Source organism: Paraburkholderia gardini, from assembly GCF_907164575.1.
In the GTDB taxonomy this organism is placed as follows: Bacteria; Pseudomonadota; Gammaproteobacteria; order Burkholderiales; family Burkholderiaceae; genus Paraburkholderia; species Paraburkholderia gardini.
Window position 1 is genome coordinate 57672 of sequence record NZ_CAJQYY010000002.1, and the last position, 114677, is coordinate 172348.

Consider the following 114677-nt stretch of genomic DNA (forward strand, 5'->3'; position numbering starts at 1 on the left):
CATCGCGTTCGCCGCGCCACGCCGTTTTCTTCTATGATGGCTGCGGAGACGGCCCCGGTACCCACAAACAATAAGCAGCAGGGCCGCCATCTTGTCGTTGATGCCGAAGAGCATTGAACGGAGGCAAGAATGGTTGGGAGACACAAGAACCGCTGGCTCAGGCGCTGGCTCGTCGTCATCGTCTTCTGGGCGGTGCCGGTGGCGATCGTCGCGGTCAACGAGATTCGCGAGGAGATGGCCTACAACGCCGTCGACCTCAACACGGCACTCACCACCTGGCAGTTCACCGATGCGCAACGTGCCGCCGGTGCCCCGGCGCGCTGTCACGGCGTGCCTGACGATGCGCGTGCGGCCGGCTGTCCCGCCGACGTGCTCAGCGCCAACGCTCCTCGCCAGCAACAGGCCGTCGACGAATACGCGGTGCGCAAGAGCACGCTTGCGAGTTACCTGTGGCATGCGTTCGTCGGTTACTGGGTGGTGCCGGCCGCCACGCTCTTTGCGATCGGCGTGGTCATCGGCGGTGTCCGCCGCGCGCTTCGCCGGCCGCCACCGCCCGTCAAGCGCACCGTCAATCACTGACCGCCAGCGCCGGTTGCAGCTTTCCAGCAACACTTTCGACTGCCGTGGCGCACTCGCGACGACGCGGAAAAGTGGAAAAAATGACTGATAAGAGAGCAACTTCATGCTGCTGGAACAGGATGCCGGATGGAACCGGTCGCGGTATCCCGATCGCATCGCATGTTGTTTGCATGAGGAATTTTCCGCGCCGCAGCATCGGTCATAATTACAACGCCGCCTTCACGACGACGCCCGAAGGCCCGCACCACAAGGGTTTTCGCGATCCGGCGAGCGCGATCTTTCGGCTTCCGTGTGATATAACTGAAGGCGTAATCCGACTCACCAATGAGGTTGTACCCAGGAACCACAATGGAGAAAAACGATGCAAAGACGAAACTTCATTTTGAAGACTACCGCTGCGCTCGCTTTCGGAAGCCTTGCAATCACCGGCTGTACAACTACGGGAAACAAACCGGACTCGGCTGCGACCGATGCGTCGAAGCGCCAGTCGATTGACGCCAGTGTCGACGGCACCATCTCACGCCTCTATTCCACTGTGCCTGGTTCGCGCGAACTGGTCTCGAAGGCTCGTGGCGTTCTGGTGTTCCCGTCCGTTATTCAGGCCGGCTTTATCGTGGGCGGCCAGTATGGCGAGGGCTCGCTGCGTGTGGGCGGCGGCACGGTCGGGTACTACAGCACGGTATCGGGTTCGTTTGGCCTGCAGGCCGGCGCGCAGTCGAAGGCCATCATCTTCCTGTTCATGACGCAGGATTCGCTCGACAAATTCCGCAATTCGGACGGCTGGTCCGCGGGTGGAGACGCATCGGTCGCGCTCGTGAAACTGGGCGCCAATGGCGCCATCGATACCACCACGGCTACGGCGCCGGTCGAAGTGTTCATCCTGACCAATGCCGGGTTGATGGGCGACGTCTCGATCGCCGGTACGAAGGTATCGCGTCTGAAGATCTAGGTTTTATCCGTTATGCCATGCCCCGACATTTACGTCGGGGCATGCGCTTCCTCACTCACGCGATCCCACTGGCTCCCGCAACTTCAGCTCGACGACGTGTCGATCACCTTGAAGCGCGAACGCTTCTGCGCGCGAATCACCGACTGATACGCCTCGACATACTGCTGCGCCATCCGGTGCGACGTGAAGCGTTCTTCAAAGCGCTTGCGCACGCCCGCACGCGGCAGCTTGTGCAGCCGGTTCACGGCGGCCACGGCGCCGATTTCGTCCTCGACGATAAAGCCGGACACGCCGTCGTCCAGCACTTCCGGCACGGAGCCGCGATTGAACGCGATCACCGGCGTGCCGCAGGCCATCGCTTCGATCATCACGAGGCCAAACGGCTCCGGCCAGTCGATCGGGAACAGCAACGCGTGCGCGCCCGACAGAAAACCCGCCTTCTCGCCATCGGCGATTTCGCCGATGAATTCGACATGTGGCTGCGCGAGCAACGGCTTGATGTCGCGCTCGAAATACTCGCGGTCGGCGGCATCGACCTTCGCTGCGATGCGGATTTTCATGCCGCAGTGGCCCGCGATCCGGATCGCGGTATCGACGCGTTTCTCCGGCGAAATCCGCCCCAGAAACGCGAGGTATTGCTGCTCGACCGGCTGCGGCGTGTAGAGATTTTCGGGCAGCCCGTGATAGACGGTGGTCAGCCATTTCGCCTGCGGCAGCGGCGCGCGCTGCGCGTCCGAGATCGAGATCACGGGCGCGGTGTTGAACGTGTCGAACACCGGCTGCTGCTCGGGCAGATCGAGACGGCCATGCATCGTGGTCACGAACGGCGTTTCCTGGCGCTTGAACACCGAGAACGAGTAGTAGTCCATGTGGAAGTGCAGCACATCGAACTCGTCGGCCTGACGGCGGACCAGTTCCATCAGCAGCATGTGCGGCGCGATGCGGTCGCGGATGCCCGGGTCGAGCCGCAACGCGCGCGGCCAGACGGCTTCGAGCTTCGCGCTCGTGACCGAGTCGCCGCTCGCGAACAGCGTGACGTCGTGACCAAGTTCGACGAGCGCCTCGGTGATGTACGACACGACGCGCTCCGTGCCGCCATAGAGCTTGGGCGGCACCGATTCGGTGAGAGGGGCGATCTGGGCAATTCTCATTCTGTGTGTCTCCTGTCGACCAGAGTTGGCGCTTTAGCGCTTACTCTGGTCCCATGCAAGGCACTTGCGGTCGACCAGAGTTGGCGCTTTAGCGCTTACTCTGGTCCCATGCAAGATGCTTGCTAAAACGGGCCGGACGACGGACCGGGTATCTTCTGCGGCCGCGGATGTCAGCGGCGCCCGAGTATGCCAGCGCGCATCCCTGCGATCAATGCACCCGTCGGCGCGAATATCCTGATTATTGGGCATTTCGGGCGTGAAAACCGCCGCTATTTCAATTGCTCGGCGCTGTTACAGTCGCGAAACATTCACCGGCGTGGGCTTGCCGCCACGCTTTCACCTTTGCCCGTAGCCGGCGGCCAGCAACGGCAACCGGCGATCGCGGGCATCGTCAGCATGGCCACCCGCTCGCCGGATCAAACGGCAAGCATCACCGCTTCGACCTGCGCGCGGCCTCGCCAGCCGGCACGCTGCGCAGGTCGTGCAGAAACGAATCGCGCCATACACCGAGATCGTTCTTGCGCAACGCGGCCATGTTTATCTCGTGACGGCGCTTGCGCTCATCGAGCGGCATGCCCAGCGCGCGCTGCAACGCCTCGCACATGCCGACCGAATCGTGCGGATTGACGATCACCGAGCCGGTCAGCTCCACCGCCGCGCCCGCGAACATCGATAGTACGAGCACACCTGGATCGTCCGGGTTCTGCGCGGCGACGTATTCCTTGGCGACGAGGTTCATGCCGTCGTGCAGCGGCGTGACAAAGCCGACCTGCGACTCGCGGAACAGCGACATCAGCTTCCAGCGGTCGTACTGCTGGTTCAGATAGCGGATCGGCGTGTAGTCGAGTCCGGAATAGCGGCCGTTGATGCGCCCTGCTTCGTATTCGAGATCCTGCCGGATCTGCTGATACGTCGCGACATCCGAGCGCGTAGGCGGCGCGATCTGCACAAGCGTGACGTTGCCGCGCCATTCGGGCGAGCGCTCCAGCAACTGCTCGAACGACCTGAAACGCTCGACAAGTCCCTTCGAATAATCGAGCCGATCGACGCTCATGATGAGCTTGCGCCCCTCGAGGCTCTGCTTCAGGTCAAGCACATGCTGGCGGCTCTCGTAGCGTTCGGCCTGCTCCGCGATCTCATCGGGGAACACGCCGATGCGATACACGCCGGTGCGCAGCCTGCGGCCAAACGCTTCGACGTGGTTGCCTTCCGTCACGGTGCCGCGCGCATGGCGCGTGATGTAGTCGTGAAACGCAAGCTCGTCGGTGTCGGTCTGAAAGCCCAGCAGGTCATAGCAGCACAGCGACTTCACAAGCTCTTCGTGTGGCGGAATGTTCAGCAGGATCTGCGGCGAGGGAAACGGAATATGCAGAAAGAAGCCGATACGGTTCGTCACGCCTTCGGAGCGCAGCGCTTCGGCGAACGGAATCAGATGATAGTCGTGAACCCAGATGATGTCGTCGGGTTGCAGCAGTTTGATGAGCTTGTGCGCGAGCCATGAATTGACGCGCCGGTAGCCCGCGTATTCCTCGCGCTCGTAGCGCGCGAGATCGTTGCGATAGTGGAAGACCGGCCACAGCGTCGCGTTCGAAAACCCGCGGTAGTACTGGTCGTAATCCTTGCGCGTGAGGCCGGCGGTCGCGAACGTCACCGCACCCTCGGTTTCGAGCGTCGGGCCCGCGTTCGCGACGGTTTCGCTCACGACGTCGCCGCTCCAGCCGAACCACACGCCGCCGGCGTCCTTGAGCGCGCCGAATACTCCGACGGCCAGTCCGCCTGCCGACCCCTTCGTTTCGGTCGGCGTTGCCACGCGATTCGATACGACGATCAAACGGCCCATATGGGCGGTCCTCCCTGTTCATGCGGCGCCCGCAAACGCACCGGATTACCGTGCGAGGCGTGGCGGGCGGATCACGCGTGAAGCGTGAAGCTTGCGGCGCGAGAGACGCGCGGCCCGTTACGTCAGGCGACGGCCAACGAAGACCCGGGCGGGCCCTCGGGAAAACTCAGTTGCCTGTCTTGCACGGAAACGCCTTGCCAAGCCCAAGCGAAACCGCGGTGCTGGCGTTGTAGCCCGCGACCATCGGATTGTCCGCGATGTATTTGCGCACGGCGTCGGTCAGCTGCGCCGAACGCGCGTCCTGCGGCAAACAGAAGTACTGCCCGACGCGCGGCCCGGTCGTGCCGCCGATCGCATCGATGGTGTTGAAGACGCCGTCCGCGGCGCCTTCGATATAGGCCGCGCACGCACTGCGCGACGCAACGTCGGTCTTCGTGCACAGCTTGTTGAGGTCTCCCCCCGTGAACGCGGCTGCCGACAACGGTACGGCCAGCGCGCTTGCGCAAATCAAAGCCCGCAGCATGGTATCCCTTTTATGTGAGCGGTTTGAGGAGCTGCGTCGAGCGGTCGAGTCTTTGCCCGCCGCGCCGAACCGCCCCGGATCGGCGCGGCACCGGCCGCCGCGCCAAGGCTGCTATTTTGCACTGTTTTACTGCGCCGCTGGGGCGCTGCCGGCCTGCTGCTTCTGCATCTGTTCCATGCGCGCCGTCAGTCCCTTGACCGCGTCCGGTTCCTTGTACTGCTTCGCGAAATCGAGCGCATTCAGGCCGATCTGGTTCTTCACGTTAATGTCGGCGCCGGCGTCGAGCAGCAGTTTCGCGGTCGAAACATGACCGCCGCGCGCGGCCATCATCAACGGCGTCGTGCCGTTCGGCGAACCGGCGTCGACGTAGGCCGAATACTTGAGCAGCAGCGTGACGATCGCATCGTTGCCGTTCGCGGCGGCGTAATGCAGCGGTGCCCAGCCCTTCTTGTTGACCTCGGCGCCCTTTGCGATCAGCAGCTTCACGAAGTCCATGTCGCCGTTCAGCGCGGCCAGCATCATCGCGTTTTCACCGGCCTTGTCGACGATCTCGACGTTGGTCTTCGGATTGTCGACGAGCGCCTGGCCGACCTGGTCCGATTTCTCGCGGGCGGCGAGCACCAGCAGCGGCATGCCCTGGTCGTCGGTCATGTTCGGATCCATGCCCTGCGAAAGCTGTTTCTTCACTTCCTTCACGTCATCGAACTTGACGGCCTTGATCATCGTATCGGCGGGCGCGGCCTGAACCGGCAGCGCGCCGAACACCATGCATGCGAGACCGCCCGCGAGTGCGAGACGCGCGATGCCGCGCCGCACGGCCGCGGGCGCGCGGTAGCCCGCCGGTGCGCGGACAGCGCCAGCGTCGATCGATGATTGTGTCGGAATATTTTTCATGGATTGCTTCAGGAAACGTCTATATCTATTTGATAGGGATGAATTTTTTCGTCAGGCGGATGCCGCTTGGGGAATCCTGAACAGACGAAAGAAATTCTGGGTCGTCGCGGCGGCGAGATCGGCTTCGGCCATTTCGCGTTGCTGCGCGATGAAGCGTCCGACATAACTTACGTACGCAGGTTCATTGGGTTTGCCGCGATACGGCACGGGCGCGAGGTACGGCGAATCGGTTTCGATCAGCAAACGGTCGAGCGGCATGCGGCGCGCGACGTCCTGAACCTCGGTCGCGCTCCTGAACGTGACGATACCGGAGAGCGACACGTAAAAATTCTGCGCGAGCGCCTTTTCGGCGACATGCCACGGTTCCGTGAAGCAGTGCATCACGCCGCCCGGGACGCGCGCGTTTTCCTCTTCCATGATGCGCAGCGTGTCTTCCCACGACGAGCGCGTGTGGATGATCAGCGGCTTCATCGTGGCATGCGCGGCGCGGATATGCGTGCGAAAACGCTCGCGCTGCCACTCCATGTCATCGATCGAGCGGCCTTCGAGGCGATAGTAGTCGAGCCCGGTCTCGCCGATCGCGACGACCTTCGGATGCGCCGCCAGTTCGACCAGTTCGGCGAGCGTCGGCTCACGCATGTCCTCGTGATCCGGGTGCACGCCGACCGACGCGTAGACGTTGTCGTACGAATCCGCGATGTCCAGCACTGAAGGCAGCGTCTCGAGGTCGACGGAAACGCACAGCGCGTGCGTCACCGAGTGCGAACGCATGTTTTCGAGAACCTGCGGCAGACGGTCGCCGAGTCCTTCGAAGTTGATGTGGCAGTGCGAGTCGACAAACATGGTGATGTCCTGCGGGTTGACGGTGAGTGCGGCGCTCAGGATCGGGGCGTTTAAACGAAGCGGTCAGGCCGCGTGCTCAAGCCGGCGACCGAGGATCACGAGATCGCGCTCGACGCCGTCCAGCACCGCGACGCGCGGCAGCGTGCCCCAGTCGGTAAAGCCGAAGCTGTGGAACAGCCGCATGCTCGGCTCATTGTGGCCGAACACAAAGCCGAGCACGGTGTCGATCTTCAGCGCCGGCGCGGCTTCCAGCGAGGCCGCCAGCAGTTTCTTGCCGAGGCCCTTGCCGCGCGCGGCTTCGTCCAGATAGATGCTGACTTCGGCGGTACGCGAGTACGCCGGCCGGCCGTAGAAGTCCGAAAAACTGAGCCACGCGATCACACGGCCAGCTTCCTCGACCACCCATAGCGGGCGCGTATTCGGCCCGTGCGCGTGAAACCAGGCGTGCCGGCTCTCGATGCTCACCGGTTCCAGATCGGCCGTGACCTGGCGCGACGGCACCGTCGAGTTGTAGATGGCGACGATGGCGGGCAGGTCGTCGAACGTGGCGTCGCGGTACGGGAGGCTCATGATTCTGGCAGCTTGAAAGAAGGGAATGCAGTCGGATTGACCGGGTAATAACGACTACGCGAACAGGTCGCGATAGCCCAGAAAGAGTTCTTCGAACACGAGGCGCGCGTTGAGCGGATGGTTCTCGACGGTGCGCTGGCGCGTGACCGCTTTCTGGAACCGCGCGAACGCGTTGGCATCGACCGCGCCGGCGCACCGCGCGAGCGCCGCCGACGCGGCCGGGAAATAGCGTGGCGCGCTCGCCGTACGCTGCGCCAGCAGATCGTACAGCCAGCGCTGCAGCCAGCCGAGCACGAGCGGCACCGGCAGCTTCTGCAGCGTTTCACCGCACGCGAAAGCGTCGCAGTTCGGGCCGGCGGCCAGTTGCCTGAGCGTCCAGTCGCGCAGCGCGCGGCTGTCGTCGCTGGCGAGCGCGAGCGCGGTGAGCGGCGCACCACCGGCTTCGGCGAGCAGCGCGGGCGCGTCGTCGACGCCCTGCTGTGCAAGCCACGCCGCCGCGATATCGGGCGCGGGCGTGGTCATCGGCCACTGGCGGCAGCGGCTGACGATGGTCGGCAGCAGACGGTCGACACGTGCCGAAACCATCAGGAACACGACGCCGGCCGGCGGTTCTTCGAGCGTTTTCAGCAGCGCGTTGGCGGCAGCGACGTTCAGTGCTTCGGCCGGATACAGCACGACCACGCGCGCACCGCCGCGATGCGAACCGACACCGACGAAATCCAGCAGCGCGCGCACCTGTTCGATCCTGATTTCCTTGCTGGGCGCGCGGGTCTTCTTGCCCTCGTCGGCGTCAGCCTTGTCGGGTTTGGCCTCGTCGGACGCGGCGGACGCGAAACCGGCTTCGGCGGCGAGCGCCTCGGGCAGCACGATCCGGTAGTCCGGATGATTGCCCTGCGTGAGCCAGTTGCACGCCACGCACGTGCCGCATGGCTCGCCGTTCGCCTGCGGCGCCTCGCACAGCAACCCTTGTGCGAGATGCTGCGCGAACCGCAGCTTGCCGATGCCGCCTTGCCCGTGAAGCAGCAGCGCATGCGGCCAGTGCGCGCGCAGCTGTTGCAGGCGGTTCCAGTCATCGGTTTGCCACGGATAGATCATGGTTTCTCTTTTTTACTCAATCGGTTGGCGTCGCCTGCTCATGTGGACTACGAGCATTTGAGCAGCAATATAATGGATAATTATATTTTTTTAAATTCAAATACTTGCAATCAAATCTTCAAGCTGGATCTGAATTCTGGGGATGCTCTGCGTTGAGTCGATCACCGCGAAACGATATGGCGCTTCTTCCACCCGGCGCAGGTATTCGGCGCGTGTGCGGTTGAAAAACGCCTCGGATTCGCTCTCGAAGCGGTCCGGTTCACGCGCGGCGCTGCGGCGTTCGCTGGCAGTATCGGCCGGAATATCGAAGAGTACCGTCAGATCCGGCTGGAAACCGCCCTGCACCCAGCGCTCCAGCGCTTCGAGCTTGTCGCGCGGCAGACCGCGGCCGCCGCCCTGGTAGGCGAACGTGGCGTCGCTGAAGCGGTCGGAGAGCACCCAGTCGCCGCGCGCGAGCGCGGGCTCGATCACTTCGGCCAGATGTTCCCGGCGCGCGGCGAACATCAGCAGCGCCTCGGTTTCGAGGTCCATCGGCTGATGCAGCAGAATGTCCCGCAACGCTTCGCCAAGCTTCGTGCCGCCCGGCTCACGCGTCATGACGACCGCCCGCCCGCTCGCGGCCACCTTCTCCGACAGCCGGTCGCGAAACCAGGCGAGATGTGTCGTCTTGCCGGCGCCATCGATGCCCTCGAACGTAATGAATTTGCCCCGCACCATCATTGACCCCGGATGTATTTGTCGACGGCCTTGTTGTGGGCGTCGAGTGTGTCGGAAAAGATGCTGCTGCCGTCGCCGCGCGACACGAAGTACAGTGCCGTGGTTTGCGCCGGATTCATCGCGGCCTGCAAGGACGCCACCCCGGGCAGCGCGATCGGCGTAGGCGGCAGGCCGCGACGCGTATAGGTATTGTAGGGAGTGTCGGTTTGCAGATCGCGCTTCTTCAGGCGCCCCGCGTAATTGTCGCCGAGGCCGTAGATCACCGTCGGATCGGTCTGCAACGGCATGCCGACCTTCAGCCGGTTCGCGAACACCGCCGCGACCATCGGCCGGTCGGACGTCTTGCCGGTTTCCTTTTCGATGATCGACGCCATCGTCAGCGCCTCGTACGGCGTCTTGAACGGCAGGCCCGCGGCGCGCGTGCTCCAGGCTTCGTCGAGCCGCAGCTTCATCAGACGGTACGCGCGGCGGTACACCTCGATGTCGCTCGTATTCTTGTCGAACAGGTACGTATCGGGGAAAAAGAGACCTTCGCCATTGCCGATCGACGCTTCCGGCGCGCCGATCGCTTTCATCAGGTCGGCGTCGGTCATACCCGCCGTGTCGTGCTTCAACGCGGGATTCGCATCGATTTCGGCGCGCATGTGGCGAAACGTCCAGCCTTCGATGATCGTCGCGACGTATTCGTTGACGTCGCCGCGGGCGATTTTTTGCAGCACCTCGTAAGGCGTGATGCCGGTCTTGAACTCATAGTTGCCGGACTTCAGCTGGCTTTGCAGACCCAGCACGCGGGTCATCAGCACGAAGAGCTCGGGCTCGACCGGCACACCGCCGCGATTGAGCTGGCCCGTGACGCTGCGCAGGCTGCTGTGCGGCTTGATCGTGACGTCGAGTTGCGGGGTGCCGAGCTCGACCGGTGTAGTGGCCCAGTGATATCCGCCTGCGATAGCGGCTGCCACCAGCGCAATGAGGATAACGCCGGCGATGAAACATTTCTTCAAAAGGGACATGCGTAACATGGCTGGGGTGGACCCCATATAATACTTGCTTGCCTAAGCTAAAGTCAGAATTGACTTCGACCGCGAATCCATGACTGCACCGCTCGCCTCCGCGCCAGGCACGCCGGCAACGGCTCCGGCCGTTCCCGCTTCCCCCGCGCCCGTTTCGTTTCCGCGTCCCGCCGCAGCCGACTTCGACGCCGTACTCATGCGCGGCGCGTTCATGCCGCTCACGCAGTTTGGCGTGATCGACGCCACCGGCGACGACGCCGCCACGTTCCTGCACGGCCAGCTCACCAACGACACCCAGCATCTCGATGCCGCGAACGCGCGCCTGTCGGGCTATTGCTCGCCGAAGGGCCGGCTGCTGGCGTCGTTCCTGACGTGGCGTTGCGGCGAAACCGTGCGCCTGCTGGTTTCGCGCGATATTCAGGCCGCCGTGCAGAAACGGCTCTCGATGTTCGTACTGCGCGCCAAGGCGAAGCTCACCGACACCACCGCCGAACTGGCTGTGATCGGTTTCGCGGGCGATGTCCGTCCGGCGCTTTCGCTCGTGTTCGACGCGATTCCCGATGGCGTGCACGTGAAGGTCGACGGCCCGCTGGGTTCGCTCATCCACGTGCCGGACGCGGCCGGACGCCTGCGCTATCTGTGGGTCGGTCCGAAGGCCGAGGTCGAGGCACGCCTGCCCGCGCTCGACGGGAAGCTCGCGCGCGTGTCGCCGGCCGTGTGGGACTGGCTCGATATCCGCGCGGGTGAGCCGCGCATCACGCAGCCGGTGGTCGAGCAGTTCGTGCCGCAGATGGTCAATTTCGACGTGCTCGGCGGCGTCAATTTCCGCAAGGGCTGCTATCCGGGGCAGGAAGTCGTTGCGCGCAGCCAGTATCGCGGCACGATCAAGCGTCGCACGTCGCTCGCCAATGTCGCGGGTGAACTGGCCGCCGTCGCGCCGGGCGCGGAACTGTTCCATTCCGGTGATCCGGGTCAGCCGTGCGGCATGGTGGTCAACGCGGCGTCGGCACCTGAAGGCGGCGTCGACGTGCTGGTCGAGCTCAAGCTCGCCGCGCTCGAAGGCGGTTCAGTGCATCTCGGCGCCGCCGACGGCCCCGCATTGACGATCCTGCCGCTGCCGTATTCGCTGCCGGCCGAGGTCTGACGCATTGGCCGCCACGACCCGGACGGCTTCGACCCAGGCCTCAAGGGACGGGCTCAAGGCGCCACGCCCATGTGTCTGATCGTCTTCGACTGGCGCCCACAGGCGTCGAGCGGCGCGCTTTTCACGCTCGCCGCGAATCGTGACGAGTTCCTGCGCCGCACCGCTGACCCGATGCAATGGTGGGCGGATGTGCCCGGTCTGCTGGCGGGACGCGATCTCGTCGGCGGCGGCACGTGGCTGGGCGTCACCCGCGATGGCCGGTTCGCCGCGCTCACCAACTATCGCGCGCCGCACGAAATGCGCCCCGATGCGCCGACGCGCGGCACGCTCGTCAGCACCTGGCTGTCCAGCACGCCCGGCAAGCACGGTGCGCCGCTGGATTATCTGCGGCAGGTCGCGCGCACCGGCGATATCTACAACGGCTTTAACCTGCTCATCGGTGATTTTGCGCGGCGCGAACTTGGCTGGTACTGCAATCGTTCGGACGCCCCGCCCGTGCTGCTCGAAGCCGGCACACACGGCATTTCGAACGCGGTGCTCGATACCCGCTGGCCAAAACTCGTGAAGAAGCGTGCTGAACTCGCGGCGTTCGTAGAGGACGGTCAGGTGCCGCCGCTCGCGCAGTTGATCGGGATGATGCGCGACCCGCGCCTCGCCCGCGATGACGAGCTGCCTTCGACGGGCATTCCGCTGGAGCGCGAACGCGCGCTGTCGGCGGCGTTTATCGACACGCCCGAGTACGGCACGCGCGGGACGACCGCGCTGCGGGTGAGCGTCGTCGGAGGCAATACGCTGTCGGTCGAAGCCACCGAACGCAGCGACGACAACGGCTCGCACCGCATCACGCGGCCCGGCGATTTCGAGCGGGCTTACACGTTCGACGTTACCGGTTAAAGCACCTGGCTTCCGCCGCCGCGTCAGTCATCCACACCGAATGCATGCCGAAGCGCCGAAGCCGCATCGGCATGCGCCCTGGCCACATCCGGCACGAAGCCGCCCATCTTGAAGAACTCGTGGATCATGCCCGCGTAGATTTTCAGCGTAACGGTGTTGCCCGCGGCGCGCAGTTTGTCGGCATAGGCCACGCCTTCGTCGCTGAGCGGATCGTATTGCGCGGCCGCGATCCATGCGGGCGCGACGCCATGAAAATCCGCTCCGGCGCGCGAATCGTCGTAGCCCTCGCATCCGTCGAGTGGCGCGAAACGCCAGTCGTCACGATCGGCGGCATCGCGCACGTACTGTTCGAAAAACCACTGGATCGTTTCGCCCGACAGCAGAAAACCGCTCGCCAGCCGCGCATGCGAAGCGGTCTGCTGATGACCGGTCGTGCCTGGATAGATCAGAAGTTGAAGCGCGAGCCGGATCCCGGCATCGCGCGCCAGCACGGCGCTAACGGTCGCGAGCGTGCCGCCCGCGCTGTCGCCGCCGACGGCCATCCGTTCGGGATCGACGCCATACAGCGCCGCGTTGGCATGCAGCCACGCGAGCGCATCGAATGCATCGTTCACCGCAGTCGGGAAGCGGTATTCCGGTGCGAGCCGGTAATCGACCGACATCACGATGCAGCGCCCGTCGCGCGCGAACATGCGGCACAGCGCATCGTGCGTAGCGACGCTGCCGACGGTAAAACCGCCACCGTGAAAATAGACGAGCGCAGGCGCGGGTTCGGCCCAGACCGGTTCCACCGGCCAGTAGAGGCGCGCGCGAATCGACGCGCCGTCGCGCACCGGCACCGCGAGCTCTTCGACGCTGAACATCGGTGCACTCGCGATCTCGAGAATCGGCGCGCTGCGTTCGTAGGCAGCGCGCGCCTGCTGTGGCGTGAGCGTGTGGTATTCGGGGCGTTTCGCCTTCGCGATCATCTCAAGCACTTGCTTGATCTTCGGATTCAGCGGCATCGGACGTCAACGCGGCGCGCGTGCGCCGCTCGCGGGAAAAGAGCGCCGTATGATGCCATGAAGCTGCTGCCCTGGGCTTCCGCGTTCAGCCGATAGGCTTCACTTCGGGCTTGAGCGACAACGGATCGGTCGGGTTGCGCTGCTGCTCGATATCCTCGTGACGCAGGCGCACGGTGTCGAGAATGCCCGGGTGCGTGAGGAGGTAGAAGCGGCCCGCCGCGATGCCTTCGAACGTGAGGTCGGCGACGTCGGCCGCGGTCCGCTTGCCAGACTGCACCGCGCGATGCAGCTGCTTGTCCGCCGCAAGTTGCGAGCGTGTCGGCGCGGCGTCGTTGCGCAGCGTGTCGGGACGCGTGCGTTCCGCATCGGCGATGCCGGTCGGCACGAACGCCGGGCACAGCAACGAGCATCCGACCTGACCGCCCGTGAGCTGGAGGTCGTGATAGAGCGTCTCGGTCAACGACACCACCGCGTGCTTCGACGCGTTGTACACGCCCATCGCGGGCGGCGACAGCAGCCCCGCGACCGAAGCCGTGTTGACGATATGCGCCGGCTCGTCCTGGCGCAGCATGACCGGCGTGAAGACGCGCACGCCGTGCGCGACACCCATCACGTTCACGTTGAAAACCCACGCCCAGTCGTTCGCGCTGTTTTCCCACAGAAAACCGCCCGCGCCGACGCCTGCGTTGTTGAACAGCAGATGCACCTTGCCGAACGCATCGAGCGCGGCCATCGCGAGCGCTTCGACCTGCGACGGATCGGACACATCGGTGGGCACGCCGATCGCATCGGCGCCATCGGCACGCAGTGCGTCGACTGTCCGCGCCAGCGCATTCGCATCGACGTCGGCAAGCACGAGCTTCATGCCGAGCGCCGCGCCCTTCTGCGCGAACGCGCGGCCAAAGCCGCTCGCCGCGCCGGTGATCACAGCGACTCTTCCATCGAACTGGAACATCGTGTTTCCTCGTGTTGTTATCGTGTGAGCCTGCGTTGCAGCAGATCGCCTCGCGTTCCGCTCGATCCGTCACGCGAGTGAACCGGCCCGCTGCAACGTCAGATCAGCTTGACGAGCTGCTTGCCGAAGTTCTTGCCCTTCAGCACGCCGAGAAACGCTTCCGGTGCGTTTTCCAGCCCCTGAGCGACACTCTCGCGATACTGCAGCTGCTTCGTCGCGACGAGCGTGCCGAGCTGCTTCAGCGCTTGCGGCCACACGTCCATATGTTCGCTGACGATAAAGCCCTGCACGAGGAGCCGCTGCGTGAGCATCAGCGCCGGCTGCCTGAGCGGCATGGGCTGGCTGTCGTAGCCGGCGATCATGCCGCACAGGGCGATGCGTCCAGACGCATTCATCCGCGCGAGCGTCACGTCGAGCACTTCGCCGCCGACGTTTTCGAAGTAACCGTCGACGCCATCCGGCGTGACCGCTTTCAGATCCTTGTACAGGTTGCCGGCCTTGTAATCGACGCATGCATCGAAGCCCAGTGTCTCGACGACGTAGCGGCACTTCGCCTCGCCGCCGGCGATGCCCACCGCGCGACAGCCCGCGAGCTTCGCCAGTTGCCCGACGACGCTGCCCACCGCGCCGCTCGCCGCGCTGACGACAACCGTTTCGCCCGCTTTCGGCGCGATGATCCTGTTGAGTCCGTACCACGCCGTCACACCCGGCATGCCGACCGGTCCGAGATACGCGGAAAGCGGCACATGCGTGGTATCGACTTTCTGGATGCCCCGGCCGTCGGAGGTGCCGAACTCCTGCCAGCCGAACATCCCGACGACCTTGTCGCCCGCCGCGAAATCCGGATGCCTCGATTCCACCACCTCACCCACCGTGCCGCCGATCATCACCTCGTCGAGCGGTTGCGGCTGCGCGTACGACTTGCTGTCGTTCATGCGGCCGCGCATGTACGGATCGAGCGACAGGTAGTGATTGCGCACGCGCAACTCACCATCCGCGAGTGGCTTCAACGGCGTTTCGACGAGCCGGAAATTGTCCACGGACGCCGCGCCCTGCGGCCGCGACGCGAGCAGAATCTGACGATTGACTTCAGCCATGAGGGGTGTCTCCGTAATATGTATCTGGCGAGGTGGTTGAATCTGCGCAATGAAGCGCCAGGCTCAGCCGTCGCTCGGACCGGGCGTCGCCGTGGGATCGCTGCGCATGCGTTGCTGTTTCACGTCGCGGCCCACCGCGAGACGGCGCATGTACTTGAACGTGCCGAGTGCTTTCGCGACGAAGTGACCTTCGGTGTCGCGGATTTCGCCTTCGCAATACGCCATGGTGGTCGAGCGGTGCAGCACGCGGCCGGTGGCGCGCAGCTCGCCCCGGCCCGGCTGCATGAAGTTCACTTTCATCTCGACCGTGACGCCGCCGTGCGCGACGTCCCATGTATTCAGCAACTGCGGCTGCAGCGGCAACACCACTTCGCTCACGCCATCCACTGCCGAGACCAGCTTCGCGCCGAGATGATCGACAAACGGGCTTTCGATCACCGGCGTGGCGTGCGCCGGCGCTTCGCTGCCGGGTTTGCTCGCTTTAGTCATCGCCGCGCGTTACAGAACGAAATCGACGCACTGGCGCGCTTCGCGCACCGCGCCGACGAAGCCCTTCAGCGCTTCGTGCGTGGGGTGAACCTGATAGGCGTCGAGCGCGGCCTTGTCGGCGAAATCGGAAATGAGCACGACGTCATACGTCGATTCGAGGCCAGGCTTCGCGATACCGACTTCAAGGTGCAGGATGCCCGGCACGATATCGCGGCAGCCTTCGAGTTTTTCCTTGAGTTTCAGCGCGTTTTCCTCGCGGCTCGCACCTTCGGCGGAGTCCTTCAGCTTCCACATCACGATATGACGGATCACGGTTTCACCTTGCCTGAGTTGAAACCATCAAGCCTATCAAAATAACGGCCCGTCCTGGCCGGAATCTCGGTGATCCGCCCACGAAAAGCGCCTGAAAAGCCCGCGGAAGAAAGCCGGCATCACTCGATGCTGACGCGAAATACCGTGGCATGCACGTCCTTCAGAAGTGCGCGATGTCCGAGGCCGCCGTGATTCAACGGACGGTACGCACCCGACACCAGCAGCCGCGCGATCGTGCCCGCGCGCCGCATCATCGGGGTTGCCGCGCCGTACAGGTCGGCGCGGCGGCCAAGGCGCTCACCGAGCGCGCGGTAGTACCGCGCAGCGGCCGCGGCGCGCTCGCGAACCGGGAGCGGCGCATCGCGCGAGACGTTACGCATCTTGTCGGCACGCCCAAACGCGGCGTTCGCCATGCGCCGGTAATGCGTTGCGCCCGCCGCCTTCGCCATTTTGACTTTCGTGCCGATGTCACGATCCGGCGCGACGCCGCAACTATTCGCACCGTGCTGACGGTACAGCACGAGCGCGTCGTCGATCGCCGAGATCTTGCCGAGCGAGGTTGCGACGAACCACGCCCACGTGTCGTGCGACATCGGAAAACCTGGATCGACCGGATGCTCCGGACGCTCGCGCCAGTCGATGTAATCGTAGATCGAGCGCCGTACGACCGTCGACATGCCGAACAGCACGTACCACGGGTTTGTCGTCAGCGGGTCATGGACGCCGCGATACGACCAGTGGCTCGCCGTGTTGTCGTCGCGCTCGTTCAGTTCGCCGTTCACCACTTTCACGCCGTGAACAACCAGCATGACTTCCGGGTCCGCGAATTCACGCGCGACGCGTTCGAGCTTGTTGTCGGCCCAGACGTCGTCCTGATCGCAAAACGCGACGAAGTCACCATCGCACAGCGAGATTGCCTTGAAGAAATTCTCGTGAAAGCCGAGACGTTCGGTATTGCGCACGACGCGCACCGGAAACGGCACATGACGCGCGAATTCCAGCGCGATGTCGGCGGTGCCGCTGTCCGGGCTGTCGTCGGTGATGACCAGTTCGTAGGGAAGGTGGGTCTGGCGGGCGATACTGTCCAGTTGCTCACGCAAAAAGCGTTCACCCTTGTAGGCAGCCATCGCGATCGAGATTTTCATGGCGGGTCCATTGCGTAAGGGTCGAATGGAAAAGCGGGAACACAGTTTCCCCACTTTGATGCCTGCCAGCCTAGCAGGTCCGCCCGGAACGAAATTCCGCGGAAATTAAAAAAATAATTCGAAATGTGCGCCGCTGTTCAGCGGCTTCGGCCCCCCCGGGATCGATAACGAATGACGGCGCAAGCCCGCGCCATCATTCGTCTTCGTTGCATCAAACGACTTCGAACAGACCCGCCGCGCCCTGCCCGCCGCCGATACACATTGTCACGACGACGAGTTTCGCGCCGCGCCGCTTGCCTTCGATCAGCGCATGACCCGTCAAACGCGCGCCGGACACGCCGTACGGGTGACCGACCGCAATCGCGCCGCCGTTCACGTTCAGGCGATCCATCGGGATGCCGAGCTTGTCGGCGCAGTACAGCACTTGCACCGCGAACGCTTCATTCAGCTCCCACAGGTCGATGTCCCCGACCTTGAGGCCGGCCTGCTTCAGCAGTTTCGGCACCGCGAACACCGGGCCGATGCCCATTTCGTCCGGCTCGCAACCCGCCACCGCGAAGCCGCGGAAAATACCGAGCGGCTGCAGCCCTTCACGTTCCGCGACCTGAGCGTTCATCACCACGCACGCCGACGCGCCATCGGAAAACTGGCTCGCGTTGCCCGCCGTGATCACACCGCCCGGCATCGCCGTGCGGATCTTCGACACGCCTTCGAGCGTCGTGTCGGCGCGAATGCCTTCGTCGGCGGAAACCGTGACTTCCTTCGTGTACATGCGGCCCGTGGCCTTGTCGGCGACGCCCGCGAGCACCGTCATCGGCACGATCTCGTCCTTGAAGCGTCCGGCCTCGAGCGCGGCGGCGGCGCGTTGCTGCGACTGCACGCCGTATGCGTCCTGACGCTCCTTCGAAATCGAATAGCGCTTCGCGACGTTCTCGGCGGTCTGCAGCATCGACCAGTAGATTTCCGGCTTGTTCCTGCTGAGCCAGCCGTCGGCCAGCATGTGGCGGTTCATTTCGTTCTGCACGCACGAGATGGATTCCACACCACCCGCGACGAACACGTCGCCTTCGCCCGCGATCACGCGTTGCGCGGCCAGTGCGATCGTCTGCAGGCCCGACGAGCAGAAGCGGTTCACGGTCATGCCCGGCACGCTGACCGGCAGGCCCGCGCGCAGTGCGATCTGGCGCGCGATATTGCCGCCCGTCGCGCCTTCGGGGTTGGCGCAGCCCATGATCACGTCCTCGACGCGCGCCGGGTCGATTTTCGCGCGCTCGACCGCGGCCTGTGTTGCGTGGCCGCCCAGCGTCGCGCCGTGCGTCATGTTGAAGCCGCCGCGCCACGATTTGGCAAGACCCGTGCGGGCGGTCGATACGATTACGGCGTCAGTCATGCAAGTCTCCTGCTTCCAGTGTTTGTTTGCGGTTCGCGAGCCGGCCCGGTATCAGGCGAGTAGCGCGGCGGCCTGCATGCGGGTCACACCCTCGTTTAGCAGATCGCGCCAGGCGGCGTCGAGCGAACCATTCAGATCGATTGCGCGGGATGCGTCCTCGATGACCGCAACGTCGAATCCGGCGGCACGCGCATCGAGCGCGGACCACGCGACGCAATAATCCGTCGCGAGGCCGCAGCAATAAACACGCTTCACGCCCGTGTCGCGCAGATAGCCCGCGAGGCCGGTCGGTGTCGTGCGATCGGCTTCGAGAAAGGCCGAATAGCTGTCGACGTCGACGTGATGCCCCTTGCGGATCACGAGCCGCGCGTGCGGCACGTCGAGATCGCGATGCAGTGCCGCGCCCGGCGTGTTCTGCACGCAATGCACGGGCCACAGCACCTGTTCGCCATACGGCAGCGTCATCGTCTCGAACGGCGTGCGGCCCGCGTGATTCGCGGCGAACGAGACATGCGAGGCGGGATGCCAGTCCTGCGTCAGCACGACATGACTGAACGCGCGGGCGAGCCGGTTCACCACCGGCACGACCTCGTCTCCACGCGCGACGGCCAGTGCACCGCCAGGCATGAAATCGTTCTGCATATCGACAATGAGCAGCACTTCGTCCGCGCCCTTCATCCCATTCTCCGGTTGGCGTGTCGCGTTCAGCCGTTAAAACCGCGTCCTTTCGCGGCGAGCTCGACAATGGCCGGCGCGATCTGCCACGCGTCGCCGTTCGGGCGCGAAGCGTAGCGTCGAATCGCGCGCTCGACGTTGTACAGGCCGACAGTGTCCGCATACAGCATCGGGCCACCGCGCCACAGCGGAAAGCCGTAGCCGGTCAGATACACCATGTCGATATCCGACGCCTTCGACGCAATACCTTCTTCAAGAATCTTCGCGCCTTCGTTCACGAGCGCGAACACCAGGCGTTCGACGATTTCCTCGTCGCTGATCTTGCGGCGTTCGGCGCCCACATCCTTCGAGAACGCGACGATCATCTCCTCGACCAGCTTCGACGGATGCGCGGTGCGGTCGCCCGCCTTGTAGTCGTACCAGCCCCCGCCCGTTTTCTGCCCGAAGCGCCCCGTTTCGCACAGACGGTCCGCGATCTTCGAGTAGTGCATCTCAGGATGTTCCTGATAGCGGCGCTTGCGGATCGCCCAGCCGATGTCGTTGCCGGCCAGGTCGCTCATGCGGAACGGGCCCATCGCGAAACCGAACTTCTCGATCGCGCGGTCGACCTGCGCGGGCAACGCGCCTTCTTCGAGCATGAAGAGCGCCTGACGGATGTACTGCTCGATCATCCGGTTGCCGATGAAGCCGTCGCACACCCCAGAGACCACGGCGGTCTTCTTGATCTTCTTCGCGATCTTCATGACGGTGGCGAGCACGTCTTTCGATGTGTCCTTGCCGCGCACCACTTCGAGCAGCTTCATCACGTTAGCCGGGCTGAAGAAGTGCATGCCGACCACGTCCTGCGGACGCTTCGTGAACGCGGCGATCCTGTCCAGATCGAGCGTCGACGTATTCGATGCGAGGATCGCGCCTTTTTTTGCCACTTCGTCGAGACGCGTGAACACCTGCTCTTTCACGCCGAGTTCTTCGAATACCGCTTCGATGATCAGGTCTGCGTTGCCGAGATCTTCGTACGACAGCGTCGGCGTGATCAGCGCCATGCGCTGTTCGAGCGCCTCAGGCGTGAGCTTGCCCTTCTTGACGGTGCCTTCGTAGTTCTTGCGGATCGTCGCGACGCCGCGATCGAGCGCTTCCTGTTTCGTTTCCAGCAGCGTGACCGGCACACCGGCGTTGACGAAGTTCATCGCGATACCGCCGCCCATCGTACCGGCGCCGATCACGGCGACCTGCCGGATGTCGCGAACCGGCGTATCGGAAGGCACATCGGGAATCTTGCTCGCAGCACGTTCACCGAAGAACGCATGACGCAGCGCGCGGCTTTCCGGCGTCTGCACGAGCGAGACAAAGCAGTCGCGCTCGAACGCGAGGCCTTTGTCGAAGCCGTTTTTCACACCAGCTTCAACTGCATCGATGCACTTGTGGGGGGCGGGAAAATTCTTCGCGACGCCCGCGACGCCGTTACGCACGAACTGGATGAAGCCTTCGGCATTCGGATGCTCGATCTTGCGATCTCGCACACGCGGATGCGGGCCCGCCTGAGCGCCGACCTTGCGTGCGAACGCAAGCGCGGCTTCGAGCAGATCGCCTTCGACGATTTCATCGAAGAGCCCCGAGCCCGCGAGCTTTTCCGACATGACGGGCGCGCCCGACACGATCATGTTGAGCGCGGCTTCGAGACCGATCGCGCGCGGCAGACGTTGTGTGCCACCCGCGCCCGGCAGGATGCCGAGCTTGACTTCGGGCAGCGCGATCTGCGCGCCCGGCGCAGCGAGCCGGTAATGCGTGCCAAGCGCGAGTTCCAGACCGCCGCCCATCGCGACGCTGTGAATCGCGACGATGACCGGCTTCGCGCTGCCTTCGACGACGTTGATGGCGGTCGCGAGCGTCGGTTCCTGCGTGGCTTTCGGCGTGTTGAATTCGGTGATGTCCGCGCCGCCGGAAAACGCGTTGCCGGCGCCCGTCAGCACGATCGCGGTCACAGACGCGTCGTTCAGCGCGCGTTCGATGCCTTCCACGATACCGGCCCGTGTGGACAGACCGAGACCGTTGACCGGGGGATTGTTGAGCGTGATGACGGCGACGCCGTCACGGGTTGTGTAATCCACTGCCATGTGCCTGCCTCCATGCGCCTGGCTGCGCGAAAATTGCCTGCCGGCTCATTGTCCGACGGTTCGTCGAACTCATTGTCCGATATTCCAGGATCAGGAGCAGAATACACAAAAAAGCACGCTCGTTCAATTTATTGCGACACGGGGTTTGCCCGTAGTCCGTGGGCGGACCCGCATCGCGGGCCCGTTCCGAACGTGTCCGGGCTACAGCTATAAAGCGTCTGGGGTCAGGACGGTTCCGGAAACGGGCAATCCGGAATGTCGAGCGCTGAAGGCAGGATGTGCGTGCGGAACTGTTCACGCAGCTTGAGCTTCAGGAGCTTGCCGGTCGCGGTGTGCGGCAGTTCGTCGACGAACACGACGTCGTCGGGAATCCACCACTTCGCGACCTTGTCATCGTAGAACGCGAGCAGTTCCTCGCGTGTGACGTCCATGCCGGGACGCTTCACGATCACCAGCAGCGGCCGCTCGGTCCACTTCGGATGCGCGCAGGCAATGCACGCCGCTTCGCCGACCGCCGGATGCGCGATGGCGATGTTCTCCAGATCGATCGAACTGATCCACTCGCCGCCCGACTTGATCACGTCCTTGCTGCGGTCGGTGATGTGCAGGAAGCCGTCGGGGTCGATCGTCGCGACGTCGCCGGTTGGAAACCAGCCGTCGATCAACGGCGATTCGTCCTTCTGGAAGTAGCGCTGGATCACCCACGGTCCGCGCACGTGCAGATCGCCGAACGCAACGCCATCCCACGGCAGATCATGGCCGTCCGCGCCGACGATCTTCATGTCGACGCCGTACATCACGTGGCCCTGCTTCTCGCGCAGCTTGCGCTGCTCGTCCGGCGCTCGCCGCGACTGCTCCCACGTGAGCTTCGCGAGCGTGCCGAGCGGCGACATCTCGGTCATGCCCCACGCGTGGATCACTTCGACGCCATAGTCGTCCTCGAAGACCCGCAACATCGCCGGCGGACACGCCGAGCCACCGATCACAGTCCGTTCGAGGGTCGTGAAGCGCACGTGCGCTTCTTTCAGATAGTTGAGCAGCCCGAGCCACACGGTCGGCACACCAGCGGAATACGTGACGCCCTCGGCTTCCATCAATTCGAAGAGCGACTTGCCGTCGAGATCCTTGCCGGGGAAAACGATCTTCGCCCCCGTCAGCGGCGCGGCGTGCGGAATGCCCCATGCGTTCACATGGAACATCGGCACGACGGGCAGCACGGCATCGCGTGAGGAGAGGCCCATGGCATCGGGTAACGATGCGCCGAACGCATGCAGTACCGTCGAGCGGTGCGAGTACAGCGCGCCCTTCGGATTGCCGGTCGTGCCGGACGTGTAGCAGAGATACGAAGCCTGGCTTTCCTCGATACGCGGCCAGTCGAACGCGCCGTCGTGGGCCGCGATCAGGGTTTCGTAGCTGAGAAGCGGCACCGGCAGCGCGGCCTGCATCGCTGGCAGATGGGCTTCGTCGGCGAGCGCGATCCAGCCGCGCACATGCGGGCACCGCGGCGCGAGCGTATCGACGAGCGGCGCGAACGTCGTGTCGAAGAGCACGTAACGATCCTGCGCGTCGTTGATGATCCACGCGATCTGGTCCGGGAAGAGCCGCGGGTTGATCGTATGGCACACCGCGCCGAAACCGGCCACGCCGTAATACGCTTCGAGATGCCGGTAGCCATTCCAGGCAAGCGTGCCGATGCGCTCGCCCGGCTCCACACCGAGCGCGATCAGCGCCTGCGCCAGCTGCTTCGCGCGCTTCTCGCAGTCGCGATACGTGTAGCGGTGCATGTCGCCCTCGATACGCCGCGACACGATCTCCACGCCGCCGAAGTGGCGTGCCGCGTGCGCGATCAACGAGGACACAGTGAGCGGCACATCCATCATCTGTCCCAGCAGCGGCGTTGTCATCGGTATTGTCTCCTCGCCATGGTCCCGAAAAGGTGCAGCCCGGGTTGCGCCCGGATACGCCCCGCGCGGCCGCTGGCGGCCTTCCTGCAGGCCCGCGGGCGCGGACTTACAATATCGGTTAAACATGAGGCGCTCAATATGTCGTTTTCCCCAAGCAATGCGGGTCTGTCGGAGTCAATGTCGGCTTTGGCCGGCACAATCGGGAGCCAGCGCGCGGGTTCGTTTGCACAGCTCGGCGCCACGTTCCTGACCCGGCTGCCGGCAGCGCCCCTGCCCGCGCCCTATGTCGTCGGGTTTTCCGCTGAGACCGCCGCGCTGCTCGGTTTCGATCCCTCGATCGCACAGGATCCGACGTTCGCAGAATTCTTCTCGGGCAACACGACGCGCGACTGGCCCTCGCAGGCGCTGCCGTACGCGACGGTCTATTCGGGCCATCAGTTCGGCGTCTGGGCCGGCCAGCTCGGTGACGGCCGCGCGCTCGGTATCGGCGAGGTGGAACACGACGGCAGGCGTCTCGAGCTGCAACTGAAAGGCGGCGGCCGCACGCCGTATTCGCGCATGGGCGACGGCCGCGCGGTGCTGCGCTCGTCGATCCGCGAATACCTGTGTTCGGAAGCGATGCATCACCTCGGCATTCCGACGACGCGCGCGCTCTGCGTGACCGGCTCCGATCAGCCGGTGCGGCGCGAGCAGGTGGAAACGGCCGCGGTCGTCACGCGCGTGGCACCGAGCTTCGTGCGCTTTGGACACTTCGAGCATTTCTATTCGAACGATCGCGTCGATGCGCTGCGCTCGCTCGCCGATCACGTCATCGAGCGTTTCTATCCCGCGTTAAAGGATGCCGACGACCCGTATCTCGCGCTGCTCGGCGAAGCGGTACGCTCGACGGCCGACCTGATGGTGGAATGGCAGGCGGTCGGTTTCTGCCACGGCGTGATGAACACGGACAACATGTCGATCCTCGGTCTCACGATCGACTACGGCCCGTTCGGTTTCATGGATGCGTTCGACGCGAACTACATCTGCAATCACTCCGACAACCAGGGACGCTACGCGTACCGGATGCAGCCGCAGATTGCATACTGGAACCTCTTTTGCCTCGCGCAGGGACTGCTACCGCTCTTCGGCGAGCGTTACGAAGAAAGCGAGCGCGGCGAGCGCGCAGTCAAGGACGCGCAGCATGTGCTCGAAGGCTTCAAGGCGCGTTTCGCGCCGGCGCTCGAGCGCCGCATGCGCGACAAGCTCGGCCTCGAAACTGAACAGCCCGGCGACGACCAGCTCGCAAACAGCCTTTTTGAAATCATGCACGCGAACCGGGCGGACTTCACGCTGACGTTCCGCAATCTCGCGCGCATGTCGAAGCACGATGCGAGCGGCGACGCACCGGTGCGCGACCTGTTTCTCGACCGCGCGGCGTTCGATACGTGGGCCGCCGGCTACCGGACGCGGCTTGCGATGGAAACCCGCGATGACGCGTCGCGGGCCATTGCAATGAACCGGGTCAACCCCAAATTCGTACTTCGCAATCACCTCGCGGAAACCGCGATCCGCAAGGCGAAGGAAAAGGACTTCTCCGAAGTCGAGCGGCTGGCGGCCGTGCTGCGCCGTCCGTTCGACGAGCAACCTGAAAACGAAGCGTACGCGACGCTGCCGCCCGACTGGGCGAGTTCGCTCGAAGTCAGCTGCTCGTCGTGAACTTCATCGCTTCACTGATTGCTCCGTCATGCTGAACCGGCTGCACCGGTTCCCTCACGCGAGCGATCAGGCCCCTCCTATCGACAGGACCCGACCATGAATCCAGACGACCTCAAAACCGGCACGACCGACACACCCCCGGTGCAGAAAGACGACGCCACCTGGCGCCAGCAGCTTTCGGAAACCCAGTACCGGGTGACGCGCGAGGCCGCGACCGAGCGGCCGTTCACCGGCGAATACTGGGACCATTTCGACCGCGGCGTATATGACTGCGTCTGCTGCGGCACGCCGCTCTTCGAATCGGCGACGAAATTCGACGCCGGTTGCGGCTGGCCGAGCTACTTCAGGCCGATCAACGGCGAAGTCATCGCCGAGAAAACCGACCGCTCGCACGGCATGCTGCGCATCGAAGTGCAGTGCAAGAATTGCGGCGCGCATCTCGGTCACGTGTTCGAGGACGGTCCGGCGCCGACGGGCCTTCGGTACTGCATCAATTCGGCTGCGCTACAATTCGAGCCCAGGTAACGCAGGCCGGGCACGGCCGGGTTCTGGCGGCCTTCCGGCTGCCGGTCCGCCGGCGCCGCGCCCGGACTGCGCCGCCGGGCCTGTCGAGCCGGCCGCCGGCCCGTGGCGGGCGCGGATGAGGCGCGTGGCAGCGCCTTCGTCCGCTGCCCACCGCGCACCGGCCCCCATTGAGCGCATCACTCTGCGGATTCCCGACCCGATAATGAAATTCCTGTTCGACCTGTTCCCGATCATCCTGTTTTTCGTGGCGTTCAAGATCTGGGGCATTTTCACGGCGACGGCCGTCGCCATCGTCGCGACGCTCGTGCAGATCGCTTTCGTCGCCTTCCGGCACCGCAAGGTCGATCCGATGCTGTGGGTGAGCCTCGGCGTCGTGACCGTGTTCGGCGGCGCGACGCTCGTGCTCCATAACGACACGTTCATCAAATGGAAGCCGACCGTGCTGTACTGGGCGTTTTCAATCGCGCTCGTCGTCTCGCAGTTCGCGTTCAACAAGAACCTGATCGAGGCGATGATGGGCAAGCAGATCACGCTGCCACATCGCGTGTGGGCGCAGCTCAATTATGTGTGGGCGGTGTTCTTCGTGCTGCTCGGCATTCTCAACCTGTTCGTCGCGTACAACTTCTCCACCGATGCCTGGGTCAACTTCAAGCTGTTCGGTGCGACGGGCTGTCTCGTGGTGTTCATCGTCGGCCAGAGCCTGTGGCTCGCCAAATACATGAAAGAGGAATGAGCGATGAGCGCTGACGTCTTCCTCAACGCCACCACCGCCGAGCGCGCCACGCTGATCGAAACGCGTCTTTCGACGGCGCTCGCGCCGGTCGTCTCGATCGACGTGCGCGACGACAGCGCACAGCACGCCGGTCACGCCGGCGCCGCCACGGGCGGTCATTTCAGTGTCACGATCGTCGCCGCCGCATTCGCCGGCAAGGCCCGCGTGGCAAGGCATCGACTGGTGTATGATGCGCTGGCCGATGGCATGCAGCGCGGCATCCACGCACTCGCAATCACGGCTTATACGCCCGAAGAATTCGACTTGTTGCCCCGTTAGGAACCTTCTGATGACCTTGAAGAAAACCCGCTCCTGGGTATTGCTGGCTGCGTTCGCGGCCGCGCCTGCGTTCGCACAGAACATCGCCGTCGTGAACGGTGCGCCGATCCCGAAAGCACGCGCCGACGCGCTGATCGAACAGCTCGTCCATCAGGGCCAGCAGGACACACCGCAGCTTCAGATGGCGGTGCGCGAAGAACTCGTGAACCGCGAAATCCTGATGCAGGAAGCGGCCCGCCGCGGCATCCCGACGCGTCCTGACGTGAAGGCGCAGATCGCCGTCGCGCAGCAGACCGTCGTGCTGCGCGCGCTGATCGAAGACTTCGTGAAGAACAACGCCCCGACCGACGCCGAAGTGAAAGCGCGTTACGACGACCTCGTCAAGAGCACGGGCGGCGGCAAGGAATATCACCTTCACCACATCCTCGTCGAAGACGAACAGCAGGCCAAGGATCTGATCGCGAAGATCAAGGCCGGCGCGAGCTTCGAAGATCTGGCGAAGCAGTACTCGAAGGACCCGGGATCGGGCAAGAACGGCGGCGACCTCGACTGGTCGGACCCGAAGGCCTACGTGCCGGAATTCGCCGAAGCGGCCATGAAGCTGCAGAAAGGCCAGATGACCGACACGCCGGTGCACACGCAGTTCGGCTGGCACATCATCCGTCTCGACGACACGCGCGCGGTCGCGCCGCCGCCGTTCGATCAGGTGAAGGCGCAGATCGTCCAGCAGATGCAGCAGGAAAAACTGCAGGCGTTCGAAGAAGGTCTGCGCAAGAACGCGAAGATCCAGTAAGCGTTTTTGCTTCCAGAACGACAATGCCGCCCGAGGGCGGCATTGTCGTTTCCGGGTCCGGCGTTTGCGAACCGGGCACCTACCTGCTACGGCGCCCGGTTCATCGCTCAGCGCGAATAATCAGCCCAGCCGGCGGCGCGCGTTCTGGAACACGCGCATCCAGGGGCTGGCCTCGCCCCAGCCTTCCGGATGCCAGCTCATCGTCACCGTGCGATGCACGCGTTCCATATGCGGCATCAGCACCGTGAAGCGGCCATCGGCCGTCGTCACCGACGTGATGCCCTGCTGCGAGCCGTTCGGGTTGAACGGGTACTGCTCCGTCGCCTCGCCGCGGTTGTCGACGTAACGCATCGCTACTGCCGCACGCGACGCGTCCCCCTGCTGCGAGAAGTCCGCGAAACCTTCGCCGTGCGCGACCGCGACCGGAATGCGCGAGCCTTCCATGCCGTCGAAGAAAATCGACGGCGACGGCTGCACTTCGACCATCGAGAAACGGGCTTCGAATTTCTCCGACTTGTTGCGCGTGAACTTCGGCCAGGCTTCGGCGCCCGGGATCATCGACGCGAGACTGCTCATCATCTGGCAGCCGTTGCAGATACCGAGCGCGAAAGTATCGGCGCGGCTGAAGAACGTCGCGAACATGTCGGCGAGCTGCGGATTGAAGCGGATCGTCTTCGCCCAGCCTTCGCCCGCACCCAGCACGTCGCCGTACGAGAAACCGCCGCATGCCACCGCGCCCGCGAAGTCGGCCAGCGTCGCGCGGCCGGACAGCAGGTCGCTCATGTGGACGTCGTACGCATCGAATCCGGCGCGATCGAACGCGTAGGCGGTTTCGAGGTGCGAGTTCACACCCTGCTCGCGCAGGATCGCGACACGCGGACGCGCGCCCCTGGAGATAAACGGCGCGGCGACATCTTCCGCCGGATCGAAGCTCAGATGCGGCGTGATGCCCGGATCGGCTGCATCGAGCAATGTGTCGTGTTCGGCATCAGCGCAGGCGGGGTTGTCGCGCAGACGCGAGATACGCCAGCTGACTTCGTCCCACGCGCGATGCAGCTCGGTACGCGGCGCTTCGTAGATCTTCTTCGCGTCGCGCCAGACTTCGAGCGTGTCGCGCTCGTTCGGTTTGCCGATCACGTGCGAGCACGCCGACAGGCCATGTTCGCGCAGCGCGCCCAGTACCGTATCGCGGTCCGCCGCGCGCACCTGGACCACTGCGCCGAGTTCCTCGCTGAAAAGCGCGCGAATCGTGCGGTCGTCGCGACGGCCGCTCGTCTGCTTCGCCCAGTCTTTCGCGTCGCCGTAGTCGGATTCGTGGTTCGGGTCGAGCACCAGCATGTCGACGTTCAGCGACACGCCCACGTGACCCGCAAACGCCATTTCCGCCACCGTCGCCCACAAGCCGCCGTCGGAGCGGTCGTGATACGCGAGCAGCTTGCCGTCAGCGTTGAGCGACTGGATTGCGTTGAAGAAGCGCTTGAGGTCTTCGGGATCGTCGACGTCCGGCACCGTGTCGCCGACCTGCTGCGTCACCTGCGCCAGAATGCTCGCGCCGAGGCGGTTCTTGCCGCGGCCGAGGTCGATCGCGATCAGCACCGTGTCGCCCACTTCGCTCACGCGACGCAGTTGCGGCGTGAGATGCCGCCGCACGTCCTCGATCGGCGCGAACGCCGAGATGATCAGCGAGACCGGCGCGACCACTTCCTTCGCGACGCCGCGGTCTTCCCACTTCGTGCGCATCGACAGCGAATCCTTGCCGACCGGAATGCCGATGCCAAGCGCCGGGCACAGTTCCATGCCGATCGCCTTGACCGTGTCGTAGAGCGCCGCGTCTTCACCCGGGCTGCCGCACGCGGCCATCCAGTTCGCCGACAGCTTCAGTTTATCCAGCGAGGCAATCGGCGCCGACGCAATGTTCGTCACTGCTTCGCCGACGGCCATGCGGCCCGACGCCGGCGCATCGATGACGGCGAGCGGCGTGCGCTCGGCCATCGTCATCGCTTCGCCGCGGAAACCGGCATAATCCGCCGCGGTGATCGCACAGTCGGCGACCGGCACCTGCCACGGACCAACCATCTGGTCACGCACGCTCGTACCGCCCACCGAACGGTCGCCGATCGTGATGAGGAACGACTTGCTCGCGACCGTCGGATGACGCAGCACGCTCACGGCGACTTCCGACAGATTCACGTGCGTGACGTCGACCGGCTGCAACGCGACCGTTTCGCGCTTCACGTCGCGATGCATGCGCGGCGGCTTGCCGAGCAGCACTTCCATCGGCATGTCGACGGGTTCGTGCGCGTCGGCGTTGTGTTTGTCCGTGTCGACGAGTTGCAGCTGGCGCTCGGCGGTTGCCACGCCGATCACCGCGAACGGGCAGCGCTCGCGTTCGCAGATCGCCTCGAACATCGGCAGATCGGCCGGCGCGATCGCCAGCACGTAGCGCTCCTGCGCCTCGTTCGACCAGATTTCGCGCGGCGACAGGCCGCTCTCTTCCAGCTGGACCTTGCGCAACTCGAAGCGCGCGCCTTTATCCGCGCCATCGACGAGTTCCGGGAACGCGTTCGACAGGCCACCCGCGCCGACATCGTGAATGCTCAGAATCGGGTTGTTCTCGCCGAGCTGCCAGCAGCCATTGATGACTTCCTGCGCGCGCCGCTCGATTTCCGGGTTGCCGCGCTGCACGGAATCGAAATCGAGTTCGGCCGTGTTCGTGCCGGTCGCCATCGAACTGGCGGCTCCGCCGCCCATGCCGATACGCATGCCCGGGCCGCCGATCTGGATCAGCAGCGAGCCTTCCGGCAGGTCGTGCTTGTGCGTGTGCTGGTCCGAGATATTGCCGATGCCGCCCGCGATCATGATGGGCTTGTGATAGCCGCGCACGCGGCCCGCGACGTTCTGCTCGTACACGCGGAAATAGCCGCCCAGATTCGGCCGGCCGAATTCGTTGTTGAACGCGGCGCCGCCGAGCGGGCCGTCGATCATGATCTGCAGCGGCGCAGCGATGCGGTCCGGACGGCCGTACGCTTCCTGCGTATCGGCCTCGTTGCGATGCGCGACGGGCTGCGCGGCGTCGCGGGCGTTTTCCCACGTTTCGCGCGCGTCAGGCAGATCGAGGTTCGACACGGTGAAGCCCGCGAGACCCGCCTTCGGACGCGCGCCGCGACCCGTTGCGCCCTCGTCGCGGATTTCGCCGCCCGCGCCCGTCGCGGCGCCGGGGAACGGTGAGATCGCGGTCGGGTGGTTGTGCGTTTCCACCTTCATCAGCGTGTGCGTGAGTTCGGTGTGACGGCCGTAGTGTTCGGCCATGTCGCCCGAGGGACCCGGCTTGCGCGGGAACCAGCGTTCCGCCATGCCGCCCGCCATGATCGACGAGTTGTCCGAATACGCGACGATCGTGCCCTGCGGGTTCAACTTCTCCGTATTGCGGATCATGTTGAAGAGCGAGATGTCCTGACGCTTGCCGTCGATCGTCCAGTCGGCGTTGAAAATCTTGTGCCGGCAGTGCTCGCTGTTCGCCTGCGCGAACATCATCAGTTCGACGTCGGTCGGATTGCGGTCGAGCTTGCTGAACGCATCGACGAGATAGTCGATTTCATCGTCCGCGAGCGCGAGGCCCAGTTCCGTGTTCGCGGCCTCCAGCGCCGTGCGGCCTTCTTTCAGGATGTCGACGGTTTGCAGCGGCTTCGCCGGCAGTTCGTCGAACAGATGCATCGCGTGATCGCGCAACGGTGCGACGCTTTCGGTCATGCGGTCGTGCAGCGCGGCGACGACGGCGGCGCGCGCCTCGTCGGAGAGCGCTTTCTTGCCGCCCAGCAGGCCCGACTTCAGGATCACCGTGTATTCGATACCGCGTTCGATGCGGCGCACGTTCGACAGGCCGCAATGCAGCGCGATGTCGGTGGCCTTGCTCGCCCACGGCGACACCGTGCCGAAGCGCGGCACCACGAGGACGGTTTCGGTCGTGCCGCGCTCTTTCACTGCGTCGAACGGTTCGCCGTAATGCATCAACGCCTCGATCTTCGCGCTGTCATCGGCCGAAAGCGGTGTCGATGCGTTGACGAAATGCAGGAATTGCCCGCGTACGCCGGTGATATTGGCGTCGATGCGGATCAGCGTATCGAGCAGGCGGGTTTGACGGAAATCGGAGAGGGCCGAAGCGCCGGGGAAACACGAGAAGTGGGCCATGGACTTGACGTTGCGTCGATCAGTCGCGCGTGCAGGCGACGGGAGGCGAAAGGAAGTCGGAGATTATACCTCGGGACGGCCCGTCAGACCCGCCCTACGTGGCGCGACTAACCTTCTGGCAGCAACGTCCGGCGCGGCCCGGCATCGCATGGCGCCGCAGCGGACAGCATGGCGGGCGGGCCCGTTTGGCTGCTATCATTCGCCCTTTCCACTGACTGGCGCGGCAGGTTCCCCCACCCGCGCCGCACGTCACGCACACGGGCTCGCCCGGTCACTCGCGTCCTGCCCGCAAATCGAAACAATCATGGATGTCATTGTCATTGGCGGTGGAATCACCGGCGTCGCCACCGCTTACCAGCTGCGCGCGGCCGGTCATCGTGTGTGCGTCGTCGAACGGCATGCGACGGTCGCCCAGGGCGCAACCTACGGCCACAGCGGCACCGTGCTGCCCACTGCGCTCGACGTCTGGTTCGGCCCGACCTTCATGGAAAACCGGCGCGCCGCGAAAAGCGGTGTGGTGACGAAGACCGGTTTCAATGCGGGTGCCCGCGATTTCCTGAAGCGCCTCGCCGCCTTGCAGGAGCCCACCGCGTTCGAAGCGCAGATGGGCCGCCTGCGCCCGCTGATCGAGCTGTCGCGCGATACGCTCGCCGATATCGAAGCGCATTTTGGCCTCGAGTTCGAGCAGCGCAGCGGCGTGCTTCACGTGGTGCGCTCCGCCCACGAATGGGAATTGACCCAGCCGGCGCTCGACCTGCTGCGCCGCCATGAAGTCCCGCATCACGTGCTCTCCGCGGCCGAATGCGCCGCGCTCGAACATTCGGTGCCGACCGACCCCGATTTCGCAGGCGGCGTGTACTTCGAAGCGGAACGCACCGCGAACTGTCCGCTCTTCGCCAAGCTCGTGAAGCAGCACCTCGACGAGCAAGGCGGCGTGACGTTCCAGACCGGCCGCGAAGTGACCGCGATCCGCGTCGACAACCAGCGTGCCGCTGTCGAACTGGCGCCGCGCACGGGCGAATCGTCGCGTTCGCGCGAAGTCGACGTGATCGCGGGCGACGCGATCGTCGTCGCGGCGGGCGTCGGCAGCCTGCCGCTGCTCGACCGGCTCGGCCTGCGTCTGCCGCTGCATCCGCTGCGCATGCATACGCTCGCAGCACCAGTCGCGCACGAAGAGTGCGTGCCTCATATGACCGTGATCGATGCAGTCAAACGCATCACGATCACGCGCATGAATCATCGGCTGCGCATTGCCGGCGGTGCGGTGGTGCAGCCGGCGAACCTCGTCGACAAGCCGCTGGGCGAGGCGCTCACCAGCGAAGCCCTCGCGTTGCTCGGCCAGGCCACGCACGACTGGATTCCGGGCGCCGCGAAGATCTCGGCGGCGCTGCCGTGGGAAGGCCTGAAGCTGCTGTCGCCGGATGGCTTGCCGCTGGTCGGCAACGCGTTGCATCCGCGGCTTTTCGTGAACGCGGGGCACGGACCGTCCGGTTGGGGAATGGCGTGCGGGTCTGCTAAAGTGATCGCTGATCTCTTCGCCGGTGCGACGCCCGATGTGCCGCCCGATACGCTTGCAGCACTGCGGCCGGAACGGTTTCGGGATTGAGGTTCGTCTGGCGCGGCGCGGTCGGGCTTGTTCCGCGTTGCTCTGCCAGGCAGGCCTCTCGTACAGTAAGACGGTAGCGGGCATGCGTTCGACGCGCCGCAGTTACAGCGGCTGCGCTGGCCCGCCGTCGAGCAGTCCCGGGCCGGCAGGCCTCGCCCGATCGCGCTCGAACCGGCACGCACCTTTTCCGTTTGTCTTCGTCCTGCCTGCGCCATGACCGACACTACGCCGCCCGCCTCCGCCAGCCCCTCCCACTCCGCCACGCTCGTCGATCCGTACGATCGTCCGCTGCCGCTCCTTTCGGTCGAAGCGTTGCGCTCGCTCGAAAAGGAGGCCGCCGCGCCACTCCCCGGGCATACGTTGATGGCCCGCGCAGGTGCTGCCGCAGCCCGCTTCCTGCTCGACCAGAACGCCCATGAATCGTTCGACTACGCCGACCATCCGGTCTGGCTGGTCGCGGGCCCGGGAAACAACGGCGGCGACGCGCTCGTGATGGCGACGGAACTGCACCGCGCAGGCCTCACGGTCGACGTCTGCATGCCGGTCGGGGTCAAGCCCGACGACGCCCGCTGGGCGCTCGAAGCCGCCCGTGCGGCAGGCGTGCCGATCGCGACGGCACCGCCAGCTTCGTTCGATCGCTACGGCTGGCTGGTCGACGGCATGTTCGGCATCGGACTCGTGCGGCCGCTCGAAGGCGTCTTCGCCGAGCTCGCCCGGACGTTGTCGGAACGTGCGCACAGCAAGGGGCACGTGCTCGCGCTCGATGTGCCGAGCGGCCTCGACAGCGATACCGGCAATGCCGTCGGTTCCGGCGCGGCCGTGCGCGCGACCCACACGGTGACGTTCATCGGCGCGAAGCCGGGGTTGTTCACGGCGTCGGGGCGTGATCTCGCGGGCTCGGTGACGGTCGCGCCGATCGGCGTCGAAGGCGCGGCGGCGCATACCCAGGTGCATCTGAACGCGCCGTCGCTGTTCGGTTCATCCCTGCCACCGCGCGATTTCGCGGTGCACAAGGGGACGTTCGGCAGTCTTGCGGTGATCGGTGGCGATACGGGCATGTGCGGCGCCCCGATTCTCGCGGCACGTGCCGCGCTCTACGCGGGGGCGGGCAAGGTACACATCGGGTTCATCGGCAGCGGCGCGCCTGCCTACGATGCGCCCCACCCCGAACTGATGCTGAACGGCGTCGACAATCTCGCGCTCGATACGATGGATGCGCTCGCGATCGGTTGCGGCATGGGCCGGCGCGACCGGGCTTCGGTCACGCTGCACGACGTGCTTGAATTCGCCGGCCCGATCCTGCTCGATGCGGACGCGCTCAACCTCATTTCGATGGACGACGAACTCGCCGCCGCGCTCCACGCGCGTGGCGCGCAAAACGGCCACGTGTGCGTGCTGACCCCGCATCCGCTCGAAGCCGCGCGCCTGCTCGACACCGACGCGCGCACGGTGCAAGCGGACCGGCTGGCCGCCGCGCGGTCGCTGGCGGCGCGTTATGCGAGTGTCGTCGTGCTGAAAGGAAGCGGCACGATCGTCGCCGCGCCGGATGGCCGCGTCGCGATCAATCCGACCGGCAACGCCGCACTCGCGACAGGCGGCACGGGCGACGTGCTTGGCGGCATCATCGGCGCGTTTCTCGCGCAGCGCCTGCCGGGGTATGAAGCGGCGCTGGCGGGCGTGTATCTGCACGGCCGCGCGGCCGATACGCTCACCGCGCAGGGTAACGGCCCTGCCGGTCTGAGCGCCGGCGAACTGGCGCCAATGGTGCGCACGCTGCTCAATCGCCTGTTCTATCCGCTGCGCGCGTGAAGCGGGTGCGTGTGCGGCTTTCGACCGGTCCGGTGAGCCGCGCGTGTACAACCCGCGTGCATAACCCTTGTGGCCGCCCTGGTCTGCTCTCAGCGCCTGTATCCGGCGCGAGCCACAGCGCCCTCGCCAACTGCTCCCATCATCTGCGATACGTGCACAGGGATGCGCGCCGTCATCCAACGCCGCTATACTGATCGACTGGGTGCATCGCTACGCCGGTCAACTACCTGACTGCATGGCGGCGCCCGAAACGCCGGAAGCATCCAGCACGCATTGAACAGCGCACGGCATCTGACGGCGCAGCGACGCTCCCGAACTTCATCGCTGGCGGCACATGCAGCATGCCGCCATCCATTCGTGTCATTTCGCCAGACGGACAGTTTATATGCCATCGAATCCGCTCCCCGCCTCGTCCGCGCTGCAAGCGCATTACGAACAGATCCGCGACGCGCACCTGCGCGACTGGTTCGCCCCCCGGAACGATCCCGCGCCGACCCGCGCCGAACGTTTCACGCTGTCGGGCGGCGGTCTCGCGGCTGATTTTTCGAAGAACCGCATCACCGACGAAACGCTGCGCCTGCTGGTTCAACTGGCGCGCGAAGCGGGCGTCGAAAAGCGCCGCGACGCGATGTTCGCCGGCGAAATCGTGAACCCGACCGAAGGGCGCCCGGCCTTGCACACGGCGCTGCGCGCCACCGATCCGAAAGCGCCGTTCAACGCGCAGGTCAAGGCCGAGCTGGCCAGAATGGCTGCGTTCGCCGACCAGGTGCGCAGCGGCGCGTGGACCGGATACACCGGCAAGCGCATCCGCTATGTGGTGAACATCGGCATCGGCGGCTCGGATCTCGGACCGAAGATGGTCGTGCATGCACTGCATCATCTCGCGTCGCCCGATATCAAGTCGTTCTTCGTGTCGAACGTCGACGGTGCGGACATGTACCGCGTGCTGGAGCAGATCGACCCGGAAGAGACGCTCGCGATCGTCGTATCGAAGACCTTCACCACGCTCGAAACGATGACCAACGCGCATTCGATGCGCGACTGGTTCGTGAAGAGCGGCTGCCCGGAAAGCGCGCTCGCGAAGCACTTCGTCGGCGTGTCGGCGAATCCGGCTGAAGTCGTGAAATTCGGCATCGCGAAGGAAAACGTCTTCGAGATGTGGGACTGGGTTGGCGGGCGCTATTCGCTGTGGTCGGCGTGCGGTCTGTCGATCATGATTTCGGTCGGTCCGGCGCACTTCGCGGAACTGCTCGCGGGCGCGAACGAGATGGACCAGCATTTCCGCGATGCACCGCTCGAACGCAATTTGCCCGTGCTGCTCGGCATGATCGGCATCTGGTATCGCAACTTCTTCGGCTCGCAGAGTTATCTCGTCGCGCCGTATTCGGAAGCGCTGCATTTCCTGCCTTCATACCTGCAGCAGCTGGAAATGGAAAGCAACGGCAAATCGGCCCGGCTCGACGGCGCGATCGTCGATTACCCGACGGCCGCGGTCACGTGGGGCGAACCGGGCACGAACGGGCAACACGCGTTCTTCCAGATGCTGCATCAGGGGCCGACGATCGTGCCGATCGATTTCGTCGCGGTACTCACGCCGGAACATCCGCTTGCCGGTCATCATCCGAAGCTGCTCGCGAACTGCTTCGCCCAAAGCGAGGCGCTGATGCTCGGACGCACGCTCGAAGAAGCGAAGAAAGTGGCGGGCCCGGACAAGCCGGAACTCGCGCCGCATCTGATGTTCCCCGGCAACCGCCCGACCACGACACTGCTCGTCGACGCATTGACCGCGCGCTCGCTCGGCGCGCTGATCGCGATGTACGAACACAAGGTGCTGGTGCAGGCGTCGGTGTGGAACATCAACCCGTTCGACCAGTGGGGTGTCGAGCTCGGCAAGATTCTCGGCAAGGTCGTCGAGGCGGATTTGACGGGGGCCTCCGTCGATGAAAAGAAGCACGATTCGTCGACGTCCGCGCTGATCGACCGCGCGCGGGCCGCATTGAAGCGCTGATTCGACGTAACACGCGATGGGCAAAAAAACGGACGCTGCGGCGTCCGTTTTTTTGCTTTGCGTGAGATGCAACTTCCCGCGAGGATCAGATGACCAGACGCCCTGCTTCTATCGTCACCGTTCTGTCGCAGCGCCGCGCGAGTTCGATATCGTGCGTCACGAGCACGAGCGTCGCGCCGTTCGCGCGGTTCATCTCGAACATCAGGTCGATCACGGCATGGCCGGTCGCGGCATCGAGGCTACCTGTCGGCTCATCGGCGAAAAGAATCGCCGGATGCGTGACGAACGCGCGCGCGAGTGCCACGCGTTGCTGCTCGCCGCCCGAAAGCAGCTTCGGATAATGTCCCGTCCGTTTGCCAAGTCCAACCTGATCGAGCAGCGCGCGCGCCCGCGTTGCGGCATCGCGCGTCGAGATGCCACCTTGCAGCTCGAGCGGCAGCGTCACGTTTTCGAGGGCGGTCAGATGCGGCATCAACTGGAACGACTGGAACACGAAGCCCACCGAGCCGCTCCTTAACGCGGCACGTCCGTCTTCATTGAGCTCGGAGAGCTCACGTCCGAGCAGGCGAACCGAGCCGGCGCTCGCGCTGTCCAATCCCGCCAGCAGGCCCAGCAACGTGGACTTTCCCGACCCGGACGCGCCGACGATCGCCACGCTGCTGCCCGGCTCGATCGAAAGATCGATATGATCGAGAATCGTCAGTTCGCCCGTTGCATCCCTAACCCGCTTGCTCAAACCCCGCACATCAATGACTGGATCAGTTTTATTTTGCATGGTGAAGCACAGGTTGAAAGTGCGCATGGTGGCGCTGGGCGCATCGATCTGCGCCGCTGCGTGGATGGCGATCGTGCCGCACGCAGCCGATGCCGCCAGCACGGCAACCCGCACCGCCGCGTCCGCATCCGGCAAACCGGTGATCGTCGTACTGGGTGACAGCATCTCCGCCGAGTACGGCCTGCCTCGCGATACCGGCTGGGTAGCATTGATGCGCCGGCGGCTGGCCGACGAGCGCATCGATTATAACGTTGCCAATGCAAGCATCAGCGGCGACACCACGAGCGGTGGACTCGCGCGTTTGCCTGCGTTGATGCAACGCCTGAAACCCTCGGTGGTGATCGTCGAGCTCGGCGCCAACGATGCCCTGCGCGGCGTTCCACTCGCCACAACCGAAGACAACCTTCGTACGATTATTGAGCAATCACAAAAGGCACGCGCGAAGGTTGTACTTGTAGGCATGTATGTGCCTCCTAATTACGGCCCGGAGTACACACAAAAGTTCCACGGCCTGTATGGCGATCTGTCGAAGCAGTTTCACGTGCCGCTCGTGCCGTTTCTGCTCGCCGGAATCGAGGACAAACCCGACATGTTCCAGGCCGATCAGATCCACCCCACACAGCAGGCGCAGCCTGTGTTGCTGAACAACGTCTGGCCCACGCTGAAGCCGTTATTGCACGCCCCCTGATCTCCGCAGTCCGTCGTCTCGACAGGTCTGCTAACAACTTGTTTCGAAAATGCGGGAACGAGGTAGGCCTTTGATCATCTGACACTATCGCCTAACCTTGAAAACCCGGCTCGAAATTGAGCGATTCTGGAAGGAGATAACGTGAAATACTTACCGCTTATCGCTTTGACCGTGGCACTTTCTGCCTGTGCAACGCAACCGCCGGCAGGTGTTCAGTCCGTCGGACAAAGTCAGCAGCCGCCAAAGGTCGTCGGCCAGTGTATTGCGCAGAAGTGGGCTGACAAATCGCAACAACAGGTGGTGTCGCAGGATACGCTCGCGAACGATGCCGCCATGGATGTTTACGTTCCGGGTCAGCAGCCGCCCAATGGCGCGGCCGCAATTGTGCGTCCGTCGTACAGCGGCCCGGGCTCGTGGGTCGGTTTCCGCTCAGGTGGCGGCGCCGGTGGCGACACGAGCGACATCACGGCCTGCCTGTAATATCAGCGTCGCTCATGTCATGACGTGAGGCTTTGCATCGCGCGATGTCGCGTTCATGAACAAAGCCCCGCTTGTGCGGGGCTTTGTTTTTCTGGCGGTGCGAGGCGCCCGTGTACCGGCGCCGCATCACGCCACGTCAGTCGGAACTGTCACCCGGCTGTTGTGCGGAGCCATCCAGCGCGCCGAAGAATTTCACCTTCGAACGTTCACGCAGCGCGTCGACATATGCCTCGACCTGCGATTGCGCATTGACCTGCGCGATCTGCTGCTGGGCGGCGGCGAGACGTTGCGCATCAACCGTGGGGCCCGGCACCACGGCGTTCACGCGATAGATCGCGTAACCGTCGTCGCCGAGATCGACACCCACATAGGCCGGCAGCTTCTGCGCATCCGTCTTGTAGATCGCGCTCAACGCGGCAGGCGGCACGCCTTGCGCGTCGTTGCGGGAGACCTTCAACGCCGACGAGAAGCCTTGCGTCGACTTCGACTTCTGCAGGTCCGCGAGCTTCGCCGCGCCGTCCTTGCGTGCCATTTCCGCCGACTGCTCCGCGATCACCTTCTGGCGCACGGCATCCTTGACGACGTCGAGTGCCGGCACCGTTGCTTCCTTGTAGTCGGTCACGTGCGCCGCGATCAGCGTGTTACTGCCAACGTCGATGGCCTGCGTGTTGTTCTTCGACTTCGTCGCATCGCTCGAAAATACCGCGGCCAGAAACTTCGTGTTGTTCAACGGGCTGTCGGGCGGCAGCTTCGCGTCAGGCTGCGGCGTGACCGTGGCGGTCTGGATCTGCAGCTTGTACTTGTCGGCGGCCGGTTGCAGGCTCTTCGCCTGCTCGTACACGACCGACGTGAAGCCTTCCGAGTCGTCAGCAAACGCCTTGCCAGCCTGCTGCGTCTTCAGGTCCTTGATGATCGAATCTTTCACTTCGTCGAGCGGCTTCGTGACGGCCGGCTTCACGTCCGTCACCTTGACAATGTGATAACCAAAATCCGTCTGCACGATGTCGCTGATTTCATCTTTCTTCAGCTTGAACACGGCGTCATCAAATGCCTTGCCACCTGCGATCATGCCCGGACCGAAGTAGCCCAGATCGCCGCCCTTCGACGCCGAACCCGGATCCTGCGAATCCTGTTGCGCGATCTGCGCGAACTGGTCCGGATGCGCCTTGACCTGTGCCAGCACTTCGTCGGCTTTCTGCTTCGCCTTGGCCCGGTCTGCCGCGCTCGCGTCTTTCGGCACCGCGATCAGGATGTGGCTCGCGCGCACTTCACCGTCGGTGCGGTAATGTGTAATGTTGTCGTCGTAGTACTTCTTGATGTCGGCGTCGGACGGCTGCACCGTTGCGGAAAGCACAGCCGGCGACATCACCAGGTACTGGATCGTCGCGGTTTCCGGTGTGGCGAACGCCTGACGATGCGCGTCGTAGTAAGCCTGCAACTGCGCGTCCGTGGGCTGCACCTTCGACGCGTAATCGCGTGCGCGGAACGCCAGGCCCTGCACTTCGCGCTGCTGTTCAGCAAGATCGGTGAGACGCTGTGCGAGTGTCTTCGAGGTGAACGCGCTCGACTCGATGGCCGCGGGCAATTGCTGCGTGGCAAGACCGTAACGTACCCGCTCGTCGTACTGCTCGGGCGTCATGCCCTGCATCGCAAGCAGCTGCTTGTAGCGGTCGACGTCGATCGTGCCGTTGGCATTTTTCAGCGAAGAAATGACAGGATCGGACAGCAACGTGCGGCGCACCGCGTCGTCAGACGCCGTCAGATGCAGGCGCTGCGTTTCATCGGCGAGCACACGCTCCTGAATCAGGCCGTCGAGCATGTCGCGGCGGCGTTCTGGCGTATCGAACGACTTCATGTCGAACCGTGCGCCGAGAACCTGACGTGCGCGATCGAGCTGCTGGCGCATCGCGTTGTCGTATTCGACGCGCGTGATCTTGTGACCGTTAACGCTCGCGACGTTCGCGCTCTCGTCAAAGAAACCGCGGAAGCCCTGGATACCGACAAATCCCAACCCCGGCACAATGACGAGGACGAGCATGAACATCATCAGGCGTTTGTGATTGCGGAAAAAATCAAGCATGCGTGAGGGTCGGCCAAAAACAGAACGCCCGATATTACAACAGCGGGCAATAAAAAAGGCGAACCGGGGTTCGCCTTTCGAAGATACTGGCGGAGTGGACGGGACTCGAACCCGCGACCCCCGGCGTGACAGGCCGGTATTCTAACCGACTGAACTACCACTCCTTTTGCACATCCTGACTGCTCGTTCGCTGCCGCGACATCGGGAACTGGTGGGTGCTGAGAGGCTCGAACTCCCGACCTACGCCTTGTAAGGGCGCCGCTCTACCAACTGAGCTAAGCACCCGTTCCGCGATTCACGTGAACTGCTCGTGCGTGCGCTGCACATCGAACTGACGCTGACTGATGCACTGTATCAGGTAGCTTTTACAAGAACCCCAGTCAGCGAGCCCATTAGTTTAGCGCATCCTTCAGTGCTTTGCCAGGCCTAAATTTAGGCACCTTGGCTGCCTTGATCTTGATCGCGGCGCCTGTGCGCGGATTGCGACCCGTGCGAGCCGTGCGCTTGCCCACGGCAAATGTACCGAAGCCAACCAGCGTAACAGAACCGCCCTTCTTCAACGTCCCTTTGACGCCGCCAATCACAGCATCGAGTGCACGCCCCGCTGCAGCTTTCGAAATGTCTGCTTGTTGCGCGATGTGATCGATCAATTCCGTCTTGTTCATTCCAGCCCCCGAGAATGTTATTGGGCAATCGTGATAGCGCCTTTGGCGCCGGTTTATAAGCAGGCACGGCACAACGTACCGGGCCAGCTAATTAGAATGGGCCGAAACCCTTGTGTCAAGCGGGGTTGAGCCTGATTCGGGCGCACATTCTGCACGTAATTTATGACGGAATTGCGCAGTCGATCGATGCGTGCGCAACCAGTTTGCATGACGCGTACGTGCTTTGCGCACATGTTGGGAAAAAGACGCGTCGGCGATGTGAAAGCAGCGCTCGCAAACGTTGCTGGTAATAAAAAACCCGCGGCCAGGCCGCGGGTTTTTCTGCTGCAGGAACCACCTGGATCGATCAGTGCTTCACGACTTCCGATGCAGAATCCTTGACCGGTTCGGCTGCAACAGCCGGCGTTGCTGCCTTCGGCTCTTCTTCTGGCAACGGTTGTGGCACACGTTCGAGCGCGAGTTCGAGCACCTTGTCGATCCAGCGGACCGGCACGATCTCGATTGCGTTCTTCACGTTATCCGGAATCTCCGTCAGATCCTTGACGTTTTCCTCCGGAATCAGCACCAGCTTGATGCCGCCGCGATGCGCCGCCAGCAGCTTTTCCTTCAGGCCGCCGATCGGAAGCACTTCGCCACGCAACGTGATTTCGCCCGTCATCGCGACATTGGCACGCACCGGAATGCTGGTCAGCACCGACACCAGCGCGGTCGTCATCGCGACACCGGCCGAAGGACCGTCCTTCGGCGTCGCGCCTTCCGGCACGTGGATGTGAATGTCCTGCTTCTCGAACGCTTCGTCCTTGATACCCAGACGGCGCGAACGCGAGCGGACCACCGAGCGCGCTGCCTCGACGGATTCCTTCATCACATCGCCGAGCGAACCCGTGCGGATCACATTGCCCTTGCCCGGCATGACCGCGGCTTCGATCGTCAGCAGATCGCCGCCGACTTCCGTCCACGCGAGACCCGTCACCTGACCCACCTGGTTTTCCTTCGCAGCCAGACCGAAGTCGTACTTGCGCACGCCGAGGAAGGTATCGATATTGCTGCCGTCGACCTTCACCGCGCCTTCCGCCTTCTTCAGCAGAAGCATCTTCACGACCTTGCGGCAGATCTTCGAAATCTCACGTTCGAGCGAACGCACGCCCGATTCGCGCGAGTAATAACGAATGATGTCGCGGATCGCGGATTCCGTCACCTCGACTTCGCCTTCCTTCAGGCCGTTGTTCTTCTTCTGCTTCGGCAGCAGATAACGTTGCGCGATACTGACCTTTTCGTCTTCCGTGTAACCCGCCAGACGGATCACTTCCATCCGGTCGAGCAGCGGCGGCGGAATATTCAGCGAGTTCGACGTCGCCACGAACATCACGTCCGACAGATCGAAATCGACTTCGACGTAGTGATCGGCGAACGTATGGTTCTGCTCCGGATCGAGCACTTCCAGCAGTGCCGAAGACGGATCGCCGCGGAAATCCTGGCCCATCTTGTCGACTTCGTCGAGCAGGAAAAGCGGATTGCGCACGCCGACTTTCGTCAGGCTTTGCAGGATCTTGCCCGGCATCGAACCAATGTACGTACGACGGTGGCCGCGAATTTCGGCTTCGTCGCGCACGCCACCCAACGCCATGCGCACGAACTTGCGGTTCGTCGCGCGAGCGATCGACTGGCCGAGCGACGTCTTGCCGACACCCGGAGGCCCGACGAGGCACAGGATCGGCGCCTTCACCTTGTCGACACGTTGCTGGACCGCGAGATACTCGAGAATGCGTTCCTTCACTTTCTCGAGACCGAAGTGGTCTTCGTCGAGCACGGTTTCGGCGTTCGAAAGGTCGTTGTTGACCTTGCTCTTCTTGCGCCACGGCAGCGCGATCAGCGTGTCGATGTAGTTGCGCACGACAGTGGCTTCAGCCGACATCGGCGACATCAGCTTGAGCTTCTTCAGCTCGGCATCGGCCTTCTTTTTGGCTTCCTTCGGCATGCGGGCGGCGGTGATGCGCTTCTCGAGTTCCTCGAGATCCGCACCTTCCTCGCCTTCGCCGAGTTCCTTCTGGATCGCCTTGACCTGCTCGTTCAGGTAGTACTCGCGCTGGCTCTTTTCCATCTGGCGCTTCACGCGCCCACGAATGCGCTTTTCGACCTGGAGAATGTCGATCTCGGCTTCGAGTTGCGCGAGCAGATGCTCGAGGCGCTCGATGACCGGGAACATCTCGAGAATGTGCTGCTTCTGGTCGAGCTTCAACGGCAGATGCGCGGCGATCGTATCGGCCAGACGCCCTGCTTCGTCGATGCCAGACAGCGACGTGAGAATCTCCGGCGGGATCTTCTTGTTCAGCTTCACGTACTGGTCGAACTGCGACACGATCGCGCGGCGCAGCGCTTCAGTTTCAGCGCTGTCGGCGTGGTCGGGTTCGAGCGGCATGACTTCGCACGAAAACTGCGTTTCCTGTTCTTCGATGGAAAGCGTCTTCGCGCGCTGAAGACCTTCGACGAGCACCTTCACGGTGCCGTCGGGCAACTTCAGCATCTGCAGGATGTTGGCGATACATCCTGTTTCGTACATGTCCTTTTCGGTCGGCTCATCTTTCGCAGCCGTTTTCTGGGCGACGAGCATGATGTGCTTGCCGCCTTCCATCGCTGCTTCGAGAGCCTTGATCGACTTCGGGCGGCCTACGAAGAGCGGAATCACCATGTGCGGGAATACGACCACGTCACGCAGCGGGAGCAGCGGGAGCGTAATGCGTTCCGGCGGAAGGAGTTGGGTTCCTGACATTTCATTTCCCCATGAGTGGAATCAGTTCGTTCGATAGGTGAGGTCAGCAAAAAAGATTGCAAGGCCTCCGCGTGTGGGAAAAGTTCAGTGACTCCGAAAGTTCAGTGACTCCAGTAAATAAAACAACCATCCTGACCACAAGATAAACGAAAAAGCCGTTCACGTCGCCATGAACGGCTTTTTTGCAGAACCCGGAAAGCCGATCAATTCGAACCCGCGACCTTGGGCGCGTCTTCGTAGATCAACAACGGTTTGCCGTCGCCATCGATGACGTTGTCGTCGATGATGACCTTGCTTACGCCCTTCATCGTCGGCAACTCGTACATCACGTCCAGCAAGGCCTGTTCCAGGATCGATCGCAGACCCCGTGCGCCTGTCTTGCGGCGGATCGCCTTGCGCGCGACAGCCTGCAGCGCCCCCGGACGGATCTCCAGTTCGACGCGCTCCATATTGAAGAGCTTGTGATACTGCTTGATCAGCGCGTTCTTCGGTTCGACGAGAATTTTCATCAGCGCGACTTCGTCGAGCTTGCCAAGCGTCGCCACCACCGGCAGACGGCCGATCAGTTCCGGAATCAGGCCGAACTTGATCAGATCTTCCGGTTCGACTTCGCGCAGCACTTCGCCGGCGTCGCGATCCTGTTTGCTCTTGACGCTCGCGCCGAAGCCGATGCCGGTCTTTTCCGTGCGATCGACGATGACCTTTTCGAGGCCGTCGAACGCGCCGCCGCAGATGAACAGGATGTTGGTCGTATCGACCTGGATGAAGTCCTGGTTCGGATGCTTACGGCCACCTTGCGGCGGCACCGATGCCATCGTGCCTTCGACGAGCTTCAGCAATGCCTGCTGGACGCCTTCGCCCGAAACATCGCGGGTGATCGACGGGTTGTCCGACTTGCGGCTGATCTTGTCGATTTCGTCGATGTAGACAATGCCGCGCTGCGCCTTGTCGACTTCGTAATTGCAGTTCTGCAGCAGCTTCTGAATGATGTTCTCGACGTCCTCGCCGACATAGCCGGCTTCCGTCAGCGTCGTCGCATCGGCGATGACGAACGGGACGTTCAGAAGACGCGCGAGCGTCTGCGCGAGCAGCGTCTTGCCGGAGCCCGTCGGGCCGATCAGCAGGATGTTGCTCTTCGACAGCTCGATTTCGTCTTTCTTGTCGAGATGCTTCAGGCGCTTGTAGTGGTTGTACACCGCGACCGCGAGGATTTTCTTCGCGCGCTCCTGGCCGATCACGTACTGATCGAGGATTTCGCGGATTTCCTGCGGACTCGGCAGATCGGACCTGGACAGGCCCGTTTCCGCACCGGAGCCAGCGGCCTCGTCGCGGATGATTTCGTTGCACAGGTCGATACATTCATCGCAGATGAAGACCGACGGGCCGGCAATCAGCTTTTTGACTTCATGCTGGCTCTTGCCACAGAACGAGCAATACAACAGCTTTTCGCTGTTAGAACCTTTCTTGTCCGCCATAGATGTGTGAGCCTCCGGACACTCGATTACATAATACGCCGTTTGCTCCAGCCCCGCAGTCGGCCCAGGACGACACGCAAAGGCTGGGGCGGCGTGTTCGCCGCAGGCGCTCAGGGACGGGTCAGATGCTTCTCATTGGATTGTCGTCCGACCCTTTGCCCTGTTTTGGGGCACATTGCCCGATCAGGGACGCTTGTGCAGGACCTGATCAACGAGCCCGTAAGCCTGCGCATCGTCGCCCGACATGAAATTGTCGCGATCGGTGTCACGCGCAATGCGTTCGACCGGCTGCCCGGTGTGATGCGCGAGCAGCTGGTTCAGACGTTCCTTCAGGTACAGGATTTCCCGGGCCTGAATTTCGATGTCCGACGCCTGTCCCCGTGCGCCACCCAGCGGCTGGTGAATCATGACGCGCGCGTTCGGCAGTGTGAAACGCTTGCCCTTCGCGCCGGCTGCCAGCAGGAACGCGCCCATGCTCGCGGCCAGACCCATGCACAGCGTCGACACGTCGGGCTTGATGAACTGCATCGTGTCGTAAATCGCCATGCCGGCCGACACCGAGCCGCCCGGACTGTTGATGTAAAAGCTGATGTCCTTGTCGGGATTCTCGCTTTCGAGGAACAGCAACTGCGCGACGACGAGATTGGCCGTCTGGTCATTCACTTCGCCGACCAGGAACACCACCCGCTCCTTCAGGAGACGCGAGTAGATGTCGTACGAACGCTCGCCACGTCCGCTCGTTTCCACGACGATCGGGACGAGCCCGAGCGCCTGCGCCTCGAGATCCCGGGGCGCGTGGGAGGCTAACGTGTCCAGCAATTGAGCGCGAAAGGTCATGCGGTGGATCCTTGTCTGGAATGTTCTTGTTCGTGAGGCAGGTGAGTACGGCGACGCCAGTTTCAAGCCCGCACGATACGCCGGACATAAAAAAACGGCGTGCGGCCGTCGCTCCGACAGCCGGCACGCCGTTATGACGACGCTTACGCCTGCGCCGTCGCGCTTGCCAGTTCCTCGAAGCTCACTTCCTTGTCCGTCACTTTGGCCTTGCCGAGCACGAAATCGACGACGTTGGCTTCAACGACGTACGCTTCCATTTCCGCCAGGCGCTGCTGGTTCGAATAATACCAGCGGACGACTTCCTTCGGGTCTTCGTAGCTTTTCGCGAATTCGTCGACTTCGGCGCGGATCTGTTCCGGCTTTGCCTGCAACTCGTTTGCCTTGACCAGTTCAGCCAGCACGAGGCCGAGCTTCACGCGGCGCTCGGCCTGCTCAGCGAACATTTCCGCCGGGATCGGTGCGTCGGCTGCGTTCGGTACGCCGCGTTGCGTCAGATCCTGACGCGCCATTTCGACGAGGCGTTGCTGGTCCTGCTCGATCAGCGCCTTCGGCACGTCGAGTTCCGAGATCTTCAGGAGCGCGTCCATGACCTGGTTCTTGACGATGCCCTGCGTGCGACGCTTCGCTTCACGTTCGAGGTTGTCCTTGATTTCAGCGCGCATCTTGACCTGATCGCCGTCTTCGATACCGAGCGACTTCGCGAATTCAGCGTCGATTTCCGGCAGGTGCGGCCATTCGATCTTCTTCATCGTGATCGTGAACTGCGCCGTTTTGCCGGCGACGTCCTTGCCGTGATAGTCGGCCGGGAACGCCAGATCGAATTCCTTCGATTCGCCGACCTTGAGGCCTGCCGCTGCCTTTTCGAATTCCGGCAGCATGCGGCCTTCGCCGAGCACGAACGCGAAATCGTCGGCACTGCCGCCCTCAAACACTTCGCCATCGATCTTGCCGACGAAGTCGACGGTCACGCGGTCAGCGTCTTTCGCTGCCGTGTCGCCGCCGCCGTCGCCATGCTCGCCAGCTTCGCCGCGTGCGTGGTAATGGACGCGCTGCTTGCGCAGGATATCCAGCGTGCGGTCGATTTCCGCTTCGCTGATGGTGGTCGTCGTGCGTTCGATTTCAGCCGTCGCGACGTCACCCAGCTTCACCTCCGGATAGATCTCGAACGTGGCGTCGAACGCGTAGTCGCTTTCAGCGGCGTCGGTCTTCGGCGCGAAGCTCGGCTGACCGGCCACGCGCAGGTTCTCAGCGCGACTGATGTCGAAGAACTCCTTGCCGACCTTGTCGCTCAGCACTTCAGCTTCCACCTGGCCCGAATACTGTTGCGTCACCATTTTGAGCGGCACCTTGCCCGGGCGGAAGCCCGGCATGCGCACATTTTTCGCCAGCTGGCGGATGCGCGAGTCCACTTCCTTCTGCACGGTGTCTTTCGGCAGGGAAATCGTTACGCGGCGTTCGAGCTTGCCGAGGTTTTCAACAACGTTAGCCATGGCTTCAATCGTCCTAAAATTATTCGAGCGAATCAGTTATCTTTTCCGCGCTGCCTCTCGCTGCCGCTTTTGACGCCCGGTCCGGGCACAGCCTGCATCGATCGCGCACCTCTCGCCGCGGGCCCTCGGGGCGCCTGCAACGCGGTTTGGGTCAGAAGAGCCGAATATTTTAGCAAACTATTTGCGCGTCAAGCCGGGATTCGATCTTTCCGCGCATATTTTGCGGCTGCCGGGCCCCGATTACGGCCTTTTCCAGAGCTTTTCCCGCACAGACCCCGTGTCTTTCCGGCAACGCGCGCCCGGTCACGCGAAGCGGACTGGCAACTGGATAGCCGCTATGCCATACGACATATTCAGTGGCCGGCGCCATGCTGCTAAGCTATCGTCCACGCTCGCATCGCAGCTCGCCGCGGTGCGCATCGCCCGACAACAACCCTTACGAGACACCATGCCGAACCTGTCGTCCACGCCTGTCGTCGTCATTGCTCCCGATTCCTTCAAAGGCTCGCTTGGCGCCGACCAGGTCGCCGCGGCCATCGCCGCCGGCATCCAGCGTGCGCGACCAGACGCGGTCGTGCGTACGTGCCCGATGGCCGATGGCGGCGAAGGCACGCTCGACGCAATGCTCATGCATGGCGGCAAACGTTCGGTGCTGTCGGTGCGCGGTGCGGCGGGCCCGGTGCGCGAGGCGGCCACGGGCCTGCTTGCCGACGGCAGTGCAATCATCGAAACGGCGGAAATCGTCGGCATCACCGATCCGGTCGGCATGGGCGTGCCCGTCGAGGCGCGCAGCACACGCGGCATGGGCGAAGCGATCCGTGCGTTGCTCGATACCGGCGTGCGCAGGTTCTTCGTCGCGCTTGGCGGCAGCAGCACGAACGATGGCGGCGCGGGCCTGCTGGTTGGGCTCGGGTTGAAACTGTACGATGCGCAAGGCCTGGAACTCGAGCCCACGCCGGAACAACTCGCGAAACTCGTGCGCGTCGACGCGTCGCAACTCGATGCGCGGCTCGCTGACACGAGCTTCACCGGCATGTCGGACGTCGACAATCCGCTCACCGGCGAACATGGCGCAACCGCTGTGTTCGGTCCGCAAAAAGGCGTGAAACCAGACCAGGTTGCGACTATCGACGCGGTCCTCTCCCGTTTCGCCGATCTGCTCGAACCCGCGCTCAATCGCCGGGCGCGCGATGAAGCCGGTGCGGGCGCCGCGGGAGGCCTGGGTTTCGCGCTTCACATGCTGGGCGCGCAGTTTCAACCGGGCGCTGAAGTCGTTGCCCAGCAGATCGGCCTCGACGCCGCGCTCGAAGGCGCCAACTGGCTGATCACGGGCGAAGGCCGTTCGGACGTCCAGACGCTGCATGGCAAGGCGCCGTTCATCGCGTGCCGGCATGCCGCGGCTGCGGGCGTACCGGCCACCCTGCTTTCCGGTGCGATCGATTCTGCCGCGTTGCCGCGCCTGTCGGAACACTTCACGGGTTGCTTCTCGCCGGCGCCTGGCCCGATCACGCTCGAGGTCGCGATCCGCGACGCGGCGCGGCTGCTCGCGAACGAGGCAGAACAGCTTGCACGACTAAAATACGGCGCGCGTTGACCCGCCTGGCTCACGCGCCAGCAATCACAGCGGCACGCTTCATCCACCCAACCCGGGAACACCATGAAGGCATCCGCCAAAGCCGGACTCGAGCAGTTCCTGACGTACCGTCTGCACGTTCTGAACAAGCTCGCCGAACGCGGCATCGGTGAACGCTATCAGGAGAAGCTCGACGTCACGCTTCCGGAAGCGCGCGTGATCGCATCGGTGGGATCGTTTGGACCGTTTTCGATCATGGATCTCGCGCGACATGCGAATCTCGACAAGAGCCAGGCGAGCCGCGCCGCCGAGGCGCTTATCAAACAGGGGCTCGTCATGCGTGAGGCGAGTGAAGATGATGGCCGTGTCGTGCTCGTTTCGCTCACGGCGCAAGGACGCGCACTCTATCGTCGTGTGATGCCCGTCGCGCGCAAATGGAACCTGGATCTCTTCGCGTGCCTCGACGAGAACGAACGGGCCTCGTTGAGCAACGCGCTCGACAAGGTCATCCAGAACATGCAGGCGCGTGACGCCTGACCTGCATCGATTGCCCGGCTTCCGTCAGTAGCGGCCGGCAGCCGCCGCTCATGCAGCGGTCACCGGGATAGACGACAGGACGCGGCCCTTCCGTGATGCCTTCGAAACCGTGATATGCGATGGCGCTGCCCGGTGAATGACCGTGCGCGATATCACGCGAGGACATCCGCGCGGCGAACCTGCCGGGAAGAATCAATATGAAAAAAGAGTGGTGCGAGGAAGGGGACTCGAACCCCTACACCATTGCTGGCGTCAGGACCTAAACCTGGTGCGTCTACCAATTTCGCCATCCTCGCAGCCGGGCTGAATGCGTGAGCACGCTACCCGATGTTCTGGCTCGCCACCGTTCGCTCATCAACGGATGCTGCCCGCCGAAGCCGCGCCCGAAAGCGTAAGCGCGAAATTCTAACCGATTGGCCAACGCTTGTCTGCATCTGCGAAATCGATCGCGATGCTACAATTTTCGGCTTGCCACAGCGCACGGTGTGCGCTCCCTGCATCCGATTCCCCACACCCCCATTCCAGTGAATTTCGACGAATATTGCCAGCAGAAAGCCGCCCCGCCCGGCTCCAGCGCCTATTACGCGCTTCGTCAGGCGTCCGTCGCCCGCCAGCCGCTGTTGACCGCCCTCTTCGCGCTGCGCCGCGAATTCGAGGAGACCGTCAAGGAAACGAGCGATCCGACCATCGGCCGTACGAAGCTCGCATGGTGGCAGAAGGAAATCGCCGCGCTCGCCGCGGGTGAGCCGTCGCATCCGGTGTCGAAGGCGCTCACCGTCTGGCTCAGCGACCTCGAAGACAGCTATCCGTCGCTGCAGGCGCTGCTCGCCGGCTACGAGATGGATCTCGATCAGGCCCGCTATCTCGACTATCCAAATTTGCAGCGCTATATGGCGAGCGTCGGCGGCACGTTTGCCACGCTCGTCGCGCGCGCTACCGCACGCAATCCGGCGCAGGTGTCGAACTGGGCTCCGGCGCTCGGTCAGGCGCTGATGCTCGCGCAGTTCGTCGAAGCCCTCGGCGACGATGCGCGCCACGGCCGCATCTATATCCCCATCGACGAAATGCAGCGCTTCAACGTGACGGCCGCGGACCTGATCAACCGCCGTTACAGCGACGCGTTCACTGAACTGATGCGCTTCCAGACAACGCGCGCGCGCGACGCGCTGTACGCCGCGCTCGCCGCGATCCCGGCCGACGAGCGGTCGACACAGCGCACGCTTCGCGCACAAGCGGCGCTTTCGCTCGCGGTGCTCGACGAGATCGAGCGCGCAGGCTACCAGGTCCTGCATCAACGGATCGCGCTAACGCCGGTCCGCAAGCTCTGGATCGCGTGGCGCGCAGCGCGCAAATCGAGCTAACCAGTCAAAGTTTCCAGCGCGACACAACCAGAATCAAACGTGCAGCAACGGGAGTGATGCAAACCGCTCCCGAAGCACAATCGACGGATCGAGCCCCCACCACGACGCAAGCACTGTCGCGTACATCTCGCGGAAGTCGACGCCCACCGGCAGATTGCCGTTGCCATCGAGTCGCGTGAGCACCGGCGGCACGCCATGCAAACCGCCGCGCACCCGGCCGCCTGCGACGAAGTGCGGCGCCACGGTGCCGTGATCGGTGCCATTGCCCGGATTCTCGCGTGCACGCCGCCCGAATTCCGAGTACGTCATCACAAGCGTATGGTCCCAGCGCCCCATTTCGACCAGCGCCGCTTTCATCGACATCAGACCTTCCGCCAGTTGCGCGAGCAAAGCCGCGTGCCGGCCGGACTGATTCTGATGCGTGTCGAAACCGTTCAACGTCAGACGGATCGCCGCGACGCCCTCGCCGGCCAGCGGCAACCCCGGAGCGTGATTTCCGGCGGACAGGACCTGCATTGCTGTCCTGACCGATGCACCGAACGCGCCCGGAGGAAACACCGTCTTCAGTTCGGGTTGTCCTTCGTGCGCACCGGTCGCGAGACGGATAACGGGAGCCGCGTTGACGATGTCCCTGTCAACGTCGTGCACGTGGTGAAGTTCAGGGTTGCGCTCATGCAGTGAGACCGGCGTGACAAGCCGCGACATGCGCGCAAACTGCATCGGGTCGACGAGCCTGATCGTGCGCGCGCCGTTTGCGAACGGGCCCATTTCCACGCTGTCGATCATCACGCCGTCGGCGGCAAAACCGGCCGGTACGGGGCGCTGCGCAAACGCGCGCGAAAGCCAGCCTTCACGCAGATACTGATCCGCGCGCGACGCGGTGTCCCAGATCTCGATCGAACGAAAATGCGACAGGTTCGGCTGCGCGTAGCCCACGCCCTGCACGATGGCGAGTTCGCGCGCTTGCCAGAGCGGTATCAGCGACTGCAACGCGGGATGGAGCGCCGTTTGTCCGTCGAGTTGAATCAACTGCTCGCGTCTGATGCCGATGTTTTTGCGCAGCGTGTAGTACGCCGGATCGGCGTAGGGAATGACCGTGTTCAGACCGTCATTGCCTCCCTTCAGTTCGACGAGAATCAACAGGTTGCGATAATCGCGTTCGCCCAGCGTGTCTGGAAATGCGCCGGACGCCGGTTCATCGACGCGCGCCGCACCCTGCGCCACGAACGCCGCCGGCAGCCACATGGCGGCACCGGCCGCGGATGCCACCGATGCCATCGCAAGGAAATCGCGTCGTTTCATGGCGCACCTCGTTCGTCTTCTGGTTTGCGTTCCAGTCAACCCCAGTCAACTCTTTACGCGCTTCGCGATTTCGCGGTGTTGTCGCGGTACTGTTGAAGTCGCGACGTCGAAGCATTTTTATTTCGGCAGGGATACACACCGCTGGTTCCGCCAGCATCGCATCCGCCGTGAGATCGTTGCGGACGTAACGTCAGCGTAGCTCACATGAGAGCGAAAGATGCCACACGTTCGCGCCAGCACCGAGCCTGTACGTTACACGCGCAACGAAGTCCGGTGCTACATGATGATGAAGGGTGACGAAGGAGCAGCCAGGGGATTTTTGAAGCGCACTGGAAGTGCAGCCAGAACGTTCACGCACGACGGAGCAAACGAAACACCTACCGCTTGTAGAGCTCACGCACGGCGTCTTCGATGTGCTGACGCAGGAGCCGTCGCTCGTCGGGCGTCATGTGCCCATCGCGACGACGTTGATCGAGATCGGGGGGAACCGCGGTGCGCATCATGATGTCCGATGCTGGTGAATCGGCGTGCGCGCCACGCGGCGGACGCGGTGCCTTATTTCCGTTATGCCCGGACGAACGGGAATTCGCCACCCGGTCTGGCGCAGGCTGGGCGTGGGTGGGCATCGAAGCCAATGTGCCAGTCAGCGTGCCGGCAACCGCCAGTGCAATCACGCGCAAGCGCACATTCGGCCAAACCCCTCCCTTCATCTTTTTCCCTTCGTGGCGCGCCAACCGGTACCTCAAATGCGTGTGCAAACCCCAGCAATAACCGGGAGCGAGAGTTTTTTGTCGAGTGAAGTATCTACCGAACAGCCGCAAACAGTAAAGGAGTGTAAGCGCGCATGCTTTACGTCGTGCCACGAGCAGGGTAAATTTTGTAACTGACTGTAACCTGATAATTGGTGCGAACGGGCACCGCTTTGTAATCGCGCTAAGATGCCGACTATGGAAACCAAAAACCCTTCAAAAATCCTCGTCGTCGATGACGATCCGCGTCTGCGCGATCTGCTGCGCCGCTATCTGGGCGAACAGGGCTTCAACGTCTATGTCGCTGAAAACGCACCGTCAATGAACAAGCTGTGGGTCCGTGAGCGGTTCGATCTGCTCGTGCTCGACCTGATGCTTCCTGGCGAGGATGGCCTCTCGATCTGCCGGCGTCTGCGCGGCAGCAACGATCGCACGCCGATCATCATGCTGACGGCGAAGGGTGAAGACGTCGACCGCATCGTCGGGCTCGAAATGGGCGCCGACGATTACCTGCCAAAGCCATTCAATCCACGCGAACTCGTCGCGCGCATTCACGCGGTACTGCGTCGCCAGTCGCCGTCGGAACTCCCGGGTGCGCCTTCCGAGACCACCGAGGTTTTCGAGTTCGGCGAATTCGCGCTCAACCTCGCAACCCGCACGCTGACGAAGGCCGGCCAGGAAATTCCGCTCACCACCGGTGAGTTCTCCGTGCTGAAGGTGTTCGCGCGTCATCCGCGCCAGCCACTGTCGCGCGAAAAGCTGATGGAGCTTGCACGCGGCCGTGAATACGAAGTGTTCGACCGCAGCCTCGACGTGCAGATCTCGCGTCTGCGCAAGCTCATCGAACCGGATCCGGGCAGCCCGCGTTTCATCCAGACGGTGTGGGGTCTCGGCTATGTCTTCATCCCCGACGGCGCGGCTTGACGGTCTCCCCGAGGTTGTCGCGCCTGCTTTCTGACGAGAAGGGCCCATGCGGATCGACCGGCGCCTCCTGACGCTCGCGTTCGGCGGCCTTTTCTGGCGGACCTTCCTGCTGATCGCGCTTCTGATCGCGGTCAGTCTCGCCGCATGGTTCCAGAGCTTCCGGGTCATCGAACGCGAGCCGCGCGCGCAGCGCGTGGCGTTGCAGCTCGTCGCGATCGTGAAGCTCACGCGCACCGCCCTCCTTTATTCCGATCCCGACCTGCGGCGCGCCCTGCTGCAGGATCTGGAAAGCAACGAAGGGGTGCGCGTGTATCCGCGCGAAACCACCGACAAATATCGCCTTCAACCGGACGAGTCGCTCAACCGGCTGATCGAACACGACATCCGCGGACGTCTTGGCGACGATACGGTCATCGCGCAGACGGTCAACGATATTCCAGGCGTATGGATCAGCTTCAAGATCGACGATGACGACTACTGGGTCGCGCTCGATCGCGACCAGCTCGACAACGTCACCGGTCTGCAGTGGGCTGGATGGGGCATCTTCGCGCTCGCGCTGTCGCTGTTCGGCGCGGCGTTCATCACGAGTCTCGTGAACAGACCGTTCGCGCGGCTCGCGATGGCCGCGCGCAAGGTGGGTTCCGGGCAGTCGCCCGAGCCGCTGCCCGAGCGCGGCATGGGCGTCGCCGCTGAAACAAACCGGAGCTTCAACCAGATGGTGACCGACCTCGAACAGCTCGAGGCCGATCGCGCGCTGATGCTCGCCGGCATTTCGCATGACCTGCGCACCCCGCTCGCGCGCCTGCGGCTCGAAACGGAAATGAGTCCGTCCGACCAGAGCACGAAGGACGCGATGGTCGACGACATCGAACAGATGGACATGATCATCGGCCGGTTCCTGGATTACGCGCGGCCTGTGCAAAGAATGACGGAACCGGTCGATCTTTCCGTGATCGCAGGAGAAGTGGCCGCGCGCATGGCGAGCGAAGACGGCATGCGCCTCGTGACGCGGCTCGCGCCGTCGGCGGTGGTCGAGGCGGACGAGACCGACATGCGGCGCGTTGTCGGCAATCTGGTCGAGAATGCGCGCAAGTACGGTTTGAGCGACGGCGACGGCATTCCGCGCGTCGTCATCGAAACGCGTGTGTCGCATTCGCGCGTGGAACTGTCCGTGGTCGACGAGGGGCCCGGTATTCCCGAAGACCAGCTCGCGCTTGTCACACGACCGTTCTATCGTGTGAATTCGGCGCGCAGCCAGGCGAACGGCACCGGGCTCGGCATGGCGATCGTGCAGCGCCTGGTCGGCCGTTATCGCGGCTCGCTGCGTCTGCGCAACCGGACGCCCGGCCCCGGACTCGAAGTCACGATCGACTTCCCGCTCGCGAAAGGCATCTGACTTCCTTCCGGATCCGGCGCACGGGACGGCAGCCAGCAAAACACCGCAAACGGAGACGCATGGCCCGATCTATCGAGCCAGTGAAAAAAATCTATCCGATGTATTAGTCAAAAACTATTGATTTAATTGTTTAATAGAGTTATAGTGACTTTCAAGTAACGTCTCATCCGTTACAGCGGGCAGGACAGCCTGAACAGATTGTTTTTCAACACACACAGGAGTATCCGCATGAAAACCGTGGGCGATAAACTCGAAGCTTTCACCGTCACTGCAGCCAAGCCGGGCTTCAACAATCATGAAGAAAACGGCGTGTCGGCGTTCGAAGAAATCACCGAACAGTCGTTCCCGGGCAAGTGGAAGATCATCTACTTCTACCCGAAGGATTTCACGTTCGTGTGCCCGACGGAAATCGTCGAATTCGGCAAGCTCGCCAGGGATTTCGCGGAACGCGATGCCGTTCTGCTCGGCGGCAGCGTCGACAACGAATTCGTCAAGCTCGCATGGCGTCGTGAACACAAGGACCTGAACAAGCTGAACCACTATGCGTTCGGCGACGTCAAGGGCGAACTGATCGACCAGCTCGGCGTGCGCGACAAGGAAGCGGGCGTGGCACTGCGCGCCACGTTCATCGTCGACCCGGACAACACGATCCAGCACGTTTCGGTGAACAACCTGAACGTCGGCCGTAACCCGGAAGAAGTGCTGCGTATTCTCGACGGTCTGCAAACGGACGAACTGTGCCCGTGCAACCGTGCAGTGGGCGGCGCAACGCTGTAATAAGCATTGCAGTGGAAAGCCCGCCAGGCTTGAAAGAGCCGGCGGGCTTTTTTATCGGCAATCTGCCAGGAGATATCAATGGAATTTCTTTCTTCAATTAAAGATCTCGTTCCCGATTACGCGAAAGATATCCGCCTGAATCTGGACGGCACGATTGCGCGCTCGTCGCTGGAAGGCACGGATGCAGTTGGCGTCGCGCTGGCCGCGGCATTCGCGGCGAAGAGCCACGTGATCGTCGATGCGATCCGTAATGCGGGTGTGCTGTCGCCGGAAGAAACGAACGGCGTGCTGACGGCCGCTGCGTTGATGGGCATGAACAACGTCTGGTATCCGTATCTCGAGATGGCCGACAACGCCGATCTCAAGACGCAACCGGCTGGCCTGCGGATGAACGCGTACGCGTCGCACGGCGGCGTGGACAAGCGTCGCTTCGAGATGTACGCGCTCGCGGCATCGATTATCGGCAAGTGCCACTTCTGCGTGAAATCGCACGCGGAGAACCTGGTCGCCGACGGCATGAGCGCGACGCAATTGCGCGACGTCGGCCGTATCGCCGCGGTGATCAACGCAGCGGCGCTGGTGATTGCAGCCGAAGGGAAGTAAGCCGCCATGTCATGGCGTCCTGGCGTTTGCCCGGCGCCTGAGCGCGCAATGAGAAACGCCACGGCTTTTCAGGCCGTGGCGTTTCTCATTCACTCAACGCTTGCGTACGCCCTTCAGCGGGCGGTGCATCGCGCGCGCCGCAACGCAATCAAACGCGCGACAGCAGCACCGCCGCCTGCGCCTCGATCCCCTCGCCCCGCCCCAGATAGCCCAGCTTCTCGTTGGTCTTCGCTTTCACGTTGACGCGGTCCAGCGGCAAGTTCAGGTCTTCGGCGATGTTCGCGCGCATCGCATCGATATGCGGCGCGAGCTTCGGCGCCTGCGCGATCACCGTGCTGTCGACGTTGCCGATCGCAAAGCCGGCGTCGGTCACCCGCTTCGCGCACTCGCGCAGCAGCACACGGGAATTCGCGCCCTTGAAACGTTCGTCCGTATCGGGAAAGTGACGGCCGATGTCGCCCATCGCCGCAGCGCCGAAAAGCGCGTCGGTGATCGCGTGCAGCAGCACGTCGGCGTCGGAATGGCCAAGGAGGCCCCGCTCGTAAGGCACCGTCACGCCGCCGATGATGAGCGGGCGCCCCGGTACGAGCGCGTGCACGTCATAACCCTGTCCGATCCTGATATCCATATGCTCTTTAACCTGTCGTCGTACGTTGTTGAATCAGGAAGCCGCTGGCCGGCTGAGAATCGCATCCGCGAGATCGAAGTCTTCGGGATACGTGACCTTGAAGTTGCGCAGGCTGCCCTGCACGAGGCGCGGCGCGTGGCCGAGCCATTCGATCGCGCTCGCCTCGTCGGTGAGATCATGGCCGTCCTGCTGCGCGCGCAGGATCGCCTCGCGCAGCATGCCGACGCGAAACATCTGCGGCGTCTGCGCCTGCCACAGGCCGTCGCGGGCCTCGGTGCGGGCGATCCGGTTATCGCTGTCGGGCGTGATGCGCTTCAACGTATCGGCGGCGGGCAACGCCATGATGCCGCCCACCGGGTCGTCCTTGAGCGCCGCGACCAGCGAGCGGATCAGCGCCGCCGTGATCCCGGGGCGCGCGGCGTCATGCACCAGAACCCAGTCGTCGTCACCGGCGCCGAATTCGGCCAGCGCGTGCAGGCCGTTCAGCACCGATGCCTGGCGCGACGCCCCGCCCGTGCGGCGCACCGCGAAGCGCAGGCCGGCGAAGCGCCGGGCGTCGAAATGCTGGTCGTCGGGGGCGATCACCACGAGCGTCTGCGCAAATTCGCTGCACGCATCGAACGCGGCCAGCGAGTAATGAAGCATGTCCCGGCCCGCGACGGTGCGGTACTGCTTGGGCATCGCGGCGCCTGAGCGGCTGCCGGTTCCCGCGGATGGGATCAGGGCAAAAAGACGTGAAGTCACGAGGGCGGACGCCGGGAAAGTCAAAGTGAAGGACGGATTTTATAATAGGTCCTTCGCGTCCACGTCGAGACGCGCGTAAACTTGCCGCTCACGTGTGAGCCAGGGCTGCCTTTTCGTTATGCCAGATATCGCCGTTTCATCGCAGTCCACCCCGCCCGTCGCGCTGGTCAAGGCCGGGCAGCGTTTCGCCTTCGACGGCACGCACGGCTCGTCCGATGCGCTTCTGATCGCCCGCTATCACCTTGCATATCGCGAGCAGGTGCCGCTTCTGGCGGTGGTCTGCGCGAGCGCGGTCGATGCGCAGCGTCTCACCCAGGAAATCGCGTTCTTCGCGCCCGAAGCCCGCGTGCGTCTGCTTCCCGACTGGGAAACGCTGCCTTACGACACGTTCTCGCCGCACCAGGACCTCGTCTCCGAGCGGCTCGCGACGCTGCACGACCTCGGCGAAGGCCGTTGCGACATCCTGCTCGTACCCGCTACGACCGCGCTGTATCGCATGCCGCCCGCGTCGTTCATGGCGGCCTACACGTTCTCGTTCACCCAGGGCGCGCGGCTCGACGAAACGAAGCTGAAGTCGCAATTGACGCTGGCGGGCTACGAACACGTGAGCCAGGTCGTGCGGCCAGGCGAATACTGCGTGCGCGGCTCGCTGATCGACCTGTTTCCGATGGGTTCCCCCCTGCCTTACCGGATCGACCTCTTCGACGACCAGGTCGATTCGATCCGCGCGTTCGATCCCGACACGCAGCGCAGCCTCTACCCGGTACGTGACGTGCGCCTCCTGCCGGGCCGTGAATTCCCGTTCGACGAAACCGCCCGCACCGCGTTTCGCAGCCGCTGGCGCGAGGTGTTCGAAGGCGATCCGAGCCGCGCGTCGATCTACAAGGACATCGGCAATGGCGTGCCGTCGGCGGGGATCGAGTATTACCTGCCACTCTTCTTCGAAGATACGGCGACGCTCTTCCACTATCTGCCCGACAACGCCCAGCTCGCCTTCGTCGGCGACCTGGACGCCGCGATCCGCCGTTTCACGAACGACACGAAGCAGCGCCACAACTTCCTGTCGCACGACCGCGACCGGCCGATTCTCGACCCGGAACGCCTCTTTCTCTCCGACGAAGACTTCTTCACGCTCGCGAAGCCGTTCGCGCGCCTCGTGTTGCCGGGCAACGCGGGCGGCGGCTGGGCGACGCCGCTGCCGCACCTCGCGATCGACCGTCACGCCGAGGACCCGATCTCCGCGTTGCGCGCGTATCTCGACACGACGCCGCATCGCGTGATGTTCGCCGCCGAATCGGCGGGCCGGCGCGAGACAATCATGCAACTCTTCGTCGACAACCATCTGTTGCCGGCGTCGACCGACAGCTACGCCGACTGGCTCGCGAGCGAAGCGCGTTTCGCGCTCGGCGTGTCGCCGCTATCGAATGGCTTCGCGATTCCAGCCGAAGGCATCGCGCTCATCACCGAGACCGAGCTGTATGGCCCGCTCGCGCGCCGCGCCGGGCGGCGGCGCCAGGAACAGGCGAGCAACGTCGATTCGATGGTGCGAGACCTGTCGGAGCTGAAGATCGGCGACCCGGTCGTGCATTCGCAGCACGGTATCGGCCGCTATAGGGGCCTCGTGACGATGGACCTCGGCGAAGGCGACACCGAGTTCCTGCACCTCGAATACCAGGGCGACAGCAAGCTCTACGTGCCTGTGTCGCAACTGCACGTGATCTCGCGCTACAGCGGCGCCGATCCGGAAAGCGCGCCGCTGCATGCGCTCGGCTCGGGCCAGTGGGAAAAGGCCAAGCGCCGCGCCGCGCAGCAGATTCGCGACACCGCGGCCGAACTGCTGAACCTGTATGCGCGCCGCGCGCTGCGTCAGGGTCACGCGTTCGCGCTCGAACCACGCGACTACACGAAGTTCGCCGAAAGCTTCGGCTTCGAGGAGACGCCCGATCAGGCCGCCGCCATTACCGCCGTGATCGGCGACATGACGAGCGGCAAGCCGATGGACCGTCTCGTGTGCGGCGACGTCGGTTTCGGCAAGACCGAAGTCGCATTGCGCGCCGCGTTCATCGCGGTGCTCGGCGGCAAGCAGGTCGCGCTGCTCTCGCCTACCACCTTGCTCGCCGAACAGCACACGCAGACGTTCACCGACCGCTTCTCCGACTGGCCGGTGCGCATCGCGGAGCTGTCGCGCTTCAAGTCGACGAAGGAAGTCAACGCGTCGATCCAGCAGATCAACGAGGGCACCGTCGATATCGTGATCGGCACGCACAAGCTGCTGTCGTCGGACGTGCAGTTCAAGCGGCTGGGCCTTGTCATCATCGACGAGGAACACCGTTTCGGCGTGCGCCAGAAAGAAGCGCTGAAGGCGCTGCGCGCCGAAGTCGACGTGCTCACGCTCACCGCCACGCCGATTCCGCGCACGCTCGGCATGGCGCTCGAAGGCCTGCGCGACTTCTCGGTGATCGCGACCGCGCCGCAGAAGCGCCTCGCGATCAAGACCTTCGTGCGTCGCGAGGAAGACAGCGTGATCCGCGAGGCGATGCTGCGCGAACTCAAGCGCGGCGGCCAGGTGTACTTCCTGCACAACGAAGTGGAGACGATCGAGAACCGTCGCGCGATGCTCGAAGCGCTCGTGCCGGAAGCGCGCATTGCCGTGGCGCACGGGCAGATGCATGAGCGCGAGCTCGAACGTGTGATGCGCGATTTCGTCGCGCAACGGGCGAACGTGCTGCTGTGCACGACGATTATCGAAACCGGCATCGACGTGCCGAGCGCGAACACGATCCTGATCCATCGTGCCGACAAGTTCGGGCTGGCGCAATTGCATCAGCTACGCGGCCGCGTCGGGCGCTCGCATCATCAGGCGTACTCGTATCTGCTCGTGCACGATCCGCAAGGTCTCACGAAACAGGCCCAGCGCCGGCTCGAAGCGATCCAGCAGATGGAAGAACTCGGCGCGGGCTTCTATCTCGCGATGCACGACCTCGAAATTCGCGGCACGGGCGAAGTGCTGGGCGACAAGCAGTCGGGCGAAATTCACGAGATCGGTTTCCAGCTTTACACCGACATGCTGAACGACGCGGTCAAGGCATTGAAGGAGGGCCGCGAGCCGGACCTCACCGCGCCGCTCGCCGCCACGACCGAGATCAACCTGCATGCGCCCGCGATTCTGCCCTCGGACTATTGCGGCGACGTGCAGGAGCGGCTTTCGCTCTACAAACGTCTCGCGAACTGCGAGCACCCCGACGCGATCGACGGCATTCAGGAAGAGCTGATCGACCGCTTCGGAAAATTGCCGCCACAGGCGCTGGCGCTCGTCGAAACGCATCGCCTGCGGCTCGCCGCAAAACCGCTCGGCATTTCGAAGATCGATGCCGGCGAAACGGTGATCGGCCTGCAGTTCATCCCCAATCCGCCGATCGACGCGATGCGCATCATCGAAATGGTCCAGAAGCACAAGCACATCAAGCTCGCGGGGCAGGACAAGCTGCGCATCGAGACGCGTACGCCCGACCTCGCGGTGCGTGTTTCGACGGTGAAGGAAACGCTGCGTGCACTCGGCGCGCCGACCCGGGGCACGGCCGCCGCGGCGCGTCAGGCCTGACATGTTGCGGTGCGTCATACACGCACCGCAACATGTCTTTGTTATTGTCAGCTTTGGCTCGACGTATGTTTTTTGGGTATGATCGAACGGTAACCATGCTGGAGTTCTGTCATGTCACACGTCGCTGAAACAGCGCAATCCACACCTTCGTCCTCCGCTTCCCCTGCTTCGCTTCCCTGGGTCAAACGTCTCGTGTCGATCGACACGGTCAGCCGCAATCCGAATCTCGGCCTGATTGAAATGGTGCGCGACGATCTGCGCGCGCAGGGAATCAAAGCCACCCTCACGCACGACGAAAGCGGCAAATGGGCGAACCTCTTCGCCACGGTGCCCGCGCATGACGGCGAGACAAACGGCGGCATCGTGCTGTCGGGGCATACCGATGTTGTGCCGGTCGACGGACAGCAATGGGACAGCGATCCGTTCAAACCCGAAATTCGCGACGACAAGCTGTATGGACGCGGCACGTGCGACATGAAAGGCTTCATCGGCGCGGCGCTCACGCTGCTGCCGCAGATGCAGAACACGAAGCTCGCGAAGCCGATCCATTTCGCGCTCTCATTCGACGAAGAAGTGGGCTGCGTCGGCGCCCCGCTGCTAATCGCCGATCTGATGAAGCGCGGCATCAAGCCGGATGGCTGTATCGTCGGAGAGCCGACCAGCATGCGGCCGGTCATCGCGCACAAGGGTATCAACGCGTATCAGTGCTGCGTGCGCGGCCAGGCCGCGCATTCGTCGCTGACGCCGAAGGGCCTCAACGCGATCGAATACGCCGCGCGCCTCATCTGCTACATCCGCGACATGGCCGACCAGTTTCGTGCCGAGGGTCCGTTCGACGAACTCTACGACGTACCCTTCACGACCGCGCAGACCAGCACGATCGAAGGCGGCAACGCGATCAACACCGTGCCCGCCGAATGCCGGTTTGCGTTCGAATTCCGCAACCTGCCGACGCTCGATCCCGAACCGGTCTTCGCGCGCATCGATCAATACGCACGCGAAACGCTGTTGCCGAAAATGTTGCGCGAGCATCCGTCGGCGGCCATCGAGATCACGAAGATTGCCGCTGCGCCCGGCCTCGATTCATCGGAACAGGCGGCGATCACGCAGCTCGTGCGCGCACTGACGGCCGATCAGGACAAACGCAAGGTTGCGTACGGCACCGAAGCGGGCCTCTTCTCGCTCGCGGGCATCCCGAGCATCGTGTGCGGTCCGGGCGACATCATGCAGGCGCACAAGGCCAACGAATTCGTCGCGCTCGATCAGCTCGTCGCGTGCGAACGTTTTCTTGGCAAGTTCATCAGCAGCATGTCAGTCGATGCCCATGCACACTGAGCGTCGCGTCTGAACGACGCATTCGCGCCCTGGCTCATGGCGAATCGCCATGAGCCACTGCGAAATACAGCGAATCATTCCGGGCTTACGTCATGTCCACCGCCACACCGCAGCACACCGACCACACCATCGACGGCGAGCCGATTCCCACGCTCGACGACATCGCCGCGCAGCATTTCGCGCTGACGCCGTGGATCGTGCGCACGCCGGTGTTCGAGCGCCGGGATTTTCCGTCGCTCGAAAACACGACGCTCAACTTCAAGTTCGAGCTGCTGCAGTCGGGCGGCACTTTCAAGACGCGCGGTGCGTTCACGAACCTGCTCGCGCTCGACAACGCTCAGCGCAGTGCCGGCGTCACGTGCGTTTCGGGTCCAGGCAGCAACCATGCCGTGGCGGTGGCGTGCGCGGCGAGGCGTCTTGGCATCAGCGCGAAGGTCGTGATGTTCCATTCGGCGAATCCCGCGCACATCGCGTTGTGCAGGCACTATCACGCCGAGATCGTGATGGCGGGCGGTCCCGCTGACGCCTTCGATGCCGTACGCCGCATCGAAACCGAGGAAGGCCGATATTTCGTGCATCCGTTCAACGGCTATCGCACGGTGCTGGGCGCGGCGACGCTCGGTTACGAATGGGCCGCGCAGACGCCCGATCTCGACGCGGTCGTCCTGCCGGTTGGCGGCGGCGGACTCGCGGCCGGCGTATCGACCGCACTGCGGCTCGCGAATCCGCGCGTACGGGTGTACGGCGTGGAGCCCGAAGGCGCGTGCGCAATGAGCCGGAGCTTCGCCGCGAATCACACCGTGAAGCTGCATCACGAGCACAGCATCGCCGATTCGCTGATCGCGCCGCATACCGAGGAATACAGCTATGAGTTGTGCCGCCGACATATCGAACGCATCGTCACCGTCACCGACGATGCGCTGCGGCTCGCCATGCTCACGCTGTTCAACCAGCTAAAGATCGCCGTGGAACCCGCATGCGCGGCACCCGTCGCGGCGCTTCTCGGACCGTTGCGCGAGACGTTGCAGGGCAGGCGCGTGGGCGTTTTGCTAAGCGGAACGAATACCGACCCCGCGGCTTTCACCGCGCATATCGACAGCGCACGCGCGCTGATGCAGCGCACGCCACACGTATCGCTCTGAGCCGCGCATGTCGTGCGCGACACGCGCGCGTACCGGTTGCGTCGAATGGAACCGGAAAGCGGAAAAACGGATAAAGATGGGCTTACTTGAGGAAATCCGTGCATGCGTCCCCTCTCTGGCGGCAAAACCCTACCGCTTGTCGCTCACGTTGGCTATCATTGACGTGCCGCAAGTACAAAACCGAAGGCCTGTGCCTCGATTTCAAGGGAGAAGCAACCAATGAGCATGATCAAGGAATTCAAGGAATTCGCCGTCAAGGGCAACGTGATGGATCTTGCCGTCGGTGTGATTATCGGCGGCGCATTTTCCACCATCGTCAATTCGATCGTGAAAGATCTGATCATGCCGGTAGTCGGCGTCGTCCTCGGCGGTCTCGATTTCTCGAACATGTTTATCAGGCTCGGACAGATACCGGGGACGTTCAAGGGCAATCCCGATTCATATAAAGACCTGCAGACCGCCGGTGTCGCCGTATTCGGCTATGGCTCGTTCATCACGGTGCTGATCAACTTCATCATCCTTGCGTTCATCATTTTCCTGATGGTGAAATTCATCAACAATCTGCGCAAACCGGCTGCCGACGTGCCGCCGCCCGCTCCGCCGGAAGACGTCGTTCTGCTGCGCGAAATCCGCGATGCGTTGAAGAGCCAGCAACGATAAGCCGGATACCTTCACGGCATCGTCACAGACACAAAGGCCTGCGCGAACATCACGCAGGCCTTTGTGTTTTGCCGGCACGCGAAACGTGAAGCACGCGCGATATCAGGCCGACGCGGCGTCGAGTCCGTCCGCATTGTCTGGCTTGTCCGCTTTCACGCTCGCGGCGCTCTCGATCATCTGTTCGAGCTGGGTGAAATTGACAGGCTTCGTCAGATGCGACGTAAAGCCCGCCGCGAGACAGCGCCGCACGTCGTCGTCGGTGCCGAAGCCTGTCAGCGCGACGGCCGGCACGTCCGAATGCTCGCGGAACGCCATGATGAAATCGAGCCCGGTGCCGTCGGGCAAACCGACGTCGCTCACCACGAGATCGAACGATGTGGCCTGCGTCGCAGCCAGCGCATCGGCCACACGGCCTACCACCGTCACGTCGTGGCCGAGTCCGCGAATGAGCTGCGCCATCACGTCCGCTGTGTCCTCGTGATCCTCGATCAGCAGGATCGCGAGCCCGCCTTCCGGATGCGGACCCGACAGCGCGACGATCGACGCCGACTCCGCCGGTTTCGCGGCCGTCGGCATCGTGATCGTGAACGTCGCGCCGCAATGCGCGCCAGGGCTTTTCGCCGTGACCGTGCCGCCGTGCACATCGGTCAATGCCCGGGTGATCGCGAGTCCCAGACCGAGGCCGCCGAACTGACCCGTCATGCTTTGATTGCCCTGCTCGAACGCATTGAAGAGCTTGTCGATCTGCCCGGGCTCGACACCGATACCAGTGTCTTCAACTGAAATCTGGATCTGCATGCGCTCGTCGTGCGTGCGTACGTAGATATGGCCACCGTCGGGCGTGAATTTGGCGGCGTTGCGAATCAGGTTCCACAGCATCTGCTGCAGCCGTGCGCGATCGGCGAGCACGTAGTGATGTCGCGCGGTCTTTTCGACATGCACGTCCTGCTGCTTGACCTGGATTTCGCTGCGCAAGAGTTCGAGCACGCCGTCGATCACGTCATGCACATCGACCGTCTCCAGCGAGAGTCGCAGCTTGCCGTTCGCCACACGCGTGAGATCGAGCAGATCGTCGATCAGCCGCGCTTCCAGTTCGACGTTGCGCAGGATCATCCGCAAGCCCGCCCGCGCGCTTTCCGGCAGATCCGGCATCAGTTCGAGCACGCGCGCGCCGGCCAGCACCGGCGTGAGCGGCGTGCGCAACTCGTGCGAGAGCATCGCAAGAAAGCGGTCCTTCGCGCGGTTCGCTTCTTCGGCGGTCTGGCGGGCGGCCTGCTCGGACGCAAGCAGAAGCTCGCGCTCCTCGATCGCCTCGCGTTGCGGATGGATGTCGGTGCAACTGCCGAACCACTTGCTCACGCCGCCATCGGAATCCTGCACGGCCACGATGCGCGCGGCGAACCAGCGATATGCGCCGTCATGGCGACGGATGCGCAATTCGTGACGATAATCGGTCGCGCCGCTACGCACGGCTTTCAGCCACGTCTGGCGGATTTCCTCGCGGTCTTCCGGGTGCACGGCCTCGAGCCACGCAAGACCGTGTGACGCGGCTTCGCTCAGGCCCGTGTATTCGACCCACTGCTTCGAAAAGAAATCACAGTCGCCGTGTGCGTCGCAGGTCAGCACCAGGTGCGGCAACGCCTCCGAAAGCGTGCGGTAATGCTGCTCGCGATCACGCAGCAACGCGGCTTCATCCGAGGCCTTTTGCAGACGCACCTGCGCCAGCACGCGGTCAACCGCTTCGGGCAGATAGTCAAGGTAATCGCCCGATTTCGGCACGACGTCCGACACGCCCGCGCGCAGCGCTTCGATGACACGCGATTCGTCGGTGAAGCCGGTCACGAGGATCGCTGGAATGCGAACACCCTCGGCTCGCAGACGGCGGAAGAAGTCGAGGCCCGTTTCCGCGCTGTCGAGCTGATAGTCGAGTACGAGCAGGTTCGGCGCTTCCCGCGCGATGGATTCACGCGCGCTACCGACTGTCGGGCACGTCGCCACACGGCACCCTGCCCGTTCGAGCGATTTGCGCGCGAGGCGCAGGATACCCTCGTCGTCATCGACGACGAGCACGCTCGCGGGTTGATGGGGAATGGCGTCGTCGGTCATGCTGGCGTTTCGTGTGCGAATGCCCTTCTTGTGGTGGCGAGCCGCGGCAGGCAGCGCGCGCGATTCATTGCGCCGGATGTTGCAACGACAGGCGCTGGCCCGGCGGCAGCTTGACGACCTGAAGGAAAAACCCGAGCCGCCGCACGGCTTCGATAAACGCATCATATTCGACCGGCTTCGTGATGTAGACGTTGCATCCAAGCTCGTAGCAACGATCGATCTCACGCGGATCGTCGGTTGTCGTCAGCACGATGACAGGCAGCGCGGCAGTCGAAGGCGTTTCTTTCAGGCGGCGCAGCACTTCGAAACCATCGACGCGCGGCATCTTCAGATCGAGCAGCACGACAAAGTTCGCCAGATCGTCGCGAGACGGCAGGCCGGAAGCCATGGCTTCGGCAGGCGGTTCGCCGAAAAAATAGTCGAGCGCTTCCTGGCCGTCGGCAAACCGCATGAAGCCATTGGTCAGCCCGGCCCGGCGCAGGTTGCGCTCGACGAGCGTGGCGTGGCCGTCGTCATCCTCGATCAGGATGATGCCCACCGATTCCCCGTGTGACATGTTTCCCTCCGTTGTCGCCATCCGTTCCGTGGATTGGGGGGGGGGGGGGGGCGCGCGCCCCCCGCGGGGCGCGCCGCGGCCCCCCCCCCCCCCCCCCCCCCCACTTCGTCATACGTTTCGCGCGGGTTGCTCCGGCAGCGCGACAAAGAACGTCGAGCCGGCGCCTTCCGTCGATTCGACCCACACCCGCCCACCGTGACGCTCGACGCTTCGTCGTACGAGCGCGAGGCCGATGCCCTCGCCTGTCGCGATGTCTCCGTGCAGCCGCTGAAACGCGTGAAATACTTTCGATATGTAAGCCGACGGAATACCAAGCCCATTGTCGCGCACATAGAAGGTGCGTGTGCGGTTGACGGGTACCGATGCCGCCGCTGTGTCGGGTTCGAGCGCGCCGACTTCGATGCGCCCCGGCCGCGCCGGATCGAGATAGTTGAGCGCGTTGCCGATCAGGTTGGTGAAAATCTGCTCGATCGCGGCCGGATCGCCCCACACCGAAGGCAATTCGCGCACGCTCACAACGGCCGCGCGTTCGCGCACGGCGCCCTGCAACGCATCGACGACCCGCGCTACCACCCGCCCGACACTCACACGCTGCAGATGATATTCGAGTCGACCGGCACGCGAGATCGTCAGCAACGCCTCGATGATGGCCGCGGCGCGCGTGACGGAAATGCGCAGGAACTGCAACGATTCGCGCATGTCGCCGTCGAGCACCGCAGCGAGACGCTGTTGTTCGTGCGCGGGCAGGTTCGCCGATTCGACGGTGGCACGCAGGTCGTCGCACGAAACCTGCAACTCCTTCGAGAAACCCTGCAGGTTGACGAGCGGCGAGCGCAGATCGTGCGATACGCTGTAGATGAACATCTCGTTGTCCTGCGTGCCCTGCCGCAATTCTTCGTTGACGCGTACCAGTTCGGCCGCGCGTGCGTGCAGCTTCGCCTTGAGCGTCGCATGTTCGCTCTCGACCGCGCGCAGCCGCGCGCCGGTCTGGTGCAGAACGGCGTCGAGTGCTGAAATTTCGTCGCGGCCCGGCAGCGGTTCGGCTAGCGGCCGGCCATTGCCAAGGCGCTGCGCGTTGTCCGTCAGCACGGCGACCCGCCGGCCGAAATGGCGCGCGACGACGAGCGCCGTGATCGCCCAGATCAGCATCGAGCCGACGATGGCGCCGATCAGCGTGGACTGCTGGCGCCTGCGGTTTTCCGCGAGCGCGGCGCGACGCGCGACGTCGCGCGCCGATTCCGCCGCGATCAGCGCGTCCAGGCGGTCACGAAACACAGCGATCGGAGCCGGTATGTCCTCGCGCTCCGCGACGGCCAGCGCGCTCACGTCGCGTTTGCCACGCAGCGCGTGCCCGATCGCGTCGGCATGAGCGTGCCAGGTGTCGAGCGCGGCGCGCATTTCGCGCACGCGCTGGCGCTCTGGGGGACTTTCGGCGACAAGATGGTCGAGTTGTGCGAGCCGGCTGGTGAGATCGGCCCAGACGGCGTTGCTGCCGATCAACGACGCATCGCCCGCGACGAGCGCCGTGCGAACGCGCACCACCTCGCCCAGCAACGGGTCCATCAGGGACGAAGCCCGGTACAGGATCTGCGCGCTGCCCACAACCGATTGCGCGGCATCGGCCGTCTGCGCCTGCGTGTTGAAGACGGCGCCGAGCAGCGCCAGTTCGATGGCGCCCGGAACCGCGATCAGCAACAGGCCTTTGGTATACAGGTTCATGAATGTCCGGCAGTCCAGAGCGTCGCGGCGACCTGCCATCGGGTCTTGCCTTGTGATCGAACCGCGCCGCCGTGTTGCGATGTCATGCGCAGGCGAACCCCGCTCATGTTTTCGCGCAGGCACGGACTGAAGATAAAGGGCCGGGCCATTATGACCCGAATCCGCAATATTTCAACGCAACGTGGAGATGGGCTGCCCCACATAAAAATGCCTTTTTTATGGGTGCCGGAGTCACCAGCGCGGCGGCTGAGTCTATTATGGTGTTAGATGTTCGGAGATGCGAAAGCGCGCGGCGAGCAGATACGGCATGAATCGTGCGGGTGGAGTGATAGAGACGAACCGTCGAATCACCGTGAATCCGGCATCTTCGTATGCTATAAAAGATCGACGTGCGGCGCGCGAAGCCGGGAGTGGTCGCATGAGGACGCTGCGTTTCTTGCAATTCTTTTTCAGGCGAATTTTTATGTCCTTCCCGAAAAAGCGCAGGCGCGCGAAGACGGACGGCGATGAGTCGTTCCTCGCGGTGCTGCGGCATTTCAAGCCGTTCGGCCAGCTCGACACCAAGATCGCGCGGGCCCGTGCGCAGGACGAACCCGTGCTCTACGCTCATGTCCTCCCGGGGCTCGACGTGCTGTTGTGCAGCGTGCGCGGCGCCCACCCCCCTTATCCGGATGTAGCCGAGCTGCGTCGGCGCTGTATCGAATCGATTGCGAATGCGCTGGAGCAGCCGCTCGACGGACTCGAAAACGGCGGCTACTGGTACGAGGCGAACGGCTTCGGTTTTCTGGTGTTCGCGAGCCGGGCACGTGCGCGCATCCTGCCCGAGTTCGGTGCGGCGAAAGCCGCCGCCGGTGCACGCCGCGGCGTACGCAGGCAGGATGCAGCGGGCGATGCCGCCCCGCGCTCGCTTCGCTAGCGCTTCGGTTCAAATCCAGTTATTTCAGAACGACAGTGGGGCGACAACGCCCCACTGTCGTTTTGCCATGGGCACCTGCCGGCTGTTTGCGCCGGCACGTCGCGCCGCGCGACGATCGCGGCACTCAACTCAACTCCCCTTGTATTGCGCCGCGCTGGCGGGCGACATCCGCATGGCGGGCGTCGACGATGCGGGCGCGGGCGGCGCAGGAAGACGCGCTCCGTTTGCCTCCGAGGCTGCCGCGTCCACGCCGCGCGGCGTCCGCATCTTCTGGCCGGGCGGCGGCGCGTCCGGACGCGCGCGCATCTGCGCGAGCAGGTCGTTGCACGGAAGCGCCTTATTGTTGCTCGGCGCAATCAACGGAATCAGCGCGGCGAACGGGTTGAGCAGACCGAGGCCGATCATCGCGCCGCCACGCACCGCGAGCGCCGTCGCGTTCACGCCGACGTGCGGATTCCTGAACGTACCCTTCACGTACAGCGGCGAGCGCAGCGAGAAGACGCGGAAACCCTTCGTGTGCGGATGGATGTTGAGGTCCATCGCCTCGTCCTTCAGGTTGATGGTGCCGTCCATGTTGATCACGGCATCGTCGGTATCGAGCGCGAACACTTTCGAGTCGAGTACGCCGTTCGTCACGACAAAATCCGCCGCCGCGCAATTGATCTTCACGTCCCGCCTGCCGAAGAGCTTCTCATAGACGACATTCGCCACGTTCAACCCGGCCGCTTCCATATAGAGGCGGCTCACGGTGCCATCGGTGATCAGCGCCTTCACTTCGCCGTTCGACGTCGCCGCAAGCGCCGCGGGCGAATTGCCGGTTGCCGAGAGCGCAGCGTCGCCGTTCACTTCGCCCAGCGCGCTCTGCATCGTCTTCACGGTCGGGAACAGTTGCTTCAGCTTCAGATGCCGCGCCTGCGATGCCACGCGGCCCTTCAGCGGCGTCGTGCTGCCGTCGAGGTGAATCTCCGAATCGAGCGTGCCGCCCGCCACGCCGAACCTGAGCGGCTCAAGCGCAAGCACCCCTTCCTTCATCACGACGTGCGTGTAGAGATCGGTAATCGGCAGGCTCGGGTCCTTGATGATGCGACGGCCGGTGAACTTCACGTCGGCATCGATCGCCTTCCAGCGATCCGTGCGGAATTCCTCCACGGGCAACACCTTGCCGGACGGCTGGTCGGGCGCGGCGCCGCGCTTTGCCTTGCTCGCGTTCGAATCGGCGCCGATGATCGGCGCGAGATCCTTGAACTGCAACACGTTCGACACAAGTACGCCCTGCAGCAGCGGACGCGGCTTCTGCGCGTAGTAAGTCATCGAGCCGTTCAGATCGCTGCCGCCCACCCGGCCGGTGAAATTCCCGTATTTGAAAACGCTGCCGTCGGGCTTGAACTGCCCGGTCAGGTGCCCTTCCGTGGCGTATGGCGGCGTGTCGGGGAGCGTGACCCCTGTGAGCGGATACAGGTGCGCCATGCTCGCGCCCTGCAACCAGAGCCGCAGGTCGAGCGCCGCGAGGTGGACCGGATCGGTCACCGTGCCGACAACCGCGATACGCGTATCGCCGACCCGTACGTCGGCCTGCACGGGAAACGGACGCGTCGTGTCCTGCACGGCAAGCACGCCGCCGACCTTCCCGCTGCCCGAAAGCGACGTCGCGTTATAGGTGCCCTTGAGCGTCCAGCCAATGCCATACGTCGGCGCGGTCCGTTCTGAACCCGTCGTGGCCGGCACGCTGGCACCGGACGTGGAGGCGACGGCCGCCGCACTGGATGCCACCGGCGTGGCGGACGCGCCGGACGCCGTCGTCACCGATGCGCCAGACACGCCAGCAGGCTCCGATGCCGCTGATGCCGCCGCCGAAGCCGCTGATGCCGCGGCCGCAGCCGAAGCCGCATCCACCTGCTTCACGAGCTTGCTGGCGCCCTGCTTGCCGACCACCTGCGCCGACGCATTACGTGACGCCTCTTCCTGTGCCTTCATGACGTCGCCGATTGGAATCGCCTGCCCGAGCGTATCGATGACCATCTTCACGTCGGCCTTCTTCTGCTGGTCGGAATACGCGATATTGCCTTTGGCGAACTGGATATCGTGCAGTTCGAGCTTCCATTCCGACGGGCTCGCAGACGAGGCAATCTTGAACGTCCAGTTATTGCGGCCGTCGAGAAGCCGTTCCAGATCGACGGAAGGATTCACGAGATTGATCGCGGGAATGACGATGTCGTGCGCGAGCAGCGGCAGGACCTTGATCTGAAAATCGATTTCATCGAGCGTCGCGAAGTGCGGCTGCTTCGACCAGTCGGGATTGCCGACCGTGATGTTTTCAGCGGAAAGACGCGGCCAGGGCACCCACGCGCGCCAGCCCATCTCGCCGACCGGATGGCGCCAGCCCACCTTGAGATCGCCCTCGATGGCAAACGGGCGGCCGATTGCCTCGCTGACCTTGTCGTTGATATACGGGCGCGCGCGGTTCCAGTCGAACGTCAGGATAAAAATCACCAGCGCCGCCACAAGCACGACGAGTATCGCCAGCACCCATGCGAAGATTTTTCCGGTCCGTCGAGATACCGCCATGAGGATTCCCTTCCATTTTTCTTTATCGATGGCGCAGCACACGCCGTGCCCGCCCTGCTGCGTCTATCATGACGCACTGCCACACACCCCGCCCGAAACACCATGACGGACATTCCGATCGTCGAGGCCTTCGACCTGTGCCGCCGCGATGCAGAGCGCGGCCAGGTGCTGCTCCAGCCGGCCTCGTTTTCACTCCACGACGGCGACCGCGTCGCCGTCACCGGTCCGTCCGGCTCAGGCAAGAGCGTGTTACTGCGTGCGCTTGCCCTGCTCGATCCGCTCGATGCAGGCCGCATCGAATGGCATGGCAAACCTGTTTCACGGATCACGATGACGCACTACCGGCGCAACATCGCGTATATCCGGCAGCGACCCGCCGTTCTCGAAGGCACGGTCGAGGACAACCTGCGCTATCCGTACACATTGCACGCGTATCGCGACGTGCGATTCGATCGCGAACGCGCGCGTTCGTTCGCGGAACGGGCGGGCCGCGGCGACGATTTTCTCGACAAATCCGCGAGCGAGCTGTCCGGCGGCGAGGCGCAGATCACCGCGCTCATCCGCGTGCTGCAACTCGCGCCCGAGGTGCTGCTGCTCGACGAGCCGACCGCGTCGCTCGACCCCGAGTCCTCGCATGCGATCGAAGCGCTCGTCAAGACGTGGCTCGATTCGGCCGATGCGCGGCGTGCTTCGGTGTGGGTCTCGCACGACCCGGCCCAGGCGGCGCGCGTGAGCGACCGTCATCTCACGATGCGTGCGGGTGTGCTGGACGAAGTCACCCGACCGGCTGCGCCGCCAGGCCCGCAGGACAACCAGCGGGAGGATACGCGATGAGCCAGGGTCTGCAGAATCTGAGCCTGTGGGACGTCGGTATCGCGGCGCTCCTGATCGTCGTGAATGGCGCGGTATCGGTGGCGCTGAAGCTCGACCTCGAACGCAAGCTCGCCTGGGCAGCCGTTCGCACGATCGTCCAGCTTCTCGCGATCGGTTACGTGCTCGGCTGGGTGTTCGCATACGGCCACTGGTTCGTGGTCCTGCCGCTGATGATCCTGATGACGCTGATTGCCGGCTTCGCGGGTGCGCAGCGCGGGCTGCGCACTTACGCGGGACAACGCGCGGACAGCCTCGTGTCGATCTGGGTCAGTTCGTGGCTCGTTGCCGCGGTCGGGCTTTTCGTCGTGATCCGCATTCATCCGTGGTACGCGCCGCAATACGCGATTCCGATTCTCGGGATGATTCTCGGCAACACGCTGACCGGTGTCTCGCTTGGCATCGAACGCATGATGGAAGAGCTGACCGCGCGACGCGATCGCGTCGACATGGCGCTCGCGCTCGGCGCGACACGCTGGGAAGCGGCGCAAGGTCCCGCGCGGCAGGCGGTGCGGGCGGGCATGATTCCGACGCTCAACCAGATGGCTGTCGTCGGCGTGGTGAGTCTGCCCGGCATGATGACGGGCCAGGTGCTGGCGGGACAATCGCCGCTGCAGGCGGTGCGCTATCAGATCGTGATCATGTTCCTGATCGCGGCTTCATCGGCGCTCGGCACGGTGGGCGCGGTGCTGCTGACGTACCAGCGACTCTTTTCCGCCGAGCACCGGTTCCTCGCGTCGCGCCTCGTCGACCGCCCGGTGCGCGCGCGGCGCTGAAAGCCCGTCGCCGTCAGGCGGCGGGTTCGGACTCGCGTCCGGTTCCGCCCGCGCGCCTGGACGCGTCAGCGCGTCAGCGCGTCAACCCGTCAACGCCGTGCCGACACGACGACCTGGATGCCATCGCTGATCGTGACCGTCTTCGCGGTGCCGTTGGTCGGCATCGTGAAACGGACAACCTGGCTTACCGTCACGTCATTCGGACACTTGAGCTTCTGGCCGCCGGCCGTCACCGACTTCGTGCCCTTCGGCGCCTGAGCCTGGAAGTTCATCTGCACGGTAGCGGTACCGTCACTGGCGACGACCGGCGCGAGGCGCACCTGGGTCTGACGGATCATCGCGCCGTTCGCATCGACCGGCAGCGACGCGTAGTTCGGGCACTTGTCGGTGGCCGGAACAGGACCGCCGGGCGGCACGGTCTTCCAGGTGTAGTCGTCCATCTGGCCGGAGCGGATCTGGCGTGTCTCCTGCGAGTTGCCGAACTGCTTCGACATGACCTTGACCGTGTACTTGATCGGTCCGTCCATCGCCGACTGCGACGTGACCGTGATCGGCGTGGCGGCCTGCGACAGCGTCGCAAATCCACACACGACTGAAGCAGCAACAGAAACGGCGAAACATCTAAGGCTGGGACTCATATCGTCACCTCGTTGTTGTGCCGCTGCGCGCCCGCCATGCGGCCGCGTAGCCGTTGTTACGCGATACGCTACCCGTCTAGTCTACCGCCAGGCGGCAACGCGCGCGCTTCCGGCGGATCGGGTTTTACCCCGCTTGCGGCGCCGCCGTTTCTGCTCCTGCGTCTCTCCCTACGTCAAAACCCGGTCAGCACGAGCTTGCCGATCGCGCGGCCCTGTTCGAGCATCGCATGCGCACGGCGCAGGTTCGCCGCGTTGACCGGGCCGAGATTCTCGCCGAGCGTCGTACGCAGCGTGCCGGCATCGATCAGCCGCCCCACCTCGGTCAGGAGCTTGTGCTGCTCGATCATGTCGGGCGTACCGAACATCGAACGCGTGAACATGAATTCCCAGTGGAACGCGGCGCTCTTCGCCTTCAGCAACTCGACGGCAACCGGCGCGCTGTTTTCCACGATCGTGCAGATACCGCCTTGCGGTTTGATGACAGCGGCGGCGGCCGGAAAATGCCGGTCGGTGTCGTTGAATATCAGCACGTAGTCGACCTGTTCATGGCCGAGCGCCTTCAGTTGCGACGGGATGTCCTTGAAGTGGTCGACGATATGGTCCGCACCGAGTCCGGTCGCCCACTTCGCCGATTCGGGCCGCGATGCGGTTGCGATCACCTTCAGCTTGCCGAGCTGCTTCGCGAGCTGGATGCCGATCGAACCCACGCCGCCCGCGCCGCCGACGATCAGCACCGTCCGTCCGCTGTCCTTGCCTTCCGGCGAAACGCCGAGGCGCGAGAACAGCGCTTCCCATGCGGTGATGGCCGTCAGCGGTAATGCGGCTGCATGCGAGAAGTCGAGCGAAGCCGGCTTGCGCCCGACGATCCGCTCGTCGACGAGGTGATATTCGCTGTTCGCGCCCGGTCGCGTGATGCTGCCCGCATAGAACACGGGATCGCCGACCTTGAAGAGCGTGACGTCAGGGCCGACTGCGGCAACCGTTCCGGCCGCATCCCAGCCGAGCACGCGCGGCGTGGCCTCGGTCTGGTCTTTCGGGGCGCGCACCTTGGTGTCCACCGGGTTCACGGAAATCGCTTCCACCTTGACGAGCAGGTCGTGGCCGGTGGCCTCGGGTCTGGCGATCTCGATGTCGATGAGCGATTCGGGGTTGTCGATGGGCAGATAGCGATGAAGACCGACAGCTTTCATGGAGCACTCCTGATTCACAGATTCGGTTCGAAACGGGCGACCGCCACGCCGCAGCGGGCTTTCTGCCCTCGACGGCGCGTTTCGGTCGGGTTGATGTCATCGTAGGCCGTTCTGTATTCTTCTAAAACCATCATAATGACTGAAACATTTTCTTGATTTTCCGAATAATGACCTCTCTTCGACCGCAACGAGAACGGGAACGACTCGATCTGCTCGACGTCGCGCTGTTCGTGCGCGCCGCGCTGCTGAACAACCTGTCGGCAGCCGGGCGCGAATTCGGGCTGTCGGCCGCCGTGGCGAGCGCGCGGATCGCGAGTCTGGAGCAGTTGCTCGGCGCGCGGCTTCTGCATCGTACGACGCGCCGTATCAGCCTCACGCAGGACGGCGAAGCGTTCATGACGCACGCGCAGACGCTGCTCGATGCCGCCGATACGGCGCGCGGCTCGGTCGGCAATGCGCAGTCGGGGCCGCAAGGCCGGTTGCGCGTGACGATGCCTTCGTCGTTCGGGCGTCAGCACGTGTCGCCCGTGATGCCGGCGTTCCTGCGGCAATATCCGGGTGTGAGCATCGACCTGCGTCTGACCGACCAGATGGTCGATCTCGTCGACGCCGGGATCGACGTCGCGATACGGCTCGGCGCGCTGAAGGATTCGTCGCTGGTTGCGCGGCGGCTTGCGGTGAACCACCGCGTGATCTGCTGTTCGCCTGCGTATCTGGAAGCGCACGGAACACCACGGCACCCGTCCGATCTCGCCGATCATGAGTGCGTGATGCTCTCGGATCAACGCGACTGGGGGTTCGTGACGCCCACCGGCCGGGTCAACGTGCGCGTGAACGGCCGGTTCGCCACCGACAACGGCGAGGTAATTCGCGACGCGTTGCTCGACGGCTTCGGCATCGCGCTGAAGTCGACGTGGGACGTCGCGGCGTACCTGCGCAGCGGCGAACTCGTGACGATCCTCGACACCTATCCGCTCGCCGAGACGGTGGCGATCTGGGCGGTGTACCCGACGCGCACCTTCGTACCGCCAAAGACGCTCGCCTTCATCGACTTTCTCGCGGCGCATTTCGGCGATCCGCCGTACTGGGATCAGGTGCCGCGCTAGCGCTGCGCGTGCGGCTGGTGATCCCGACCGCTTGCGCTCAACGCCGTCCGCGCGATCCGCCCGCTGGCTTCGAGGCCGGGTTCCGGTTCGTATTCGACTCGTTTTGCGTGCGCTGCTGATACTCATCGCCGCCGCGCCGGTCGGTGTCTTCGAGACCGTGTTCGACATCGTGATGCGCCTGCTTGCCGACCCGATGGGGTTCCTGATCGTGGTGGCCGCCCGGATCCTGATCGGCTTCGTGCGGCAGCGGCGCGTTGTCATCGGCGGGCGGCCGGGCGTGACCCGTCGACGAGTCGCGCTCGCGTTTGCTGGACGTCTCGCGACCGTGGGTCGTCGTCGAGGTTTGCGGTGATGTTTTCATCGTGCTTCTCCTGTTCCCTGTTCTGGTTGGGCGAGCCCGCCAGCGGGCCGCGCATTGGCTCATTCGGGTCCTGCCTGGTCGAGCCGCTTCTTCATCGCGGCAGTGATTCGTTGACGCGTCTTCGCGTAACCCGCCCACGGGTCTGTCTTCAGTGCATCGAGCCGTTCGTGCAGGTTCGCAATAGTCCATTGGTCGCCGGCCTGGGTGTCCGGCACTTCGTCCCATGAGAGCGGCACGGAAACCCCGAGGCCCGGCCGCGCGCGCGCCGAAAACGCCGCCACCGTGCTCGACCCGCGGTTGTTGCGCAGATAGTCGACGAAGATTTTTCTCCTGCGGTTCCGTGCGCCCATCTTCGCGGCGAAATGCGTGGGCAGCGTCGTCGCCATGTGTTGCGCGATGGCCTGCGAGAACGCCTTCACTTCGTCCCAGCCGGCCTTGTTCGCCAGCGGCACGACGACGTGCAAGCCCTTGCCGCCACTCGTCTTGCAGAACGACATGAGGCCAAGTTCCTCAAGCAGCGAGCGTGTAAGCAACGCGGCCTCGATCATCTTGTCCCAGCCAAGCGACGGATCCGGATCGAGATCGAACACCACGCGATCCGGCTTCCCGATGTTCGATGCCACGGCGTTCCATGTATGCAACTCGATCGTGCCCATCTGCGCCGCGCCGATGAGCGCGTCGACGCTGTCGATCGTGATCAACGGCGGATGATCGGGATCGAGACCGGGATGTTGCGTCACGTTGGGGATCGACAGTTTCTGGCTGTGCTTCTGGAAGAACAGTTCGCCGCCGATGTCCTCCGGCGCACGCACGAGAGAAACGGGACGGTCCTGCAAATGCGGCAGGATCCAGCGCGCCACCGATTCGTAGTAGCGCACGAGATCGATCTTCCGCGTGCCGGTGCTCTTGTCGATCACACGGTCGGGATGCGAGACGCGCACGCCCGCGACCGTCGTTTCGCCGGCTTTCGTTGCAGCGCGTTTTGTCGCCCGTTTTGTGGCGACGCTTCCCGTCGACGACTCTTTATCGCTCTGCTTCGAAGCACGCCGCTTCGGCGTGGACGCTACCGTCATGGCTTCACCGGATGACTGTTCCACTTCGGCTCCCTTGTGAGGCACTTCCTTGACGATCTGCCGCGCCGGCTTGTCGCGACGCAGACTGACGAACGACGCCTGACGCACGATTCGCTCGCTGGTCCATTCCGCGAAATTGCATTCGGCGACGAGTTCCGGTTCGACCCAGTGCACCGGCGTACGGCTGCGCTCGCGCGGTGCGTCCGCAAACGGCATGTGCTGCGTTTCGAGTGCGTCGAGTTCCTTTTTCACCGAGCGCAGCGTCGCCGCATCGAAACCCGTACCGACGCGCCCCGCGTACTGGAGCTTGCCGCGTGTATCGTAGACACCGAGCAGCAACGCGCCGAAAGCGGCCCGACTGCCGGCCGGCCCCGTATATCCGCCGATCACGAACTCCTGGCGCCGCCGGCACTTGAGCTTGATCCACGACGAGGTGCGCCCCGCGCGATAGAGACTGTCGCGACGCTTGCCAATGATGCCTTCGAGCGCCATGTCGCACGCGCTTTCAAGCAGGGCGTCGGCGCTGAAACCGAAGTCGTCTGAATAACGCAGTACGTCGTGCTTCAGTGGCTCGAGCAACGCCTTGAGAATCGCGCGGCGCTGCACGAGCGGCACGCCCCGCAGGTCGTAGCCGTTCAGAAACGGCACGTCGAAGAAATAGACCGTGATGTCCTGCGCGCGGTTGGCATCGAACGCGTTCTGCAGAAGCTGGAAGCTCGGCACACCGTTATTGTCGAGCGCGACGGCCTCGCCGTCGAGCCACGCCGATTCGATGTCGAGTTCCGCGAGCGCGTCGGCCTGCTGGCGAAATCGTGGTGTCCAGTCGTTGCCGGTGCGCGTGAAAACCTGCACGACCGCCGGCTTCCTCGCATGGTGATCGATGCGTGCCAGCACACGATACCCGTCGAACTTGATCTCGTACGACCATTCGTCGCCAGGCGGCGCGGTATCGACGAGCGTCGCGAGTTGCGGCTTGAGACTCGCTGGCAACGCCGCTTTTTTCGCGCCTTCGATAGAGGGTGAGACCGCCAGTTCCCGCAGCGATTTCACACTGCGGGCCGCGACGGTGTCCGTCTTCTTCGAATCGGCTGCGGTGGCACGTTTTTTCGCGGCCGACTTTTTAATCGCCGGCGTGCTCTTTTTCGACGCTCCGTGTTTGCCGCCGTCGAGTACGCTGCCCGGCAACTTCTTCAGCACGTCGTACGCGTTTTCGTCGCGCGCTTCGGCATCGCGTTCCTTGATGAGAAGCCATTGCTCCTTGTCGCCGCTGCCGCGCATGTGACTGCGCACGAGCATCCAGCCGCCGCGCAGCTTTTCACCATGCAGTTCGAACTTGAGCTTGCCTGCCCGGTATGACTCGCGCGCATGCGCTTCACCGCCTGCGGGCTCCCATGTACCGCGATCCCAGACGATCACGTCGCCCGCGCCGTAGTTGCCCTCGGGAATCGAGCCTTCGAACGAACCGTATTCCACTGGATGATCCTCGACGTGCACCGCGAGACGCTTCATCGACGGATCCAGACTCGGCCCTTTCGGCACGGCCCACGACAGCAGCGTGCCGTCAAGTTCGAGCCGGAAGTCGTAGTGAAGCCGACGCGCATCGTGCTCCTGAATGACGTACGAGAGCGCGTGCGCACGGCCGCGCGTCGACGTCTTCGCGGGTGCGCGCTTTTTCACCGGCACGCCGGACGGCTCCGGTGTTTCGTCGAAACGACGTTTGCGCGTGTAGCGATCGAGTCTGTCGGTCATGATCCTGGTCGTTGCGATCTGGAGCAAGGAAAGCAGGTGTGCTCACGCTCTGTCATGCGGCGCGACGCTTGCGCGGCGGCGCGTTTTTCGGGCCGTCGCCGTTCGTTGCACGGCGCGTGGCCGTTTGCGCCTTCTTGCGCGGCGCGACGCGTTTGACCGGCGCTTCGAGCGCCTCGTCTTCGTCTTCCTCTTCCTCTTTCTTTACGGCGCGCGAAGCGGGCTTGCCCTTACCCCGTCCAAGACTGCGCTTGAGCAGGTCGGAGAGATCGAGAATGTCGGCGGAGCGATGCGGTTGGGTGTCTTCCTCGACCTCGCTGATTTCCTCGGTCTTGCCCGCACGAACCTTTTTATCGACGAGCGCCATGATGTCGTCGCGAAACGTGTCGTGATACGCGGCAGGGTCCCATCCCTCGCTCATGTCGTCGATGAGCTTCTTAGCCATGTCGAGTTCGCGCGTGCTCACGCCCGATGCCTTGACCCCTTCGGAGGGCAGCTTGAGTTCGTCGAACGGGCGCACTTCGTCGGCCCAGCGCAGCGTGTTGAGCGCGAGCACCGGACCCACCGGAATCAGCGCGGCCAGATGCTGCTTGTTGTGCAGCACGACGTTCGCGACGCCAATCTTTGCCGACGATTTCATGGCCTCGCGCAGCAACGCATAAACCTTTTCGCCCTTGCGATCGGGCGCGAGGTAATACGGCGTGTCGAGATAAAGAAATGAAATATCGGACGCATCGACGAAGGCGAGAATATCGACGGTCTGCGTCGATTCCGGATTGGCCGAGCGGATCTCCGCATCGGAGAGCACGACGTACTGCCCTTTCTCGTATTCGAAGCCGCGCACGATGTTCTCGCGCGTGACTTCCTTGCCGGTGCGCTTGTTGATCTGCCGGTAGCCGATCGGGTCGATCGACCGTTTGTCGAGCAGGTTGAAGCCGACCTTTTCGGACTTCGTCGCCGGATACAACTGCACCGGAACATGCACGAGTCCGAAGCTGATCGCGCCCTTCCAGATCATGTGTGCCATCGTGCGCTCCTCGAAGCCTGGAACTGGAGCGAAGCAGCAAGCGTGCCACGGACGCCGTCGACCATTCGCGCCACGCCTGAGCGCGCGGCGGCGTTTCAGGCGCGCGCCCACGCAGCGTGAGGAAGCTGTAAGTCTTGCGTGGCACAGGAAAAAGATGCGGACTGAGGGCGCGTCCTCATGCTGGACCAATGCGGGATTAACGCCCTAGCGAACCTGACAGGGCACAGCCGCGTAGCCGCGAAAGCGCACGCGCCCGCCTCTCACCGGTTCGCCGCTCAGCCGGTATGCCGGAAAGCGCCGCACGAACCGGCCAATCGCAATGCGCGCTTCGAGCCGCGCGAGCGACAGTCCCGCGCACTGATGGATGCCGAAGCCGAACGCGAGATGCCGGTTGGGCTCGCGGCGAATGTCGAACCGGTCCGGCTCCGCGAACTGTTCCGGGTCGCGATTCGCCGCGCCAATGCACAACGTGACCGGCGTGCCTTTCGCTACCGCGACACCGCCGATTTCCGTATCGACCGTCGCCATGCGATTGCCCAGCTGGTTCGAGCTTTCGAAGCGCAGGCATTCTTCCACCGCGCTCGCGATCAGGTCCGGTTCGCGTTGCAGCGCCGCGCGCGCGTCAGGCCATTCGCTGAGCGTGACGATGCCGTTGCCGATCAGGTTCGTCGTCGTCTCGTGGCCTGCGTTGAGGATGAAGATGCAGTTCTGCAGCAACTCGGCTTCGGAAAGACGCTCGCCTTCGGTTTCGCCTTCAATCAGGCACGTCAGCACATCGTGCTGCGGATCGCCCGGTGTACGGCGACGGGCGGCGACCAGTTCCTTCAGATAGTTCACGAAACCGGTCACCGCGCGATTGCCCCGTTCGAGTTGCGCTTCGGTCAGCACGGGTTCGAGCGCGCCGAGAATGGCGAGCGACCACTCGCGCAACGGCCCGCGTTCCTTGTGCGGCACGTCGAGCAGATTGCCGATCACCTCGACTGGAATCGCCGACGCGAACGCACCGATCAGATCGATCTCGCCGCGCTCTTCCGCGGCATCGAGCAAACCGTCGACGAGCCGGATCAGACCCGGCTCCATCGCCGCGATCGCACGCGCCGTCAGCGCGCCAGCGATCAGCTTGCGCACCCGTGTATGTAGCGGCGGGTCGTTGAAGACGAGGCTCGTCGTGTGATGCTCATATAGCGGCGATTCGCCGTATTTCGGCCGGAACTCGACCGTCTTGTCGGAACTGAATGCTTTCGGATCGCGATACACCGCCTGCACGTCGCGATAGCGCGTGAGAAAGAGCGAGCCGTCCCGCATGCGCCTGACCGGTTCATGCGTGCGCAGCGCACGATAGACCGGATAAGGATCGTCATGGAACGCGGGCGTCAGATGGCGAAGGTCAAAATCGCGGGCGAGTGCGCGTTCGTCAATGTCTGAAGGCATGGCGAGTCTCCGGCTGTCGTCTGTTTGCGTTCGTTTGTGCTTTTTGCCCGGCGCGCCTTGCCTGCATGCCGCACGGGCGTGCCATCCGTCGTGAGAGTATGCCGCACCGCACGTTCATCCTGCCGAAGCGCTCACGCCGAACCGTTACAATAGCCGGATTCCCGCGCGTGCACGCGCCCGCCCGATACCCGCCCCGTGCCTTTACCTGCGTCGACATGAACCTCGTCATCCAAAGCCTCGCGCCGATCGCCGAAACCCATTTCAAACCCCTCGTCGGGCTTGCGCGCGGCATGCGCGCGACGCCGCTCGACACCCGCACGCTTCGAATCGAGGACGCGAACCCGTTGCAGCGCGCCGATCTCGACGTGTACTGCGGGACGCACCAGCTCGACTACGCGTTTATCGAACCGGGCCGTCAGTTGCGCGATTTTGGCCTCGTCGCCATGGACATGGATTCGACGCTCATCACGATCGAATGCATCGATGAAATCGCCGATTTTTGCGGGCTGAAAGCACAGGTCGCGGCGATCACCGAAGCGTCGATGCGTGGCGAAATCAAGGACTTCAACGAAAGCCTGACACGCCGCGTCACGCTGCTCGAAGGACTCGATGCAAGCGCGCTTGAGCGCGTGTACGAAGAGCGGCTCCAGCTGTCGCCGGGTGCTGAGCGGATGCTCGCGGGCGCAAAGGCGGCCGGCCTGAAAACGCTGCTGGTTTCCGGCGGTTTCACGTTCTTCACCGAAAAACTGAAGGCGCGCCTCGGGCTCGATTTCACGCGCGCGAATACGCTCGAAATCGTCGATGGCAAGCTGACCGGGCGTGTGACCGGCGAGGTCGTCGACGCCGACGTCAAGGCGCGTACGTTGCGCGAAACCTGCGCGCAGCTCGGCATCGAGCCAGCGCGCGCCATCGCGATGGGCGACGGCTCGAACGATCTGAAGATGATGGCCGAGGCAGGCCTGTCGGTCGCGTTTCGCGCGAAGCCGGTGGTGCGCGAGGCGGCAAGCGTCGCGTTTAACTTCGTCGGCCTCGACGGATTGCTCCGGTTGTTCTGACGCGCCTGACGCGCGCACAGCGCACGTACAACGTATCGCCTGGAATGTAAAACGCCGCCTCGAAAGGCGGCGTTTTACGTTGCGGCAAACCGTTATGACGGCGCTCAGGCCAGCGCCGCGAGACTCTGCTCGATATCCGCACGCAGATCGGCCTCTTCCTCGAGCCCGATGTAGAACCGCACCAGCGTGCCGCGATGCGGCCACTGCGCTTCGGTGCGCATCGATGCGATGTCGTACGGCATCGCGAGGCTATGCGCGCCGCCCCAGCTCCAGCCAAGCGAGAACAGCTCCAGCGACTCGCAGAACGTGTCGATCCGCGCCGCGCTGTACTGGCCGTCGAACACGACCGAAAAGAGGCCGCCCGCGCCGGTGAAGTCGCGCTCGTAGAATTCGTGGCCCGGGCAATCGGGCAACGCCGGATGCAGGACCGCTGCGATTTCCGGCCGCGTCTTCAGCCACTTCGCGAGCGCGAGCGCGCTGCGGTCGTGCTGCTCGAAGCGGATCTTCATGCTCGGCAGACTACGCAGGATAAGCGAGCAATCGTCCGACGACACGCCGATCCCCATGCGCATGCGTGCCGCCTTCAGCTTCAGATGCAACTCGCGGTCCGCGGTAATCGTCGCGCCCATCAACACGTCGCCGCCGCCCGACTGATACTTCGTCAACGCCTGCACCGAGATGTCGACGCCCTGCTCGAACGGACGGAACGCGAGACCGGCCGACCACGTATTGTCGATCGCGGTGACGACGTTGCGCGCGCGCGCGGCGGTTGTAATGGCACGCACGTCGGGCACTTCCATCGTCACGGAGCCCGGCGCCTCGAGCCAGATCAGTCGCGTATCGGGCTGGATCAGCTTCGCGATGCCGGCGCCCACCATCGGGTCGTAGTAACGCGCGGTGATGCCGAAATCGCGCGCGAGCCAGTCGCCGTGATCGCGGTTCGGCGAATAGACGTTGTCGGGAATCAGCACGTCGTCGCCCGCTTTCACGATGCCGAAGTACACGTTCGAGATCGACGACAGCCCCGATGGCTGCAACAGTGCATGATTGCCGCCCTCGAGCGCGGCGAGCCGCTGCGCGAGGACGAGCGACGTCGGCGTGGCGTGCAGGCCGTAGCGCCACTGCGCGTCGTTGCGCCAGTCGAGCGCGCGCATCGTCGCGAGATCGGGGAACACCACCGTCGACGCGCGCGTGACCGGCACGGCAAACGATTCGAAGCCGGGCGTGAGGTCGTCTTCCGCGCGCACGATGCGGGTCTGCAGGCCGCGTCTGGAGGGAGTGTCAGTCATGGTGAATCCGGTCAGATAAAACGTGGTTAATCAGATTGCAGGTTACGCGGATTGCGCGTGGGCATGCGCCCGAAGGTGCACGCCCACGGCGCCGGTCAGTCGCCCGTTGTGACGTTGCCGACGCCGCCCACTGGATGTCCACCCGGCGCAGGCGCGGATGTCTCCGCCGGCGCCTTTGCGGCAACCGGCGGCGGCACCGGCTGGCCTGCCGCGAGCGGACGCAGGTCGAACGGCTGCGGATCGGAGTCGTCGACGTTCATCCGCTCGCCGGAGAGCGTACCGTCAGCGGCGAATTTGCCGACCCAGTTGCCGGTGATGTGCGTGCCATCATTCGATTCCTCGACCTCAAGCGTGGTGCCGTCGCGATCGCCGGCAATCAGGATCACCGCGCCGTTATCGGTGAACTGATATTCGCCGTGCACACCCGAGGGATCGTCGGTTTTCGCGCCGAGCCGCAGCACGATCTGCCGGCTGCCGAGCATGCCCGCGTAACGCGGAAACTTCGCGAATTCGCGGCTCGGCTTCAACGGCAACTCGATGGGCGGCGGCGCGGCCAGTTCTTTCACCGCGTCGCTCTCTGCGTACGCTGGCGCGGATAACACCGCGACCGCCATCACGCCCGCACAGCACAGCATGGACAGTGCCGCGGTCGCGGCGCCCATCAGGCGACGCGGCGACACGCGCTGCATCATCGGCTTCGTTTGTTGCATCCTTTCGTTCCTTCGTTCGTGCACACGCGTTGTGGTCCGTCAGATCCGCTCGAAGATCGCCGCGATGCCCTGGCCGCCGCCGATGCACATCGTCACCAGCGCGTAGCGACCGCCCGTGCGTTGCAGCTCGTAGAGCGCCTTCACGGTGATCAGCGCACCGGTGGCGCCGATCGGGTGGCCGAGCGAAATGCCCGAGCCGTTCGGATTGACCTTCGCCGGATCGAGCCCGAGTTCCTTGCTGACCGCGCACGCCTGCGCGGCGAACGCTTCGTTTGCCTCGATCACGTCGAGGTCGGCGACCGTGAGGCCCGCGCGCTCCAGCACCTTGCGTGTGGCCGGCACGGGACCGATACCCATGTACGCAGGATCGACACCGGCATGTGCATACGCGACAAGACGGGCAAGCGGCTTCGCGCCGCGCTTTTCCGCGACACTGCGCTCCATCAGCACGACTGCGGCGGCGGCATCGTTGATACCCGACGCGTTGCCTGCCGTGACCGTGCCGTTTTCCTTCGCGAACACGGGCCTGAGCTTCGAGAAATCTTCCGGCGATGCGTTGAGCCGCACGTGTTCATCGGTATCGAATACGGTATCGCCCTTCCTCGACGGAATCGTGATCGGGAGAATCTGATCCTTGAAGTAACCGTTCTGGATCGCATGGGCCGCGCGGCGATGCGATTCGAGCGCGAGCGCATCCTGTGCGTCGCGCGAAATATCGTACTTCCTTGCGACGTTTTCAGCGGTCACGCCCATGTGAACCGACTGGAACGGATCGCTCAGCGCGCCGAGCATCATGTCGACGAGACGGGCGTCGCCCATGCGCTGGCCGAAGCGCGCGGCCGGCATCATGTACGGCGCGCGGCTCATGTTTTCAGCGCCGCCGCCGATCGCGATATCCGAGTCGCCGAGCAGAATGCCCTGGGCTGCCGAGACGATCGCCTGCAGGCCCGAACCGCACAGACGGTTCACCGTGAGCGCCGGCGTGTGCTGGGCAACGCCGCCGTTGAGCGCCGCGACGCGCGCGAGATACATGTCTTTCGGCTCGGTATGAACGACGTTGCCGAATACCACGTGACCGACGTCATCACCCGGCACGTTCGCCCGTGCCAGCACTTCGTGCACCACGCGTGCACCCAGATCCGTCGGCGAGAAATCCTTCAGGGCGCCACCGAAATCGCCGATTGCCGTACGCACCGCGCTCACCACCACGACTTCCCGTTGCATCGTTCGCTCCTCTCTTTTTGAATGATCTGGATGGCGGCGCGCGGGCCTGCTCTGCCCGACACGCGCCTGTATCGCGCTCCCGCCTGACTCTAGCTGGCGAGCAGCGCCTCGACCGCCTGACGTTCCGGAATCGGCGCCACTGCGCCGAAACCCTGCGTCGAGAGTGCCGCGGCCGCATTCGCGTAACGCGCGGCTTCGAATGGATCGTCGCCCGCGACGATGCGCGCGATAAATGCGCCGCCGTAGCAGTCGCCGGCGCCGGTAGCATCCACGGCCTTCACGACGCAGCCCGGCACGACGCGACGTTCGTCCGGCGTCGCCACGTAAGAGCCTTCCTTGCCGAGCTTCAGTGCAATCACGCGTGGGCCCTGCGCCAGCAGGAAATCGACGATCTCGTCGCGACCGGTGAGGCCCGTGAGTTCAGTGACGTCGTCCCAGCTCGGCAGACAGATGTCCGTCTGACGGATCGCTTCGAGCATCACCGCGCGTGCCCGCGCGAGCGGCCACAGCTTCAGACGCAGGTTGGTGTCGAAACTCACGGCTACGCCGCTTGCGCGTGCATGGTCGATCGCGGCGAACGCGGCATCGCACGCGCTCACGCTGATCGCGAGACTGATGCCCGACAGATGGATGACCTTCGCGGCGGCAATCGCATCGAGCGGCAGGTCGCGTGGCGCATAGCGGCTCGCGGCCGAACCGGCGCGCAGATAGTCGAACTGGTGACCGTTGGGGCCGTGCGAGACGAAATAGACGCCCGTGGGCGCGCCGGCGTCGACGCGCACCATCGACGTATCGACGTTTTCCGTGTTCCACAGGTCGATCAGAAGACGCCCGAAGTGGTCGTCGCCCACGGCAGACACAAAGCCGGTACGCGCACCCTGGCGCGACGCCGCGATGCAGAAGTTCGACGTGTCGCCGCCGAAGCCCTGCAGATAAGCCGGCTGGTCTTTCGAAGACTGGTTGAATTCGACCATCGCCTCGCCCAGCGCGAGAATCCCGGGAAACGCTGACGTCATGACCTAGACCTCGCCCCACAGATCGTGGCCGTCGGCGCCGGTGATCTTCACCGACACGAAGTCGCCCACCTTGTAGCGCTTCGACGCCTTCACGGCCGGCGCGACATATACGACGCCGTCGATCTCCGGCGCGTCCGCCGCCGTGCGGCCAATGCCGCCTTCGGCGTTGATCTCGTCGACGAGCACCTTCAGCGTCTTGCCGACCTTCTTCGCGATGCGCTTCGCCGAAACTTCCTCGGCGACTTCCATGAAGCGCGCGCGACGCTCTTCGCGCACTTCGTCGGGCAACGCGCCATCGAGTTCGTTCGCACTCGCGCCTTCCACCGGCGAATACGCAAAGCAGCCGACGCGATCGAGTTCCGCCTCGCGGATGAAGTCGAGCAGCGTCTGGAAATGCTCTTCCGTCTCACCCGGGAAGCCGGCGATGAACGTGCTGCGGATCGTCAGGTCCGGACAGATTTCGCGCCACCTGCGCACGCGCTCCATGACCTTTTCCGCGTTGGCCGGGCGCTTCATGCGCTTCAGCACTTCCGGGTGCGCGTGCTGGAACGGCACGTCGAGATACGGCAGCACGTGCCCCCTGTACGGGCCTTCGGCCATCATCGGAATGACTTCGTCGACGCTCGGATACGGATACACGTAGTGCAGGCGCACCCACGCGCCGTATTGCGCGGCGAGTTCGCCCAGCGCGCCGACGAGGTCCGTCATGCGCGTCTTGACCGGCTTGCCGTTCCAGAAACCGGTGCGGTATTTGACGTCGACGCCGTACGCGCTCGTGTCCTGGGAAATGACGAGCAGCTCCTTCACGCCGGATTTGAAGAGGTTCTCCGCTTCGAGCATGACTTCGGCGACCGGACGCGACACCAGATCGCCGCGCATCGACGGAATGATGCAGAACGTGCAGCGATGATTGCAGCCTTCGGAGATCTTCAGATACGCGTAATGGCGCGGCGTGAGCTTCACGCCCGCGGCCGGCACGAGATCGACGAACGGATCGTGCGGCTTCGGCAGATGGTTATGCACGTGCTGCATGACTTCACCCAGCGCGTGCGGGCCGGTGACGGCGAGCACCTTCGGATGCACTTCCTCGATGAGCCCGCTGCCGCTCGCGCTTTTCTTCGCGCCAAGGCAGCCGGTAACGATCACCTTGCCGTTTTCCGTAAGCGCCTCGCCGATCGCGTCGAGACTTTCCTGCACGGCTTCGTCGATAAATCCGCAGGTGTTGACGACGACGAGATCCGCACCGTCATACGTGCCGGAGATTTCGTAACCTTCGGCGCGCAGCTGCGTGATGATCTGCTCGGAATCGACGAGCGCCTTGGGGCAGCCGAGCGACACGAACCCGACTTTCGGGGCGGCCGGCGTCGGCGTAATGGGGGAGGAAGTCTGCGGCATAGGGGATGGTCCGGCGGATGGCGGTAACGTAACCCCGCATTGTACCGCGCCGCCACGTCCGGCCACCCGCGGCGAAGGCGCGGGAATTCGCGCTGGCCGGGCAGGTTCGTCCAGATTCTTCCCGGGATTCCGGATCAGCACACCGCCCGTGCTAACGCAAGTCGTCCGGTCGACCGAATTGTCGCTGCAGGACCGCGGCAATGGCACTCGATATCAATCCTGTCGCGAAACCGCGTTGTGGTTTGTCGCGTGTTTCCCGCGCAGCCCTTTCGCGTTAGCCACCCAATCGAGCCCCATGTCGGGCTCCATCATTTATAACAATGAATTCTTGCGAAATATACGGCAAGGCCGTACAATTCAGACCCATATATACGGTCATCGAAACGAAGACGTTCCAGCGCTATGCGGAGGAAATCTGGTACGACGATGAGCGGGAGTCATTTATCACGTGGCTCGCCGGCAATCCGTTATCCGGAGACGTCATCCCGGGAACGGGAGGCCTGCGCAAGGTGCGATGGTCAAGGCCGGGTATGGGAAAACATGGCGGCGCACGCGTCGTCTACTACAACCTGGTCGAGGACGGCTGCATCTGGTTGCTGATCGCTTACACGAAGGCAAAATTCGACGATCTGCCCACCACGTTTCTCAACCAGTTACGCCAGGAGATCGAACATGGATAAAGAACTGGAACAGTTTCAGGCGGACTTGCTGAAGTCCGTGCGCGACATGAAGACGGGGCGCGCTGCGCGCGTCACGAAAATCGAGCCGACCGCAGCGGCCCTGGCGCGCGCGAAAGTCGGGCTGTCGCAGAGTGCATTCGCCGCGCTGCTCGGCGTATCGACCCGAACGCTCCAGGACTGGGAGCAAGGCCGGCGGCAACCTACCGGAGCAGCGCAAACCCTGCTGCGGGTCGCAGCGCTCCACCCGGATGCATTGCGAGACCTGAAAGCGGCCTGATACAGGAAGCACGGATCGACCGTTTTCAGCAGCGCCGCGCCGGTCGATATCGAGTCTCAGGTATCGGCCCCTGCTCCCTTACTTCTTCTCCGGCTCCGGATTCGGATTCGGCTGCTTGTTGAACGGGAACGTGCTGAACATCGATTTCGCCTGCGTCTGCATCTGTTCCTGCATCTGCACGAACATGTTCTTCGACTGCTCGATGTAGCTGGTCATCATCCCCTGCATCATCGGCGCCTGCATGTTCATGAACTGCGACCAGACTTCCGGATTCATCGCGTTGCCTTCGTAGAGCGTCTTCGACTGATCGGTGAGTTTCGCCTGAATATCGATGAACGCCTGAATGTTCTTCTCGAGGTACGTGCCCATCATGCCCTGCATCGCGTGTCCGTAGAAACGGATGATCTGCGAGAGCATCGACGAAGAAAACATCGGCAGCCCGCCGCTTTCCTCTTCGAGAATAATCTGCAGCAGGATCGCGCGCGTCAGGTCCTCGTTGCTCTTGGCGTCGATAACCTTGAAGTCCTCCTGATCCAGGACGAGCGTCTTCACGTCCGTCAACGTGATGTACGTGCTTGTCTCCGTATCGTACAGCCGGCGGTTCGGATACTTCTTGATGAGTCGTTCGGCCGTCGTCTTCTTTGTAGTAGTCGTTGTCATTTAACGCCTTTAAGCGCCCGGGAGCGCAGAAACGGCGCCCGTCGCACGCACAATCGAACCCCTGCGCAATGCGAGACGCCGCCGGAACCATCTGATCCGCAACGCCCCGCCGGAACGGGGCGCAAGCGGGATCAGCCCATATGCAGGCCGCCGTTCAACGAAAAATCGGCGCCTGTCGAAAAACCCGATTCATCCGACGCGAGCCACGCCACGATCGAGCCGATTTCGTCCGGATGCCCAAGACGGCGCACCGGAATTGTCGCCACGATCTTTTCCAGCACATCGGGGCGAATCGATTTCACCATGTCCGTGCCGATATAGCCCGGAGAAATGGTGTTGACGGTCACGCCCTTCGTGGCCACTTCCTGCGCCAGCGACATCGTGAAGCCGTGAATGCCCGCCTTGGCCGTCGAATAGTTGGTTTGTCCGAACTGACCTTTCTGGCCGTTCACCGACGAAATATTGATGATGCGGCCAAAGCCCCGCTCCACCATGCCGTCGATCACCTGCTTCGTCACATTGAAGAGACTCGTGAGGTTGGTGTCGATGACCGCCGTCCAGTCTTCATGCGTCATCTTGCGGAACACCACGTCGCGCGTGATGCCGGCATTGTTGACGAGGATGTCGATCTCGCCGACTTCGGCCTTCACCTTGTCGAACGCCTGCTTCGTCGAATCCCAGTCGCCGACGTTGCCTTCGGACGCAATGAATTCGTACCCGAGCGCCTTCTGCTCGCCCAGCCATTTCTCACGACGCGGGGAATTCGGGCCGCAGCCCGCGACAACCTTGAAACCTTCCTTGTGCAGCCGCTGGCAGATGCTCGTGCCGATGCCACCCATCCCGCCCGTTACATACGCAATTCGCTGTGACATAAACCACACTCCATTATCGTTGTGCGAGGTGCCTGCCGGTATCGACCGGCAGCCTCATTCCTCGCCACTACTGTCTCCGTGCCCTCTCCCTCTGCCCTGCGCGAGTCCCGGCCGGCCTCCATGCCGCGACTCCGCCCACGCGCGAACCGCATGACGGCTGCTGCCCGCGCATCGCGACGCGGCACGAAGCAGCACCGCGCCCCACGGGCAACCGCCATCCGGCGTCAATAGCGCTCGACTGCCAGCGCCACGCCCATCCCGCCGCCGATACACAACGACGCGAGACCCTTCTTCGCATCGCGCTTCTGCATTTCATGCAGCAGCGTGACGAGAATCCGGCAACCGGACGCGCCGATCGGGTGACCGATCGCAATCGCGCCGCCGTTTACGTTGACCTTCGACGTGTCCCAGCCCATCTGCTTATGCACGGCGAGTGCCTGTGCCGCGAACGCTTCGTTGATTTCCATCAGATCGAGGTCCGACGCGCTCCAGCCCGCGCGTTCCAGACAGCGGCGCGACGCCGGCACCGGACCCATGCCCATCACCTTCGGATCGACGCCCGCGCTCGCGTACGCCCTGATGCGCGCGAGCGGCGTGAGGCCCAGCGCCTCGGCCTTCTTCGCCGACATCACGACCACGGCTGCCGCGCCGTCGTTCAGACCCGACGCGTTCGCAGCCGTAACAGTGCCTTCCTTCGAGAACGCGGGCTTGAGACTCGCGAGCGATTCCGCGGTCACACCGTGGCGCACGAATTCGTCGGTCGCGAAGCGTACCGGATCACCTTTGCGTTGCGGGATCTCAACCGGGACAATTTCATCATCGAAGCGGCCAGCCTTCTGTGCGGCTTCCGCCTTATTCTGTGACAACGCGGCAAACGCGTCCTGCTGCTGGCGCGTGATGTCGTATTCCTTCGCGACGTTTTCCGCGGTGACACCCATGTGGTACTGGTTGTACACATCCCACAGGCCGTCGACGATCATGCTGTCGATGAGTTTCGCGTCGCCCATGCGAAAGCCATCGCGCGAGCCCGGCAGCACGTGCGGCGCCGCGCTCATGTTTTCCTGCCCGCCGGCGACGACAATATCCGCGTCGCCCGCAATGATCGCGTTGGCCGCAAGCATCACGGCCTTGAGACCCGAGCCGCACACCTTGTTGATCGTCATGCCCGGCACGGCCGCCGGCAGCCCGGCCTTGATCAGCGCCTGGCGTGCCGGGTTCTGGCCCGAACCTGCCGTCAGCACCTGACCGAGGATGACTTCGCTGATCTGCTCGGGTTTCAGGCCGGCACGCTCGAGAACGGCGCGGACAACCGTCGCGCCAAGATCGGGCGCGGCGATTTTCGCCAGCGACCCGCCGAATTTGCCGACTCCAGTACGTGCGGCCGATACGATCACAACATCAGTCATTTTCATTTCCTCCGGGCGTTACGGTTCGATACTCCGCAGCCCGTCAAGTTAAAAATCCATCTGCTTCGATTACGGTTTCTCTTAATGCCGCCGCCGTTGCTGCGCCATTCCTTTGCTGTCAGTCGCGCTGAAGCACATAACGACCCGGTGCGGGTTCGATTGCGCGATGCTCCGCCGAGCCAGGCTCGGCGCGCGGCTTGACCTTCTTCCCGGCGTACTGCTCGAGCCATTGCGTCCACTCCGGCCACCAGCTACCCGGCACTTCGGCTGCCTGTTCGAACCAGGCGTCGGCTGTCGCTGGCAGGTTCTTCGCCTCGCCCTGGAGCACCCAGTAGTTACGCTTGTTCTTTTTGGGCGGATTGATCACGCCCGCGATGTGTCCGGACGCGCCGAGCACGAATCTGAGCGGCCCGGAAAGAAGTGGCACCGAGGCATACGCCGTTTGCCACGGCACGATATGGTCTTCACGCGAACCGTAGATGAAGGTCGGCACGTCGATACGCGAGAGGTCGACCTGCTCGCCGCACACAGTCAGCGCGCCCGGTTCGCGCAGCCTGTTCTCGAGATACGTGTTGCGCAGATACCAGACATACATCGGACCGGGCAGGTTCGTCGAATCGCTGTTCCAGTAAAGCAGATCGAACGGCACCGGCGTGCGGCCCTTCAGGTAGTTATCGACGACGTAATTCCACACGAGGTCGTTCGGCCGCAGGAACGAAAACGTATTCGCGAACTCGATGCCGCGCATGAGGCCAGGCTGACCACCCCCCATGCCGCCAATCGTCTGCTCGCGCATCTTCACATGCGACTCATCGACGAATACGTCGAGCACGCCGGTATCGCTGAAGTCGAGCATCGCGGTGAGCAGCGTCATCGACGCAGCCGGATGTTCACCGCGCGCGGCCGCGACGGCAAGCGCCGTGGCGAGCATCGTGCCGCCGACGCAAAAACCAAGCGTATTGATCTGCTCGCGCCCGCTGATCTGGCGAACGGTTTCGATCGCGGCGAGCACACCGCCGCCGATGTAGTCGTCCCACGTCTTGTGGACGATCGAGGCATCCGCGTTGCGCCACGAAATCAGGAACACCTGATGTCCCGAATCGAGACCGTGCGCGACAAGCGAATTCTCCGGCTGCAGATCGAGAATGTAGAACTTGTTGATGCACGGCGGCACGATCAGCAACGGCCGCTCGCGCACCGTCGCCGTACGCGGCTTGTACTGGATCAGTTGCAGCAGTTCGTTTTCGAAGACCACCGAACCCTCGGTGTTCGCGAGGTTCTTGCCCACCACGAAGCCGGATTCGTCCGTCTGCGAAATCTTGCCGCGCTGCAGGTCGCCCAGCAGATTCATCACGCCCTGACGCAGGCTGTCACCCTGGCTTTCGAGCAGCGTCTTTTGCGCTTCGGGATTCAAAGCGAAGAAGTTGCTGGGCGATGCCGCCGCGGTCCATTGCTGGACAGCGAAGCGGATGCGCTCGCGTGTCTTTGCATCGGTCTCGATCGCGTCGACGAGTTCCTGGAGATAGCGTGCGTTCAGCAAATACCATGCAGCGGTAAATGCGTAAGCAGGCGTCGCGCTCCACGCATCTGCGCTGAAACGCCGGTCTTTCAGTTCGGGAATGGCCGGCTTCGCATCGGCGGCCTGCTGCATCAGTTGCAGCGCTTCGCGCGAATAGTCCGACTGCAATTGCTGAAGACGCCCGGGCGGAATCGCCGCCGAGGGCATATTCAACGCGGCAAACGGCGACATCGAAGCCGCCGCCTTGCTGAAATCGGGCATACCGGGAAACGGCATCTGTGGCATGCCGGGCATCGGGAACGGCGATCCGTTCGAGCCATTCGCACCGAAACCCGTAACGGTCCACCAGGGCGCGGCCGCACTGGCCGCCGCGGCACCTTCCGCAGGCCGGGCCGCACTGCCGGCCGCGCGCCATGCATTCATCCAGGCGTCGAACATCTGCTGCATCCCGGCGGGCGAAGTCGCGGTATCGGGTGCGGCCTGCGGTTGCGCGGCCTCCGGTGACGCGGCCTTACGGGAAGAAGTCGTAGAACGTTTTGATGCAGCCATACCTGCTTTGACCGGTAAGTCCTGACGGACTGGTTGAGAGGCAGGTGATACGCACGTGGGCGATTGCTCGCGACCTCGTCACGCCCTGTCCCGTGGTGAGGAACATTCTTGCTCCCCATTGCAAGGCATGTCAATGCTTGATCCCGATTTTGCCGCAGTGCGATATTTTTTTAATTATCGTTTTCCCCATGTCCTTTTTAAGGGCATTGAAATCGCGATTTGTCAACGCTCCGGATAACCGTGAATGCGCGGTTGTTTTACATCTATTGGCGCCCTGGCAGCGCTTTATGCAGCCTTTTGTGCTGCCTCATCCACGTGATGATGTGTTATCGGCCGTACGGCCCGATGCGAATCCGGCGGCGCAGCAAAATTGCCGGCACGAAAGAAACCCGGGCACTCACGTCAGGCAGCGCGTCGCGCGCTTTCGATCCGTTCGCAGCACGCTCAATCGGCGAGCCAGATCATCGCCGCCATGCGTCCCGTTTCGGCATCGCGCCGATACGAATAAAAGCGCGATCGCCCAGTCACGGTACAGGCATCGGCGCCCGTGATCTGCGTCACGCCGATCTGGTTCAAACGAATGCGTGCGAGTGCCGGAAGATCCGCGAGGTATTTACCGGGCCATTCGGCACGCGGCACGAACGCCTTCGACGTGGCGTCGCGTTGTGCCCCGTCGACACCGTTCATGAAGGCGTCACGCACGTCTGCCCCAACCTCGAATGCTGTCGGTCCGATCGACGGCCCGAGGTACGCATGCAAGCCTTCGAGCCCGGTTCCCGCGAGTTGCGCGACACGCGCCGCCGTCTTCTCGACGATGCCGGCAGCGAGGCCTCGCCAGCCCGCATGCGCCGCGCCGACCGCGCGGCCGTTGGCATCGCACAGCAGCACTGGCATGCAGTCGGCGATCATCACGATGCACATCGTGCCGGGCCGGTCTGTCACGCTGGCGTCGGCGCGCACGGGCGCCGCGCCCTGCCGCGCGCCTGCGAGCACGTCGGCGGCATTCACGACTTCCGCGCCATGGATCTGCTCAAGCCACGCCGCCGGCGTGCCCGTCAGCGCGAGCAGACGCGCGCGGTTGAGTTCGACGGCCTCGGGATCGTCGCCCGCGCGACGGCCCAGGTTCAGGCCGCCAGGCTGTTCGACGCCATCCGTCCAGCGTCCGAACGGCGGCCGGCTCACGCCGCCGTTACGCGTCGTGACGAGCGAGTGCACGCGCGGCGAGACGCGCCACACGGGCTGCAATACGTCGGCAAACGTCAGCTCAGGTGCGCTCGTCATGCGTCGTCCCCGTCTTCGTCGTCGCCGTGCGGCAGGCCGGAAGAGGCGTCGTCTTCGTCGTCGCCGTCGTCGTAGTTGTCGTATTCCTCGCCGTATTCGTCGTCGAATGCGCCTTCGTCATCGCGGCCGAGGCCGAGCGCCGCCGACAGCGCCGCCATGTCGTCCGGCACGTCCGCGCGCCACTGCATCGAGCGGCCCGTCTCCGGATGGATCAGCCCAAGACGCCACGCGTGCAGCGCCTGGCGCGCGAAACCATCCGGCAGCGGCGTCACCGAGCGTTTGCCGCGTGCGCGCCCGTACACCGGATCGCCCAGCAGCGGATGGCCGATATGCGCGCAGTGCACCCGGATCTGATGCGTGCGGCCGGTTTCGAGGTCGCAATGAATCGCCGACACCGGCTGCCGTTCCCATATCGTCGAATCGACACGCCGGAAGTGCGTGCGCGCGGCCTTGCCCGCCGCGCTCGTGACCACGGCCATGCGCGTGCGTTCGCGCGGATCACGGCCGATCGGCGCGTCGATCGTGCCCTCTTCGGGCATGTTGCCCCACACGAGCGCGAGATAGCGCCGCTTCACGGTGTGCGCCTGCAACTGGCGCACGAGATCGGTCTGCGCCTCGAGCGTGCGCGCGACGACCATCAGCCCGGAGGTTTCCTTGTCGAGCCGGTGCACGATGCCGGCGCGCGGCAGGCCGGCGGCCGACGCGCCGTAGCGGTACAACAGGCCGTTGAGCATCGTGCCGCCCCAGTTGCCCGCCGCCGGATGCACGACGAGGCCAGCTGGCTTGTTGATGACGACGAGCGTGTCGTCTTCGTAGACGATGTCGAGCGGCACCGGCTCCGGCGTAAATGCCAGCTGCTCGGGCAAAAGATCGGGAATCAGCTCGATGGTGGCGCCCAGCGGCACCGGCTGACGGATTTTCGCGGGCGCGCCGTCGATGCGCACACGCTGCGCCTCGATCCAGCTTTGCAGCCGGTTCCGGGAAAATTCGGGGAAGAGTTTCGCGAGCACCTTGTCGAGCCGGTCGCCGGCCATGTCGTCCGGCACCTGCGCGATGCGGGGCGCTTCGTCGACCGGCCGGCTCGCCACCATCTGCGCGGCGTACGGTACAAGTGTGTCGCTACCGGGATCGTCGTCGAGGGAATCGGCTGCCAGCGCGTCGTCGGGCTCGGCGCTTGGGCTATAATCTTTGTTGCTATCCGGAGTACCGGCGGCGGTACCCGGAGTTTTTGAGCGGGTCATTGAGTCTGGGTCACCTGGACGTAAAGCTAGACTGGAAAATGCGAGCCTTGAATATCATTACTAATACGGCCCAAACAACGGCACGAGTGGCGACACAAGCGGCAGCACACGCGGCGGCATATTCAACCCGCCAGGCTGCGGCGCTGAAAGCGGCCCGCAGCCTGAAAAATGTCGCCCGTTATCTTGCCTGTGCAGCAGCGCTCGCGATCGTGGCAGCCTGCCACGGCCTGCCCGAAAAGACGGACGAGACAGCCGTCTGGACCAACAACAAATTATATACGGAGGCGCAGGACGCGCTCTCCGGCGGCGACTGGGGCAAGTGCGCGAAGTACTTCGAACAGCTCGAAGGCCGCGACCCGTTCGGCCATTTCGCGCAGCAGGCGCAGATCAACGTGGCGTACTGCAGCTGGAAAGACAGCGAAGCCGCCAACGCCGATCAGGCCGTCGACCGCTTTATCCAGCTGCACCCGGATCACCCGGACATTGCCTACGCGTACTATCTGAAGGGCATGATCCACTTCAACGACGATCTGGGTCTGTTCGGCCGCTTCTCCGGTCAGGACATGAGCGAGCGTGATCCGAAATCGCTGCGCGAGTCGTATGACGCGTTCAAGGTGGTCGTCGACAAATATCCCAACAGCAAGTACGCGCCGGATGCCGCGCAACGCATGCGCTACATCGTGAATGCGCTGGCTTCGCACGAAGTGCACGCGGCGGACTACTACTACCGTCGTGGCGCGTACGTGGCCGCCATCAACCGTGCGCAACTCGCGATCAAGGAATACAAGAACGCCCCGGCGATCGAAGACGCGCTGCACATCATGATGCTGTCGTACCAGAAGCTCGACCAGCCGCAACTGGCCGACGATACGAAGCGTGTGCTGGCCGGCACGTTCCCGGACAGCCCGTACGTCACGGGTCATGCTCGCCCCGGCGTGAAAAAGTCCTGGTGGCAGTTTTAAACCAGTCCCGCCCGGGTCAAACAGAAACGCCACGGAATTTTCCGTGGCGTTTCTGTTTGTGGCGGCCAGATTGTTGCCGGATTGCTGTCCATCTCCAGTCTTCAGGGATCGCATCGATCCTGAAGACTGGCGCGAACCGCTCGTTCAGTCCCGCTCGAACAGCGCGATCGATTCGACGTGCGACGTATGCGGGAACATGTTCACCACACCCGCGCCCTTCAGACGGTAGCCCGCCTCGTGAACCAGCAGCCCGGCGTCACGCGCGAGCGTCGCCGGATTGCACGATACGTAGACCATGCGCTTCGGCAGCGGGCCGTCGCCGCTCCGCGCGATTTCAGCAAGCGCCTTCGCCACCGCCAGCGCCCCTTCGCGCGGCGGATCGATCAGAAACCTGTCGAAGTGACCCAGCGCGCGCAGGTCGTCGGCCGTGATTTCGAAGAGGTTGCGGCACGCGAACGACGTATGGCCCGCCACGCCGTTTGCTTCGGCGTTGGCCAGCGCGCGCGTCGTCAGGGCTTCGCTGCCTTCGATACCGACGACTTCCCTCGCCACCCGCGCGAGCGGCAGCGTGAAGTTGCCGATGCCGCAGAACAGATCGAGCACACGATCCGTCGCGGCGGGCGCGAGCAGGCGCAGCGCGCGGCTCACCAGCACACGGTTGATCTGGTGGTTCACCTGTGTGAAATCGGTCGGTTTGAACGGCATCCGGATGTCGTATTCCGGCAGCGTGTAATCCAGCTGTGCGTCGAGCGGGTAGAACGGCGTGACGGTCTCCGGCCCCTTCGGCTGCAGCCAGAACTGCACGTTATGCGTATCGGCGAAATCGCGTAGCAGCTGTTCGTCGGCGGCGTTGACCGGCTCCAGCACACGCAGCACGAGCGCCGTCACCGACGCGCCCACCGCAAGCTCGATCTGTGGCAAGCAATCGCGGATCGACAGCCCTTCCACGAGACGACGCATCGGCACCAGCATCGCCGACACGTGCGGCGGCAGCACTTCGCAGGTCGTCATGTCGGCGACGTAGCTGCTTTTCTTTTCGTGAAAGCCGATCAGCACGCCGCCCTTCTTTTCGATGTCGCGCACGGTCAGGCGTGCACGGTAACGATAGCCCCACGACGGCCCGTGAATCGGCCGGAACACGGTTTCGGGACGCAACTTCGCGAGATGTGAAAGATTGTCTTCGAGCACGCGCTGCTTCACGGCGATCTGCGCGCGGATCTCCAGATGCTGCATCGAGCAGCCGCCGCACGTGCCGAAATACCGGCACTGCGGTTTCGTACGGATCACGCTTTCGCGCAGCACGTCGACCACCGTCGCCTGCTCGAACTTTGCCTTCCTGCGATAACTCAAATAGGTGACACGTTCGCCCGGCAGTGCGCCTTCGACGAAAATCACCTTGCCCGGCGCGCCGTCTTCATTGACGGTACGGCCGACGCCACGCGCTTCCATGTCGAGCGATTCGATTTCGAGAATGGGGGCAATAACGGGCGCGTCGCCGGCAGCCGTTCTGGCGGACCCGGACGAGGGCCTGTTTCTACGCGAGCGATGATGGTACGTTCGAGACACCTGCGGCTTCCTGACAGACATGTGGGGAAAGGCGAGATTGTAGACGAAGCGCAACCGGCACCGGAGAACTGACAATGCGATTGATCAGCTGGAACGTGCAGTGGGGACGCAGCGCGGACGGCGTGGTGGACCTCGTGCATACGCTCGACGAAGCACGACGCCTCGCCGATTTCGATGTGCTGTGCGTGCAGGAAATCACCCGCGGCCTGGGCGCGCTGGCCGGTCATCCGGGCGACGACCAGTTTGCGGAACTGGCGCGTCTGTTGCCCGGATATACGGTGCTGGACGCCATCGGGGCCGATTTACCGGCGGTCAGTTCACGGGTGTCGGGCGCCGCGGGCCCGGCCGGCGCGCCGCTGCGTCGCCAGTTCGGCAATGCGCTGGTGACGCGGCTGCCGGTCCAGCGTGTGATCCGTCACGCGCTGCCATGGCCTGCCGATCCGGCCGCGCCCTCGATGCAGCGTGTCGCGCTCGAAGCCGTGCTTGACGCGCCGGGCGGCGCGCTGCGCGTACTGGTGACGCATCTGGAGTTTTATTCGCTGACGCAGCGGCTCGCGCAGGTCGACGCATTGCGGCGGCTTCAGCAGGAAGCCGCCGGTCATGCGGAACACCCGGCGCCCGCTGAAGATGCGATCAGCCCGTTCAACGCCACGGAACGGCCGGTCAGCGCGCTCGTATGCGGCGACTTCAACAGCGCATCCGGAAGCGAGGCGTATCGGAGGATGCTCGAGCCGCTCGCGGGCAGTCCTGCCTTCATCGACTGCTGGACGACGCTGCATCCCGGCGCGACGCCGCCACCGACAGCTGGCGTCCACGATACCGTGCAATGGAAAAATGGCTCGCTGACCTGCGATTTCGTGTTCGCGACCGAAGATCTGCGCGACCGTCTGCGCAGTTGCGAGATCGACGGCGCGACGCGCGCCTCGGACCATCAGCCGCTCGTGCTTGAACTGGACTAGCGAAATGCCTGGGTAGCCGTCCTTGCTGGAGAGCCGCCTGTAGCCGCCACGGTGTTGCACCACGGCAAGCGGCGCGCGGCAAACCCGTCAGCCGGCCGGCGCCTGATCGAACGCCGCCAGATATTCAGACCAATGCGCCGCGGGCTCCTGCGCGAGCGCATTCTTGACGAGGACGATTTCGTCGTCGTACTCCGCCGCCGAAAAACCGCCGCGCAGCAACTGGAAGCGGCAGTACAGCAGGTACGTGTTCACCACATCCGTCTCGCAATAATTGCGGATTTCCTCGATGCGGCCCTGCTGAAACGCATGCCACACCTGGCCGCCGTCCATGCCGAGCTTGCCGGGAAAGCCGCACATCTTCGCGAGCGCGTCGAGCGGCGCGTTGGCGCGCGCCTGATACATCGCCAGCACGTCCATCAGGTCGGTGTGGCGCGCGTGATAGCGGCTGATGTAGTTGTTCCACTTGAAATCGCGGTCGTCCTCGCCGAGATCCCAGAAACGCGATGCCGGAATGCCGTTCACCAGCGCCCGGTAATTGAGCACCGGCAGATCGAAGCCGCCGCCGTTCCACGACACCAGTTGCGGCGTGTATTTCTCGATCACCCGGTAGAACGACTGGATCAGCGCCGCCTCGCCATCGGCCAGCGTGCCGAGCGAACGCACGCGAAAACCCGCGTTGTCGCGAAACACGCACGAAATCGCCGCGATGCGCTGCAGATGATGCGGAAGAAAATCGCTTCCCGTCTTCTCGCGACGCGCGGCAAAGGCGTGTTCGGCGACTTCGTCGTCGGTCAGCGTGGCGGGGAGCCCTTCGAGACGGCGAATGCCGGCAACATCGGGAATCGTCTCGATGTCGAAAACAAGAATAGGTGTCATCGGGTTACAGAACGGCGTCCTTGCGCACACCGTTAGAGGCGAAGAATCGCTTCAGCCGCACCAGCGCTTCCTGCTGGATCTGGCGCACGCGTTCGCGCGTGAGGCCCATTTCGTCGGCGAGTTCTTCCAGCGTGGCGGGCTCGATGTGATTCAGCCCGAAGCGGCGTTCGATCACATGACGATGCTTGTCCGACAGCCGCGCGAGCCATGCCCGCGTCAGCGTTTCGAGTTCGCGGTGCTGCACTTCGGCATCCGGCGACTGGCTCTGGTCGTCCGACAGCAGATCGAGCAGGCTGCTCGCCGGATCGAGATCCAGCGGCGCGTCGAGCGATGCCGTGTGCTCGTTCAGTGCGAGGATATCGGTGACTTCGTCGGTGGTTTTGCCGGTCAGATAGGCGATATCGTCGATGCTGGCGTCGCGGCGGTCGGCCGCCGGGCCGGCATTCATCGAATTTTTTTCCAGATGGCGTTTTGCGCGCAGCACCTGATTGAGCTCGCGGATCACATGAACCGGCAGACGCACCGTACGTGCCTGATTCATGATCGCGCGCTCGATGCTCTGGCGGATCCACCATGTGGCATACGTCGAAAAGCGGAAGCCGCGCGTGGGATCGAATTTCTCGATCGCATGCATGAGGCCGAGATTGCCTTCCTCGATCAGGTCGAGCAGCGGCACGCCGCGATTCAGATAGCCCTTGGCGATACTGACGACGAGCCGCAGGTTGCGCTCGATCATCACCTGCCGCGCCTCGAACTCGCCTGCCTTCGCGAGCCGCGAGTAACGCTGCTCTTCCTCGACCGTCAGGAGCGGCTTGACGCTGATGCGGTTCAGATAATGCTGGATCGTGTCGGCGGTGAGTTCCGCCTGCAGCAGCGCGCGAAAATCGTCCGCGTCGGGTGGGGAATCGGTTGCGCCATCGCGTGCATCAGCGCCCTCTTCGGCGCCGGCCTGACGCTCGTCAAGTTCGGCGGCGTTATCGATTTCGTCCACGCTGTCGTCGTCGTTCACAGCGCCGCCGTCTTCCACCGAAACAGGCGTGGCACGGCTGACTGTCTCAGTTCCGGCTTGCAGCGGGCGGCGCTTCGATTTCGGCATGGTCGTATCGCTTATTGCGGCGGCAAATACTTCAGTGGGTCGACAGGTTTGCCCTGCCGGCGAACTTCGAAATGCAACATCACACGGTCCGAATCGCTGTTGCCCATTTCGGCGATTTTCTGCCCACGGGTTACAGCGTCACCCTCTTTTACCATCAAAGCACGGTTATGTGCATATGCGGTGAGATAAGTCGCGTCATGCTTGATGATAATGAGATTGCCGTATCCGCGCAGCCCATTTCCAGCATAAACGACACGGCCGTCCGCCGAAGCCTTCACCGGATCGCCCGCCGCGCCGCCAATATTCACGCCCTTGTTCTTCGCGTCGTCGAAGGTGCCGAGGATCGGTCCGTGCACCGGCCACGCAAACGCGATGTTGCCGTTCGCCGCCGCGCTGGTGTCGCTTGCGGGTGCCTGCGGCGTCGCGCCCGGCGGTGTCGTCGCGGTCAAGCCGGAGCCGTAGACCGGCGGCGCGGCGGTGACACCCGTCGTCACACCGGCTGCGGGACCCGCGGCGCCCGGCGCTGCGCCGCCAAGCGGTGCAGCCTGCACACCGCCGCCGCCGATCGGCGATGTGGCGACACCCGGCGTCAGCGCGGCGACGTTCGCGCCCGGCGGCGCCACGCGCAGCAACTGGTCGACTTCGATCTGGTTCGGGTTCGTCAGGTTGTTCCAGGTCGAGATATCGCGATAATTCTGGCCGTTCTCCAGCGCGATCCGGTACAGCGTATCGCCTGGCTTCACACGGTAGTAGCCCGGAGGCGGCGGCCCGAGCGGCACGGCCGGCTGCGCAGCCGCGCCGGCCTGTGTGCCGATCGCACCCGTACCGGAGAGGTCGACGACGGGCGCGGCGTCAAAGCGCGTCGCGCAGGCCGTCAACAGGGAGAGCGCGGCTACACACGCACTACGCCGGGCTATGGTCATGACGGTCGAGTCGTTCAGGCTGGTTATTTGCATCGCGCGCAACATACTCATCGGTTTCAGATCACTCCGGATTTTAAGGGTACAAAGAAAACACGATCAAGCCGCGACTCGCGCCACTGCGCGGGGCCCGCGCGCTCGACGAGCGTCAGCACCTGCGACTGCCCTTCCTGCGAGCCGACCGGCGCGACGAGCCGCCCGCCGATCGCCAGCTGTTCGAGGAGCGCATGCGGCACGTCGAGGCCCGCGGCGGCGATCACGATCGCATCGAACGGCGCCACCGCCGGCAGACCGACGCGGCCGTCGCCGTAATGCAGACGGATGTTCGGGATGCGCAACGGCCGCAGATTGATCTTCGCGCGCTCGAAAAGCGGCTTGATACGTTCAATCGAATAAACATCGCGTGCGACCTGGCTCAGCACGGCCGCCTGATAGCCACAGCCGGTACCGATTTCAAGCACGTTCGCGAGCGGCCGGCCCGCCGCGGCCAGCTCGATCATGCGCGCGACGACCGACGGCTTCGAGATCGTCTGGTGATGACCGATCGGCAGCGCCGCATCTTCGTAGGCCTGGGTCGCGAGACCGGGGTCGACGAACATGTGACGCGGCACGACGGACATTGCATTCAGCACGCGCGGATCGGTCACGCCGTTCGCCCGCAGGCGTTCGACCATGCGCTCGCGAACGCGTTCCGAAGTCAGCGCCATGGCGCTGCTGAGCGCGACGTTCGGCGCGGTGGAGCGTCCCGCATGCGGAGCGACCGCTTTTACCTGAGACGGACCGGCCGGCGACGGTTTCAATGCCCGCGCCCTGACTGCAGCCGGTTTGACCGCCGCGGGTTTGACCGCAACTGGTTTGACGATGACGGGTTGCGCGGCCGCGGGCCTGGCCGCTGCAGGGTTGCTGTTCGCCGGCGAGGCGATCGTGGTTGCCGGACGGGCGTGCAGCGGCTTGACGGTCGCGGGCGCGGCGCTCGCGGGTTTAAGGATCGTTGGCTTGAGCGCCGCGGGTTTCACGGCCGCCGTTGCGGCAGGCTTCACGACGGCCGGCTTGCCGCTCGCCACGGCGCGCGTCTCGCCCGCGCGGCCTTCGGGCCGGCGCGGTTCACGCACGAGATCGGCGAGACCGAGTGGAAAGCGCTTTGCGCGTTCGCTGGTCATTGAGCGCCGCTCCCGGCGCGCGCCCAGTCGCGCGCCGCGGGCAGCATCTGCGTGTGGGTCAGGTCGAGTTGCAGCGGTGTGATCGAAACATGGCCGTTCGCGACGGCGTGAAAATCGGTGCCTTCGCTGGCATCGCGCGCGCTGCCCGATGGCCCGATCCAGTAGATCGGTTCACCGCGCGGGTTGGTCTGGCGAATCACCGGCTGCGACGGATGGCGCTTGCCCAGCCGTGTCACCTGCCAGTCACGCAACGCATCGTAAGGCAGATTCGGAATATTGACGTTCAGCAGCGGATGCCCTGGCAGCGGATACTCGAAATAATGCGCGACGATTTCGGCGGCGACCCGCGCTGCGTCTTCGAGATGCACCCAGTCCTTGTCGACGAGCGAAAACGCAATGGCCGGCACACCGAACATGATGCCTTCGGTCGCGGCGGCGACGGTGCCCGAATAGAGCGTGTCTTCGCCCATGTTCTGGCCGTTGTTGATACCCGAGACGACGAGGTCCGGTATGTGATCCAGCATGCCCGTCAGCGCGATGTGGACGGAGTCCGTCGGCGTGCCGTTCACATAGTAGAAACCGTTCGACGAACGCAGCACCGAAAGCGGCCGCGACAGCGTCAGCGAGTTCGACGCGCCGCTGCAGTTCTGCTCGGGCGCCATCACCGTAACATCGGCGAGCGGCTTCAGCGCTTCATGAAGCGCGGCGAGGCCGGGCGCCAGATAACCATCGTCATTACTGATCAGGATTCGCATGCGGCGATTGTAACCGAGGAACCCGGCGATTAAACACGCCGTGCGGTCGACCTTCAGGCCGGGACGCGATGCACAGCGAGGCCCGGCATGAATAGCACGGTCGTGCGGGTTGATTTACACTCGATCGCTCAAACCGGTCAATCGATCAACAACGCGAAGGAAAACACGATGCGCGCAATTCGCTGCAACCAGTACGGTCCGCCGGAAAGCCTGACCGTCGAAACGCTGTCCGACCTCGAACCGAAGGCCGGCGAAGTGGTCATCGATGTCAAGGCGGCCAGCGTCAATTTCCCGGACGTGCTGATCATCGAGAACAAGTATCAGATGAAGCCGCCCCTGCCGTTCACGCCGGGCTCGGAAGTCGCGGGCGTCGTGCGTGCGGTGGGCGATGGCGTGCGCGATTTCAGGGTGGGCCAGCGCGTCGTCGCGTTCACGGGCTCGGGCGCGTTCGCCGAGCAGGCGGTGGCGCCCGCCACCGCCTGCGTGCCGCTTCCCGACGACGCCGATTTCGCTGTCGCCGCCGCGTTCACGCTGGCGTATGGCACCTCCCATCACGCGGTCGTCGATCGCGCGCAACTGAAAACCGGCGAGACGATGCTCGTGCTGGGTGCCGCTGGCGGCGTGGGCCTCGCCGCGGTCGAGATCGGCAAGGCGCTCGGCGCCCGTGTGATCGCGGCCGCATCGACCGACGAAAAACTCGCGACCTGTGTCGAACACGGTGCGGACGCAACGATCAACTACAGCCGCGAGGATCTGCGCGAGCGGATCAAGGCGCTCACCGACGGCAACGGTCCCGATGTGATCTACGACCCCGTTGGCGGCATCTATTCGGAACCGGCGTTTCGCAGTATCGGCTGGCGCGGCCGCTATCTGGTGGTCGGCTTCGCGAACGGCGAGATTCCGAAGCTGCCGCTGAATCTGACGCTACTGAAAGGCGCGAGCATCGTCGGCGTGTTCTGGGGCGATTACGCGCGGCGCGAGCCACAGAATAATGTTGCCGGCTTCGAGGAGATGCTCGGCTGGATGAAGGCGGGCAAGCTGCGCCCGCACATCTCGGCGCGCTACGCGCTCGAGGACACGCCACGCGCACTGCGCGACATGGCGGAACGGCGTGTGATCGGCAAGATCGTCATTACGCCCTGAAGCGCTTCGCTTTCCTCGCGGCGAGGAAACCTTTCAAAAAAGCAGCGCGCGATCCGCAACATCGCGCGCTTTTCGTTTGCCGCCCTGCTTTCTCCCGGGCCTTTCTTTACAGCTTCTCGGTTTCGCCGCTCTTTGGCTGCCACTTCATCAGACGACGCTCCGCCACGCCGACGATGCCATCAAGAATCAGCGCGAACGCGGTCAACACGAGGATGCCCGCGAACACCGTATTGATATCGAACGTGCCTTCGGCCTGCAGGATCAGATAACCGACGCCGCGCGCCGAGCCCAGATATTCGCCGACCACCGAGCCAACGAACGCAAGCCCCACTGACGTATGCAGGCTCGAAAATACCCAGCTCATCGCGCTTGGCAGATAGACGTTGCGCAACAGCTGCTTGCGGTTCGCGCCAAGCATGCGCGCGTTGGCGAGCACGACAGGGCTGACTTCCTTCACGCCCTGATAGACGTTGAAGAACACGACGAAGAACACGAGCGTCACGCCAAGCGCGACTTTCGACCAGATGCCGAGCCCGAACCACACGCCGAAAATCGGCGCGAGAATCACGCGCGGCATCGAGTTCGCGGCCTTGACGTAAGGATCGAACAGCGCGCTCGTCACCGGCGCGAGTGCGAGCCACAGGCCGATGCCAAGACCGAAGACCGTGCCGAACGCGAACGCGAGCACGGTTTCGATCAGCGTGATCCACAGATGCAGATAGATTTCCCCGCCGGAAAACCATTCCCAGATGCGCACGAGCACCTTCTGCGGTTCGCCGAAGAAGAACGCGGCCTTGTTCGGATCGTCGAAATAGAACGGCGGCAACAGCGTCGGGCTGGTCAGCGCGTACCACAGCAGAAAGCTCAGCACGAGCAGCAGCCACTGCCAGATCACCAGGTTGGCGCGATTCGGGAGCACACGCTTCCACATGTCTTCGTTACCTTGTTGGTCGTCGGTGGAAAACCGCGCTCAGGCGGCCGTCAGTTGTTGCTGGTAGCCCTTGAGCACCTCGTCGCGCAGCACGCTCCAGATCTGCGCGTGGAGTTCGACGAAACGCGGATGCGAGCGGATCTCGGCCACATCGCGCGGACGCGGCAGATCGATCGTGAATTCGCCGATCGGACGCGTGCCCGGCCCCGCCGACAGCACGACGACACGGTCCGACATCGCGATCGCTTCGTCCAGGTCGTGCGTGATGAAGAGCACGGCCTTGCGCTTCGCGGCCCACAGGTCGAGCAGTTCGTTTTCCATCAGCTGGCGCGTCTGGATATCGAGCGCGGAGAACGGCTCGTCCATCAGGATGATGTCGGGATCGAGAATCAGCGTCTGCGCCAGCGCGACGCGCTTGCGCATGCCACCCGATAACTGATGCGGATACCGGTCGCCGAAGCCGCCGAGGCCCACGCGCTTTAGCCATTCGTCAGCGCGCTTGCGGGCTTCGTCGCGCGGCACGTTGTGGAACGTGAGGCCGGCCATCACGTTGTCGAGCGCGGAGCGCCACGGCATCAATGCATCGGCCTGGAACATGTAGCCGGCGCGCCGGTTGATGCCCTTCAGCGGCTCGCCGAATACCGTCACGCCGCCCGAAGACGGTTCGAGCAGTCCCGCGCCGACGTTCAGCAACGTCGACTTGCCGCAGCCCGTCGGACCCACGACCGAGACGAATTCGCCGGGCGCGATGTGCAGCGTCGTGTCCTTGACGGCCGTGTAGCGTTGCGTGCGGTCATCGCGCGACGCGAACGTGCAGGTGATGGTGTCGAGCGCCAGTGCGGGAACGGTCATCGTTCGATTCGCTTCTTCGGATGCGTTGGGATTCGTGCGCGTGACGGGCCGTGGTAAACCACGGGCCCGTTACACGCAAGACAGCACTCAGGCCTTGACGGTGGCGAGCGCTTTCTTGACGAAGTCGTTCGTCCACGTCTTCGACAGGTCGATCGGCTTGTCCTTGATCGTATCGTCGAACGTCTGGAGCGTTTTCAGCGACGTCGCGGGACCGTCGGCCGGCATCAGGCCGTCCGGCGACATCGCTTCCTTCACGTGCTGCCACGCGTCGAGATAGAGCGCGCGATCGCCGAGCAGATAGCCTTCCGGCACCGTGCTGATCAGTTCGCTGCCCGTGGCCGTCTGCAGCCATTTGAGCGCGCGCACCATCGCATTGGTCAGCGCCTGCGTCGTATTCGGATTCTTCGTGATGAAGCTTTGCGAAGCGTACAGGCAGCCCGCCGGCATGTTGCCGCCGAACACCGTATGCGTGTCGGCGAGCGTGCGCGTATCCGACACCACACGGATGTCGCCCGCCCGTTCGAGTTTTGTCATCACCGGATCGAGATTGGCGATCGCGTCGATCTGGCCGGATTGCAACGCCGAGATCGCGCCCGCGCCTGCGCCCACGCCGATGAACGAGACGTCCTTTGCGGTGAGTCCTGCTTTCGCGAGTACGAAGCTCGCCATGATCGACGTCGACGAACCCGGGGCCGTCACGCCGATTTTCTTGCCCTTCAGATCGGCGATGGTCTTGTAGTTCGGCATCGTCTTCTTCGACACGGCGAGCACGATCTGCGGCGCGCGCCCTTGCAGCACGAATTCGCGGAACATCTGGCTTCGCGCCTGCAACAGCAGCGTGTGTTCGAACGCGCCGGACACGACATCCGCGCTGCCGCCCACCGCCGCCTTCAACGCCTGCGAGCCGCCCGCGAAATCGGAGATTTCGACCTCGAGCCCTTCGTTCTTGAAGAAATTGCGACGCTCGGCGATCGTGAGCGGCAGGTAGTAAAACAGGTTCTTGCCGCCGACGGCGATCGATACCTGCGTTGTCTCCAGCTTGCCCTGCCCGAAGGCGAGCGGCGTGCCAGCGAGCGCGGCGCCAGCGAGTGCGGCCGAGCCGCTCAGGAATGTTCTGCGTTGCATCCTGGTGTCTCCGTTCTAGTTGTGTTTTTGTTGTACCCGGCCCCGTGTGCCGGGTTGTCGCGAGCCTCGCGGCGTCTCGCGATTCTGCCGTCGCGCGCTTTCACGCGTGGACGTCATCTCAAACGATCCGCTCCGCATGCAGCCGGGCGATGTCGCCTGCATCATAACCTAGTGAATGGAGGACTTCATCGGTATGTTCACCCAGTTCCGGGCCAAGCCAGCGTGTTTCCCCCGGTGTGTCCGAGAGCTTCGGCGTGACGCCTGGCAACGTGATCTCGACGTCGTCCTGCCATTTGAAGCGCTGGATCATCTGGCGGGCGAGATACTGCGGATCGGTGAACATGTCGGCGACGCTGTAGATGCGGCCGACCGGCACATCAGCCGCGTTCAGCACGGCAAGCGCCTCGTCGATCGTGCGGGTGGCGAGCCACATGGCGATCGCCGCGTCGATCTCGAGCGTGCGCGGCACACGGCCGTCGTTCTGCGCGAGGCCCGGATCGTTCGCGAGATCCTCGCGGTCGATCGCGATCATCAGGCGTTTGAAGATCGGATCGCTGTTGCCGCCGATCACGATGCTGCCGTCGCGGCACGGATACGTGTTCGACGGCACGATGCCCGGCAGCGACGCACCGGTGCGCTCGCGCACCATGCCGTACACGCCGTATTCCGGCACGACGCTTTCCATCATGTTGAAGACGGCTTCGTACAGCGCGACATCGACGACCTGCCCTTTACCGCCGTTCACCTGCTTGTGATGCAACGCCATCAGCGCGCCGATCACGCCGTGCAACGCGGCGATCGAGTCGCCAATCGAAATGCCGATGCGCGGCGGCGGCAGGTCCGGATAACCGGTGATGTGACGCAGCCCGCCCATCGATTCGGCGATCGCGCCGAAACCTGGGCGGTCGCGATACGGGCCCGTCTGGCCGTAACCGGAGAGCCGCACCATCACAAGACCGGGGTTTTCCGCGGACAGCACGTCGTAACCGAGCCCGAGCTTTTCGAGCAGACCGGGACGGAAATTCTCGATGACGATATCGGCCTCCTTCGCCAGACGCCGGACGATTTCCTTGCCCTCTTCGGCTTTCAGATTGATCGTCACCGACTTCTTGTTGCGCGCCTGCACCGCCCACCACAGCGACGTGCCACCCACTTCCGGATAGAGCTTGCGCCACTTGCGCAGCGGATCGCCGCCGTTCGGGTCTTCGATCTTGATGACGTCCGCGCCGAACTCGCCCATGAATCGCGCCGCGAACGGGCCTGCGATCAGCGTGCCGAGTTCGAGCACCTTGACGCCCGCGAGCGGGCCTTGGGTTGCGCTCATATGTCTCCTTCGTTTCTGGCTTAGGGCTGGGGGCTGGGGGAGGTAATCGCTTCCAGTATCCGTGCGGTGCAAGGAGACGCCGCGTTACATCGAACGCCGGTCCAGCATGGCGCGGGCGATGGTGCCGGCGTCCACGTATTCGAGTTCGCCGCCGACCGGCACGCCGCGCGCGAGACGCGTTACCGCAAGCCCGCGCGCCTTGAGCGTCTGGCCGAGGTAATGCGCGGTCGCTTCGCCTTCGTTGGTGAAATTGGTTGCGAGCACGACTTCCTTGACGACGCCGTCCGAAGCGCGCTTCACCAGCCGGTCGAAATGAATCTCCTTCGGGCCGATGCCGTCGAGCGGGCTGAGCCGCCCCATCAGCACGAAATAGAGACCGCGGTAGGTCATCGTCTGTTCGAGCATGATCTGGTCGGCCGGTGTTTCGACGACGCACAGCAACGCCGGATCGCGCTCTTCATCGAGGCAGACGTCGCAGATCCGGGCTTCGGTGAACGTGTTGCACTTCTCGCAATGCTGGAGATGTTCGGTCGCGAACAGCAGCGAGCGACCGAGCTTTTCGGCACCGTCGCGATCGTGCTGCATCAGGTGATACGCCATGCGTTGCGCGGATTTGGGCCCGACTCCGGGCAGCGCGCGCAGCGCTTCGACGAGCGCCGACAGGGCGGAAGGTTGTTTCATGCGAAATCGGCGTCGTCAAAAAAGGGCGATACGGAAGTGCTGCGGGTCGTGCTTCAGGTCGTCCACTGGTGCGTCCCGTTACCTGACCCGCGATGCTGACGCGGCCGGATCAGAACGGCAGCTTGAATCCCGGCGGCAACGGCAGGCCCGACGTCATGCCGCCCATCTTTTCCTGCGCGGTGGCTTCGGCCTTGCGCACGGCGTCGTTGAACGCGGCGGCGACGAGATCCTCGAGCATGTCCTTGTCGTCGGCGAGCAGGCTCGGATCGATCGATACGCGGCGCACGTCGTTCTTGCAGGTCATCGTTACCTTGACGAGGCCCGCGCCCGACTGTCCTTCGACTTCGATCAGCGCGAGCTGCTCCTGCATCTTCTTCATGTTTTCCTGCATCTGCTGGGCCTGCTTCATCAGCCCGGCGAGTTGACCTTTCATCATGGCGTGCTCCTTCTTGATCGTTTGAGATTCAGGGGTCTGGCGACGGCGTTTAGTAAGAACCGCGCCTTTCGATGTGTGTTCAGCTCAATGCGCGGCGGCTGCGCCCTGCCCGGCATCCGGCATGATCGGCCGGATCGAATCCGGCACGATGCTCGCGCCGAAATCGCGGATCAGCGATTGCACGAACGGGTCCTGACGGATCTCACGCTCGGCGTCCTGCTGGCGCTGCGCACGTGCGGCGGCGTCAAGCGCGGCGGCCGTGCGACGCGCGGCGCCGACTTCGACCTGCACGTCGACCGTCGTGCCGAGGCGTTCGGCGAGCGCCGCCTTCAGCTTCGCGACCTGCGCGGCTTCCGCGTATTGCGGCACCGGGACGTTCAATCTGAGCAGCGTGCCGTCGAGCGACATGAGTTCGCTGTTGAACGCCAGCTGGTACGAAATGCCCTTCAGCGGCAAACCGGCGGCCAGCGCGGGCCAGTCGCCCTCGAAACCGATTGCGTCGAGCGGAATGGCGGGGGGCAGCGGACGCGTGTCGACGACGGGCGCGGGTTCTTTTGCAGCGGGCGTGAGACGCACATCGTCGGGGCCGCTGTCGAAGACCGGCGTGTAATTGTCATCGGGTGGCGCGAAAAACGCATCGTCCGACAAGACTGGCATGTAGTCGTCCGGCGGCATGTCGTCCCACGGCGGGACGGACGAGCCACCCTGGCTACCGTTATTACGCGCTTGCGGCTGGGCGGCCCCAGCGTCCTGTGCCCGGCGCGGCGCGCCAGGCACTGGTACTGGCACGTTGACGCGCGGCGCCAGCTTCGGCGTAGCGGATTTCGGAGCCGGCGCGGCGGCAACGGCCGACGGCGCCGCGCGGCCGCGGTCGGACGATACTTTCAGGCCCGCGCTGCGCAGCACGTCGAGCGCCGCGCTCGCGCCGCCGGCGCGGCGCGAAGCGGCCGCGGATTCCTGCTGCCGGGGCGCGGCCGATGTGATTTCGCGCGGCGTCACGCTGGAAGCGGGCGTGGGCGCGGCAGCAGCTGGCTGTTCTGGCGCACGAGCGATGGATTCGCTGCCGGACGGCACGT

At 63.9% G+C, this 114677-nt stretch carries 101 protein-coding genes and 3 tRNA genes (1 of these 104 only partly in view); 35 read left to right on the plus strand and 69 right to left on the minus strand.

Annotation, left to right across the window (positions count from 1 at the left end; translation table 11 throughout):
* The first annotated feature begins 129 nt into the window (after positions 1–129).
* Positions 130–579, plus strand: coding sequence for a hypothetical protein (locus LPA34_RS01740; protein WP_228974265.1), 450 nt, complete (start codon positions 130–132; stop codon positions 577–579).
* Here the strand turns inward: LPA34_RS01740 and LPA34_RS01745 are convergent.
* Positions 569–751, minus strand: a complete 183-nt coding sequence (locus LPA34_RS01745; RefSeq protein ID WP_228974266.1) for a hypothetical protein — start codon at positions 749–751, stop codon at positions 569–571. The genes LPA34_RS01740 and LPA34_RS01745 overlap by 11 nt on opposite strands.
* Positions 752–940: 189 nt before the next feature.
* Here LPA34_RS01745 and LPA34_RS01750 point away from each other — a divergent pair, with 189 nt between their 5' ends.
* Complete coding sequence (locus LPA34_RS01750) at positions 941–1528, plus strand: BPSL1445 family SYLF domain-containing lipoprotein (protein ID WP_228974268.1); 588 nt, start codon at positions 941–943, stop codon at positions 1526–1528.
* An 83-nt stretch (positions 1529–1611) separates the two neighbouring features.
* On the opposite strand, the gene LPA34_RS01755 is transcribed toward LPA34_RS01750, so the two are convergent.
* From LPA34_RS01755 to mltG, 9 genes are all read right to left on the minus strand, one after another.
* Positions 1612–2679 carry a glycosyltransferase family 4 protein gene (locus LPA34_RS01755; RefSeq protein ID WP_228974269.1) on the minus strand — a complete coding sequence of 356 codons (1068 nt, stop codon included), beginning with the start codon at positions 2677–2679 and terminating at the stop codon, positions 1612–1614.
* Between the two features lie 430 nt (positions 2680–3109).
* A complete protein-coding gene (gene otsA, locus LPA34_RS01760) occupies positions 3110–4519 on the minus strand; it encodes an alpha,alpha-trehalose-phosphate synthase (UDP-forming) (RefSeq protein WP_228974272.1) in 1410 nt (469 codons plus the stop codon).
* A 166-nt stretch (positions 4520–4685) separates the two neighbouring features.
* On the minus strand, positions 4686–5042 hold the full coding sequence (locus tag LPA34_RS01765) for a Rap1a/Tai family immunity protein (RefSeq protein WP_228974275.1): 357 nt from the start codon (positions 5040–5042) through the stop codon (positions 4686–4688).
* Between the two features lie 126 nt (positions 5043–5168).
* Positions 5169–5936, minus strand: a complete 768-nt coding sequence (locus LPA34_RS01770) for an ankyrin repeat domain-containing protein (protein ID WP_228974278.1) — start codon at positions 5934–5936, stop codon at positions 5169–5171.
* 51 nt (positions 5937–5987) lie between these two features.
* On the minus strand, positions 5988–6779 hold the full coding sequence (locus tag LPA34_RS01775; RefSeq protein ID WP_228974280.1) for a TatD family hydrolase: 792 nt from the start codon (positions 6777–6779) through the stop codon (positions 5988–5990).
* 63 nt (positions 6780–6842) lie between these two features.
* Positions 6843–7349 (minus strand): GNAT family N-acetyltransferase, encoded by a 507-nt coding sequence (locus LPA34_RS01780; RefSeq protein ID WP_228974282.1) that lies wholly within the window; start codon positions 7347–7349, stop codon positions 6843–6845.
* A gap of 54 nt (positions 7350–7403) precedes the next feature.
* Positions 7404–8444 carry a DNA polymerase III subunit delta' gene (locus tag LPA34_RS01785; RefSeq protein WP_228974284.1) on the minus strand — a complete coding sequence of 347 codons (1041 nt, stop codon included), beginning with the start codon at positions 8442–8444 and terminating at the stop codon, positions 7404–7406.
* Between the two features lie 96 nt (positions 8445–8540).
* Positions 8541–9161 carry a dTMP kinase gene (gene tmk / locus LPA34_RS01790; RefSeq protein ID WP_228974713.1) on the minus strand — a complete coding sequence of 207 codons (621 nt, stop codon included), beginning with the start codon at positions 9159–9161 and terminating at the stop codon, positions 8541–8543.
* On the minus strand, positions 9161–10171 hold the full coding sequence (mltG, locus tag LPA34_RS01795) for an endolytic transglycosylase MltG (protein WP_228974286.1): 1011 nt from the start codon (positions 10169–10171) through the stop codon (positions 9161–9163). The genes tmk and mltG overlap by 1 nt, the downstream gene beginning before the upstream one ends.
* 79 nt (positions 10172–10250) lie before the next feature.
* On the opposite strand from mltG, the gene ygfZ reads away from it, so the two are divergent.
* Together ygfZ and LPA34_RS01805 are read left to right on the plus strand one after the other, a co-directional pair.
* The gene (gene ygfZ / locus LPA34_RS01800) at positions 10251–11315 is read left to right on the plus strand and encodes a CAF17-like 4Fe-4S cluster assembly/insertion protein YgfZ (protein WP_228974287.1); all 1065 of its coding nucleotides are present in this window, start codon (positions 10251–10253) and stop codon (positions 11313–11315) included.
* Positions 11316–11384: 69 nt separating this feature from the next.
* The gene (locus LPA34_RS01805) at positions 11385–12209 is read left to right on the plus strand and encodes an NRDE family protein (protein WP_228974290.1); all 825 of its coding nucleotides are present in this window, start codon (positions 11385–11387) and stop codon (positions 12207–12209) included.
* 23 nt (positions 12210–12232) lie between these two features.
* Here the strand turns inward: LPA34_RS01805 and LPA34_RS01810 are convergent, their stop codons facing one another.
* The 10 genes from LPA34_RS01810 to LPA34_RS01855 all read right to left on the minus strand — a co-directional run bounded on the left by LPA34_RS01810 (position 12233) and on the right by LPA34_RS01855 (position 23294).
* On the minus strand, positions 12233–13213 hold the full coding sequence (locus LPA34_RS01810) for an alpha/beta hydrolase (RefSeq protein WP_228974292.1): 981 nt from the start codon (positions 13211–13213) through the stop codon (positions 12233–12235).
* A gap of 85 nt (positions 13214–13298) precedes the next feature.
* The gene (locus LPA34_RS01815) at positions 13299–14168 is read right to left on the minus strand and encodes an SDR family oxidoreductase (RefSeq protein WP_228974294.1); all 870 of its coding nucleotides are present in this window, start codon (positions 14166–14168) and stop codon (positions 13299–13301) included.
* 98 nt (positions 14169–14266) lie between these two features.
* Entirely contained in the window at positions 14267–15265 is a 999-nt protein-coding gene (locus tag LPA34_RS01820) for an NADP-dependent oxidoreductase (RefSeq protein ID WP_228974296.1), read from the minus strand.
* Between the two features lie 63 nt (positions 15266–15328).
* Entirely contained in the window at positions 15329–15754 is a 426-nt protein-coding gene (locus LPA34_RS01825; protein ID WP_228974298.1) for a PaaI family thioesterase, read from the minus strand.
* A 9-nt stretch (positions 15755–15763) separates the two neighbouring features.
* Positions 15764–16066 (minus strand): Dabb family protein, encoded by a 303-nt coding sequence (locus LPA34_RS01830; RefSeq protein WP_228974299.1) that lies wholly within the window; start codon positions 16064–16066, stop codon positions 15764–15766.
* Between the two features lie 119 nt (positions 16067–16185).
* Positions 16186–17211: a glycosyltransferase family 2 protein gene (locus LPA34_RS01835; protein WP_228974300.1), complete on the minus strand. Its 1026-nt coding sequence runs from the start codon at positions 17209–17211 to the stop codon at positions 16186–16188.
* Positions 17212–17422: 211 nt separating this feature from the next.
* Complete coding sequence (locus LPA34_RS01840) at positions 17423–18601, minus strand: acetyl-CoA C-acyltransferase (RefSeq protein ID WP_228974301.1); 1179 nt, start codon at positions 18599–18601, stop codon at positions 17423–17425.
* 51 nt (positions 18602–18652) lie between these two features.
* Positions 18653–19279, minus strand: coding sequence for a bifunctional nicotinamidase/pyrazinamidase (gene pncA, locus LPA34_RS01845; RefSeq protein WP_228974303.1), 627 nt, complete (start codon positions 19277–19279; stop codon positions 18653–18655).
* Between the two features lie 26 nt (positions 19280–19305).
* Entirely contained in the window at positions 19306–21390 is a 2085-nt protein-coding gene (locus tag LPA34_RS01850; RefSeq protein ID WP_228974304.1) for a 3-hydroxyacyl-CoA dehydrogenase NAD-binding domain-containing protein, read from the minus strand.
* A 224-nt stretch (positions 21391–21614) separates the two neighbouring features.
* Entirely contained in the window at positions 21615–23294 is a 1680-nt protein-coding gene (locus LPA34_RS01855) for a 3-(methylthio)propionyl-CoA ligase (protein WP_228974306.1), read from the minus strand.
* Positions 23295–23432: 138 nt separating this feature from the next.
* Between LPA34_RS01855 and LPA34_RS01860 the strand changes: the two genes are divergently transcribed.
* From LPA34_RS01860 to LPA34_RS01880, 5 genes are all read left to right on the plus strand, one after another.
* Positions 23433–24989: a protein adenylyltransferase SelO gene (locus LPA34_RS01860; RefSeq protein ID WP_228974308.1), complete on the plus strand. Its 1557-nt coding sequence runs from the start codon at positions 23433–23435 to the stop codon at positions 24987–24989.
* A 96-nt stretch (positions 24990–25085) separates the two neighbouring features.
* Complete coding sequence (msrB, locus tag LPA34_RS01865) at positions 25086–25514, plus strand: peptide-methionine (R)-S-oxide reductase MsrB (protein ID WP_228974309.1); 429 nt, start codon at positions 25086–25088, stop codon at positions 25512–25514.
* Positions 25515–25716: 202 nt separating this feature from the next.
* Positions 25717–26247 (plus strand): septation protein A, encoded by a 531-nt coding sequence (locus tag LPA34_RS01870; protein ID WP_228974311.1) that lies wholly within the window; start codon positions 25717–25719, stop codon positions 26245–26247.
* 3 nt (positions 26248–26250) lie between these two features.
* Positions 26251–26565 (plus strand): BolA family protein, encoded by a 315-nt coding sequence (locus LPA34_RS01875; RefSeq protein WP_228974314.1) that lies wholly within the window; start codon positions 26251–26253, stop codon positions 26563–26565.
* Positions 26566–26575: 10 nt separating this feature from the next.
* The gene (locus LPA34_RS01880) at positions 26576–27358 is read left to right on the plus strand and encodes a peptidylprolyl isomerase (RefSeq protein WP_228974316.1); all 783 of its coding nucleotides are present in this window, start codon (positions 26576–26578) and stop codon (positions 27356–27358) included.
* A gap of 120 nt (positions 27359–27478) precedes the next feature.
* Here LPA34_RS01880 and purL read toward each other — a convergent pair whose 3' ends face one another.
* Positions 27479–31546: a phosphoribosylformylglycinamidine synthase gene (gene purL / locus LPA34_RS01885; RefSeq protein ID WP_228974317.1), complete on the minus strand. Its 4068-nt coding sequence runs from the start codon at positions 31544–31546 to the stop codon at positions 27479–27481.
* A 304-nt stretch (positions 31547–31850) separates the two neighbouring features.
* On the opposite strand from purL, the gene LPA34_RS01890 reads away from it, so the two are divergent.
* From LPA34_RS01890 to pgi, 3 genes are all read left to right on the plus strand, one after another.
* Positions 31851–33152, plus strand: coding sequence for an FAD-dependent oxidoreductase (locus tag LPA34_RS01890; RefSeq protein ID WP_228974320.1), 1302 nt, complete (start codon positions 31851–31853; stop codon positions 33150–33152).
* A 213-nt stretch (positions 33153–33365) separates the two neighbouring features.
* Positions 33366–34961 carry an NAD(P)H-hydrate dehydratase gene (locus LPA34_RS01895; RefSeq protein ID WP_228974323.1) on the plus strand — a complete coding sequence of 532 codons (1596 nt, stop codon included), beginning with the start codon at positions 33366–33368 and terminating at the stop codon, positions 34959–34961.
* A gap of 385 nt (positions 34962–35346) precedes the next feature.
* On the plus strand, positions 35347–36969 hold the full coding sequence (pgi, locus tag LPA34_RS01900; RefSeq protein ID WP_228974326.1) for a glucose-6-phosphate isomerase: 1623 nt from the start codon (positions 35347–35349) through the stop codon (positions 36967–36969).
* A gap of 85 nt (positions 36970–37054) precedes the next feature.
* Here pgi and LPA34_RS01905 read toward each other — a convergent pair whose 3' ends face one another.
* Complete coding sequence (locus tag LPA34_RS01905; RefSeq protein WP_228974329.1) at positions 37055–37744, minus strand: ABC transporter ATP-binding protein; 690 nt, start codon at positions 37742–37744, stop codon at positions 37055–37057.
* A gap of 25 nt (positions 37745–37769) precedes the next feature.
* On the opposite strand from LPA34_RS01905, the gene LPA34_RS01910 reads away from it, so the two are divergent.
* Positions 37770–38432, plus strand: coding sequence for an arylesterase (locus tag LPA34_RS01910; protein ID WP_411178756.1), 663 nt, complete (start codon positions 37770–37772; stop codon positions 38430–38432).
* Positions 38433–38573: 141 nt separating this feature from the next.
* Positions 38574–38912, plus strand: coding sequence for a hypothetical protein (locus tag LPA34_RS01915; RefSeq protein ID WP_228974331.1), 339 nt, complete (start codon positions 38574–38576; stop codon positions 38910–38912).
* 136 nt (positions 38913–39048) lie between these two features.
* On the opposite strand, the gene LPA34_RS01920 is transcribed toward LPA34_RS01915, so the two are convergent.
* The 8 genes from LPA34_RS01920 to tig all read right to left on the minus strand — a co-directional run bounded on the left by LPA34_RS01920 (position 39049) and on the right by tig (position 48229).
* Positions 39049–40992, minus strand: coding sequence for a SurA N-terminal domain-containing protein (locus tag LPA34_RS01920; RefSeq protein WP_228974333.1), 1944 nt, complete (start codon positions 40990–40992; stop codon positions 39049–39051).
* Positions 40993–41079: 87 nt separating this feature from the next.
* A tRNA-Asp gene (locus LPA34_RS01925) sits at positions 41080–41156 on the minus strand.
* Between the two features lie 45 nt (positions 41157–41201).
* Positions 41202–41277: transfer RNA gene (locus tag LPA34_RS01930), tRNA-Val, on the minus strand.
* A 107-nt stretch (positions 41278–41384) separates the two neighbouring features.
* Positions 41385–41657: an HU family DNA-binding protein gene (locus tag LPA34_RS01935; RefSeq protein WP_007585907.1), complete on the minus strand. Its 273-nt coding sequence runs from the start codon at positions 41655–41657 to the stop codon at positions 41385–41387.
* 346 nt (positions 41658–42003) lie between these two features.
* Positions 42004–44427: an endopeptidase La gene (gene lon / locus LPA34_RS01940; protein ID WP_228974336.1), complete on the minus strand. Its 2424-nt coding sequence runs from the start codon at positions 44425–44427 to the stop codon at positions 42004–42006.
* Positions 44428–44630: 203 nt separating this feature from the next.
* Positions 44631–45902, minus strand: coding sequence for an ATP-dependent Clp protease ATP-binding subunit ClpX (gene clpX / locus LPA34_RS01945; protein WP_228974337.1), 1272 nt, complete (start codon positions 45900–45902; stop codon positions 44631–44633).
* Between the two features lie 183 nt (positions 45903–46085).
* On the minus strand, positions 46086–46739 hold the full coding sequence (clpP, locus tag LPA34_RS01950; protein ID WP_090533095.1) for an ATP-dependent Clp endopeptidase proteolytic subunit ClpP: 654 nt from the start codon (positions 46737–46739) through the stop codon (positions 46086–46088).
* A 143-nt stretch (positions 46740–46882) separates the two neighbouring features.
* Complete coding sequence (gene tig / locus LPA34_RS01955) at positions 46883–48229, minus strand: trigger factor (protein WP_228974340.1); 1347 nt, start codon at positions 48227–48229, stop codon at positions 46883–46885.
* 448 nt (positions 48230–48677) lie between these two features.
* Here tig and LPA34_RS01960 point away from each other — a divergent pair, with 448 nt between their 5' ends.
* Together LPA34_RS01960 and LPA34_RS01965 are read left to right on the plus strand one after the other, a co-directional pair.
* Positions 48678–49823: a glycerate kinase gene (locus LPA34_RS01960; protein ID WP_228974342.1), complete on the plus strand. Its 1146-nt coding sequence runs from the start codon at positions 48678–48680 to the stop codon at positions 49821–49823.
* Positions 49824–49886: 63 nt separating this feature from the next.
* Entirely contained in the window at positions 49887–50339 is a 453-nt protein-coding gene (locus LPA34_RS01965) for a MarR family winged helix-turn-helix transcriptional regulator (RefSeq protein ID WP_228974345.1), read from the plus strand.
* Between the two features lie 209 nt (positions 50340–50548).
* Here the strand turns inward: LPA34_RS01965 and LPA34_RS01970 are convergent.
* Positions 50549–50635 (minus strand) — tRNA-Leu (locus LPA34_RS01970).
* A gap of 228 nt (positions 50636–50863) precedes the next feature.
* Between LPA34_RS01970 and LPA34_RS01975 the strand changes: the two genes are divergently transcribed.
* On the plus strand, positions 50864–51700 hold the full coding sequence (locus LPA34_RS01975) for a squalene/phytoene synthase family protein (RefSeq protein ID WP_228974719.1): 837 nt from the start codon (positions 50864–50866) through the stop codon (positions 51698–51700).
* A gap of 33 nt (positions 51701–51733) precedes the next feature.
* Here LPA34_RS01975 and LPA34_RS01980 read toward each other — a convergent pair whose 3' ends face one another.
* On the minus strand, positions 51734–53002 hold the full coding sequence (locus tag LPA34_RS01980; protein WP_228974346.1) for a DUF1501 domain-containing protein: 1269 nt from the start codon (positions 53000–53002) through the stop codon (positions 51734–51736).
* A 377-nt stretch (positions 53003–53379) separates the two neighbouring features.
* On the minus strand, positions 53380–53712 hold the full coding sequence (locus LPA34_RS01985) for a hypothetical protein (protein ID WP_228974721.1): 333 nt from the start codon (positions 53710–53712) through the stop codon (positions 53380–53382).
* A 228-nt stretch (positions 53713–53940) separates the two neighbouring features.
* On the opposite strand from LPA34_RS01985, the gene ompR reads away from it, so the two are divergent.
* The 4 genes from ompR (at position 53941) to LPA34_RS02005 (ending at position 57451) form a co-directional block, all read left to right on the plus strand.
* Positions 53941–54675, plus strand: coding sequence for an osmolarity response regulator transcription factor OmpR (gene ompR / locus LPA34_RS01990; RefSeq protein ID WP_006048917.1), 735 nt, complete (start codon positions 53941–53943; stop codon positions 54673–54675).
* 46 nt (positions 54676–54721) lie between these two features.
* Positions 54722–56071, plus strand: a complete 1350-nt coding sequence (locus LPA34_RS01995) for an ATP-binding protein (protein ID WP_228974348.1) — start codon at positions 54722–54724, stop codon at positions 56069–56071.
* A 228-nt stretch (positions 56072–56299) separates the two neighbouring features.
* The gene (locus tag LPA34_RS02000) at positions 56300–56848 is read left to right on the plus strand and encodes a peroxiredoxin (protein WP_228974350.1); all 549 of its coding nucleotides are present in this window, start codon (positions 56300–56302) and stop codon (positions 56846–56848) included.
* Between the two features lie 78 nt (positions 56849–56926).
* Entirely contained in the window at positions 56927–57451 is a 525-nt protein-coding gene (locus LPA34_RS02005) for a carboxymuconolactone decarboxylase family protein (protein WP_228974352.1), read from the plus strand.
* Positions 57452–57599: 148 nt separating this feature from the next.
* Here the strand turns inward: LPA34_RS02005 and ispF are convergent, their stop codons facing one another.
* Together ispF and ispD are read right to left on the minus strand one after the other, a co-directional pair.
* The gene (gene ispF / locus LPA34_RS02010) at positions 57600–58079 is read right to left on the minus strand and encodes a 2-C-methyl-D-erythritol 2,4-cyclodiphosphate synthase (RefSeq protein ID WP_228974353.1); all 480 of its coding nucleotides are present in this window, start codon (positions 58077–58079) and stop codon (positions 57600–57602) included.
* A 33-nt stretch (positions 58080–58112) separates the two neighbouring features.
* Positions 58113–58823 (minus strand): 2-C-methyl-D-erythritol 4-phosphate cytidylyltransferase, encoded by a 711-nt coding sequence (ispD, locus tag LPA34_RS02015; protein WP_090533846.1) that lies wholly within the window; start codon positions 58821–58823, stop codon positions 58113–58115.
* A gap of 118 nt (positions 58824–58941) precedes the next feature.
* Between ispD and mfd the strand changes: the two genes are divergently transcribed.
* From mfd to mscL, 4 genes are all read left to right on the plus strand, one after another.
* A complete protein-coding gene (gene mfd, locus LPA34_RS02020) occupies positions 58942–62424 on the plus strand; it encodes a transcription-repair coupling factor (protein WP_228974356.1) in 3483 nt (1160 codons plus the stop codon).
* A gap of 111 nt (positions 62425–62535) precedes the next feature.
* Complete coding sequence (argE, locus tag LPA34_RS02025; protein ID WP_228974357.1) at positions 62536–63759, plus strand: acetylornithine deacetylase; 1224 nt, start codon at positions 62536–62538, stop codon at positions 63757–63759.
* 92 nt (positions 63760–63851) lie between these two features.
* Complete coding sequence (locus LPA34_RS02030; RefSeq protein ID WP_228974360.1) at positions 63852–64901, plus strand: pyridoxal-phosphate dependent enzyme; 1050 nt, start codon at positions 63852–63854, stop codon at positions 64899–64901.
* Between the two features lie 219 nt (positions 64902–65120).
* Positions 65121–65561, plus strand: coding sequence for a large conductance mechanosensitive channel protein MscL (gene mscL / locus LPA34_RS02035; RefSeq protein WP_228974363.1), 441 nt, complete (start codon positions 65121–65123; stop codon positions 65559–65561).
* 102 nt (positions 65562–65663) lie between these two features.
* On the opposite strand, the gene LPA34_RS02040 is transcribed toward mscL, so the two are convergent.
* The 3 genes from LPA34_RS02040 to LPA34_RS02050 form a co-directional block, all read right to left on the minus strand.
* Positions 65664–67667, minus strand: a complete 2004-nt coding sequence (locus LPA34_RS02040) for a hybrid sensor histidine kinase/response regulator (protein ID WP_228974365.1) — start codon at positions 67665–67667, stop codon at positions 65664–65666.
* Positions 67668–67731: 64 nt separating this feature from the next.
* Positions 67732–68223 carry a response regulator gene (locus tag LPA34_RS02045; RefSeq protein WP_228974366.1) on the minus strand — a complete coding sequence of 164 codons (492 nt, stop codon included), beginning with the start codon at positions 68221–68223 and terminating at the stop codon, positions 67732–67734.
* Between the two features lie 108 nt (positions 68224–68331).
* Entirely contained in the window at positions 68332–69942 is a 1611-nt protein-coding gene (locus LPA34_RS02050; RefSeq protein ID WP_228974367.1) for a sensor histidine kinase, read from the minus strand.
* A 418-nt stretch (positions 69943–70360) separates the two neighbouring features.
* Between LPA34_RS02050 and LPA34_RS02055 the strand changes: the two genes are divergently transcribed.
* The gene (locus tag LPA34_RS02055) at positions 70361–70858 is read left to right on the plus strand and encodes a hypothetical protein (protein ID WP_228974369.1); all 498 of its coding nucleotides are present in this window, start codon (positions 70361–70363) and stop codon (positions 70856–70858) included.
* A 129-nt stretch (positions 70859–70987) separates the two neighbouring features.
* Here the strand turns inward: LPA34_RS02055 and LPA34_RS02060 are convergent, their stop codons facing one another.
* The gene (locus LPA34_RS02060; protein WP_228974371.1) at positions 70988–73423 is read right to left on the minus strand and encodes an AsmA family protein; all 2436 of its coding nucleotides are present in this window, start codon (positions 73421–73423) and stop codon (positions 70988–70990) included.
* A 102-nt stretch (positions 73424–73525) separates the two neighbouring features.
* On the opposite strand from LPA34_RS02060, the gene LPA34_RS02065 reads away from it, so the two are divergent.
* Positions 73526–74257 carry an ABC transporter ATP-binding protein gene (locus LPA34_RS02065; protein ID WP_228974373.1) on the plus strand — a complete coding sequence of 244 codons (732 nt, stop codon included), beginning with the start codon at positions 73526–73528 and terminating at the stop codon, positions 74255–74257.
* Complete coding sequence (locus tag LPA34_RS02070) at positions 74254–75069, plus strand: ABC transporter permease (RefSeq protein WP_228974376.1); 816 nt, start codon at positions 74254–74256, stop codon at positions 75067–75069. The genes LPA34_RS02065 and LPA34_RS02070 overlap by 4 nt, the downstream gene beginning before the upstream one ends.
* A gap of 89 nt (positions 75070–75158) precedes the next feature.
* Here the strand turns inward: LPA34_RS02070 and LPA34_RS02075 are convergent, their stop codons facing one another.
* Both LPA34_RS02075 and LPA34_RS02080 read right to left on the minus strand, forming a co-directional pair.
* A complete protein-coding gene (locus LPA34_RS02075) occupies positions 75159–75707 on the minus strand; it encodes a DUF6013 family protein (RefSeq protein ID WP_228974379.1) in 549 nt (182 codons plus the stop codon).
* 173 nt (positions 75708–75880) lie between these two features.
* Positions 75881–76897 carry a zinc-binding alcohol dehydrogenase family protein gene (locus LPA34_RS02080; RefSeq protein ID WP_228974381.1) on the minus strand — a complete coding sequence of 339 codons (1017 nt, stop codon included), beginning with the start codon at positions 76895–76897 and terminating at the stop codon, positions 75881–75883.
* A gap of 167 nt (positions 76898–77064) precedes the next feature.
* Between LPA34_RS02080 and LPA34_RS02085 the strand changes: the two genes are divergently transcribed.
* Positions 77065–78003 (plus strand): LysR family transcriptional regulator, encoded by a 939-nt coding sequence (locus tag LPA34_RS02085; RefSeq protein WP_228974382.1) that lies wholly within the window; start codon positions 77065–77067, stop codon positions 78001–78003.
* Between the two features lie 37 nt (positions 78004–78040).
* On the opposite strand, the gene LPA34_RS02090 is transcribed toward LPA34_RS02085, so the two are convergent.
* The 4 genes from LPA34_RS02090 to LPA34_RS02105 form a co-directional block, all read right to left on the minus strand.
* Positions 78041–78364, minus strand: a complete 324-nt coding sequence (locus LPA34_RS02090; protein WP_228974384.1) for a hypothetical protein — start codon at positions 78362–78364, stop codon at positions 78041–78043.
* Between the two features lie 59 nt (positions 78365–78423).
* Complete coding sequence (gene ligD / locus LPA34_RS02095; RefSeq protein WP_228974386.1) at positions 78424–81186, minus strand: DNA ligase D; 2763 nt, start codon at positions 81184–81186, stop codon at positions 78424–78426.
* Between the two features lie 52 nt (positions 81187–81238).
* Positions 81239–82210, minus strand: a complete 972-nt coding sequence (ku, locus tag LPA34_RS02100; RefSeq protein WP_228974388.1) for a non-homologous end joining protein Ku — start codon at positions 82208–82210, stop codon at positions 81239–81241.
* A 204-nt stretch (positions 82211–82414) separates the two neighbouring features.
* Positions 82415–83641 carry a cytochrome P450 gene (locus tag LPA34_RS02105; protein WP_228974390.1) on the minus strand — a complete coding sequence of 409 codons (1227 nt, stop codon included), beginning with the start codon at positions 83639–83641 and terminating at the stop codon, positions 82415–82417.
* A gap of 215 nt (positions 83642–83856) precedes the next feature.
* Between LPA34_RS02105 and serB the strand changes: the two genes are divergently transcribed.
* Positions 83857–84696, plus strand: coding sequence for a phosphoserine phosphatase SerB (serB, locus tag LPA34_RS02110; RefSeq protein ID WP_228974392.1), 840 nt, complete (start codon positions 83857–83859; stop codon positions 84694–84696).
* Positions 84697–84800: 104 nt separating this feature from the next.
* On the opposite strand, the gene LPA34_RS02115 is transcribed toward serB, so the two are convergent.
* The 5 genes from LPA34_RS02115 to rimO all read right to left on the minus strand — a co-directional run bounded on the left by LPA34_RS02115 (position 84801) and on the right by rimO (position 90330).
* Positions 84801–85985 carry a cystathionine beta-lyase gene (locus LPA34_RS02115; RefSeq protein ID WP_228974393.1) on the minus strand — a complete coding sequence of 395 codons (1185 nt, stop codon included), beginning with the start codon at positions 85983–85985 and terminating at the stop codon, positions 84801–84803.
* Between the two features lie 95 nt (positions 85986–86080).
* On the minus strand, positions 86081–86695 hold the full coding sequence (locus LPA34_RS02120; RefSeq protein WP_228974395.1) for a hypothetical protein: 615 nt from the start codon (positions 86693–86695) through the stop codon (positions 86081–86083).
* Positions 86696–86734: 39 nt separating this feature from the next.
* Positions 86735–87919 (minus strand): beta-ketothiolase BktB, encoded by a 1185-nt coding sequence (gene bktB, locus LPA34_RS02125; RefSeq protein ID WP_228974397.1) that lies wholly within the window; start codon positions 87917–87919, stop codon positions 86735–86737.
* Positions 87920–88008: 89 nt separating this feature from the next.
* On the minus strand, positions 88009–88935 hold the full coding sequence (locus LPA34_RS02130) for a sugar kinase (RefSeq protein ID WP_228974399.1): 927 nt from the start codon (positions 88933–88935) through the stop codon (positions 88009–88011).
* 3 nt (positions 88936–88938) lie between these two features.
* Positions 88939–90330 carry a 30S ribosomal protein S12 methylthiotransferase RimO gene (gene rimO / locus LPA34_RS02135; protein WP_228974401.1) on the minus strand — a complete coding sequence of 464 codons (1392 nt, stop codon included), beginning with the start codon at positions 90328–90330 and terminating at the stop codon, positions 88939–88941.
* Between the two features lie 320 nt (positions 90331–90650).
* Between rimO and LPA34_RS02140 the strand changes: the two genes are divergently transcribed.
* Together LPA34_RS02140 and LPA34_RS02145 are read left to right on the plus strand one after the other, a co-directional pair.
* A complete protein-coding gene (locus tag LPA34_RS02140) occupies positions 90651–91010 on the plus strand; it encodes a transcriptional regulator (RefSeq protein WP_228974404.1) in 360 nt (119 codons plus the stop codon).
* The gene (locus tag LPA34_RS02145) at positions 91003–91287 is read left to right on the plus strand and encodes a helix-turn-helix domain-containing protein (RefSeq protein WP_228974405.1); all 285 of its coding nucleotides are present in this window, start codon (positions 91003–91005) and stop codon (positions 91285–91287) included. The genes LPA34_RS02140 and LPA34_RS02145 overlap by 8 nt, the downstream gene beginning before the upstream one ends.
* A 78-nt stretch (positions 91288–91365) precedes the next feature.
* Here LPA34_RS02145 and phaR read toward each other — a convergent pair whose 3' ends face one another.
* The 6 genes from phaR to LPA34_RS02175 form a co-directional block, all read right to left on the minus strand.
* Entirely contained in the window at positions 91366–91947 is a 582-nt protein-coding gene (gene phaR / locus LPA34_RS02150) for a polyhydroxyalkanoate synthesis repressor PhaR (protein ID WP_228878685.1), read from the minus strand.
* Positions 91948–92078: 131 nt separating this feature from the next.
* Positions 92079–92819 carry a 3-ketoacyl-ACP reductase gene (locus LPA34_RS02155; RefSeq protein ID WP_228974406.1) on the minus strand — a complete coding sequence of 247 codons (741 nt, stop codon included), beginning with the start codon at positions 92817–92819 and terminating at the stop codon, positions 92079–92081.
* A gap of 224 nt (positions 92820–93043) precedes the next feature.
* Positions 93044–94225, minus strand: a complete 1182-nt coding sequence (locus LPA34_RS02160; protein ID WP_228974407.1) for an acetyl-CoA C-acetyltransferase — start codon at positions 94223–94225, stop codon at positions 93044–93046.
* A 118-nt stretch (positions 94226–94343) separates the two neighbouring features.
* The gene (gene phaC / locus LPA34_RS02165) at positions 94344–96293 is read right to left on the minus strand and encodes a class I poly(R)-hydroxyalkanoic acid synthase (protein WP_228974409.1); all 1950 of its coding nucleotides are present in this window, start codon (positions 96291–96293) and stop codon (positions 94344–94346) included.
* A 444-nt stretch (positions 96294–96737) separates the two neighbouring features.
* Positions 96738–97574, minus strand: a complete 837-nt coding sequence (pgeF, locus tag LPA34_RS02170) for a peptidoglycan editing factor PgeF (RefSeq protein WP_228974411.1) — start codon at positions 97572–97574, stop codon at positions 96738–96740.
* On the minus strand, positions 97571–98815 hold the full coding sequence (locus LPA34_RS02175; RefSeq protein WP_228974412.1) for an RluA family pseudouridine synthase: 1245 nt from the start codon (positions 98813–98815) through the stop codon (positions 97571–97573). The genes pgeF and LPA34_RS02175 overlap by 4 nt, the downstream gene beginning before the upstream one ends.
* A 38-nt stretch (positions 98816–98853) precedes the next feature.
* On the opposite strand from LPA34_RS02175, the gene LPA34_RS02180 reads away from it, so the two are divergent.
* Positions 98854–99777, plus strand: a complete 924-nt coding sequence (locus LPA34_RS02180) for an outer membrane protein assembly factor BamD (RefSeq protein ID WP_228974414.1) — start codon at positions 98854–98856, stop codon at positions 99775–99777.
* A gap of 144 nt (positions 99778–99921) precedes the next feature.
* Here LPA34_RS02180 and rlmD read toward each other — a convergent pair whose 3' ends face one another.
* Entirely contained in the window at positions 99922–101364 is a 1443-nt protein-coding gene (gene rlmD, locus LPA34_RS02185; protein WP_324251701.1) for a 23S rRNA (uracil(1939)-C(5))-methyltransferase RlmD, read from the minus strand.
* 53 nt (positions 101365–101417) lie between these two features.
* Here rlmD and LPA34_RS02190 point away from each other — a divergent pair, with 53 nt between their 5' ends.
* Entirely contained in the window at positions 101418–102302 is an 885-nt protein-coding gene (locus LPA34_RS02190) for an endonuclease/exonuclease/phosphatase family protein (RefSeq protein ID WP_228974416.1), read from the plus strand.
* Positions 102303–102389: 87 nt separating this feature from the next.
* Here the strand turns inward: LPA34_RS02190 and LPA34_RS02195 are convergent, their stop codons facing one another.
* Genes LPA34_RS02195 through surE form a run of 5 tightly spaced genes read right to left on the minus strand, consistent with a single transcriptional unit; the run spans position 102390 to position 107109 of the window.
* Complete coding sequence (locus LPA34_RS02195) at positions 102390–103178, minus strand: 3'-5' exonuclease (protein ID WP_228974417.1); 789 nt, start codon at positions 103176–103178, stop codon at positions 102390–102392.
* 4 nt (positions 103179–103182) lie between these two features.
* Entirely contained in the window at positions 103183–104274 is a 1092-nt protein-coding gene (gene rpoS / locus LPA34_RS02200) for an RNA polymerase sigma factor RpoS (RefSeq protein ID WP_228974420.1), read from the minus strand.
* 11 nt (positions 104275–104285) lie between these two features.
* Positions 104286–105248, minus strand: coding sequence for a peptidoglycan DD-metalloendopeptidase family protein (locus LPA34_RS02205; RefSeq protein WP_228974423.1), 963 nt, complete (start codon positions 105246–105248; stop codon positions 104286–104288).
* Positions 105249–105253: 5 nt separating this feature from the next.
* Positions 105254–106354: a protein-L-isoaspartate(D-aspartate) O-methyltransferase gene (locus tag LPA34_RS02210; protein ID WP_228974425.1), complete on the minus strand. Its 1101-nt coding sequence runs from the start codon at positions 106352–106354 to the stop codon at positions 105254–105256.
* Positions 106351–107109 (minus strand): 5'/3'-nucleotidase SurE, encoded by a 759-nt coding sequence (gene surE, locus LPA34_RS02215; protein ID WP_228974427.1) that lies wholly within the window; start codon positions 107107–107109, stop codon positions 106351–106353. Before surE ends, LPA34_RS02210 begins: the two co-directional genes overlap by 4 nt.
* 168 nt (positions 107110–107277) lie before the next feature.
* On the opposite strand from surE, the gene LPA34_RS02220 reads away from it, so the two are divergent.
* Positions 107278–108252, plus strand: a complete 975-nt coding sequence (locus LPA34_RS02220; protein ID WP_228974725.1) for an NADPH:quinone oxidoreductase family protein — start codon at positions 107278–107280, stop codon at positions 108250–108252.
* 106 nt (positions 108253–108358) lie between these two features.
* Here the strand turns inward: LPA34_RS02220 and LPA34_RS02225 are convergent, their stop codons facing one another.
* The 7 genes from LPA34_RS02225 to LPA34_RS02255 form a co-directional block, all read right to left on the minus strand.
* On the minus strand, positions 108359–109183 hold the full coding sequence (locus tag LPA34_RS02225) for an ABC transporter permease (protein ID WP_228974430.1): 825 nt from the start codon (positions 109181–109183) through the stop codon (positions 108359–108361).
* A 39-nt stretch (positions 109184–109222) separates the two neighbouring features.
* A complete protein-coding gene (locus LPA34_RS02230; RefSeq protein WP_228974431.1) occupies positions 109223–110035 on the minus strand; it encodes an ABC transporter ATP-binding protein in 813 nt (270 codons plus the stop codon).
* An 87-nt stretch (positions 110036–110122) separates the two neighbouring features.
* The gene (locus tag LPA34_RS02235; protein WP_228974433.1) at positions 110123–111160 is read right to left on the minus strand and encodes an ABC transporter substrate-binding protein; all 1038 of its coding nucleotides are present in this window, start codon (positions 111158–111160) and stop codon (positions 110123–110125) included.
* 118 nt (positions 111161–111278) lie between these two features.
* The gene (locus tag LPA34_RS02240; protein ID WP_228974435.1) at positions 111279–112484 is read right to left on the minus strand and encodes a CaiB/BaiF CoA transferase family protein; all 1206 of its coding nucleotides are present in this window, start codon (positions 112482–112484) and stop codon (positions 111279–111281) included.
* Between the two features lie 84 nt (positions 112485–112568).
* Positions 112569–113165: a recombination mediator RecR gene (recR, locus tag LPA34_RS02245; RefSeq protein ID WP_090533204.1), complete on the minus strand. Its 597-nt coding sequence runs from the start codon at positions 113163–113165 to the stop codon at positions 112569–112571.
* A 109-nt stretch (positions 113166–113274) separates the two neighbouring features.
* Complete coding sequence (locus LPA34_RS02250) at positions 113275–113601, minus strand: YbaB/EbfC family nucleoid-associated protein (protein ID WP_007182071.1); 327 nt, start codon at positions 113599–113601, stop codon at positions 113275–113277.
* Positions 113602–113685: 84 nt separating this feature from the next.
* Positions 113686–114677 carry the end of a DNA polymerase III subunit gamma/tau gene (locus LPA34_RS02255; protein ID WP_228974437.1) on the minus strand. The gene runs 1579 nt beyond the window's last position, so 992 of the gene's 2571 nt are visible here — the last part of the coding sequence; the start codon falls outside the window, past its right edge; it ends in the stop codon at positions 113686–113688.

What these genes read in the sequence shown, in the direction of transcription:
- LPA34_RS01875 (WP_228974314.1), top strand. Translation starts at nt 26,251, where the DNA reads ATGAGCGCTGACGTCTTCCTCAACGCCACCACCGCCGAGCGCGCCACG.
- rlmD (WP_324251701.1), bottom strand. Translation starts at nt 101,364, where the DNA reads ATGTCTGTCAGGAAGCCGCAGGTGTCTCGAACGTACCATCATCGCTCG.
- LPA34_RS02115 (WP_228974393.1), bottom strand. Translation starts at nt 85,985, where the DNA reads ATGACTGACACTCCCTCCAGACGCGGCCTGCAGACCCGCATCGTGCGC.
- LPA34_RS02085 (WP_228974382.1), top strand. Translation starts at nt 77,065, where the DNA reads ATGACCTCTCTTCGACCGCAACGAGAACGGGAACGACTCGATCTGCTC.
- LPA34_RS01960 (WP_228974342.1), top strand. Translation starts at nt 48,678, where the DNA reads ATGCCGAACCTGTCGTCCACGCCTGTCGTCGTCATTGCTCCCGATTCC.
- bktB (WP_228974397.1), bottom strand. Translation starts at nt 87,919, where the DNA reads ATGCAACGGGAAGTCGTGGTGGTGAGCGCGGTGCGTACGGCAATCGGC.
- LPA34_RS02240 (WP_228974435.1), bottom strand. Translation starts at nt 112,484, where the DNA reads ATGAGCGCAACCCAAGGCCCGCTCGCGGGCGTCAAGGTGCTCGAACTC.
- ompR (WP_006048917.1), top strand. Translation starts at nt 53,941, where the DNA reads ATGCCGACTATGGAAACCAAAAACCCTTCAAAAATCCTCGTCGTCGAT.
- pgi (WP_228974326.1), top strand. Translation starts at nt 35,347, where the DNA reads ATGCCATCGAATCCGCTCCCCGCCTCGTCCGCGCTGCAAGCGCATTAC.
- LPA34_RS01750 (WP_228974268.1), top strand. Translation starts at nt 941, where the DNA reads ATGCAAAGACGAAACTTCATTTTGAAGACTACCGCTGCGCTCGCTTTC.
- rimO (WP_228974401.1), bottom strand. Translation starts at nt 90,330, where the DNA reads ATGCCGCAGACTTCCTCCCCCATTACGCCGACGCCGGCCGCCCCGAAA.
- LPA34_RS01785 (WP_228974284.1), bottom strand. Translation starts at nt 8,444, where the DNA reads ATGATCTATCCGTGGCAAACCGATGACTGGAACCGCCTGCAACAGCTG.
- LPA34_RS02080 (WP_228974381.1), bottom strand. Translation starts at nt 76,897, where the DNA reads ATGAAAGCTGTCGGTCTTCATCGCTATCTGCCCATCGACAACCCCGAA.
- LPA34_RS02225 (WP_228974430.1), bottom strand. Translation starts at nt 109,183, where the DNA reads ATGTGGAAGCGTGTGCTCCCGAATCGCGCCAACCTGGTGATCTGGCAG.
- recR (WP_090533204.1), bottom strand. Translation starts at nt 113,165, where the DNA reads ATGAAACAACCTTCCGCCCTGTCGGCGCTCGTCGAAGCGCTGCGCGCG.
- LPA34_RS02075 (WP_228974379.1), bottom strand. Translation starts at nt 75,707, where the DNA reads ATGAGTCCCAGCCTTAGATGTTTCGCCGTTTCTGTTGCTGCTTCAGTC.
- LPA34_RS01855 (WP_228974306.1), bottom strand. Translation starts at nt 23,294, where the DNA reads ATGACAACGCCGCTGCTGGGACAGATGATGGATGTGCCGCTCACTGTG.
- tig (WP_228974340.1), bottom strand. Translation starts at nt 48,229, where the DNA reads ATGGCTAACGTTGTTGAAAACCTCGGCAAGCTCGAACGCCGCGTAACG.
- purL (WP_228974317.1), bottom strand. Translation starts at nt 31,546, where the DNA reads ATGGCCCACTTCTCGTGTTTCCCCGGCGCTTCGGCCCTCTCCGATTTC.
- mfd (WP_228974356.1), top strand. Translation starts at nt 58,942, where the DNA reads ATGCCAGATATCGCCGTTTCATCGCAGTCCACCCCGCCCGTCGCGCTG.
- LPA34_RS02005 (WP_228974352.1), top strand. Translation starts at nt 56,927, where the DNA reads ATGGAATTTCTTTCTTCAATTAAAGATCTCGTTCCCGATTACGCGAAA.
- LPA34_RS01860 (WP_228974308.1), top strand. Translation starts at nt 23,433, where the DNA reads ATGTCGTTTTCCCCAAGCAATGCGGGTCTGTCGGAGTCAATGTCGGCT.
- phaC (WP_228974409.1), bottom strand. Translation starts at nt 96,293, where the DNA reads ATGGCTGCATCAAAACGTTCTACGACTTCTTCCCGTAAGGCCGCGTCA.
- LPA34_RS01995 (WP_228974348.1), top strand. Translation starts at nt 54,722, where the DNA reads ATGCGGATCGACCGGCGCCTCCTGACGCTCGCGTTCGGCGGCCTTTTC.
- LPA34_RS02140 (WP_228974404.1), top strand. Translation starts at nt 90,651, where the DNA reads ATGAATTCTTGCGAAATATACGGCAAGGCCGTACAATTCAGACCCATA.
- LPA34_RS02205 (WP_228974423.1), bottom strand. Translation starts at nt 105,248, where the DNA reads ATGAGTATGTTGCGCGCGATGCAAATAACCAGCCTGAACGACTCGACC.
- LPA34_RS01850 (WP_228974304.1), bottom strand. Translation starts at nt 21,390, where the DNA reads ATGGCAGTGGATTACACAACCCGTGACGGCGTCGCCGTCATCACGCTC.
- LPA34_RS02190 (WP_228974416.1), top strand. Translation starts at nt 101,418, where the DNA reads ATGCGATTGATCAGCTGGAACGTGCAGTGGGGACGCAGCGCGGACGGC.
- LPA34_RS01775 (WP_228974280.1), bottom strand. Translation starts at nt 6,779, where the DNA reads ATGTTTGTCGACTCGCACTGCCACATCAACTTCGAAGGACTCGGCGAC.
- ku (WP_228974388.1), bottom strand. Translation starts at nt 82,210, where the DNA reads ATGGCACACATGATCTGGAAGGGCGCGATCAGCTTCGGACTCGTGCAT.
- LPA34_RS01810 (WP_228974292.1), bottom strand. Translation starts at nt 13,213, where the DNA reads ATGCCGCTGAATCCGAAGATCAAGCAAGTGCTTGAGATGATCGCGAAG.
- LPA34_RS02160 (WP_228974407.1), bottom strand. Translation starts at nt 94,225, where the DNA reads ATGACTGATGTTGTGATCGTATCGGCCGCACGTACTGGAGTCGGCAAA.
- LPA34_RS02090 (WP_228974384.1), bottom strand. Translation starts at nt 78,364, where the DNA reads ATGAAAACATCACCGCAAACCTCGACGACGACCCACGGTCGCGAGACG.
- LPA34_RS02060 (WP_228974371.1), bottom strand. Translation starts at nt 73,423, where the DNA reads ATGGCGGTATCTCGACGGACCGGAAAAATCTTCGCATGGGTGCTGGCG.
- serB (WP_228974392.1), top strand. Translation starts at nt 83,857, where the DNA reads ATGAACCTCGTCATCCAAAGCCTCGCGCCGATCGCCGAAACCCATTTC.
- LPA34_RS01905 (WP_228974329.1), bottom strand. Translation starts at nt 37,744, where the DNA reads ATGCAAAATAAAACTGATCCAGTCATTGATGTGCGGGGTTTGAGCAAG.
- LPA34_RS02155 (WP_228974406.1), bottom strand. Translation starts at nt 92,819, where the DNA reads ATGTCACAGCGAATTGCGTATGTAACGGGCGGGATGGGTGGCATCGGC.
- LPA34_RS02065 (WP_228974373.1), top strand. Translation starts at nt 73,526, where the DNA reads ATGACGGACATTCCGATCGTCGAGGCCTTCGACCTGTGCCGCCGCGAT.
- LPA34_RS02030 (WP_228974360.1), top strand. Translation starts at nt 63,852, where the DNA reads ATGTCCACCGCCACACCGCAGCACACCGACCACACCATCGACGGCGAG.
- clpX (WP_228974337.1), bottom strand. Translation starts at nt 45,902, where the DNA reads ATGGCGGACAAGAAAGGTTCTAACAGCGAAAAGCTGTTGTATTGCTCG.
- LPA34_RS02220 (WP_228974725.1), top strand. Translation starts at nt 107,278, where the DNA reads ATGCGCGCAATTCGCTGCAACCAGTACGGTCCGCCGGAAAGCCTGACC.
- LPA34_RS01755 (WP_228974269.1), bottom strand. Translation starts at nt 2,679, where the DNA reads ATGAGAATTGCCCAGATCGCCCCTCTCACCGAATCGGTGCCGCCCAAG.
- LPA34_RS01935 (WP_007585907.1), bottom strand. Translation starts at nt 41,657, where the DNA reads ATGAACAAGACGGAATTGATCGATCACATCGCGCAACAAGCAGACATT.
- clpP (WP_090533095.1), bottom strand. Translation starts at nt 46,739, where the DNA reads ATGACCTTTCGCGCTCAATTGCTGGACACGTTAGCCTCCCACGCGCCC.
- LPA34_RS01985 (WP_228974721.1), bottom strand. Translation starts at nt 53,712, where the DNA reads ATGAAGGGAGGGGTTTGGCCGAATGTGCGCTTGCGCGTGATTGCACTG.
- LPA34_RS01820 (WP_228974296.1), bottom strand. Translation starts at nt 15,265, where the DNA reads ATGGCTGAAGTCAATCGTCAGATTCTGCTCGCGTCGCGGCCGCAGGGC.
- LPA34_RS01780 (WP_228974282.1), bottom strand. Translation starts at nt 7,349, where the DNA reads ATGAGCCTCCCGTACCGCGACGCCACGTTCGACGACCTGCCCGCCATC.
- LPA34_RS02040 (WP_228974365.1), bottom strand. Translation starts at nt 67,667, where the DNA reads ATGACCGACGACGCCATTCCCCATCAACCCGCGAGCGTGCTCGTCGTC.
- phaR (WP_228878685.1), bottom strand. Translation starts at nt 91,947, where the DNA reads ATGACAACGACTACTACAAAGAAGACGACGGCCGAACGACTCATCAAG.
- LPA34_RS01815 (WP_228974294.1), bottom strand. Translation starts at nt 14,168, where the DNA reads ATGTTCCAGTTCGATGGAAGAGTCGCTGTGATCACCGGCGCGGCGAGC.
- surE (WP_228974427.1), bottom strand. Translation starts at nt 107,109, where the DNA reads ATGCGAATCCTGATCAGTAATGACGATGGTTATCTGGCGCCCGGCCTC.
- LPA34_RS02210 (WP_228974425.1), bottom strand. Translation starts at nt 106,354, where the DNA reads ATGACCAGCGAACGCGCAAAGCGCTTTCCACTCGGTCTCGCCGATCTC.
- LPA34_RS01745 (WP_228974266.1), bottom strand. Translation starts at nt 751, where the DNA reads ATGCAAACAACATGCGATGCGATCGGGATACCGCGACCGGTTCCATCC.
- tmk (WP_228974713.1), bottom strand. Translation starts at nt 9,161, where the DNA reads ATGGTGCGGGGCAAATTCATTACGTTCGAGGGCATCGATGGCGCCGGC.
- pgeF (WP_228974411.1), bottom strand. Translation starts at nt 97,574, where the DNA reads ATGACGAGCGCACCTGAGCTGACGTTTGCCGACGTATTGCAGCCCGTG.
- LPA34_RS02055 (WP_228974369.1), top strand. Translation starts at nt 70,361, where the DNA reads ATGAGGACGCTGCGTTTCTTGCAATTCTTTTTCAGGCGAATTTTTATG.
- LPA34_RS02180 (WP_228974414.1), top strand. Translation starts at nt 98,854, where the DNA reads ATGCGAGCCTTGAATATCATTACTAATACGGCCCAAACAACGGCACGA.
- LPA34_RS02195 (WP_228974417.1), bottom strand. Translation starts at nt 103,178, where the DNA reads ATGACACCTATTCTTGTTTTCGACATCGAGACGATTCCCGATGTTGCC.
- LPA34_RS02175 (WP_228974412.1), bottom strand. Translation starts at nt 98,815, where the DNA reads ATGACCCGCTCAAAAACTCCGGGTACCGCCGCCGGTACTCCGGATAGC.
- mscL (WP_228974363.1), top strand. Translation starts at nt 65,121, where the DNA reads ATGAGCATGATCAAGGAATTCAAGGAATTCGCCGTCAAGGGCAACGTG.
- LPA34_RS01870 (WP_228974311.1), top strand. Translation starts at nt 25,717, where the DNA reads ATGAAATTCCTGTTCGACCTGTTCCCGATCATCCTGTTTTTCGTGGCG.
- LPA34_RS02235 (WP_228974433.1), bottom strand. Translation starts at nt 111,160, where the DNA reads ATGCAACGCAGAACATTCCTGAGCGGCTCGGCCGCACTCGCTGGCGCC.
- LPA34_RS02230 (WP_228974431.1), bottom strand. Translation starts at nt 110,035, where the DNA reads ATGACCGTTCCCGCACTGGCGCTCGACACCATCACCTGCACGTTCGCG.
- otsA (WP_228974272.1), bottom strand. Translation starts at nt 4,519, where the DNA reads ATGGGCCGTTTGATCGTCGTATCGAATCGCGTGGCAACGCCGACCGAA.
- LPA34_RS01890 (WP_228974320.1), top strand. Translation starts at nt 31,851, where the DNA reads ATGGATGTCATTGTCATTGGCGGTGGAATCACCGGCGTCGCCACCGCT.
- LPA34_RS02050 (WP_228974367.1), bottom strand. Translation starts at nt 69,942, where the DNA reads ATGAACCTGTATACCAAAGGCCTGTTGCTGATCGCGGTTCCGGGCGCC.
- LPA34_RS02070 (WP_228974376.1), top strand. Translation starts at nt 74,254, where the DNA reads ATGAGCCAGGGTCTGCAGAATCTGAGCCTGTGGGACGTCGGTATCGCG.
- LPA34_RS02045 (WP_228974366.1), bottom strand. Translation starts at nt 68,223, where the DNA reads ATGTCACACGGGGAATCGGTGGGCATCATCCTGATCGAGGATGACGAC.
- argE (WP_228974357.1), top strand. Translation starts at nt 62,536, where the DNA reads ATGTCACACGTCGCTGAAACAGCGCAATCCACACCTTCGTCCTCCGCT.
- LPA34_RS01740 (WP_228974265.1), top strand. Translation starts at nt 130, where the DNA reads ATGGTTGGGAGACACAAGAACCGCTGGCTCAGGCGCTGGCTCGTCGTC.
- LPA34_RS01880 (WP_228974316.1), top strand. Translation starts at nt 26,576, where the DNA reads ATGACCTTGAAGAAAACCCGCTCCTGGGTATTGCTGGCTGCGTTCGCG.
- LPA34_RS01825 (WP_228974298.1), bottom strand. Translation starts at nt 15,754, where the DNA reads ATGACTAAAGCGAGCAAACCCGGCAGCGAAGCGCCGGCGCACGCCACG.
- LPA34_RS02250 (WP_007182071.1), bottom strand. Translation starts at nt 113,601, where the DNA reads ATGATGAAAGGTCAACTCGCCGGGCTGATGAAGCAGGCCCAGCAGATG.
- LPA34_RS01805 (WP_228974290.1), top strand. Translation starts at nt 11,385, where the DNA reads ATGTGTCTGATCGTCTTCGACTGGCGCCCACAGGCGTCGAGCGGCGCG.
- rpoS (WP_228974420.1), bottom strand. Translation starts at nt 104,274, where the DNA reads ATGCCGAAATCGAAGCGCCGCCCGCTGCAAGCCGGAACTGAGACAGTC.
- LPA34_RS02000 (WP_228974350.1), top strand. Translation starts at nt 56,300, where the DNA reads ATGAAAACCGTGGGCGATAAACTCGAAGCTTTCACCGTCACTGCAGCC.
- LPA34_RS01770 (WP_228974278.1), bottom strand. Translation starts at nt 5,936, where the DNA reads ATGAAAAATATTCCGACACAATCATCGATCGACGCTGGCGCTGTCCGC.
- msrB (WP_228974309.1), top strand. Translation starts at nt 25,086, where the DNA reads ATGAATCCAGACGACCTCAAAACCGGCACGACCGACACACCCCCGGTG.
- LPA34_RS02130 (WP_228974399.1), bottom strand. Translation starts at nt 88,935, where the DNA reads ATGACGTCAGCGTTTCCCGGGATTCTCGCGCTGGGCGAGGCGATGGTC.
- pncA (WP_228974303.1), bottom strand. Translation starts at nt 19,279, where the DNA reads ATGAAGGGCGCGGACGAAGTGCTGCTCATTGTCGATATGCAGAACGAT.
- LPA34_RS01835 (WP_228974300.1), bottom strand. Translation starts at nt 17,211, where the DNA reads ATGAAAATCTCGATCGCGATGGCTGCCTACAAGGGTGAACGCTTTTTG.
- LPA34_RS01965 (WP_228974345.1), top strand. Translation starts at nt 49,887, where the DNA reads ATGAAGGCATCCGCCAAAGCCGGACTCGAGCAGTTCCTGACGTACCGT.
- LPA34_RS01920 (WP_228974333.1), bottom strand. Translation starts at nt 40,992, where the DNA reads ATGCTTGATTTTTTCCGCAATCACAAACGCCTGATGATGTTCATGCTC.
- ligD (WP_228974386.1), bottom strand. Translation starts at nt 81,186, where the DNA reads ATGACCGACAGACTCGATCGCTACACGCGCAAACGTCGTTTCGACGAA.
- LPA34_RS01765 (WP_228974275.1), bottom strand. Translation starts at nt 5,042, where the DNA reads ATGCTGCGGGCTTTGATTTGCGCAAGCGCGCTGGCCGTACCGTTGTCG.
- ispF (WP_228974353.1), bottom strand. Translation starts at nt 58,079, where the DNA reads ATGGATATCAGGATCGGACAGGGTTATGACGTGCACGCGCTCGTACCG.
- LPA34_RS01980 (WP_228974346.1), bottom strand. Translation starts at nt 53,002, where the DNA reads ATGAAACGACGCGATTTCCTTGCGATGGCATCGGTGGCATCCGCGGCC.
- mltG (WP_228974286.1), bottom strand. Translation starts at nt 10,171, where the DNA reads ATGTCCCTTTTGAAGAAATGTTTCATCGCCGGCGTTATCCTCATTGCG.
- lon (WP_228974336.1), bottom strand. Translation starts at nt 44,427, where the DNA reads ATGTCAGGAACCCAACTCCTTCCGCCGGAACGCATTACGCTCCCGCTG.
- ygfZ (WP_228974287.1), top strand. Translation starts at nt 10,251, where the DNA reads ATGACTGCACCGCTCGCCTCCGCGCCAGGCACGCCGGCAACGGCTCCG.
- LPA34_RS02105 (WP_228974390.1), bottom strand. Translation starts at nt 83,641, where the DNA reads ATGCCTTCAGACATTGACGAACGCGCACTCGCCCGCGATTTTGACCTT.
- LPA34_RS01895 (WP_228974323.1), top strand. Translation starts at nt 33,366, where the DNA reads ATGACCGACACTACGCCGCCCGCCTCCGCCAGCCCCTCCCACTCCGCC.
- LPA34_RS01840 (WP_228974301.1), bottom strand. Translation starts at nt 18,601, where the DNA reads ATGACTGACGCCGTAATCGTATCGACCGCCCGCACGGGTCTTGCCAAA.
- LPA34_RS02145 (WP_228974405.1), top strand. Translation starts at nt 91,003, where the DNA reads ATGGATAAAGAACTGGAACAGTTTCAGGCGGACTTGCTGAAGTCCGTG.
- LPA34_RS02120 (WP_228974395.1), bottom strand. Translation starts at nt 86,695, where the DNA reads ATGCAACAAACGAAGCCGATGATGCAGCGCGTGTCGCCGCGTCGCCTG.
- LPA34_RS01910 (WP_411178756.1), top strand. Translation starts at nt 37,770, where the DNA reads ATGGTGGCGCTGGGCGCATCGATCTGCGCCGCTGCGTGGATGGCGATC.